The following is a 113,215-nucleotide window of genomic DNA, read 5'->3' as shown; positions in this document are numbered from 1 at the left end:
CCGGCCCTGCGCCGCGACCGGCTGGGCCACGGTGGTCAGCCCGACCACCTCGGACAGCTCGTGATCGTCGAAGCCGACCACGGACACGTCCTCCGGGACCCGCAGCCGGTGCCGGCGCAGGGCGCGCAGGGCGCCCATCGCCATCTCGTCGGACTGGGCGAACACGGCGGTCGGCGGCTGGCGCAGCGCCAGCAGTTCGGTCATGGCCCGCTCACCGCCCTCGACCGTGTAGCCGCCGTCCGCCTCCAGGGCGGGGTCGGGCTCGATCCCGGAGTCGGCGAGCACGTCCAGGTAGCCCTGCCGGCGGTCGAGGGGCGTGGTCCAGTGCAGCGGCTCGCTGGCGCCGGAGATCATGCCGATCCGCCGGTGGCCGAGGTTCACCAGGTGCCGTACGGCGCTCTCCGCGCCGCCCCGGTCGTCGATGCCGACCACCGTGAAGCCGGGCCGGGCGCCGCCGACCGTGGTCGCCAGCGGCACGTCCAGGGACCGCAGGGCGGCGGCCTCCTCCGGGTCGGGGATCAGCAGGGACAGCACGGCGTCGACCCGCTTGCGGATCGGCAGCTTGGTGAAGAAGCGCTTACGGGCCTCGGGTGAGCCGAGGTTGTACAGCAGGACGTCGTAGCCGGCGGCGCTGAAGACCTTCTCGGCGGCGTCCAGCACGGTGCCGAAGAACCAGCGGCCGACGTACGGGACGACGACGCCGATGGTGCAGGTGCGTCCGCTTGCCAGGCTGGAGGCCGAGCGCGAGGCGGTGTAGCCCAGGTCCGCGGCGGCCGCGACGATCCGGGCCCGCATCTCCTCCGACACGCCGGGACGACCGCGCAGGGCGCGGGACACGGTGGACGCCGAGACCCCGGTGGCCTCGGCGACATCGGTGATGCTGACCGTCACGGGACGCTCCTAGATCGGGTGCACGCCGTGTGTACCGGAGTCGTCCGGAACACATCGGCGTGTGAGGGAGTGACGAGACCGTAAACCCGCACCTGCGGTTGCGCAAGCGTTTGCGTTCGGATTTACTTCGGCTGACTCTCAGAGGAACTCCCACCAGCACGAGCACAGCGCACACGTTTGAGTGCCGCTGTCGGCAGACAGGACCTGTCCATGCGATACGCGCCGCCCGGCCTCTGCGTGAACGACTTCGACCTCCTGCGCCACGCGGACGGCACCTACACCGCGCTGCACCTCCAGGGCCCGTGGACGGCCGAGTTCGACCACCTGCGCATGGAGACCTCCTACGGCCGGGCCACCTCCACCGACCTGGTCCACTGGGAACCCCAGGGCACGGCCTTCGGCAACGGCCTGCCGGGCCGCTTCGACCAGCAGGCGGTGTGGACCATGCACGCCTTCCCGCACGGCACCGGTATGGCGATGCTCTACACCGCCGTCTCCGGGCTCACCCCGGGCGGCTGGCCCCTGCAGTCGGTCGGCCTGGCCCACTCCGACCGCACGGACGGCACCGGCTGGCGCCGCCACGGCACCGGACCGGTCGTCGAGGCGGACGGGCGCTGGTACCGCACCGGCGAACGCATGGGCTGGCGCGACCCCTTCGTCGTACGCGACGACGAGTCCGACGGCTGGGTCATGCTGATCTGCGCCGCCGACGCCTCCCTGCCGGTCGAGGTCAGCGGGTGCGTCGCCTGGGCGACCTCCGACGACCTGGAGCACTGGACGGTCCACCCGCCGCTCGTCTCCCCCGGCGACGTCGACGAGTTCGAGTGCCCGGTCCTGGAACGCCTCGACGACGGCGGCTGGCTGCTGCTCGGCTCCATCGGCGCCACCCGGGGCTTCGAGGCGTGGACCGCTCCGCGCCTGCGCGGCCCGTGGACCCGCCGCGGACCGCTCGGCCCGACGGGCGCCTACGCCCCGCGCGTCGTCACCGCCCCCGACGGCTCCCGTGTCGTGCTGCACACCACCCCGCGCCGCGTCGGCCTGACCGACACCGGTGACCGCTGCCGCGGCATGCTCGCCCAGCCCAAGTCCCTCGTCGTACCGCGGGACGCGGCGCCCCGTCTCGAATGGTGGCACGGCCTGGACCGGTGGCTCGGCGAGCAGACCTACGACGCCCCTCTGCACGCGGTCGGCGACGTCGACCTCTCGGGACGCACCGAAGTCACCCTGCGCACGCATGTCTCCGACGGGGACCGGCCCGCGCTCACGGTCGGCTGCGACGGCAAGAACCTCCGGGTCACCGGTCCCGACGGCACCCCGCTCGGCGAGACCCTCCTGCCGGAACCCGCGGCCTCACTGCGCATCCTCACCGTCGGGGAGTACGTCGAGGTCTACGCCGACGGCGTCTTCGTCCTCACCACCCTGTGCTACTCCGGCCGCCCCGCCCCCTGGACGGCCGCCGGCGAGGACGGGGTCCGGCCCGTCGCGGTGCGCCCCCTCCGGCTGCCGGACCCGCACCGCGACGACGCCTCGGCCGTCTGGCCCGGTCCGGCCCCGTGCTGACCCGTCCACATGCCGTCTCACCCGACGGACGACGTTTCGCCCACGTTTCTGGAAACGGCTACGCTCCCCTCCGTGGCTGAGATCCGGATTCCCTCTGACATCAAGCCCGCGGACGGACGTTTCGGCGCGGGTCCCTCCAAGGTGCGGACGGAGGCGCTGGACGCCCTCGCCGCGACCGGCACCTCCCTCATGGGCACCTCCCACCGCCAGGCACCCGTCAAGAACCTGGTCGGCCAGGTGCGCGAGGGCATTCGCGAGCTGTTCCAGCTCCCCGACGGCTACGAGGTGATCCTCGGCAACGGCGGCTCCACCGCGTTCTGGGACGTCGCGACGCACGGCCTGATCGAGAACAAGTCGCAGCACCTGAACTTCGGCGAGTTCTCCTCGAAGTTCGCCAAGGCCGCCAAGCTGGCCCCCTGGCTGGCCGAGCCGGACGTCATCGCCTCGGACCCGGGCACCCACCCCGAGGCGGTCGCTCAGGCGGGCGTGGACGTCTACGCGTTCACCCACAACGAGACCTCGACCGGTGTCGCCATGCCGATCAAGCGCGTGGCCGGTGCCGACGAGGGCGCCCTGGTGCTCGTGGACGCCACCTCCGGCGCCGGCGGCCTGCCCGTCGACGTCTCCGAGACCGACGTCTACTACTTCGCCCCGCAGAAGTCCTTCGCCTCCGACGGCGGCCTGTGGATCGGCGTCTTCTCCCCGGCCGCGATCGAGCGCGCGGAGCGCATCCACGCGTCCGGCCGCCACGTCCCGGAGTTCTTCTCGCTGCCGACGGCGATCGACAACTCCCGCAAGAACCAGACGTACAACACCCCCGCGCTGGCCACCCTCTTCCTGCTGAACCAGCAGCTGGAGTGGATCAACGGCCAGGGCGGCCTGGACTGGTCGGTCCGGCGCACCGCCACCTCCGCCCGCACGCTCTACGGCTGGGCCGAGGACATCAAGTACGCCAACCCGTTCGTCACCGACCCGGCCAAGCGCTCGCAGGTCATCGGCACGATCGACTTCACCGACGAGGTCGACGCCGCGGCCGTCGCCAAGGTGCTGCGCGCCAACGGCATCGTCGACACCGAGCCGTACCGCAAGCTGGGGCGCAACCAGCTGCGCGTCGCGATGTTCCCGGCGATCGACCCGGCGGACATCGAGGCGCTCACCAAGTGCGTCGACTACGTGATCGAGAAGCTCTGACCTTCTCGCGTCCGTGAGTGTCGAGGGCGTCCCGCTCGTGCGGGGCGCCCTCTCTCGTGCTCAGGCCGGCCGCGCGCCCGTGGCAGCCGGCGTCGAGCGCGCCACCCGGAACCCCACGTCGTCGATGCGGAACGTCGGATGGCTCCGGCGGCGCACCGAGGCGCGGCAGCTCCAGTGCTCGTCGGACCAGCCGCCGCCCCGCAGTACCCGGTAGGTGCCGTAGACCTCGGGGTCGTAGAGGTCCCAGCACCAGTCCCAGACGTTGCCGAGCATGTCGTACAGGCCCCAGGCGTTGGGCCGCCTGTCACCCACGGGGTGGATGCGGTCGCCGGCGTTGCCGCGGTACCAGGCGATCTCGTCGAGCGGGCCGTAGCGGGGGCCGGTGCCGCCGGCGCGGCAGGCGTGTTCCCACTCGGCCTCGGTCGGCAGCCGGTAGCCGTCGGCGGTGGTGTCCCAGTCGACGGTCCCGGCGCCGGGCCGCACCTCGTAGGCGGGGGTCAGGCCCTCGCTCCGGGACAGGGTGTTGCAGAACCGGACCGCGTCCCACCAGGACACGCCCTCGACGGGCAGTTGTTCACCCCGGGCCGTGCTCGGACGCTCGCCGGTGACCTCTGCGTACCGGGCCTGGGTGACCGGCACCGCCGCCATCCGGAACGACGCGACCTCGACCGCCCAACTGCGCCCGGTCCGCCGGTCGGACAGCGTGACGGACCCCGCCGGGACATCCACCATGTCGTTGTTCATCCGCTCCCCCATGACGGACAGCCTAGGGGCGCCCGGCGAGTGTCGCCGGGCGCCCCCGTGTCGTCCCGTCAGGCCCGGGTCACCGGGGCACTCAGCGCCCGAACCCCAGGATCCCGCGCAGGCTGTCGCCGGCCGCCGCGACGGCGGGCTGTGTCGCGCTCGCCGTCTTCTTCGCCGCCGGCTGCGGCTTCGGGTCGGCGGTCTTCTTGCACACCGCGTCGGCCACGCCGTTGCCGTGCGGGACCTTGCCGTTGGTCAGGTACGTGGCGAGGTACTTGTCGAGGCAGGCGTTGCCGCCCAGCGTGATGCCGTGGTTGCCGCCGCCCTGCTCCACCACCAGGCTGGAGCCCTTCAGCAGCCGGTGCATGGTGACACCGCCCTGGTAGGGGGTGGCCGCGTCGTCCGTCGCCTGGAACAGCAGCACCGGCGGGAGCTTGCTGTTGGAGACGTTCACCGGCTTCAGCGACTTCGTCGGCCAGAACGCGCACGGCGCGTTGTACCAGGCGTTGTTCCAGACCATGAACGGCGCCTTCTCGTAGACCGCCCAGTTGTCCTTGCGCCACTGCTGCCAGTCGCGCGGCCAGGACACGTCACGGCACTGCACCGCGGTGTAGACGCTGTAGCCGTTGTCGCCGGAGGCGTCGATCGCCGCGATGTTGTCGTAGGCCTTGACCAGCGCGGCGGTGTCATGGTTGTTGACGTAGGCCGCGAACGTCTGGGCGAGCGTGGGCCAGTAGGCGTTGTTGTAGCCGCCGGGTATGAAGATGTCCTCCAGCTCGGAGGCGCCCACCTTGCCGCCCGCGGGCTTCTTGGCCAGGGCCGCCCGCATGGCGTACCACTTGGCCTCGATCTTCTTCGGGTCGGTGCCGAGCTTGTAGGTGCCGTTGTACTTGGCTATCCACGCCATGAGCGCCTTGTGGCGCTTGTCGAAGGCGTAGTCCTGCTGGATGTTGTCGTCGTACCAGACGCCGGTCGGGTCGACGATCGAGTCCAGCACCAGGCGCCGCACCCGCTCGGGGAACAGCTTGCCGTAGACCGCGCCCAGGTAGGTGCCGTACGAGTAGCCGAAGTAGTTGATCTTCGACGCGCCGAGGGCCTTGCGGATGGAGTCCATGTCCTTCACGGCGCTGACCGTGTCGATGTACGGCAGGACGTCCTTGTACTTCGTGCCGCAGGCCTTGGCGAAGGCCTTGGCGCGTGCGAGGTTGGCCTTCTCGAGCGCCGGCGTGCTGGGCACGGAGTCGGGGCGGACCGGGTCGAAGTGACCCGGCTTGCAGTCGAGGGCGGGCTGACTCTCGCCCACTCCGCGCGGGTCGAAGCCGATCACGTCGTACTGGGCGGCGACCTCCTTGGGCAGGGAGGACGCGACGAACGAGGCCAGCGACAGACCGCTGCCGCCGGGGCCGCCGGGGTTGACCAGCAGGGGGCCCTGGGACTTCGACGCGGTGTGCGGCACGCGGGACAGCGCCAGCGTGATCTGCCTGCCCCGCGGCTTCGCGTAGTCGAGCGGCACCTTGACGGATCCGCACTGGAGCGTCGGGGAGTCGTCGGTCCCGCACTTCTTCCATGCGACCTTCGCCGCGGCGGTGGCCGCGGCGGTGTTCGCGGAGTGCGGCGCGCTGGCGTTGGCGGGGACTGCGGTGAGCGTCCCGGCCAGGACGACCGTGGCGCCGCACAGGACGGCTGCGCTTCTTCTCATGGAGTTCTCTCGCAACGGTGAGGGGGGTCGGGCCCGTGAGTGACACGGGCCGTGCCGCATCGTTTCGGAAGAGCACGCCTCACACGTACGTATTCGACCAAGACTTGACCGAATCGAGTCATAGCCAGCTCTCAGGCACCCTTCAGAAAGGGCGAGTTCTGACTATTCCGGACAGGTCGCGCCGCCCCGGGTACGCCCGGCGGGTACCGGGCGTACCGCCTCATGCCGTGATCACGTGGCCGTGCACCGAAGGCTCGGCACGCTCCCGCCCCCGGGCGCACCGCCCAGGCCGAAGCTCGCCGAACCCGCCACCGGCACACTCCCGTTGTGCGCGGCGTTGACCGCCGTGACGGTCGCCCCGCTCTGGGTGTGGCCGGCGTTCCACATGCTCGTGACCTTCTGGGAGCCGCTCCAAGTCCAGCTCACCTGCCAGGACTTCAAGGGGACGCCGCCCGTGTTGCTCACCTTCACCTCGGCGTTGAAGCCGCCGCCCCAGTCGCTGCTGACGGAGTAGGCGGCGGTGCAGGCGGGTGTGGCACCGCCGGGGCCGCCCGGACCGGGGCCGGGGGTGCCGGTGCCGAAGGCGGGGGCCTTGACGGACGCCAGGTACGCGTCCTTCACCGTGTCGACCGTCTGCCAGTCGTCCTTCAGGATGCCGCCCGTGTCACCGGAGTTGGGGTTCCAGGACCAGAACGTCCAGTGGAAGCCGTCGGCGCCGTACGCCGACGTCGAGCGCAGGTACTTCACCAGCTCGGCCAGCCACTTCTGGTCCGCCGAGGGCTGAAGGGTCGTACCGAACTCGCCCAGCCACACCGGGGCGATGTTCTGCTTGAAGACGTAGCCCCAGTACTTGTCCCAGATCCCCGGCAGGTTGGCGGGGAAGGACGGGTCCGAGAACCAGGGCTGCTGCGCCACCGAGGTCGCGTAGTCGTGCGCCGAATACACCAGCCGGTCAGGGACATCCAGCTGGACCGGGTACTGGGCCACACCCATGAGGTTGCCGCCCCACCAGCCGTTCGTGCCGTTGAACGACTGCACCCCCTCGACCATGATCAGCAGGTCGGGGTTGACCGACAGCACCGCGTTGCCCGCGCGCTGAGCGGCCAGGCGCCAGTCGCGGGAGGTGTCGCCGCAGCCCCAGCAGGCCGGGTCGTGGGGCTCGTTGTGCAGGTCGACGCCGATCACGGTGGAGTTGCCCTTGTAGCGCGCGGCCAGGGCCTTGAGGTTCGCGATCCACGTCGACTCGGGGACCGCCGCGGTGTACCAGAGGGCCGACTGGCCCGCCGCGTCGGGCCGGTGGCGGTCCAGGACGACCTTGAGGCCGGACTGCCCCGCGTAGGCGACGATCCTGTCCAGGACCTGGAGGGACGTCAGACCGCGCAGGTCCGTGTTCTTGCCGTCGGTGTTGATGCCGTCCGGCATGGTGCCGGGCTTGAGGATGTCGTCGCTGTAGGGCATCCGCAGGGTGTTGTAGCCGAGCGACCTCATCTGGTCGATCATGCTCTTGTAGTCGCGGGCCCACAGGCCGTGGACGACGTGGTTGCCGGTCTCGAAGCCGAACCAGTTGATGCCGGCGATACGGACCGGCTGCCCGGCCGCGTCCAGGATCTGCCGGCCACTGGTGTGCCAGTAGCCGGCGCCTGCCTGCGCGTCGGCGTCGGCGAGTGCCGACGACTGGGCACCGGCCAGGGGCAACAGGAGCGCCGCGGCGACGCACAGCGCTCCTCGCAGAGTGCGGAACATGGCTGCTTCCTCTCGGGGAGGCGCGGCCCCGGAACGGTTGGGAGCGCTCCCATCCATACCGCGCACTTCCAGGTAACCGACACACCATGAGCACGTCAAGATTGAGCACGCCGAGGTTGGCGCCTTCACCCATCACGCCGCTCGGGCCTCCGCCGGGTGCGTCCGCACCGCACGTCACCCCCGCGGTCCGCTACGGCCACGTCCCGGGCTCGGCCCGGCCGCCGGCCGGCACGGACGGCTGCCGGCCGGCCCGCACGAGCGCGGCGATCCGCTCCACGGCCTCCTCGATCTGAACCAGGCACTGCTGCACTTGGGGCGGGGGCTGGCCAAGAGGGTCCTTCACGTCCACATCACCCATACGGGTCGACGCGGCACCACGGCGAGCGGCCGCGCCCCGCACGAGGGCGGCAAACCGTGCGGCCGGATCCAGCGTGTCTGCGGCGTCCTCGGGCCGCGCCAGCCGGACGAACTCACGGAAGGTGAACGCACGGGACAACGCACGCACCGGGGAGAGTCGCACGGCGGCCTCGCGATGCTCCCGCGCGGCACCCAGTACCAGGTCCGCGTTCTCGACCAGGCCCTCGGTCAGCCGGCGGGAGCCCGCCCCGCAGGGCCGCAGGCCGCGTCCGGCGAGGAAGGACGTGACGGCGGCCGCCGCGGGCACACCCGCGACGGCCCGGGTGCCGGCACTGCTCACGTGGATCACCTGCCGATGCTCGAGCAGCTGATGCCTGAGCAGGGACTCGGCGAGCGGAGAGCGGTAGAGGTTGCCGGTGCAGACCACGAGTACACGGAACGGGGGCACGCGCCCTCCAGAAGGGGAGAGAGGGGATCGGGACGTGCGGCGCGGGCGGGTGCCGCCGCAGGCCGACCAACCGCATAGCGCACACCGGGCGACTGCGGTCGCCTCATCCGGGGAACCGACGGCCAGTCCGGTGATCCATATCCACCATAAGGCGCTATATCTCCCAAAGATGTCTAAGCAGCTCTGTTCAGCGCTATCTATGCACTACCGGACTCGGGGTCGGACCATGCCGTCGCCTGATTGCACTTGAGGAGCGTGAAAGCGATGACGGCGTCATCGAAGTGCCGTGCCGCCTTGGCGACCGCGGCAGCCTCTGCCGTTCTGGCCGCAGTCCCCGTCATCGGGGCCCAGCCTGCGCACTCCCAGCCATATCCGCCAGATCCCCCAACCCTGACGCTCACCGCCACCACGGTCGCCGCAGGAGACGACCTCGGCTTCACGGGGACCGGGTTCATTCCGACCGAGGGGGTGAACGCATTCCTGTTCTCGAAGCCCGTCAAGCTGGGCCACTTCACCGCCGACTCGAACGGCACGGTGAGGGGCACCGTCACCATCCCCAAGTGGACGGATCCGGGCAAGCACTTCTTCCGCCTCAAGGGCGTGAGATCGCACCGGTCCTTGGGGGCCAAGATCATCGTGCGCCCGCACAAGCCTCACCTGGCCGACACCGGTGAGGACCGCTCGCTCGTCATGGTGGGCGGAGCCGCGGCGCTGCTGGCGCTCGGAGCCGGCACGATGATGGCCGTCCGGCGGCGGAAGCACAACTGACCACCCGCCGAACGGACAGTCGCGAAGCCCGCGCCCTACCGGCGGCCGGCAGCGGATCCCCGACGCACCCGTCGGAGTACCCGCTGCCGGCTGTCGCGTCAGCGCCGCAGCATGCCGGACTCGAGGTTCTCCACGTACCAGGCGTACGTCCGGGCGATCCCTTCCCGCAGGCCGATACGAGGAGCCCAGCCGAGCGTGGTGAGCCGGGAGACGTCAAGGAGCTTGCGCGGAGTGCCGTCCGGCTGCTTCGTGTCCCACTCGACGCTCCCCCGGTACCCCGCGACGTCGGCGACGAGCTCCGCCAGTTCCCGGATGGTCAGGTCCGTGCCGGTGCCGACGTTGACCGGGCCGTCCGCGTCGTAGTGCTCGATCAGGTGCAGACACGCCCGTGCCAGATCGTCCGCATGGAGGAACTCCCGACGGGGTGTGCCGCTGCCCCAGTTCACCACCCGTCGCGCACCCGACTCCTTCGCCTCGTGGAAGCGCCGGATCAGGGACGGCAGCACATGACAGTGCTCGGGGTGGAAGTTGTCGCCCGGCCCGTACAGGTTGGTCGGCATGGCGGAGATCCAGGGCAGCCCGTACTGGCGCCGTACCGCCTGCACATGCAGAATGCCGGCGATCTTGGCGATGGCGTAGGCGTCGTTGGTCGGCTCCAAGGGCCCCGTCAGCAGCGCCTCCTCGCGGATCGGCTGCTCGGCGAATTTCGGGTAGATGCAGCTGGAGCCCAGGAACAGCAGCCGCTCCACCCCGTGGTCCAGGGCCGCGTCCAGCACGTTCACCTGGATGCGCAGGTTGTCGGAGAGGAACTCGGCGGGCCGGGTGGCGTTCGCCTTGATCCCGCCCACCCGCGCCGCGGCCAGGACCACCACGTCCGGGCGCCTGGCCGCGAACCAGTCGAACACCGCCCGGCGTTCCCTCAGGTCCAGCTCCGCCGAGCCGGGCGCGACCACATCGGTGAACCCCTCGATGCGGAGTGCCCTGCGCACTGCCGAACCGGCCAGCCCGGAGCCTCCGGCCACGAACACGCGCGCCGAGCGGTCGAGGGGGCGGTGCACCCTGCCGTCCGGCACCGGGGCAGGTGCGTGGACCGCCGAGGCGGCCGGGACTGCGGCACCGGTATCAGTACGGGCACTCATGGGCTCGTTGCCCTCCTTCTCGGACGGGGCGTCAGGGCCAGTGCATAACGCCTGAAAACGCGACACAAATGTATGAAGCGGATGATAGCGCTGATTTCCGTATTCTTGCCGGGGTGCCGGAGGCGCCCGAGGTGCCGGAGTTCGGACCGCACCCCGTCCTCCTGCCGGCCCTGCCGGAGAAGAAGGCGTGTGACCGTCGTGACGGACAGCGCCGCACGCCACCTGGCCAAGAGGAAGCAGCATGCTGAGGACGAAGATCGCCGACCCCACCAGGGCCGGATCCCTTGCCCACACGGCTCGTGCCAAGCGCTGGGAGGAACTGCTGCGGTGTTTTCCCGACCTGGCGGAGATGCACGTCCTCGACCTCGGCGGCACCCCGGCCGGCTGGCGTGTCGCACCCGTTCGGCCGGCCCGCGTGGTGACCGTCAACCTCGACCCGCGCACGGCCCTGCACCCCGAGTCCGGAATCACGCCGGTCGTCGGGGACGCGTGCGACCTCTCGCTGTCGACGCGCCTGGGCACCCGGCGATTCGACCTCGTGTACTCCAACTCCGTCCTGGAACACCTGGGAGGACACCACCGGCGGCAGCAGTTCGCCGACACGGTGCACAGCCACGCCGAACACCATTGGGTACAGACCCCCTACCGCTACTTCCCCGTCGAACCCCACTGGCTGTTCCCAGGGCTGCAATGGCTCCCGTTCCCGGCCCGCGTCGCCGTCTCCCGGCGCTGGGGGCACGGACACGTCCCCCGCGCGGGGCGTGCTCGGGCCACCCGGGACGTCCAGGAGGTCGAGCTGCTGTCCGCGTCCGAGATGCGGTCCTACTTCCCCGCTTCCACCATCTGGTTCGAACGCTTCGCGGGGCTCCCCAAGTCACTGGTCGCCAGGAGGTGAGCCGTACCGCCGTCCTCCCTCCCCCACCACCCAGGTGCATGTCCCCAGCCCTCAACAGCCCAGCAAAGGAATCGGCGTGACGGACAAGACCGCGCTCATCACCGGCATCACCGGTCAGGACGGCTCCTACCTGGCAGAGCTGCTTCTGGAGAAGGGATACGTGGTGCACGGAATCGTCCGCCGCGCCTCGACCTTCAACACGCAGCGCATCGAGCATCTCTACCGAGATCCGCACGACCCCGAGGCCCGCCTCTTCCTGCACTACGGCGACCTGACCGACGGAACCCGGATCGCGGGGCTTCTGGAGCGCCTGCGGCCCGACGAGGTCTACCATCTGGCTGCCCAGTCGCACGTACGGGTGTCCTTCGACGAGCCGGAGTTCACCGGGGACTCCACCGGGCTGGGCACCACGCGGCTGCTCGAGGCGGTCAGGACGACGGGCCTGCCCTGCCGGTTCTACCAGGCATCCAGCTCCGAGATGTTCGGTGCCTCCCCGCCGCCTCAGCACGAGGGCACCCCATTCCACCCCCGCTCCCCGTACGGGGTCGCCAAGGTGTACGCGTACTGGGCGACGCGCAACTACCGGGAGGCGTACGGGATGTACGCCGTCAACGGCATCCTGTTCAACCACGAGTCTCCTCGCCGCGGGCCGACCTTCGTCACCCGCAAGGTCGCCACGGCCGCCGCACGCATCAAGGCCGGCCTGGAGGACGTCGTCTACCTGGGCAACCTCGACGCCCGGCGGGACTGGGGATACGCGGCGGAATACGTCGAGGCCATGTGGCGGATGCTGCAACAGGACGAACCCGACGACTACGTGGTCGCCACCGGCGTCAGCCACAGCGTGCGCGACTTCGTCGAGCAGTGCTTCGCCCACGTCGGCCTCGACTGGCGCGACCATGTGCGGTTCGACGAGCGATACCTGAGACCGACCGAGGTGGACGATCTCGTCGGAGACGCCTCCAAGGCCGAGCGGGTCCTGGGATGGCGCCCGACGGTGCGCGCCCCGGAGCTCGCGCGGCTCATGGTCGACGCCGAGATCGCGGCCCTGTCACCGGCGCCTGCCGCCTCCGTCGGCGCGCCCGCCGCTCCGACGGCGCCGGAGTTGGTCGGGCGGTGACACGTACGGAGAGTCCGGCTGCACCGAAGGTGGCCGTCCTGATGACCTGTCACAATCGCCGGGCGCAGACTCTGGCGGCCCTGGCGTCCTTGCACAGGCAGACCGGTCTGCCGCCCGGGACGTCCCTGACCGTGCACCTCGTCGACGCCGGAAGTACCGACGGAACGGGTGCCGCCGTACGCGCCGCCTTTCCGGGGACCGATGTGGTCAGGGCGGATCCCGATGTGTACTGGGGTACGGGCACGGCCATGGCGGCGGCACGCGCGGACCCCGGCGCTCACGTGCTGTGGCTCAACGATGACGTGGTCCTCTCCGCGAACGCGCTCGCCGTGCTGCTGCACACCGCCACCCCGCTCCATCGGGCGTCCGTGGTCGTCGGTGCCATGCTCTCCGCCGACGGCGGCCGCACCACCTACGGTGGCTACCGGCTCCTGCGCGCCCGCTGGCGCCCGCCGCGTCTCGAGCGGGTCGAACCGGACCCCCGCCGGCCCGTGGCCTGCGACTCCTGCAACGGCAACGCGGTTCTCGTCACCCGTGCGGCGCGACGGTCACTTGGAGACCTGGACCCCGCGTTCCCGCACCGTATGGGGGACAGCGACTACGGACTGCGGGCACGGAAGGCCGGCATCCCGGTTCTGCTGGCCCCGGGTCACGTAGGTGTCTGCGACGACCACCCGCCGTTCGCCCCCGGCACGTCGCGGGCGACCGGGATCACGGTGCGCACCGCCCTGCGCCGGGCAACATCGGTGCGGGAACAGCCCCTCGGGCCCTGGTGGCGCTTCTGCCGTCGTCATTTCGGGGTCTGGTCGCCGCTCCTCTTCTGCTCCCCGTACGCGAGGACGTTCGTCACCGCGATGTGGGCACGACGGTCTCCGGCCGGCGGCGTACCCGCGCCACCATCGCCAGCGTCGGTGGCGAAGGATCACCTGCCCCTCTGAAGCGCCCCCCACAGCCGCGGTGCGCTGCCACGTGCTCCCGCCTGCGGCTCTTCACCTCCCCCAGGACGGACCACCGGTGCAGCACCTCGCCGTCGCCTCGGACATGACTCAGACCCTCTTCTTGGGACTGGCGCTCTTCGCCGTCCTGTTGTGGATCTTCACGCAGCACTGCAACATTGCCGTCGGTCTTCTCCTGGGCGTACAGGTGTGGGCGATCGCCGCAGGCGGTGAGACGCCGTTCCTCGATGTCGGCTTCAGCCTCCTCCCGAGTGATCTGCTGGCCGCCTGTGCCGTGCTCGTGGCCGGCGCCCGGCTGCTGCGGCGGGGGGCGCCGCCGCGGGCGGAGTTGCTGCTCCTGCTGGCCGTCGTGTGCCTGATCGCATGGTCGATCCAGCGCGGAACCGGCACATTCGGGCTGACCTCCGCCGCCAATGACGCCCGCGTCTACTTCTGGCAGTTCTTCGCCTCGGCCCTGTATGTCGCGACCGCGCCCCTGCACGCCGGCAGGGCCCGGGTCGTCGTACGGCTGTGGCTGGTCTCAGCGGCCGCGTACGCCGCACTGAGCCTGGCCGGATGGGTGAACACGGGACTGCATTCGGTCGTCGACGCCGCCACCGTGGGAGGGCAGGTGTACGACCCGAGGCCGGTTCCGGCCAGGTCTGCGCTGGTCCTCGCGCAGAGCGCGGTACTCCTGTTGTGCCCATGGGGCGGGAAGGGCGGGAACTCGTCCGCATCGGCCAGGCCCGTGGAGCACGGCCCCGGAGGCGACCGGGGGCGGCGGGAAGGCCGGACGACGGACGGCGGCCGCAGGAAGGTCCTGCCGGCGTTGCTGTGTCTGGTCCTCGTGGTCTTGCTGCAGCACCGGACCGTCTGGGCGATCGTCATCGTGATGGCTGTCGTGGGGTGGGCAATGGTTCCCGCCCGGGCAGGTCAGCGCCTGGCCTGCGCGGCGGCAGCCCTGTTCTCGTCATGCGTGGTCACGCTGGTGTTCGCCGCCGGCATGTTCGGCAGGGTCGGCAGCGTCCTCGCCGGCTCCTTCCTGGAGACTCAGGACGAGAACAGCACCTTCGCATGGCGGGTTCTCGGCTGGCAGGAACTGCTGAAAGGGCCGAAGACCCTGGTCGAATGGCTGCTGGGCAGTCCGTTCGGCTCCGGCTACGACCGGTGGGTCGGGGGCGTGGTGATCTCCGTCTCCCCGCACGACTTCTACCTGCATGTCCTGCTTCGCCTGGGGGTGGTGGGACTGCTCACGCTGCTGGCCTTGTACCTCCTCCTGTGGCGGCGGCTCGGTGGCGTCGGCAACGGCACGCCCGCACTGCGGCTGGTGGTCGTCTCCCATCTCGTGCTCTTCGTCTCGTACTCTCCGTTCCCCGAGCAAGGCGTTCTGCTCGGATTGTGTCTGTGGCAGCTGCGTGCCGACGCGGCAGACCGGTCCGGCGGTGGGCCGCGGAAACCGCTCGTCGACCGCAGCATGATGAAACGGCAGGAATGGACGGGTATCCGGAAGACGGTGAATACCGGGATGGAACGGGATCAACCCCGAGAATGGGACGATGACTCTCCTTCATCGCGCCCGTCTCGCCGCCCAGCGCTTCGGCCTTGACGTGAACCGGTTTCCGCAGTGCTCACCCGACCACCGCGTCGTGCAGCTCATTTGCCGCAGCCGCATCGATGTGGTGCTCGACGTGGGGGCGAACCGTGGTCAGTACGCGGCGATGCTCAGGCGCTTCGGATACCGAGGGAGGATCGTCTCGTTCGAGCCGCTCCACGAGCCCCAGCGGACGTTGCGCCGCCGGGCTGCGGCGGACCCGCTGTGGACGGTGTCTCCCTATGCGCTCGGCGACAGTGATCGCACCGTCGACATCAACGTGGCCGGTAACGGAGCGGCCAGCAGTTCCGTGCTGCCCATGCTGTCCCGGCACACGGAGGCCTGCCCGGAGTCCCGCTACGTGGACGTCCAGCAAGCCGAGCAGCGGCGCCTCGACACCCTCTGGCCGCACCTGGCCGGACCCGAGGAGCGCGTGTTCCTGAAACTCGACGTCCAGGGATACGAAGGAGCCGTCCTGGAAGGGGCCGTGGACCGCGTCCGTCAGTGCAGCGGACTGCAGATGGAAGTCTCGTGTGTCCCGCTGTACGAGGGAGGTCTGCTCCTGGAGGAGGCCCTGGGGATCGCACAGCGCCGGTACGGGATGACCCTGGCGGCACTGGTGCCCGGCTTCAGCGACCACCGCACCGGGCAGCTGCTGCAGTGTGACGTGGTGTTCCTTCGCGAAGCCGCTCGGGCGGGGCGACACGGCAGCACGGCTGACGGTGCGCTTGGGCGCGTGTGATCAGCCCCGGTCGGACGGATCCGTGGCTGCGGAGGACGGCAGCCGGGACGTGCGTGATCCACGGCTCCCCAGCAGACCTGCGGCGACGGCAACCGTGAACGCGGGAATCCAGCGGCGCAGCAGCACGCACCCCAGCACGACCGGCACCATGGCGAACAGTCCGTGCCCCAGGGCCACCGCCGGGGAACGGTCCGCCGAGCCGAGCGCGGCAGCTCCGCCGAGTGCCGCCCCGACGGCGAGGTGCACCCCGTGCATGCGCAGGGCGGCGCCGGCCCGCATCAGGCCGGCGCGGCGCCAGGCCGCCAGCTGTACGCAATGGCCCACCAGTTGCCCTGCTGCGGCCGCGGCCGCGACCAGCGGAAGGGACCGCGCCGACGCGGCTGCGGCAACCCCGGCCGCGGTCGCCACGACCGTGGCCGACAGCGTGCCGAGGAGGGCCCGGGGCGCGCTTCGCACCTGGTCGATCAACCCTCCGCAGTAGCACAGCAAGGTCATGGCTGCCCCCGCCGACAGGACGGGCACCAGCGCCACGGCCGACTCCCAGCCCGGTCCCAGCAGCAGGCGGAGGACCGCCGGCCCGATGCCTGCCGCGACACCGAACCCCACGAACGCCACGGCCGACGCCGCGCACAGCGTTCGCTGCACGTCCCGGCCGGTGAGCCCTTCGGCGCGCCGCTCGGCGAGTAGCGGAGTCACCGCCCAGTTGATCCCTTGGTACAGGAACGTCAGCAGCAGTCCGGTGAAGAGGAATGCCCGGGAGTACGATCCTGCGGCGCCCGCGCCGAGCAGTCGGCCCGAAGCCCACAGCGGGATGTTGTTGGTGACGAACTGCCCCAGGCTGTGGCTCGTCATGAATCCCGACGGGGCGAGCAGGTCGCGAGCCCTGACCCGGGGCCCGGGAGGCGGTGGCCGGTGAGCGAGCCAGGCCGTGCCCGCGGCCAGGGCCACCGCCGCCGCGACCGGCTGCGCGAGGGCCAGCCCGAAGGGGTTCCAGCCGCATACGAGGAGAGCCGCTCCCGTTGCCACCCCCACCGTCTGGCCGAGCGTCTCGGTCAGCACCGCCATCGGGGCCGCACCCGCGCGACGCATGGCCGTGACGGTCACGTTGGCGCTCGGCTGCACGAGGAACACGCAGGCCAGCAGACGCGTCATGAGGGTGAGCTCCGGCATGTGGAAGAAGGAGCCGAAGACCGGGGCCACGGCTTCCACCAGAAGGAAGCACACGGCGCCGGAGATCATGCCGAGACGCCTGGCGGCCCGTACGAAGGGCAGCGTGAGGTGCGCGGACCGGAGGACGCAGGCCGACAGTCCGGCGTTGGCGAAGTAGCCGAAGAACGGCACCACGGTCAGCGTGACGGCGTAGGCGCCGTAAGCATGGGCATCCACGGCGCGGGCGGTGTAGGCCGTGTACCCGAGCTGGAGCAGCACGACCGCCAGGGAGCCGGTGATGTTCCAGCGCAGGCTGATCATTGCTGACCGGGATGCGGTTTCCGCGGGTTCACGCCGGGCGGAGGGGGTCGCACGGTGAGCCGCTGACATGTCCGGGGGTTCAGCCGTTCTGGATGCTCTGCCGGGTGAGTTCGCCCGCGCGCAGGCCGGCGAGCGCGTCCACGGCCGGGGCGAGTTCCGGGCTTGCCAGGACGACACATCCCCGCTTCGCACCGGTCTCGTCCGCCGAACCGCTCCTCGGGTAGAAAGCCCCCCAGCCGGGGAGTGCCGGGAGGTAGTTCACGTCCAGCGGAGTTCCGTGGTACGAGGTGAACTGATAACCGGGGTCGCCCGGTACGCGGAAGTCGTCGATCATCACGACCGCTCTGCTCCAGCGCTCCTCGATGATCTCCAGTTCCTGGTAGCGAGGCACGTCCTCCTGCCAGTGAGCATCGAGATAGAAGAACAGCGCGGGGTTTCCCGGCCGCTTCGAGAGAATGTGCAGCATCTCCCGTGAATCCGTGCGGTACAGGTGGATGCCCGGCAGGCCGCGGCATTTCGTCGCGGCGTATCGGTAGAACCTCTCCGCGATCTCGGCCGAGTGGACGGGCAGGCCGGAGACGCCGCTCAGGAACCTCGTCGTGGTGCCGCGGAAGGAACCGGTTTCGACGATCTCATCGAAGTCGATCGCCGCCAGCAGTTCGCGGATGATCTCCTGGCGCTTGAGCTGCCCGTTGAACGGCCCCAGTTCGGGCATTCCCAGGCGTGGAAACAGCAGATCCGTCCGAAAGGAGATCGCGGCAGGAAGGGCGGCGCTGGCTCTGATGTAGGCCCGCTGCGAGCGGTTCACAGTCCACTCCCCCGTGTCGTGTCGCCGTCCGGTTTCACCACCACCGCGACCATCATGTTGCCGGCCCGGTTCACCGGCCGCAGCACGCGGTAGACAGTCTTGGCGACCGTCAGGCGCCACCGTTCCGGGAAGCGCCGTGCCAGCTTTCCGACGACCACGTTGTGGTCCCACATCCGGTGCGGCAGCACGATCGCCCGCTTGCAGAGCAGATAGCTGCGGGTGGCCTGGTTCAGGATCGAGCGATTCCATCGGAAGACATAGTTGACGACGTCTCCATGCCGTTCCCACTCGGTGCCGATGGCCCTTCCCACCAGACCGTCGTGCGGCTCGATCACGATGACGGCCGTCCGGGCCACCCGGAGCATCTCGGTGAAACCCAGAACCGGTCGCGGCAAGTGATGCAGGCCGTCCTGGACAAGGACCAGGTCGTAACTGGAATCCGGGATCCCGGCCATGTTCTCGGCGTTCAGAGACATGGTTCGAAGCGTCGGTTCCAGGCCGCGGCACACGGCGAGTGCCTCTTCGGACAGATCACTGACCGTGATGTCCTTGAAGCCGTAACGGCTCAGGAAGACGCCCTCTCCGCCCACCCCGCCGCAGACGATCAGCACGCTCTGCCGCGCGGGATCGAGCAGTCCCCGAACACGCAGCATGCGCAGCGCGGTTCGCAGCCGCCGGTCGCGCAGAAACCGTGTCAGCGGATCGCTGGTCACGTGGAAGGACCAGTCGTCCCGGGTGCTGCAGATTTCCGCCATCGCGGCGCGCTGCAAATCAACCCCGCTTTTCACAGCTCCTCCTCCGAGGCATAGGAAAATGCAAGATCCCGGTCACTCTGTCACGGTCGCAGGAATGATCCTGACGCACGCGCCGAACTTTTCGGAGTAGCTGATTTTCCGGCGTCGTCGCACGGTCGGACGGTCGAATGATCCGCCAGGACGAGACGGGGCGGCTCAGGCGACAACCGCTTCGACGATCAGGGCGAATTGGGGTCGCGACTCCAGGTTCCGGAGTTCCGGGTCATCGCTCTGGCCGGGCGCGTAACGGCGGACTGCGGAGAACCCGGCCGACCGGAGCTCCGCCTCCACCGCGTCGAAGTCCCAGAGGAATCCGGCGTGATGGCCGCAGTCCTGGAAGGTCATGCGCAGCAGATCAACCGGATGCTCGGCCTGGTAGCCCCTCCGCCGGCACTCCTCCATCTCCCGTCGGGTCTCGTCGTCACGTGCCAGGTACAGCCGCACAGCGTGCTCGACATCGGGTGTCGACAGCCGGATGCGCCCACCGGGTGCGAGAACGCGCCGGGCTTCACGGAACATGCGGCGGGCAGGCTCGAGGCGGATGTGCTCGATCATGTTGTCGGAGTAGATGTGACTCGCCGATCCGGAGCGGACGGGCCACGTCCTGGTGGCGTCCAGATAGGACCGCGTGTGCCAGCAGACATCGGTGCAGATCCAGCCGGGCCGACGCCCCCGGAAGCTTCCCACTTCGATCTTGAGGAGGGGCCCCGACCTCACCGCGTGCGCGAAGCGGGCCTTGGCGACGGGGCGGTTGACGGCGCCGATGACCGATCTGGCAACGCTCTTCACAACGGACACGCGAGCGACGCTACAGTCCCGCACCGGACCGCCTTCGGTGCCACACCCCGGACTGCGGCCCGCATCACCCGCCCGGTCGTCGGCACGGAAATCGCGTGTCGCCGATCGCCGCAGCCGTCCCCGCTCTGCGTGGTGCCTGAGAAGCTCACTGCCGCACGGCAGCGTGTCCGCCGCGTCTGCGCGTCTCACTGAGCAGCCGGAGCAGCCCTTCGCGGAAACGTGCGGCCATGGCGCCGGTCGTATAGGAGCCGGCGTCCTCCCGGCAGCGCGCTCGGAGGGAGGCGAGACGGGCCCGGTCGGTCAGCAGTGCCTGCGCCGCCGCCGCGTACACCACCGGGTCGTCGGACGTGATGACGGCGTTGTGGCCGTTCCGCAGGTACTCGAATTCCGGTGCGTGCCAGGGCCAGTCCGTGGTGACGACGGGTGTCCGCAGGACGAACGAGTCCACCGCGCACAGTCCCACCCGGCCCGGCATCAGCATGATGTCCGACACCGCTCCGAGCAGCGCCACCTGTCTTCCCGTCATGTGCCCCAGGGGGACCACCGGGCTCCCGGGAGCGGCAGCCGCGGCCTCCACCAAGGGCCGATCGGTACCGTCCCCCGCCACGAGCAGCCGGAATCCCGGCAGGGCTTCGGCGATGCGCCAGGCAGACTCCAGCAGCAGGGGGATCCGCTTGGGAGCGTCCAGCCCGCCCACGAACAGGGCTGTCCGTCCGGGCAGCAGCCCGTGGCGCGACCGCAGGGCCGCCGCTTCGGCGAACTCCCGGGTCCCGGGTGTACCCGCCCGCTCGCGGGCCTCGGCGAGCGCCACCGTGTCCACGCAGTTGCGTACCACGGTGATGCGCCGCCGCGGGAAGCCCCCGGCGGCGAGGTGGTCGGCTCCGCCCTCGGTATAGGCGAAGAACCATGAGGCGCGCCGGGTGAGAGCGTCCTTGGCGGCGGTCTCCACCCGACTCACCGGCTTGGTGTACGTACGGCCGTGGCCCCACAGCGCGACACGCGGAGTGCGACCACCGGTCATGCGCGCCAGCTGCTGCCGGAGAAGGAGCGGATACGCCTCGAGATTGCGCAACGCCTGTTCCAGCACGACGACATCGGCGGAGGCCGCTCGCCGGTACACCTGCTGCCAGACGAGTGACCGGCCCCCGGGTACGCCCAGGCGGCGCACCGGGACCTGGATCGCGCCCGAGCAGTGCGAAGAGTCCTGCCGTGCCACATGGGAGGGTGGCGGAGGACCGTGCAGCACGTCGAGGGTGCATCCCTCGGTCCGGAGATCACTCCCGAGACGTTCGAAGAATCCGGTCCGGTAGCTGGGCACATAGGGCTGGACGATCACGATCCTCGCCTGCTGCCCGGCCTTCAGCACGTCGTGTTCCCCGCTGTGCCCGCCCGGCCCGCGGCCGGGACGGGCCGGGTGCCGGCGCGGTGCGCGAGAGCGGCGGCGTACACGGCCTCGATGCGCTCCGCCCAGACCTGTTGCGTGTAATGACCCAGGAACACCTCCCGGCAGCTTCGGCGCAGCGAGGGGAAGCACTCGGCGGCGCGGCGGAGCGCCGCGTCCAATGGTTCGTCCCAGTCCACCACCGCGCCCGTGCCCTGCTCCCGCACCGAGTCCGCGACGGCCGAACCGGTGAACGCCAGCACCGGGAGCCCGGCGGCCAGTGCCTCCGGATAGATCAGGGGGGCGCCCTCCAGCCAGCGGCTGGGGAAGATCAGGCCCCGCCAGGAAGGCAGCCGCCGCCGCAGTTCGCCGTGGTCGAGCGCGCCGAGGAAGCGGACCGACCGCGGTGCGGCCAGGCGGCAGTCGTCGAGCAGGGGGCCGTCACCCACCACGTCCAGGCGTTCTCCGGCCGGCCAGCGGCCCAACAGCTCCAGCAGTCCCTTCTCCGGGCTCAGACGCCCGGCGAAGACCCAGGCGGCCTCGTCCGTGCCGGTGCTGCGCCGGACCGTCTCCGCGGGGGCCTCGAGTGCGGCGTCGGTGGTGGAGTTGGGCACGAGGTCCAGCCGCTCCGGTTCGATCCCGGCTCGGATGTACATCCGGCGGCTGGTCGCGGACAGCACCACGACACGGTCCGCGCGGCGCAGCAGTGGATGGGCGACGGCTCCGCGGCGCCCGGCCCACGCCAGCGGCGCGGTCGCCACGGGCGAGCTGCGGTAGCAGCCGTTCCGCAGCCCGGCCCACCGGTCGCCGTCGGGGCACCGGGTGCACATCGCGCCGTCCCGGTACAACGTGGCGGCGGCGCACAACGGCCGGTAGTTGTGCACCGTGGCGACGACGGGGCCGTGCCAGCGCCGCAGCCAGGAGCTGCCGAAGTTCGGGAAGAGGTTGTGCACATGGACCACGTCCGGGCGCAGCCTCCGCAGGTCGGCCAGGGGGGACCGGCCTCGTCCGCTGCTCACGGTGACGGCGGCACGCAGCGGGTAGAACGGGGAGCGGGCGAGTTCGTCGGTGTGCGCGGCCACGAGGTGTGCCTCGTGCCCCGCTCCGGCGAGGGCCGCCAGCTGATCGGTCACGGTCTGGTTCTCGCCGCTGGGAGTGGCTGAACCGTAGAAGCTGTGGACCACGGCGACGCGCAAGGACGACGAGCCGTGCCGCAGAGCCGTGCCGGGAGCCATCAGCCGTGGGTGAGGGTGTAGTTGCGGGCCTCCGCGTGGCGCACCACGTAACCGGCGTCCTCCAGTCGGCGGAGCCGCCGGCGCAGGGACCAGGGGCCTTGCGGAGTGTCGAATTCGATGCAGAGCACTCGTGGCAGTGTGCCCTCGGCGAGAATCCTGTCCAGCACTGGTCCTTCGGCTCCTTCGATGTCCATCTTCAGCAGGTCGACCCGCTGGTGTCCCAGCATCTTCATGAAGGTGGTCAATGTGTGGCATTGGGCGTCGAACCCGGGCCCGCGGCCGCGGACCTCGGTGGCGGAGTGGGACACGTGCGCGGGATCGGCGGGGGGATGGAAATGCAGCACCGTGTCCTCCTTCCACATCCCGAAGGGGAGGAAGTGCCATCGCGGTTCGGTGACTCCTCTGGCGAACGCGATCGAGCGGGGTGTGGGATCCATGGCCCAGACCTCACAGCCGAAGCGCCGCAGGAGGGCGAGGTCGAAGCTGACGTCCTCGCCCGCACCTGCCGCGTAGACGACGGAATCCCGGCTGATCAGATCGGTGGGGACCCACCATCCTCCGTAGTCGCTGCCGAACCGCTCCAGACCGCGAACAGGGCGGATACGGGTCAGCCACGGCACTGCGACCTCCGCGGTCTTCAGCTTGATCCGCCGGCTGAGGTGTCTCGCCGCCATGCGCGTCACACGCGTTCCGTGGCGAGAAGGCCGAAGGTCGTCGGCGGGAAGAGGCGCTCTCCGACGGCCTGAAGCAACCCCGACTGGGTGGACCAGTAACGCCGGACCTCCACCGTCACGAAGTGGGGTGCGAGCAGGTCACGCAGGGCATCCTCGTCGACGCCGTCGCGGACGACGTGGTACTCGACCATGTCGGCCTCATTGGTGTCGTCGTAGACGCCGCGTACGCGGCGCAGGCGGGTGGCGAGCCCGCGCCGGAGCTCGCCCTGGCCGAGGCGCCAGAGGAAGTAGGCGTTGCGGTCCAGGCTCAGCGACACCCGGGACCGGCGCGGATACCACAAGGGGTCCTGGGCGCTGAGGAACGCGCCGCCGGGAACGATGTTCTCGATGAGCTGCTTGACGGTGCCGAGGTAGTCCGGGATGTGGTGCAGCACGGAGACGCACACCACGGCGTCGAGCGGCCCGACCCGGCAGGCCGCGGTGCCGTCCTTGTCGTGGATCACGGTGACCCGGGGGTTGTGCCGGAAGCGGCTTTGGAGGAAACGGACGCTCGGCTCGCTCATCTCCGTCACAGTGACCTGCGCGCCCGCCGCCACCAGGTGATCGGTGAAGGTGCCGTGTCCGGCACCCAGTTCGAGCACCCGGCACTGACCGTTCCGGTCGGTGACCTGTTGGACCAGGGTGTGCAGGTCCGCGACCAGCCGGTCGCGAATGGTGTGGTGGCGAATGTGGGGGGAGCCCGCCGCGTAGTCGTGCCCGGCTCCGTGCTCGCGCTGCTGCAACTCCCCCATCGAGGGTGTGACCGGTGGGGTCGTCATGGCCGCCCCTCGGGGATCGGGGCCGGGATCTCCCGGCGGTGGCGGGCGAGTCCGCCCGGGTTCAGGCGACCGGGTCCTCCGGCCAGCACAGCGCTGCCCGTTCGCACCGGGCGGGACGCCTGGCGCACCACCCCGTGGACGAAGCGCGCGTTGCCGAACAGGTACCGGCGCCACAGACGGCGTGGTTCACAGCCGAGCCGGAACAGCCATTCCAGCCCGTTGTGCCGCATCCAGTGCGGTGCCTGCGGCTTGTTGCCGGCGACGAAGTCGAAGGCCGCGCCCACGGCCACGGCCACCACGGGCAGGGCGTCGCACAGTTCGGCGGCCCAGCGGTCCTGCTTCGGCGTGCCGAGTCCGACCCAGACGATGTCCGCCGCGGCGGAACGGATCTGCTCCACCTGCTGGCGCCGTTCATGGACGTGCAGGGGCCGGAACGGCGGGGAGCAGGTGCCCACGATCCGCGCCCCGGGATAGCGCCGCCGCAGCTCCCGGTGGAGTGCGTCGAGCACCTGGGGCGTGGAGCCGAGAAGGTAGTGGTTCACTTCCGTGTGCTGAGTCAGGGCGAAGACGTCCGTGAGGAGGTCGGGGCCGTACACACGTGTGCTCGGCAGTACCGCGGTGGGGTGGAGGAGTCGGTTGGCCCACACGACCGGCTGCCCGTCGGGCAGGTTCAGGGAGGCGGAGCGGAGGATGTCGCGCAGTCCGGGGTCCCGGTCGGCGAGGGCGAGCGTGTAGGCGTTGGACAGGTGCACGTCGCTGCCACGCCGGCTGCCGGAGGCGCCGGGTTCCTCGGTGAGCCCCTGCCGTGCCTCGCGCACCCTGCCGGCCAGGTCCACGACATGGCGGGCCGCACTGTCGCGGGTGTGCGCGGTGATGGGCACACCGAGGCATTCGACCACGGGAGCGGTCACCGGCATCGTCGCGCTGCTCGGAGGGGCGGTCATGAGGCGGCGGCGGAGCTCGGCGTGGATCCGGCCGGCAGCGGGCCGCTCCCGGCGCAGTCCCCGACGGACAGACGGTGGCGGAAGTACATGACGGTGTCGCACAGGCCGCGTTCCACGGGAGTCGTGGGTTCCCAGTTCAGCAGCTCGCGGGCCAGGGCGATGTCCGGGCGCCGCCGCTCGGGGTCGTCCTGGGGACGGGGGACGAGCGTGATCTCGGAGCGGGACCGGGTGAGCTTGCCGATCCACTGCGCCAGTTCCAGCATGGAGACCTCATGGGGATTGCCCAGGTTGACGGGTCCGCCGTGGTCGCAGGCAAGCATGCGCAGCAGGCCTTCGACCACGTCGTCGACGTAGCACAGCGACCTGGTCTGGCTGCCGTCGCCGGTGACCGTGATCGGCTCTCCGCTCAGCGCCTGGCGGATGAAGGTGGGGATCGCCCGCCCGTCGTCCGGGCGCATCCGCGGACCGAAGGTGTTGAAGATGCGCACGATCTTGGCGTCCACGCCGCGGCTCCTGCGGTACGCCATCGTCAGTGCCTCACCGAAGCGCTTCGCCTCGTCGTACACCGAACGCGGGCCCACCGGGTTCACATGTCCCCAGTAGCTCTCCGGCTGCGGATGGACCAGCGGGTCGCCGTACGACTCCGAGGTGGAGGCCAGCAGGAAGCGGGCGCCCTTGGCGGCGGCCAGGTCCAGGGCGTGCCAGGTGCCGGCCGAGCCCACCCGGAGCGTCTCCAGGGGCAGTCTCAGATAGTCCACGGGCGACGCCGGTGACGCCATGTGGAAGACGGTGTCCACCTGCCCCGGCTCGTCCAGGCCCTCGGTGATGTCCCGGTGGCGGAACTCGAAGCGCCGGTCGCCCATGAGGTGCTCGATGTTCTCGGGGCCGGACGTCAGGAAGTTGTCCACGCAGACGACTTCGTGGTCCGCCTGTAGCAATCGTTCACACAAATGGGAGCCGAGAAACCCGGCCCCACCCGTCACTACCGCACGCATGCAGGTCCTCTCGGCCGCCCCGCCCAGGCTGATGGCGAGGGCGGGCTTCGGCGTCATTGCCGAAGCGTGGATCAATGTCGTGCTTCTATTCCTTAGTCAGAGATGATCCGATTGGGATGTTCTGCGGGCCCCAATGCGCCCGAACCAGGACACCTTTCACCCGTTCCGCCGCAGAAGACGAAGGGATGCGCGATGCCGGTATCCGCTGCGAAGGCGGCCCCTCACCCGCCCGCTCCCCGGGGGCGTGCGCACGGCGGAGTCCGGGCCGCCAAGCGGTTCATCGACTGCGCGGGGGCCGCCGCACTGCTCCTGTTCGTGGCGCCGGTGCTGATCGCCGCCGCCGTCGCGGTGAAGCTCGACAGTCCGGGCCCGCTGCTGTTCCGCCAGCGCCGCACCGGCTGGCGGGGCAAGGAGTTCCACGTCCTGAAGTTGCGGACGATGCACGTCGGTTCGGAGCGGATGCGCGACGCCATGGCGGAGTCCAACGAGGCCGACGGGCACCTCTTCAAGATCCGCGAGGACCCGCGGGTGACCAGGGCCGGGCGCTGGTTGCGGCGTTACTCCCTGGACGAGTTGCCGCAGCTGGTCAATGTGCTGCGGGGGCAGATGTCCCTGGTCGGTCCCCGTCCGCTCCCGGTCGTGGACTCGGCGTTCACCGGGGAGGCCCGGCGCCGCCTGCTGGTCCGCCCCGGGATCACCGGACTGTGGCAGGTGAGCGGACGCTCCGACCTCGCCTGGGAGGACGCCCTGCGTCTGGATCTCGAGTACGTCGACACCTGGTCGATCAGGCTCGACCTGGCGATCCTCTGCCGGACCCTCCCCGCCGTGCTGCGCGGTGACGGCGCCTACTGAGCCGGCTCCAGCGCGAGGGTTCACCTCCACAGCCTGCCGCCCACCGGGCGTTGCGGGAGCCCACGGCCCCAGCGAACGAGATCAGCCAGGGAGTGACATCAGATGTCCGAGACTCGCCGTGGTGCGTCGCAGGAGCAGGAATCCTCGCTCGGTGCGGCGCGGGCCCGGTGGAATCCGCGCCGGTACAAGGAGTGGGTCCCGCCCGCCGTCGTCGTCCGCCTGCTGCGCGACCGGCGCGTCAGGATGCCGCTGTACGCCGCGGCCGCACTGGTTCTGGCCGGTGCCGCCTGGATCGCGGTCACCGGAGTGCTCGCCCGGAATGAGCTGATGGCCGCCCAGCGAAGCCTGGAGACGCTGCGGCGGCACCTCGCGCAGCCCGCGGCAACCCCGGCCGTCGCTGCCGGCCCGCCTGCGGCGCTGACCGCAACCGTGCAGGACGCGGTGCGCGACGCCGGCGGCCACGCCGCCCGGGCTCATCGGCTCACGACCGGCCCCGCCTGGTTCCCGGCGGCTCATCTGCCGGTTCTCGGCGGCCCCCTCCGTACGGTGCGCGGTATCGCGGAGGCCTCCGCCCGGCTGACCCACGACGTGCTCCCTCCCCTGGCGCACACCGTCGCGGAACTCGATTCCACCGGGACCGACGACGGCCGGCACCTGAACCTCTCCGCGCTGCGCCGTGTGGCACCCCTTCTGGAACAGGCCTCGCACAGCGCATCGAGGGTGCGTGCCGACGTCGACGGCCTCCCCCACGGCACCTGGCTGCCGGCCACCGACCGGGCGCGCACCGAACTCGCCCGGCAGCTCGACCGGATCACCCCCCTGGCTCACGATGCCGCCGCGGCGGCCCGGTTGATGCCCTCGATGCTCGGAGCCGACGGCCCGCGACGGTATCTGGCGGTGTTCGAGAACACCGCCGAGGCTCGTGGAACGGGCGGGCTGCCCGGAGCCTTCGCGGTGCTCAGGGCGGAGCGGGGCCGGCTGAGCTTCGAGCACTTCGGCAACGACACCGAGCTGAGCGAAGCCCATGCGGACGTCGACCTGGGAGCGGATTTCAACGGGCTCTACGGTCCCAGCGCCCCGACCCGGACCTGGGTCAACTCCAACATGAGCCCGCACTTCCCGTACGCGGCGCGGATCTGGGCCGCGGCGTGGCAGCGGCACAGCGGCCAGAGGGTGGACGGCGCCTTCGGTCTGGACCCCGGTGCGGTCGCCGGGCTCCTCACCGCCTCCGGCCCCGCCCGGCTGCCCGACGGGAGCGCCGTCACCGCCCGTAACGTCGTCGACCTCAGCGAGCGCGCCAGCTACGCGCTCCACCCGGACTTCAAGCGGCGCAAGGCGTACTTCCTCGACGTGGCGCGCACGGTGGCCATCCGGCTGCTCGGCGCGTCGACGGACCCCACGCGCCGGACCGCACTCTTCTCGGCACTGCACCGGCAGTTGGGAGACGGGCGGATCAAGGTGTGGAGTGGGCACGCGGCGGAGCAGCGCGAGCTCCTGGCGCGGTCGTTCGGCGGGGCCCTGCCCAAGGGATCCGCTCCACTGGCCGGACTGGTCGTCAACAACGCGGCGGGTACGAAGCTCGACTACTACCTCGAGCGCCGGCTCATGTGGGTACCGGGCCGGTGCGTCGACGGCCGGCGCGAGGTCACCGTGACGGTGCGCCTCGCCAACCGGGCTCCCGCCTCGGGACTCCCGCCGTACGTCGTCCAGCGGGTGGACGACCCGCCCTACGACACCCGGCCCGGTGACAACCGCCTCCTGGTGTCCTACTACGCCAGTGCCGGCGCCACCTTGTCCGGTGCCACCCTGGACGGACGCTCCGCTCAGCTCAGCCACGGCGCCGAGCGGGGCCACCCGGTCTTCACCCTCGACGTCGAGCTGCCCGCGGGCGCCGCACGCACCCTCGTACTCCACTTGCTGGAGCGTCCCGCGGACCGTTCCGCCTTCGTGCTGCGTCAGCCCCTGGTGCTTCCCCTGCGGGCCAGCGCGCTCCCGAGCGGTCCGTGCACCGGCTGATCCGGCTGGTCAGCGGCACGGGATCCGGTTCCGGGCCGGCGATGCGGGAACGCACGCCTGGCCGACGGCGAGGGCGGCTCCGGCCGACTCGGCGAGAGATGGCACGTTTTGACCATGTATCGCAGATAAGATCACGCAGCTACCGAATGTAAATGTTGCTGCCGTTTTGCATACCTGGGATGGATATCTTGGATCTGTCCGACTACCTTCGGTTCCTGGTCAGGCGCTGGCGCATCATCGCGGCGCTGGGCCTGCTGGGAACAGCGGTCGGCGTGTTCGTCACCCACACCACCACACCGCAGTACCAGGCCACCTCGACCCTCTTCGTGTCGCTCCAGGACTGGGACGACACGGTCAAGCTCAATCAGGGCAACAGCTTCGCCCAGGCTCGCGTCCGCTCCTACGCGGAAGTGGTCACCAGTCCTTACGTGACCGGACCGGTCTCCGAGCTTCTGCGCCTGGACATGACGCCCTCTCAGCTGGCTCGGAAGATCACCACGGAAGTGCCTCTCGAAACGGTACTCCTCAAGATCACCGTCACCGACACCGAACCCGCCCGGGCGGCCCGGATCAGCAACGCGGTCGCCCACCGCTTCGCCGAGGTCATCGCCAAGATCGAACGACCGGAGGGCTCCCGGCTCTCGCCCGTCCGGCTGAGCATCACCGGCTACGCCACCAAACCCAAGACGCCGACCTCCCCCAACCTGGTGCTCAACCTCGCACTCGGCCTCGTGGCCGGACTGGGGCTCGGTGCCGGCCTGGCGGTCGCGCGGGAGTCGCTGGACACCTCGGTGCGCAGCCGCAACGACCTCACCCGGTGTCTCGCCGAGGCCGGCGGACCGGCCGTACTCGGCAGCGTCGCCCTCGACCAGAGTGCTTCCCGGCACACGGTGGCGGCGGACGACGACGCGTTCGGCCGGCGGGCGGAAGACTTCAGACGGCTGCGCACCAACCTCCGGTTCGTCGACATCGACGCTCCGCCCAAGGTCATCGCGGTCACCAGCGCAGTGTCCGCCGAGGGGAAGACGAGCATCTCGATCAACCTGGCGTCCTCCCTGGCCGAGTTCGGTTCCTCGGTCTGCCTGGTCGACGCCGACCTGCGGCGCCCCAGCGTGGCCTCCGCGCTCGGGCTGGTACAGGACGCCGGGCTGACCACCGTGATGATCGGCCAGGCGAACGCCGAGGACGTGATGCAGTCGGCGGGCGCGTTCTCGGTGCTGGCCAGCGGGGTGCTGCCGCCGAACCCTGCGGAGATGCTGGGCTCGGAGCAGTTCCGCGGCGTGGTGCGCGCGCTCGCCGACAGATTCGACCATGTCGTGATCGACACCGCGCCGGTCCTCCCGGTCGCGGACACACCGGCGATGGCCTCGGCGGTCGACGGTTACCTGCTGGCCGCCCGGTACGGGAAGACCTCCCGTGGCCAGGTCACCGACGCCGTGCGCACCCTGCAAGACGTCGGCGCCACCGTGCTCGGCAGCGTCCTCAACATGGTGCCCGCCAAGGGCGACATCGAGCAGTACGGCTACGGGTACCGTCCCCAGGCCTCGGGACGCAGGGAGCGGCTCCGGCTGCTCAGGCTCCGGCCGCGGCTCCGCCGCCGCGGCCGGCCGGCGACGATCGGCGCCTTCCCTGCGCCGGCCGCACCGTCGGGAAAGGACACCACGTCGGTGGCTGCCCAGGAAGGCGGAGACCATCACTGACCGCGGAGAGGGCGCCGCAGCCGGTGCGGGACGCGCCCGGCGGGTGCCGCGCCGTCGGCCAGGCGGTCGTCGGCGCGGGAGCCCCGGTGTGGCGGTTCGCGGCTCCCGGCCGACGGTCAGGTGCGCGCGGACGCGCGTACTCCCGGCCCTCGCGGCCGCGGTCCTCGCAGGCTCCGCACTGCTCTCCTCCTGTACGGCTGACGACCGCTCACCGGTGCGCACGCAGGCCGGATCCGCCGCGGAGCCGGTCGAGCAACTGAGGGTCAGGGTCCTCGACGTCCTGCCCCACGACCCGAAGGCCTACACGCAGGGCCTGGAGATGGCCGGGCGAACCCTCTACGAGGGGACGGGCATGGCCGGTCAGTCGTCGATCCGCCGGGGCCCGCCCGGCCGGCGTCCCACCGTCCGTGCCGACCTGCCGACGCCGCTGTTCGGGGAGGGGGTCACCGTCCTCGGACGGACGCTGTGGCAGTTGACCTTCCGGGACCACATCGCCATCGAACGGGACGCCGGAACCCTCGCGGAGCTGCGTCGTCTTCCCTACCCGGCGGAGGGCTGGGGCGTATGCCACCAGCCGGGGCGCGGGCGGCTGGTCACCAGTGACGGTTCCGCCCGGCTCACCTTGCGGGACCCGCGCACGCTGGCCCCGACGGGTGAACTCCTCGTCACCCTTCGAGGCCGTCCGGTGCCGCGGCTCAACGAGCTGGAATGCGTGGGCGACCGCGTGTACGCCAATGTCTGGCCCTCCGACCGGATCGTGCGCGTCGACACCGGCACCGGCGCGGTCACCGCCCAGATCGACGCCTCGGGGCTGCTGCCCTCGAAGGAACGGCGGCCCGCCGAGGTGCTCAACGGCATCGCCGCCGTCCCGGGCACCGGTGAGTTCCTGCTCACCGGCAAGTGGTGGCCGAAGATGTTCCGGGTGGCTTTCGTCGCCAGGTGATCCGGTCCCGGCTCCGGCCGGCCCGGCCGCGCGGCGGGTACGTCGCCGGGCCGCGCCGCACGCGGCTCACCAGCGGGAAACGGAGCTCCGGCAGGTGCCGGTACCGGGCCGCCTTCCGGCCTCTATTTCCGCCGCCGCAGCCCGCGCAGACCGAGCAGGGCGGCGCACGCCACGGCCACGGCGATGGCGCCGGTCCTGAGGTTGCCGCCGAACCCGTCACCGGCGGCACCGTCGTCCCGTGCGGCCGAACCGCCGCCACCGGAAGAGGTGCCGGCTCCACCGGGCGCGTCCTGCGGCTCCACCGGGCTGTCCGCCCCCTCGGCGCCGTACATCAGCGTCTTGCCGTCCGCGGTGTAGGTGACGGACTCGCCCTGCCCCAGGAACGGCACGCCGAGCCGCTCCTTCTTCTTGATCTTCCCGCCGTTCCAGTCGTAGGCGATCGCGCCGAAGTAGCTGCGCACGACGAGGTGCTGCCCGTCCGGGGAGAGCGTGGCGTCGGTGGCCTCCAGGTCGGGGACCGCGGCGATCGGACGGAAGACGTTCGCCCCGGAAGGGGAGAGCCGCGCCGGGCCCTCGTACAGGTGCCCGCCCTTCTCGTTCTTGTCGACGATGTAGACACGGCCGGTCTTCGGGTGCACCACGAGGGACTCGGCGTCCCGCGCACCCTCGGAGTACTTCACGACGTACTGGGTGGCCTTGATCGTCTGGTCGCGCAGGTTCTCCGGCTCGGGCAGCCGGTAGATCCAGACGTACGGCCAGGTGCCGCCGAGGTTGTCGCCGATGTCACCGACGTAGATCTGGTCGTCCGGCCCGATGGAGACGGCCTCGACGTCGCGCGGGCTGCCCACGCCGGACATGGTGATCGTGGCGACCGTCTCGCCCGTCGAGCTGTCGACGGCGTAGAGGTACGCCCCGTCGTCGCTGTCGTTGTGCGTCCAGTAGATGCCCGGGTGCTGCCGTGAGGCCGCCAGGCCGCTGGACTCGGTGATGCGCGGGTCCTTGATCGTGAACTTCTCGTCGCCGTCGGCGGCGGAGGCGGGCACGGCGAGAGCCCCCGTGAGGAGGACGGCGGCGAGCAGTGCGAACGGTCTGCGCATACCCCAAGCCTGCCATCCGGCCCGGCGGTTCACCGACGTAATGGATCACAGGCCCGAATGAGTGGCCGAGGCGCGTGTCCCGACTCACATCCCGCCGGCCGTCGAGATCGTTCATCATGAGCGGATGCTCAGGTTCATGCCCGTCGGTGACTCCATGACGATCGGAAGCGCGGGCGAACACACATGGCGCTACCGGCTGTGGCAGCACCTGTCCCGGTCCTACGGCGGCCCCTGCACCCTCGTCGGGCCCCGCGAGACCCTCTACGACAAGCTCGCCGAAGCCCCGGAGTCGTACGCGTACGCCGAACCGGACTTCCCGCGGGCCCACCTGGCCGGCTGGGGCGAGGGCTGGCTGCACATGGCGCCGCTGATCGGCGAGGCGGTGCGGTCCTGCCGGGCGGACGTCCTGCTGGTCTCCCTCGGCCTCATCGACCTGGGCTTCTACACCGACGCGGAGCAGACCGCCGAGAACGTCCGGGCGTTCGTGTCCGAGGCCCGCGCGGCGAACCGGCGGGTGCGGATGGTGTGGCTGCCGGTGATCCCGAACGTGCGCGCGGCGACGGACCCGCCCTTCGCCGCCGAGGTCACCCGCTTCAACGAACTGCTGGCGAAGACGGCCGCCGACCTCGCCGAGCCCGGCTCCCCCGTCCTCCTGGCCTCGCTCCCCCCGTCGTACGACATCCACGCCGACACCTACGACGGCACCCACCCCAGCGCGAGCGGTGAGCACAAGATCGCGGCGGCGTTCGCGGAGGCGATGTACCAGGGCTGGGACCTGGCCGGGCCGTACGAGGAGTAGCCGTTCACGAACGGGGCGGCGGGCCCGCACGCGCGGGTTCGTGCTTGCCTGGAGCGCACTCCAGGACGTTGGCCTGGGCACCATGGAGTACACGCAGCTCGGACGCACGGGACTCAAGGTCAGCCGGCTGGTCCTCGGCACCATGAACTTCGGCCCGCAGACCGACGAGGAGCAGTTCGTACGCCAGATCCGTCCGGCCCTCGCCGCTGCCGACAGCCACGCCGCCAACCGGCACTCTTGACGCCGGTTGCACAGCAGCGCATCGCTGACGTTCACCGATCCTGCGGACCCCGAGCGGACGACGACGCCCCCCCTCACAGACCCTCTACCTCACCATGCGAAGGCTTCGGGAGAAGGTCCGGGACCGGGGAAGATCTCGCCCAGAGACGTCAGCAGTTCCTCGCTCAGTTCCAACTGCAGGGCGCGCAGCGCCGAGTCCAGCTGCTCCTGCGTGCGGGGGCCGACGATCGGGCCGGTGACGCCGGGGCGGGTCAGCAGCCAGGCGAGCGCCGCTTCACCGGGTTCCAGGCCGTGCTTGTCGAGGAGGTTCTCGTACGCCTGGATCTGCTCGCGTGTCTTGGTGTCCTTGAGCGCGTCGGCAGCGCGGCCGCTCGCCCGGCGCCCCTGTGTGGCCTCCTTCTTGAGGACGCCGCCGAGCAGTCCTCCGTGCAGCGGAGACCAGGGGATGACACCGAGGCCGTAGTCCTGCGCGGCCGGGATCACCTCCATCTCCGCGCGCCGCTCGGCAAGGTTGTAGAGGCACTGCTCGCTGACCAGGCCCATGCGGCCGTGCCGGGCGGCGGTCTCGTTGGCCTGGGCGATCTTGTAGCCGGGGAAGTTGGACGACCCCGCGTAGAGGATCTTGCCTTGCTGGACCAGGACGTCGATCGCCTGCCAGATCTCCTCGAACGGCGTCGACCGGTCGATGTGATGGAACTGGTAGATGTCGATGTAGTCGGTCTGCAGCCGCTTGAGGGAGGCGTCGACGGCCCGTCGGATGTTCACCGCGGAGAGCTTGTCGTGGTTGGGCCAGACGTCCCCGTCGCCCGCCATGTTCCCGTACACCTTGGTGGCGAGGACGACCTTGTCGCGCCGCCCGCCACCCTGGGCGAACCACGTACCGATGATCTCCTCGGTGCGGCCCTTGTTCTCACCCCACCCATAGACGTTGGCCGTGTCCAGAAAGTTCAGACCCGCGTCGAGAGCGGCGTCCATGATGCCGTGGCTGGTTGATTCGTCTGTCTGCGGACCGAAGTTCATCGTGCCGAGAACGAGTCGGCTGACCTTGAGTCCGGTGCGTCCGAGCTGGGTGTACTTCATGGACCACAAGCCAACTGCTTCGAGTCCGCTCCAGGCAAGGGCCTCAGGTTCCGCCGTGGAGGAGTCGTCTCCGAGGTGCCGGTCTGCTCACCCGCCCCGGCGTGACCGGCCCGATCGTCGGCCCGCGCACCGCCGGCCAGCTCGCCTCCGCCGTCCGCGCATCGGAGCTGGAACTCTCCGAGGAACTCCTGACCGCCCTGGACGAGACCTTCCCGGGCCCGGGCCCGGGCCCGGAGGCGTTCGCCCGGTAGGTCGCGCCTGCGGGGGCGCGGGGAACTGCGCAACCGGCACCCACCGGCCCGCAGCCGGGGGACGGCCGTCCGCGGTTCCCCCGCCGCCCCTGCCCTACCTCCCGATCACGGAAGCGAGGGCGACGACGAGAAACATCAGCACGAGCACACCGGCCATGATCCGGTTGCGGGTTTTCGGGTCCACGGCATCGAGCCTAACCGGCATGCCCGAGTGCCCAGCGCCCGACCGCCTCGTACCGTGGCTGCTCCCCCGGCACCCCCGAGGTCGGCAGATTGCTGCGCACCAGGCAGAGCTCCCGCACGGTCCAGCTGCGGCCCGTGAACCCCGCGAGGGCGTCCAGGTAGGGCCGCACGTCCGTCGCGGTCCGGCTCCGCGCCACGGTCAGATGGGGCTTGTACCGCCGGTGCTCCCCCATCGGCACCCCCGCCTTGCGCGCCGCCGCCTCGGCCCGCTCGGCCAGCAGCCGGAGGGTGGCCAGATCCCCTTCGGCCCCGGCCCACAGCGCCTTTCCGTGCCCGAACTGGCCCCCGCCCCGTACGGCCAGGGCGAACGGCTCGGTACGGCGTGCGGCCCGCTCCAGCCGCTCCGACAGCCCGGGGACGAGGCCGTCGTCGACCTCTCCGTAGAACGCGAGGGTGAAGTGCCAGCCGGGACGGCCGGTGAAGCGCATGCCGTCGGCACCGGGCAGCCCGCGCAACTCGTCGACCACGGTGCCGAGTTCACGGCACACCTCGTCCGGGGGCAGCACGGCCGCGAAGAGTCTCATGGGTCCAGCCTGGCACCATGAGCCCATGCGGATCACCATCCGGGACGGCGGCCCCGGCGACATTCCCGCGATACTCGGCATGCTCGACAGCCGCGTGGAGTGGCTGGTCTCCCAGGGGCGCACGGGGCAGTGGGGGACGAAGCCCCTCTCCCGGAGCCCCAAGACGGTCGAGTCCGTCGGCCGGTACACGGCGGAGGGCAGCGTGTTCATGGCCGACGCCGACGGCGTCCCCGCCGGCACCCTCACCCTCACCGGCTCGGCGGGCGCCTACCTGTCCCACCTTCCGCAGCCCGGCGAGCCCGAGCGCTACCTCCACTGGCTGGCCTCCGACCGCCGCTTCAAGGGGCACGGCGTGGGCAGCGCCCTGCTGCCCCACGCCGCCGAGGAGACCCGCCGCGCTCGGAGGGTGCAGGCACGGGCCCCGCGGACCCGGGCGTGTCCCGGTCACCGTGCGTATCGTTGTACCGCGCGGCCGGCTCCATCCACTGGTGCGGCCGGTCAGGAGCGCCACGATGACCGTCCTTGACGACAGGATCGAGATGGCCGACAGCAGCGGTGAACTCACCCTCGACACGATGTTCGAGTGGGTGGAGACGATGCCGGTCCCCGAGGGCTACAAGGTCGAGATCGTCGGGGGGAACATCTTCATGGCGCCTCAGCGGGACACCCACTGGGACATCATCCTGGACATCGTCGAGCAACTGCGCACCAGGTATCCGCGCAAGCGCGTGAAGTCCGACGTCCGCGTCGACTACCCGGGCCACCTCAACGGCTTCGCCTCCGACATCACCGTGATGACCGAGGGCGCGGCCAAGAACGCCAAAGGCCTGTGGCGCTACCAGGACGTCGAGTTCGTCGCCGAGGTGATCTCCAGGAAGACCGGCGCCAACGACTACGGTCCCAAGAAGGACGCCTACGCCGCCGCCGGCGTGCCGGTGTACCTGATCGTGGATCCGTACACCGGCCGCTGGCATCTGCACACCAAGCCCAAGGACGGCGAGTACCGGGGCGAGCTGAGCCTGGACTTCGGGGACGAGATCGACCTGACCGGAACCGTGGTCGGGCTCGCCCTCCAGACCGGCGAGTTCCCCCGGGACTGACGGCGCCCTACGCCGCCGGGGCCAGCGCCTCCTGCTGCTCCCGGGGCACGAACCGCACCCGGGGATGCCCGCCGTGCCAGCCCACCGACAGGCGCAGGTTGCCGACCCGGGCCAGGATCAGGCCGATCACCGCCGCGGCGAGGGCCGCCACCGCACCGCCGGCCGCGAGGCCGGCCCGGGCGCCGTAGGTGTCGGTGATCCAGCCGACGATCGGGGCCCCGACCGGCGAGCCGCCCAGGAAGATCATCATGTACAGGGCCATGACACGGCCGCGCATCGCCGGGTCGGTGGACATCTGGATGCTGGTGTTCGTCGTGACGTTGACCGTCATGCCGAACAGGCCCAGCGGGACCATGAGCAGGGCGAACATCCACAGCGTGGGGGTCGTAGCGGCCAGGATCTCCAGCGCGCCGAAGGCCATGGCCGCCACGATCAGCAGCCGCAGCCGGGCCGTGCCCCGCCGCGCGGCGAGCAGCGCGCCCGCCACCGAGCCGACCGCCATGAGCGTGTTGAACATGCTGTACGCGCCCGCGCCCGCATGGAACACGTCGTCCGCGAAGGCCGACAGGTACACGGGGAAGTTGAAGGCGAACGTGCCGACGAAGCCGACCAGGACGATCGGCCAGATCAGCTCCGGGCGGCCGGTGACGTAGCGCACGCCTTCCCGCAGCTGGCCCTTGCCGCGCGGGGCGCGCTCCACGAGGTGCAGCTCGCGGGCGCGCATCAGCAGCAGGCCGGTGAGCGGCGCGATGAAGGACAGGCCGTTGAAGAGGAACGCGTAGCCGGTGCCGACGCCGGTGATGAGGATGCCGGCGACGGCGGGGCCGACCAGGCGGGCCGACTGGAAGTTCGCCGAGTTCAGACTGACGGCGTTCTGCAGCTGCCCGGGGCCGACCAGCTCGGAGACGAAGGACTGCCGGGCCGGGTTGTCCACGACGGTGGCGAGGCCGACCGCGAAGGCGGCGACGTACACGTGCCACACCTGGACGTGCCCGGTGAGGGTGAGGACGGCCAGGGCGATCGCCGTGAGCGCCATCGCGGACTGCGTCACGAGCAGGGTGGGCCGCTTGCGCAGCCGGTCCACGAGGACACCGCCGTAGAGGCCGAAGAGCAGCATCGGCAGGAACTGGAGGGCGGTGGTGATGCCGACGGCGGCGGAGGAGCCGGTGAGGGAGAGCACCAGCCAGTCCTGGGCGATGCGCTGCATCCAGGTGCCGATGTTGGAGACGACCTGGCCCATGAAGAACAGGCGGTAGTTCCTGACCTTCAGGGAGGAGAACATCGAGGACTTGCGCGCGGGCCGGGCGGTGGGGGCGTCGGAGGTGGGCGGGGAATCGTGGGGGTCAGGTGCGGGGGCGGAAGCTGCTCCGGGTCCCGAACTCAAATGTGTCGCCTCCTTGCAACGGCCTTCTTACAGATGCGCGAGCTTCTCCAGCACGGGGGCGGCGGCGCGGAGTTTCGCCCACTCGTCCTCGTCGAGGTTCTCCACCAGCGTGGCCAGGAACGCGTTCCGCTTGGCGCGGCTCTCCTCGAGCATGGCCTCGGCCTGCTCGGTGCGGGTGACGACCTTCTGGCGCCGGTCCTCGGGGTGCGGCTCCAGCCGGACCAGGCCCTTGGCCTCCAGCAGTGCCACGATGCGGGTCATCGACGGCGGCTGGACGTGCTCCTTGCGGGCGAGCTCGCCCGGTGTGGCACGGCCGCACAGCGACAGGGTGCCCAGCACCGACATCTCGGTGGGGCTCAGCGATTCGTCGACCCGCTGGTGCTTGAGCCGACGGGACAGCCGCATCACTGCGGATCGGAGGGAGTTCACGGCGGCTACGTCGTCGCCATGGGTGAGGTCCGGCATGTTCTTTAGCGTAACTCATTACTCTCGCTAAAGACCAGCCGGAACGCGCACCATCGCCCGTGACGCCCGCCACTGAACCGTGACATCACTCATATGGGTGACACGGCGGCAAAAGGCGCCACGCCGGACCGAGCGGTACCGCGACCCTCGTGCTCATGGGGACCAGCGTGCTCAGCCTGCGAATAGACCACGACCTGCTCGAACGGCTCAGGCGCCATGCCGCGAAAAGGGGAATGAGCGTCCAGGACCATGTCGTCCGGACGCTCATTCGAGATGACTTCGACCAGCGGTTCCAGGCCGCGGTGGAGGAGACGGAGAGGTTCTACGGGTCACCCGCCTCCGGCGACGAGGATCAGGTCAGACCCAGCGCCGGCATCAGGTAGTAGAAGGTGAACACCGCCGCCACCGCGTACATCGCCGGCGGCACCTCCCGGCCCCGTCCGGCCGCCAGCCGCAGCACCACGAAGGTGATGAAGCCCATGCCGATGCCGTTGGTGATCGAGTAGGTGAACGGCATCATCAGCATCGTCACGAAGGCCGGCACGGCGATCGTGTAGTCCGCCCAGTCGATCTCCTTCACCGACCCGGCCAGGATCAGGAAGCCGACCGCGACCAGGGCGGGGGTGGCGGCCTGGGACGGGACCATCGTGGCGACCGGCGTCAGGAACAGGGCGACGGCGAAGAGGCCGCCGGTGACGACATTCGCCAGCCCGGTCCGGGCCCCCTCGCCGACACCGGCCGTGGACTCGACGAACGCGGTCGTCGCGGAGGAGGAGCTGGCGCCGCCGGCGGCGACCGCGAGGCCGTCGACGAACAGCACCTTGTTGATGCCGGGCATCTGCCCCTCGCCGTCGGTCAGCTTCGCCTCGTCGGAGACGCCCATGATCGTGCCCATCGCGTCGAAGAAGCACGACAGCAGCACGGTGAAGACGAACAGCACGCCGGTCAGTGCGCCGACCCTGCCGAAACCGCCGAACAGGCTGACCTGCCCGATCAGCCCGAAGTCGGGGCTCGCGACCGGGTTGCCGGGCCACTTGGGCGTGGTCAGGCCCCAGCTCGGCACCTTGGCCACCGCGTTGATGATCACCGCGAGGACCGTCATGGCGACGATCGAGATCAGGATCGCGCCGGAGACCTTGCGCACGATCAGCGCCAGGGTCAGCAGCACGCCGAGCACGAAGACGAGCACCGGCCAGCCGTTCAGGTGGCCGTCGCCACCCAGCTGGAGCGGGACGGTGGTCTGCGCGGCGTCCGGGATCCGGGAGACGAAGCCCGCGTCGACCAGCCCGATCAGCATGATGAACAGGCCGATACCGATGGAGATGGCCTTGCGCAGCCCGTAGGGCACGGCGTTCATGACGCGCTCGCGCAGCCCCGTGGCGACCAGCAGCATGACCACGAACCCGGCGAGGACGACCATGCCCATCGCGTCCGGCCAGGACATGCGCGGGGCGAGCTGGAGGGCGACGACGGAGTTCACGCCGAGACCGGCGGCCAGCGCGATGGGGACGTTGCCGATGACACCCATGAGGAGGGTGGTGAGCGCGGCCGTGAGCGCCGTCGCGGTGACCAGCTGCCCGTTGTCGAGCTGGTGACCGTACATGTCCTTGGCGCTGCCGAGGATGATCGGGTTCAGCACGATGATGTAGGCCATCGCGAAGAAGGTGGCGAGTCCGCCCCGGACCTCGCGCGGCAGGGTGCTGCCCCGCTCGGAGATCCGGAAGAAGCGGTCGAGTGCGCCGTACGTGCGCCCGGCTCCCGGCTGATCAGGGGCGGGGACCTTGGCGGGAGCCGAGGAGGACATGTCTTTGGTGGTTCCTACGAAGAGAAGTGGTCAGACACAAACCGTTTCAGTATGAACATATAAAGCCCTCATCGGCCATCTCCGCGCGTAGACCCGATCTCCTCGTAAGCTGTCCCCATGGCGAAGTGGACCCCCAGACACGAGGCGCCGGAGCCCCTGGAGGGCCCCGTGGTCGCCACCATCACCGGCGGCACGATCCTGTGGTTCGTCCTCTTCCTCGTCCAGCTCCCCTTCTACGACTGGTTCGACGATCATGGCCACACCTGGTGGGTATGGACCTGCCTGGCCGGTGGCGGGCTGGGGCTGATCGGCGTCTGGTACGTCCGCAGGCGCGACGCCGCGATCAAGCGGGCGGCCGCCGCCGACCCCGCGACGACGCCCCCGGTCGGCTAGGCGCCTTCCTGCCCGCTCTCCACCGAGACACGCCCCCGCTCCCTCCCTACGCTCGTATAAGGCGGCGAAACGCTCGAGAACCGTCGGCGCGGAAACGCCGCCCGACCGGTGAGGAGCGCAGTGATGACGATGCAGAACAGCGTGGCCGAGGCCGACCGCGCCCTGAAGTCCAAGCACCGGGCGATGTGGGCCCAGGGCGACTACCCCTCCCTGGCCGCCGAGGTCATCCCCGAGCTGGGCGCGATCCTGGTCGAGGCATGCGGGGTGCGGTCCGGACAGCGGGTGCTGGACGTGGGTGCCGGCTCCGGCAACGCCGCGATCCCGGCGGCCCTGGCCGGCGCGGACGTGGTCGCCTCCGACCTGACCCCGGAACTCTTCGAGGCCGGCCGGCGGGTGGCCGAGAAGCAGGGTGCGCGGCTCGCCTGGCAGGAGGCCGACGCCGAGGCCCTGCCGTTCCACGACGCCGAGTTCGACACCGTGCTGTCCTGCGTCGGCGTCATGTTCGCCCCCCACCACCAGCAGGCCGCCGACGAACTCGTCCGGGTCTGCCGTCCGGGTGGCACCATCGGGCTGCTCAGCTGGACGCCGCAGGGCTTCATCGGCCGGATGTTCGCCGTGATGAAGCCGTACGCGCCGCCGCCCCCGCCCGGAGCCAAGCCGCCGCCGCTGTGGGGCGACGAGGACCATGTCCGCGCCCTGCTCGGCGACCGGGTCACGGACGTCCGCGCCGAGCGCCGCACGGTCCGCGTCGACCGCTTCGAGACCCCCGAGGCGTTCCGCGACTACTTCAAGGAGCGCTACGGCCCCACGATCAGCGTCTACAAGAACATCGCCGGCGAACCCGAACGCGCCGCGGCCCTCGACGCCGCCCTGGTGGACCTCGCCCGCGACGGCGGCCTGGGCACGGACCCGGGCGGGACCGCCCTGGAGTGGGAGTACCTGCTCCTCACGGCCCGCCGGGCGGGCTGACGGCGCGGCGCGGCACCGTGGTCCCACGGCGTACAACTGCCGTACGACCACGGCGCGGAGTCCGTCCACCCCAAGTCGGATCTTCACCGCATTCAGCGGGTGAAGCGGCAAAACCGCACGTACCGTCGAATGCATGACGCATCTCGACGCGGGTGCCCGCCCCGACTCCGCACGGCCGGCGACGGTCACCTCCCGCGAGACCGGCCTGACCGCTGCTCAGGTCGCCGAACGGGTGGAGCGCGGGCAGGTCAACGACGTCCCGGTGCGCAGCAGCCGGTCCACCGTCGGCATCGTCCGCGCGAACGTCTTCACCCGCTTCAACGCGATCATCGGCGTGCTGTGGCTGATCATGCTGCTGGTCGCGCCCATCCAGGACAGCCTGTTCGGATTCGTGATCCTCGCGAACACCGGCATCGGGATCGTGCAGGAGTGGCGGGCGAAGAAAACGCTGGACTCGCTCGCGCTGATCGGCGAGGTCCGGCCGACCGTGCGCCGCGACGGGGCGGCCGGGCAGGTCAGCACCTCCGAGATCGTGCTGGACGACCTGATCGAGATCGGGCCCGGGGACAAGGTCGTCGTCGACGGTGTCTGCGTCGAGGCGGACGGGCTGGAGATCGACGAGTCGCTCCTCACCGGTGAGGCCGACCCGGTCGTGAAACACCCCGGGGACCACGTCATGTCGGGCAGCTTCGTGGTGGCGGGCGGCGGGGCCTTCCAGGCGACGAAGGTCGGCCGTGAGGCCTACGCCGCCCAGCTCGCCGAGGAGGCCTCCCGCTTCACCCTCGTCCAGTCCGAGCTGCGCTCGGGGATCTCCACGATCCTCAAGTACGTCACGTGGATGATGGTCCCGACCGCGATCGGGCTGGTCGTCAGCCAGCTGGTCGTGAAGGAGAACGCCTTCGACGACTCCGTCGCCCGTACGGTCGGCGGCATCGTCCCGATGGTCCCCGAGGGCCTCGTCCTGCTCACCTCGGTCGCCTTCGCCATCGGCGTGATCCGGCTCGGCCGCAAGCAGTGCCTGGTGCAGGAGCTGCCCGCGATCGAGGGACTGGCCCGGGTCGACACGGTCTGCCTCGACAAGACCGGGACCCTCACCGAGGGCGGCATGGACGTCACCGAGCTGCGTCCCCTCCAGGGCGCCGACGAGACCTACGTACGGAAGGTGCTCGGCGCGCTCGGCGCGTCGGACCCGCGGCCGAACGCCTCCCTGAAGGCGATCATCGACGCCTACCCGGCCGTGGAGGGCTGGCGCTGCACGGAGGCCCTGCCGTTCTCCTCCGCCCGCAAGTACAGCGGCGCCGCGTTCAGCGAGGGCGACGGGCAGTCCGGCCGGTGGCTGCTGGGCGCGCCCGACGTGCTGCTGGCCGAGGGCGATCCGGCCCTGGCCGAGACCGGCCGGCTGAACGAGCAGGGCCTGAGGGTGCTGCTGCTCGCCCGCGTCGCGCGGGACCTGGACGATCCCGAGGTGGCGAGGGGCGCGAAGCCCACCGCGCTCGTCGTACTGGAGCAGCGGCTGCGGCCGGACGCCGCCGACACCCTGCGCTACTTCGCCGACCAGAACGTCCGGGCCAAGGTCATCTCCGGCGACAACGCGGTGTCGGTCGGCGCGGTCGCCGCCAAGCTCGGCCTGTCGGGCACCACCGTGGACGCGCGGCGGCTGCCCGCCGAGCGGGCGGACATGGCCGACTCCCTCGACGACGCCACGGTGTTCGGGCGGGTCACCCCGCAGCAGAAGCGGAACATGGTGGGCGCGCTGCAGTCCCGCGGGCACACGGTCGCCATGACGGGCGACGGGGTGAACGACGTCCTCGCCCTGAAGGACGCCGACATCGGCGTGGCGATGGGTTCCGGCTCGGAGGCGACCCGGGCGGTGGCGCAGATCGTGCTGCTGAACAACAGCTTCGCGACGCTGCCGTCGGTGGTCGCCGAGGGGCGCCGGGTCATCGGCAACATCACGCGGGTGGCGACGCTGTTCCTCGTCAAGACGGTCTACTCGGTGCTGCTGGCCGTGCTGGTGGTGTGCTCGCAGGTGGAGTACCCGTTCCTGCCCCGCCACCTGACCCTGCTGTCGACGCTGACCATCGGCATCCCGGCGTTCTTCCTGGCGCTCGCGCCCAACAAGGAGCGCGCGAAGCCGAACTTCGTGCGGCGGGTCATGCGGTACGCGATCCCGGGCGGGATCGTGGCGGCGGTGGCGACCTTCGCGACGTATCTGCTCGCCCGGGAGCACTACACGGGTGCGGGGGCGCTGGACGCGGAGACCAGCGCGGCGACGCTCACACTGTTCCTGGTCTCGATGTGGGTGCTGGCGATCATCGCCCGCCCGTACACGTGGTGGCGGATCGCCCTGGTCGCCTCGATGGGCGGGGCGTTCCTGGTCGTGCTGGTCGTGCCGTGGCTGCAGCACTTCTTCGCGCTGAAGCTGGTGGGGGTGACGATGCCGTGGACTGCCTTCGGCATCGCGGCGGTGGCGGCGGCCGCCCTGGAACTCCTGTGGAGGTGGGTGGACCGCCGCTTTCCCGCTTAGCGCTCGGCTCGGGCGGCGGGGCGCCTCTACTTCACGTCGACGTAGTCACCCGTGGCATTGACCGCCGGGGTGGTCGTCGTGCCGGCGAAGCTGAAGCGCCAGTAGCCGTCGTACTGGGCGGTGGCGGTGGCCTTCAGGTTGCCGTACGCGTCGGAGTACACCGTCTTGACCGTGGTGTAGGTGCTGGTGCCCGCCTTGCGGAACTGGAGCTTGACCGGCTGGTTGGTGTAGCCGTGGTAGGCGTTGTCCTCCCAGTTGGCGCGGGACAGCTTGCCGGTGGACGTGATGGTCCTGCCCTTGGAGACGGGCTCGGGGCCGGCGTTGACGGTCAGTTTGGAGTAGCGCTGCACCTTGGTGGTGCCCAGGCCGCCCTGCGTCTTCTCGGCGCCGTCGCTGGTGACGGCGAGGGCACCGGCGCCCCAGGTGCCCGCGTCGGAGTTGAACAGGTCGCCGTCGGCCGGGCGGATGCCGATGACCCCCTTGCAGTTGAGGACCGTCGCCGAGGCGGCGGTGCAGGTGGCCGGGTCGTCGCTGATCAGGACGTTGTCCGCGGTGTCCACCGAGGAGCCGTGATAGATCAGCGGGCCGGTGGCGAAGTTGTCGGAGCCGGTGTCGAGGTCCGCGGCGTGGGTCACGGTGAAGGTGACCGGCACGCTCACCACGTTGGTGGTGCCGACGACTATGTTCTTGCCGCTGTTCACCTTCACGTCGGAGAAGGTGACGTCGAGGGTCGACGCGGTGGTGCCGGCGCCCGCGGCGGCCGCGGCGGAGCTGAAGGCCTGCTTGCCGGAGGGGGCGTCGGCGGCCTGCGCGGCGGGAACGACGAGGGCGGAAAGGGCCAGGGCGCCGGCGACGGCGGCCACGGTGGCTCGCATGTGCATGTGTTTCCCCAAGGGGAGGAGTGATCTGGGAGTCTGACTGACTCGGATGATCAGATCCACGAGCCCCGGGCGGGGTTGTAGGGCATGGCCCGGCTTTTGCCGTCTCATCCGCAGCGTTTGACGCACGCGTGGCACAGGAACGCCGTGGGGACGACACCGCCGGCCCCGGCATGGCTCCGGGACCGGCGGTGTCGTAGCCGCTGGGGCGCTTTACTGCACGTCGACGAAGTCACCCGCGGCGTTGACCGCCGGGGTCGTCGTGGTGCCCGCGAAGGAGTAGCGGAAGTAGCCGTCCGTCGAGGCCGTGACGGTGGTCTTCAGGTCGCCCGTGCTGTTGGACGTGATGGTCTTGACGGTGGTGTAGGTGTCACTGCCCTTCTTGCGGAACTGCAGCTTCACCGACTGGTTGGTGTAACCGTGGTAGGCGTTGTCGTCCCAGTTGGCACGGGACAGCTTGCCGGTGACCGTGATGGTCTTGCCCTTCTTCACGGGCTCCGGCGAGGCGTTGACCGTCAGTTTGGAGGCCCGCTGGACCTTGGCCGTCTTGTAGGCCTCGCGGATCACGTAGTCGCCGTCGTTGCCGGCGGCACCGGCCCACACCTTCCAGGTACCGGCCAGGATGTTGCTGTAGATGTTCTCGTTCGGGTCGGCGATCAGCGTGACCTTGCAGGTGGCGGTGGTCGCGCTGGAGTTGGTGCAGTTGCCGACCTGCTCGTCGTCCAGGTTCTCCGGCACGATCGCCCCGTCGGCGCTCTCGCTGTCCGGGCCGTGCCACAGCATCGCGAAGGCGTCGTGGATGCCTTCCGGGTCGGTGGCCGTCACGGAGACGGTGAAGGACTTCTTGACGGTCGTGCCGACCACGATGTTCTTGCCGCCGTTGACGGTCACACCCGTGATCTTGGTGTCGCCCAGGACCTCGTCCGCCGGGGCGGCGGCGGTGAACGGCGTGGCCTTCGAGGTGGACGGGACCAGCGACGCCAGGTTCGGCGCGTGGTGGTCCGCCTGCGCGGCCGGCACAGCGAAGGCGGAAAGGGCCAGGGCGCCGGTGACGGCGGCCACGGTGGCTCGGATACGCATGCGTTCTCCAGGTGGAGAGGGACCCCGGCGCTCGTCGTCGGCTCTCGGGGCCCAAGTGATCGTGGAGTCTGTTGACTCACGTGATCAGATAGCTCAGTGATGCGCATGGTTGTACGGCAGGTGAAAAATTTGTGCGGGAGTTTTCACCAAGTGCCGTACGCCGCCACAGCGGTGCGCCGCACCGGCCGTACGTCACCACCGGCTCAGTCGAACCACCGGTCCCGGGCCAGTTCGTCCGTGCGGGACGGGTCCTCCAGCAGGGCCGCCACCTCGAAGCGCCGCGGCCACTGTCCCGCCGCCCAGGCGAGACCCGCGGCGACGCCCTCCAGGGTGGCGGCGTGCAGGACACCGTCGTCGGTGAGCCGCCAGTCGATCTCCACGCCGTCGACGACGAGTTCCTCGTGCTCGACGTAGGAGGACGGGGTCAGCCGGCCGAGCAGCACCCGCACCGGCTCCGGCACGTCGTGCTCGGTGCCCTCGGAGGTGACCTCCCCGGTGACCGACTCGCTCAGCCGCCGCACCTGGAACAGCTCGGCCAAGCCGGCGGCGCGTGACGGGCGTACGGGAAGCAGCGGGACGCCCTCGGTGAACGGCAGCAGGTCGGGCGAGTCGCACACCACGGCGTCGGCCGCGTCCACGACCTCCACCCGGCCGTCGACGACGGCCCGCAGGTCGTCCGGCAGGGTCACCTGCTCGGGGTCCAGATCGGCCAACGCCCCGTACAGGGCGTGCAGCTGAGCGCCCGTCACCTCCCGCTCGGGGTCGGCGAGCCGGTCGAGCAGCTCGGCGGCGCCGCCGGGCTCGTCCAGCAACGCGGCGACGGACGTCCGCACGCCCAGCGCCCGCAGCACCTGCTCGTCCTCGAAGCCGGTCGCGTCGGCCTCGTCGTAGAGCCCGCGCAGCAGCGGGTCGCCGCCGGCAGCCCTGAGGCCGGCCGGGCGGCGGCCGTCGAGCACCGGGTTCCCGCGCAGCCACCAGGCGGTGTACGGGCGGACGGCCTCGTGCGTCCCGTCCGGCAGCAGGATCCGCACGGGCTGCACGATCGCGTCCCTGAGCGGCGGCCGGGACAGCAGCGCCAGCGCCTGCGCCCACTTGTCCTCGTCGACGAGGTCCAGGTCCCGTACCGCGACGATCTCGGTGGCGACCGGCGGGACCGGGCTGTCCGGGAAGCGGTCGAGGACGTCCTCGCACCAGACGTCGACGGCGTCCAGCAGGCCCGCGTCGTCGGGTTCGGCGAAGTCGCCCTCGCGGGGATCGAGTTCGTCCGGGTCGAGGACGACGTCGGTGGCGCGGACGATCGCGAAGTCCACCAGGACCCCGCAGGCGGCGAGCGGCTGCTCGCCCCACTTCCCGGCCAGTTCCGCGTCCACCGCGGCGAGTTCGCCCTCGCGCATGACCTGGGCGAAGGGCCCGCCGGGGAAGACGAGTTCGCACGCCGGGGCCGGTTCGCCGTCCTCGTCGGGCAGGGCGAGCGCGCCGAGCCAGGGCTCGTCCCCGGGCTCCAGGCCGGCGTCCCGCACCAGCGCGAGCACGGTGTCGGCCAGTTCATCGGCGTCGAGGGAGTCCTCCTCCCAGTTCACGCCGCCCTCGTCGTCCAGGGACGCGGCGACGGCGACCCGGACCTGCGGGGTGGTGAGGATCGCCCGGGGTGTCGCGGGCAGGGCGCCGAGCTTCTCCAGGATCGGGTGGGCGGCATCGGGGTGGGCGACCTTGAGGCCGAGCCGGGCCAGCACCTCGGGGTCGATCCGGGCGGCTTCCGCGCCCGGCAGCAGGATCTGCCGGGGCCCGATGGCCGTACGGCCGTCGGCGAGCGGCACCGGGAGCCCCGACAGGCGGTCCGGGTCGATCCCGGCCAGGCTGTCGTAGAGCCGCCGCCACCAGCCGGGTTCCTTCTCCAAGCCGGCCAGCCGGTCGATCGCCTCGGTCAGCGGGACGCGGGCGACACCCAGGGTCCGCAGCTCGGCGCGGCGCTCCAGTCCGGCGGGCAGCAGGGTGGGGAGCACCTCGGCGAGCACCCGCACGGTGTCCGCGCCCGCGCCCTCGACGACCTCGGCGTCCCGCGGCCGCAGGGTCTGCGGCAGCTCGTCGTCCTCGCGGGGCGGGAGCGCGGGCGGCAGGAAGGAGGTCCGCGGCAGCCGCTGGAGGATCGCCTGGCGCAGGGCGCCGTCCAGTTCGCCCTTGCCGAGCGGGCCCGGCACGAGGTCGATGATCCCGCCGGTCACCGGCCGCCAGTCACCGAGGAGTTCGGCGTAGGCGTCGGCGGCGCGCTGGACGAGGAAGTCGGTCAGCGGGCCGGGGGCGGCGTGCCGGCGGGTGGAGTCCAGCGGGAACGAGGCGATGAGCAGGGCCGGGACGCCGAGCGGTTCGTCGCTCGGGGTGGGCGCGTGCACGACCGCGTTGGTGCGGGGCCGGGCCGGGCTGCCGTCGCTGTCCACGGGCACGGCCCAGGTCACGGACCAGTGGGGCCGCAGCCGCTCCTCGACGGGCCGGTCGGCGAGCAGGTCGGGGGTGAGGGGGCCGTGGGCGGCGGCGGTGCGCCAGTGGGTGACGCCGTGGGCGGAGTCGTCGACGACGGTGAAGGGCCCGTCGGTGCGGCGGGTGAGGGTCCGCGGGCTCTCCCCGTTGATCTCGACGACCAGCTCTTGGAGTCCGGGCAGGGTGAGCAGCAGGGCGTCGTCGACGGCCCGCAGGAGGCGCTCGGCGAGATCGGCGGCGGCCGCGTCCCGCAGCGGCAGGATGACGGCGGTGTCGTAGGGGGCCGGTGCGGTGCCCTCGGCGGCGTACGGCAGCCGCAGCAGGGGGACGTGGCCGTCGCGCCGCCGGACCTCGTCGCCGAGGCCGGGGCTGTGCCGGGCGGTCTCGGCGGCCAGGGCCCTGGCCTCGGCCAGCGACCACCGCACACCGCCGTGCCTGCCGACGACGGCGGGTTCGTCGGTGACGGAGAGCACGGCGGCGAAGCCGACCCCGAACCGCCCCACGGAGGACGTGTCGGTGTTCCGCTTGGCCGACGCCCGCAGTGTGGACAGCGACTCGACGCCGGCCGCGTCCAGCGGGGCGCCGGTGTTGGCGGCGACGAGCACGTCGTCGCGCAGGGTGAGCCGCAGCCGGCCCGGTACTCCGGCCCGGGCGGCCGCGTCGGCGGCGTTCTGGGCGAGTTCCACGACGAGCCGGTCCCGGTAGCCGCCGAGGACCAGGTCCTCCTCGGCGTTGGCGTCCTCACGGAACCGGGCGGGGCTGGTGGCCCAGGCGTCGAGGACACCGCGCCGCAGACGGGCGGTACCGAACGGATCGGCCCCCTCGGCGGCGGGCCGCACGAACTTGCTGCTCACGTTCCGTTCCTTCTCCTCGTGGACGTGAGGAGAAGGTACCGCTTGAGGAGCGGACGGCGTGCGCCCGCCCGGCGCGGGCCCGGGGCGGGCGGTGAGGCGGAGGGGGCGTGGGGGCCTGCCGCTACGAGTGCCCCAGTTCCTCCGTGTCCACGTCGGCGGTCGGGGTCACCGAGCCGGAGTCGGGGGCGGGGCGCAGCGGGAACGGGTCGACGCGGGTCTCGTCGATGACCGGGGCGGGCGGCTGGGGCGGCCGGGGCATCACGGCGGCCTCGGAGTGGCCGCCGCAGCCGTAGGCGAGGGAGACCAGGCGGCCGTCGGCCGGGGAGAACTCGTTGGCGCAGGCGCCGAAGGCCTGGCCGAGGGAGCCGCCGATGGGGACGAGGAAGCCGCAGCTGACGCAGGCCGCAGGGGCCGACTGGGCCATGGGGGTCTTCGGGCCGAACGCCTCCTCCCAGCGGTCGGCCGCGCTGTGCAGGCCGTAGCGGGACAGGACGCGGGCCCGGCGCATGCCCAGTTCCTCGGCGACCGCCGGGATCGAACCGCGGGAGGGGGCCACCGTGAAGCCGGTCGCGGAGCCGGTGGTGAGGTCCGCGTCCTCCGCCTCGACCAGGTCGGCCATCTCGTGTGACACGGGCACCTTCGGCGCCGACTCGTCCTCGCCCGAGTAGCCCGGTTCCAGCCGCAGGTCCTCGGCGTCGGTGGGCAGCAGGTCGCCCGGCCCCATGTCGCCCGGGCGCAGCCGCTCGCTCCACGGCACCCACTCGGGCGCCAGCACGGCGTCCGGGCCGGGCAGCAGCGCCGCCTCGTCCACCGTGACGATCTTCGCCCGGGAGGCCCGGGCCACCGTCACGGCCCAGCGCCAGCCCCGGTAGCCGAGCTCCCGGCATTCGAAGAAGTGCGTGACAACGCGGTCCCCCTCCGAGACCAGCCCCACGTGTTCCCCGACGATTCCGGGCGCGGCGGCCTCCTCGGCTGCGGCGCGTGCGAGGTCGACGGCCTCGGCGCACAGACGGTCAGGGGTGCGGCTTCGCGTTGTCGCTGCGCTCACAGGTATCGCTTCTCTCCATACGCCGTCTCACGGGTGCGCCACTCCCGGCACAGGGGCGGACGGAGCGGACCGGGGGACCGCGTCGACGTCCTTCATCCATTTTGCGGGATGGCTGAGATACGCACGCTACCCTTCCGCCCCACTTCGCGTACACCGACGGTCCTATTGCGCCGCCCACCGGGCCCGCGGGCCGCCGCCCAGGGGATCACCCCACAGGCCCTATACAAGCGGTAATGGCACTACCCACGGCCTTATCGGGGCACTATGACGTCGTGGCAGCCGCGAAGACACCCCCGGGCGCCACCGGGACCGGTGGGTCGAAAGGGGTCAAGGGAGGCATCCGACCGGGCGGACCGGGCCGTGTGGGCGGCTCCCTCCGCAAGGTCGGCCGTGCCCTGCACTTCCCGGTGACCGGCACGGCCCGCGGCATCCGCAAGGCGACTCACGCGCACGGCGCGGGTGAGTCCGGCCTCGGCAAGCTGATCGAACTGCACGGGGTGAACGGCGCCGGGGACGTCATGATCACCGTCGCCCTCGCCTCCACCGTCTTCTTCTCGGTGCCCACCGACGAGGCGCGCGGGCGCGTCGCGCTCTACCTCGCCATCACCATGGCGCCCTTCACCCTCCTCGCTCCGGTCATCGGCCCTCTCCTGGACCGCCTCCCGCACGGCCGCCGCGCCGCCATGGCCGGTGCGATGCTGGCCCGGGCGCTGCTCGCGCTCGTCCTGTCCGGCGCGGTCGTCAGCGGCGGGCTGGAGCTGTACCCGGCCGCGCTCGGTGTCCTCGTCTCGTCGAAGGCGTACGGCGTGGTGAGAAGCGCCGTCGTGCCCCGGCTGCTGCCCCCGCGCTTCTCCCTGGTGAAGGCCAACTCGCGGGTCACCCTCGGCGGCCTCCTCGCCACCGGCATCGCCGCGCCCGTCGGCGCCGGACTCCAGCAGATCGGCCCGCGCTGGCCCCTGTACGGCGCCTTCGTGCTCTTCGTGACGGGGACGGTCCTGTCGTTCACACTGCCGCCGAAGGTCGACTCCGCCAAGGGCGAGGACCGTGCCCTGCTGGCGGCGGACGAACAGCACCTGCACGGGCCGCACCGGCGGCCCGTCAAGCGCCCCGGGCTGCGCACGGTCGGCCCGGCCGTCACGCACGCCCTGGCCGCCAACGCCGCCATCCGCTGTCTGACCGGGTTCCTGATCTTCTTCCTGGCGTTCCTGCTGCGCGAGCACCCGGTCTCCGGGCAGAGCGCCGCCGTGTCCCTGGGGATCGTGGGCGTGTCGGCGGGCGTGGGCAACGCGCTCGGTACGGCCGTCGGGGCGTGGCTGCGGTCCCGGGCGCCGGAGATCATCATCGTGACGGTCGTGGCGTGCGTGGCGGGCGCGGCGATCACGGCCGCGGTGTTCTTCGGCGCGGTCATGGTGGCCGGTCTGGCGGCGATCGCCGGGTTCGCGCAGGCCCTGGCGAAGCTGTCGCTGGACGCGCTGATCCAGCGGGACGTGCCGGAACTCGTCCGTACGTCGGCCTTCGCCCGCTCCGAGACCCTGTTGCAGATGTCCTGGGTGCTGGGCGGCGCGATCGGTATCGTGATGCCGCTCAACGGCACGGCCGGGCTGGCGGTGGGCGCCGCGATCGTCGGCATCGGGTGGCTGACGACCGTACGGGGGCTGATCGACTCGGCCCGGCGTGGCGGCCCGGGCCGGGCGCGTGTGGCGTAGGGCCCGTTCGGCGCCCTTCCGATGGATCTCCCGGGGAGCCGTACCCCGCGTGGGCGGTCCGCCGCCCGGGCCCGATAGCCTTCGCCCATGAACACGTTGCAATCCGTTGTGCGACGCCGCCGCGCCGTCGCCGTCGCCGGCGTCGTATCCGCCGGACTGCTCGTCCTGTCGGCCTGTGACAAGCCGACGCCGATGGCCACGGTCACCGTGGGCAGCGACTCGGTGAACTCCGAGGCCACCTGCGGCGGCGAGGGCGACGCCCTGAAGCCGTCCGATCTCGCCGGGTGCCTGAAGGACAAGGGCATCAAGAGCATCTCCGTCGACCCCGACGAGACGGTGCGCTTCGGGGTGGACCCCGAGATCGCCGACGAGGGCTGGACGATCCTGATGAACGGTCAGCCGCTGACCGACTCCAGCACGAAGACCTACCGCACGATTCCGGGCAGCGTGTTCTTCAACGCCCAGTACGGCGCGCAGGGCAACTCGACGCTGGTGTCCATCAAGGAGGGCGACAAGGACCCGTCCGGGCTCTGGAACTTCAAGCTGAAGAAGGACGCCTGATCGCTGCCGCTGGGCTTGGCCGGGTTCTCGTGGCCGCCGCTGTTCCTGTGGAGAGGGACGCGGTGGCCGGGGGTCTGCCCCCGGGGCCCGATGAAGCGGTGCTCGGCGCTGCCGGCCGTGCCCACCCTCTCCCGGGCTCTCGGCTTCGCTCGAGCAGCGGGGACCCCCGTCACCCCGGCGGAACGACTGCCCACGGCAGGATCGATGTGATCGCCGCAGGCGTGGGGCCCGCGCTTGCCGCTGCCTCCGTCGCGTCGGCTCTCACCGCCGCCGCTCTGGAGGGTGAGCCCTACGGTCTCGTCGTGTCCGCCGGGATCGGCGGCGGGTTCCAGCCCGGGGCGCCCGTGGGGTCGCTGGTCGTCGCCGACGGGATCGTCGCCGCTGATCTGGGAGCCGAGACCGCGGACGGGTTCGTTCCGGTCACCGAGCTCGGGTTCGGGACCGTGCGGCACGAGCCGCCGGCGGATCTCGTGCGGCGGGTCGCCGAGGCCACCGGAGCCCGCACCGGGGCCGTGCTCACCGTGTCGACCGTGACCGGGACGGCCGCCCGGGCCGCCGCGCTGCGAGAGCGGCACCCCACCGCCCTCGCCGAGGCCATGGAGGGCTTCGGCGTCGCCGAGGCCGCCGCAGCGCACGGCGTGCCCGTGCTGGAGATCCGGGCGATCTCCAATCCCGTGGGGCCGCGTGACCGCGCCGCGTGGCGCATCGCCGACGCCCTGGCAGCCTTGACCGAGGGGTTCGGGAAGCTCACGCCCGTACTGGAGGGTTGGAACCGGCATGACCGCTGAGCAGCTGCAGATCGCCTACTCGCCCTGCCCGAACGACACGTTCGTCTTCGACGCGCTGGCCCACGACCGGGTCCCGGGCGCGCCCGCCCTCGACGTGACGTTCGCCGACATCGACATCACCAACGGCATGGCCGAGCGCGGCGAGTTCGACGTGCTGAAGGTGTCGTACGCCGTACTGCCCTACGTCCTCGACGACTACGCGCTGCTGCCGTGCGGGGGCGCCCTGGGGCGGGGCTGCGGGCCGCTGGTGCTGACGCGGGAGGCCGATGTCGACCTGGCCGGCCGTACCGTCGCCGTGCCCAGTGAGAAGTCCACCGCCTACCTGCTGTTCCGGCTGTGGGCCGCGGACACCCTGGACGGCGGGGTCGGCGAGATCGTCGTCATGCCGTTCCACGAGATCATGCCGGCCGTACGGGACGGGAAGGTCGACGCGGGGCTCGTGATCCACGAGGCGCGCTTCACCTACGGCGCGTACGGGCTGCACAAGCTCGCCGACATGGGCGAGCACTGGGAGCACACCACCGGGCTGCCGATCCCGCTGGGCGCGATCATCGCCAAGCGGTCGCTGGGCGAGCAGAAGCTGCGGCTGCTGGCCGACGCGATCCGCACGTCCGTACGCGCCGCCTGGGACGACCCCGAGGCGTCCCGGCCGTACGTCATGGAGCACGCCCAGGAGATGGACCCGGCCGTCGCCGACCAGCACATCGGCCTGTACGTCAACGAGTTCACCGCGGGACTCGGCGAGGACGGCTACGCGGCCGTGCGCGGGCTGCTGACGCGCGCGGCGGCCGAGGGACTCGTACCGCCCCTCGGCCCTGACGCGCTGCGTTTTCCCTGACCTGCGTTACACGTCCAGCTGGTCGGCGACCGCGCGCAGCAGGCCGGCGATCTTCTTGCCGGCCGTCTTCTCCGGGTAGCGGCCCCGCTCCAGCATGGGCGTGATGTTCTCCAGCAGCGTCGTCAGGTCCTGGACGATGGAGGCCAGCTCGTCCGGCTTCTTGCGGGTCGCGGCGGCGACGGACGGGGTGGGGTCCAGGATCGCCAGGGACAGCGCCTGGTCACCGCGCTGTCCGGCGACGACGCCGAACTCCACTCGCTGACCCGGCTTGAGTGTCTCGACTCCGGCGGGGAGGACCGAGGAATGGACGAAGACGTCACCGCCGTCGTCGCGGGAGAGAAAGCCGAAGCCCTTCTCACTGTTGAACCACTTGACCTTGCCGGTGGGCACGTCTGTCCTCGTCCTCGTACTCGTCGGAAAACTGCTTCGGGAAACGGCTCTTGATAGCACTCGGGCGGGTCGTACGGACCCGCCGGTACCAAGGCTAATGCTCTTGCAGCCGGTGACAAGACGTCACCCGGTTGTTCCTTCGCGCTGGGAACTACCCTGGTCGGGTGCGTGACAAAACCCAAACGAATTCCGCCGCTCCCGGTGACCGTCTGGTCCGGGCCGGAGCCGTCGTCTTCTTCATCGGTGCCCTGGCCACACTGGTCACGGTCGCCCCTCTGCTGCTCGGGACGACTCCCTTTCCGACGTACATGTTCGGATTGAGCATGCTCATGGCCGTCGGATTCCTGATGGCCAGTGCCGGAGTGCTGTGTTCCGTGGCGGCGGGACGGCGTCAGGCGCGCGCGGGACGGTAGTCCGAAAGCCACCGTGGGAATTCGGTCAGATCGGTGAGGACGACGTCCGCGCCCGCCGCGCGCAGTTCCTCCGGCGGGCAGGGGCCGGTGGCCACCGCGACCGAGAGCGCCCCGGCGGCCCGGGCGCCGCGGACGTCCCCGACGTGGTCTCCGACGTAGACGCCCGCGCCGTGTTCACGCAGGGCCTCCGCCTTCTGCTCGGCCCACAGGTCGCCGATGACGGCGTCTGGCTCGATGCCGAGGTGCGCGAGGTGCAGTTTGGCGTTGGGCTCGTACTTGGCGGTGACGACCATCGCGCGTCCGCCGGCCTCCCGTACGGCCGCGATGGCCTCCCGGGCGCCGGTCAGCGCCGGGGTCGCGGTGATGGCGATCGTCGGGTACATCTCCCGGTACAGGTCCGCCATGACCGGGATCTGCTCGGCCGGGAACCAGTTGATCAGCTCCTCGGCCAGCGGCGGCCCGAGCCGGGTGACCGTCAGGTCGGCGTCGATGTACGTGCCCGTCCGCTCGGACAGCGCCTGGTAGCAGGCGCGGATGCCGGGCCGGGAGTCGATGAGGGTCATGTCGAGGTCGAAGCCGACGGTGAGTGCCATATGGGCCATTGTGCCCAGGCGCTGTGAACGACGGACGTCGGCCCGTGACCAGGCAGCGCCAGGGCTGCGACCGGCCAGGGCGAGGGATGCGATCGGCCGGCGCGAGGGCTGGGGGCGGCAAGCGCGGGCGGTCAGAACGACCGGCGCGAGGGATGCGATCGGCCAGGGCGAGGGATGCGATCGGCCGGTGCGAGGGCTGGGGGCGGCCGGCGCGAGGGCTGGGGGCGGCAAGCGCGGGCGGTCAGAACGACCGGCGCGAGCGCTGCGACCGGGCCAGGGCGAGGGATGCGATCGGCTGGCGCGAGGGCTGGGGGCGGCCGGCGCGAGGGCTGGGGGCGGCAAGCGCGGGCGGTCAGAACGACCGGCGCGAGGGATGCGACCGGCCAGGGCGAGGGATGCGATCGGCCGGCGCGAGGGCTGGGGGCGGCTAGCGCGAGCGACCAGAACGACCGGCGCGAGCACTGCAACCGGCAGGTGCGAGCGACCAGAACGGCCGGCGCGAGCACTGGGGGCGGCTAGCGTGAGCGTTGGGAGCGCCACACCAGGAACAGTGCCGACGCCACCGCCGCGCCCCGGACCACCCACGGCCAGGTCTCCGACACCGCCGCGTTCATCTGGCCCTCGGCGATCGGGGTGCCCCAGCGGCCGTTCATGCGGCCCCACAGCCAGAGCAGGCCCCCCGCCACGGAGAGGCCGGGCAGGATCACGACCGCCCACTTGGTCTCGGCCTGGGTCAGGCGGCGTGAGGCGTAGGCGATGAGCCAGCCGAGCAGCAGGACGAACCAGTTGCCGAGCACGGCACCGGCGACGAGGCACCCGGCGGCGATCAGCAGGAGCGGGTTGCTCCAGTTCCCGGCGGGGAGGCGGACGAGACGGCGGCGGCCCCCCGTCCCGGTCACGTCCGCCGCCTCGGTCGCCTCCACGGCCGGGGCCGCTTCCCCGGCGGCCGGTTTCTCCTGCTCCGGCTTCCGCGGCGCCGGCGGCTTCAGCAGGTCCGGCAGCTCCACGCCGCCCACGAAGCCCGGCACCTCGTCGCCCACGCCGAAGGGGCCGCTGTCCACCCGCCACCAGTCGGGCTGGACCGCGCTGTCGCCGAGTTCGTGCCCGGCGGCCAGGTGCGGCGGGGCCGGTCCGTCGGAGGGCGCGGGGTGCGGCTCATCGGCGGGCCGCGCCGAGCGGGGACGGGGTACGACGCGCCGCACGACGCCCTTGGCCCGCTCGGCGCGCTCCACCGGCTCGGTGTCGCGCTGCACCGGGACGGAGGCCGGGGCGGCGCCGTGCGGCTCATCGCCCGAGCCGTCCGCGGCCGCGGTCACGACGTCGTCGGGACTGCCCAGACGGGACAGGATGCGGCGGACCGCGGCGGGCGAGTCGACGGCGGCTTTGGCGCGACGCTTGTCGATCTCGTTGCGCAGATCCGCTACCAGACGCATCCGGGTGGCCGACGGCAACTGCCGCTGCTGGGCCACGTCGCCGACGCGGCTCAGATACTCGTAAACGACCTGGTCGCTCTCAATCCCCACGAAGTCCCCTCCGGGGCGGGTGCGTTGCGTGACGCCGTCGCACGACGGTACCGCGAGTGCCCGCGGGGCGGCCAAAAGCCCGTCCCGCGTACGAGGGCGAGGCGGCGCACAGTCGGCCCGGCCCGGGGAGGCGACCCGCTACCGTGGACCGGATGAGCACCGAGGACAGGCCCCCGGCCCCCCGCTCCCTCGCGGAAGCGCTCCGCGCGCGGGGCGATGCCGCGCTGGGCGCGCTTCTGCGCGGCCGCCCGGATCTCATCACGCCCGTCCCCACCGACCTGACCCAGCTCGCGACCCGCGCCGGCACCCGCGCCTCGGTGGTGCGGGCCCTGGAGCGGCTGGACCGGTTCGCGCTGCAGACGGCGGAGGCGCTGGCCGTGGCCGCGGACCCGGCGACGTACGACGAACTGCTCGGCCTCATGGCCGGGGACGACGCCGACCCGGCCGTCGTGGCGGCCCTGCCGCACGCCCTGGACCTGCTGCGCGAGCAGGCGCTGGCGTGGGGCGACGACGACCGGCTGCGGCTGGTCCGCACGGCCCGCGAGCTGCTGGCCCCCTCGCCGCAGCACCCGTCGCCGACGGGACTCGGCCCGACGGTCCGGGAGGCCACCGCCGGGATGTCCCCGGGCCGCATCCAGGAGATCGTCACGACCGCCGGACTGCCCTCGACGCACGACTCGGTCTCCGCGGTGAACGCCCTGACCGGGCTGTTCACGGACCGGGCCCGGATGGCCGCGCTGCTCGCGAAGGCCCCGGACGACTCCCTCGACGTGCTGGAACGCCTGGTGTGGGGGCCGCCGTACGGGCAGGTCACCGCCGATCCGGCGCCCCGGCTGCGCTGGCTGCTGGACCGCGGGCTGCTGCTGCCGACGGCGCCCGGCACGGTCGTCCTGCCACGTGAGGTCGCCCTCCACCTGCGGCGCGGCCTCGCGCACCGGGCGCCCGAGCCGGTGCCGCCGGTGGTCGAGGCGGCGGCCGTACATCGTCCACAGGTTGTGGACAGCACCGCCGCCGGGCAGGCGTACACCGCGCTCGCGACCGTCGAGGAGCTGCTGAAGGACTGGGACGAGGGCGGGCCGGCGGTGCTGCGGGCCGGCGGGCTGAGCGTGCGGGACCTGAAGCGCACGGCGGTCGCCCTCGACGTGCCGGAGCCGACCGCCGCGTTCTGGGTGGAACTGGCGTACGCCGCGGGCCTGCTCGCCTCGGACGGCGAGGCCGACGAGCGGTACGCGGCGACCCCCGCGTACGACGAGTGGCTGGAGCAGCCCGCCGCCGAGCGCTGGTCGGTGCTGGTCACGGCGTGGCTCACGGCGACCCGGACGGCCGGTCTGGTGGGCGGGCGGGACGCCAAGGACCGTACGCTGTCGGCGCTCGGGCCGGGCCTGGACCGCTCGGCGGCCCCCGAGGTACGGCACCGGGTGCTGGCCCTGCTCGCCGGGCTGCCGGAAGGTGCCGCACCGGCCACCGAGTCGGTGCTGGCCCGGCTGCGCTGGGAGCGGCCCCTGCGCGGCGACCGGCGTGAGGACGACCTGCGCGGCCGGCTCGCCGAGTGGACGCTGTCCGAGGCGGAGCTGCTGGGTGTCACGGGCCGGGGCGCACTGTCGGCCCAGGGCCGGGCCCTGCTGGGGGCGCCCGCGGCCGCCGCTGCCGTCAGGGGCCCGGAAGCGGAGCCCTCCGGGCCGGGCGACAAGCTGCCCGTCCACCACCACCGCCCCGCCCCGCCCGCTCCCCTCTCCCCCGCCGAACAGGCCGTGGCCTCCGCCGCCGCGGCCCGGCTGCTCGCGCCGCTGCTGCCCGAGCCGCTGGACCACGTGCTGCTCCAGGCCGATCTGACGGCGGTGGCGCCCGGGCCCCTTCAGCGGCCGCTCGCCGACATGCTGGGCGTGCTGGCGGACGTCGAGTCCAAGGGCGGTGCGACCGTCTACCGGTTCACGCCGGGCTCGGTCCGGCGGGCCCTCGACGCCGGTCAGGCCGCCTCCGACCTGCACGCCTTTCTCGCCGCGCACTCCCGCACGCCGGTGCCGCAGCCGCTCGCGTACCTGATCGACGACGTGGCCCGCCGGCACGGCCATCTGCGGGTGGGGGCGGCCTCGGCGTACGTGCGCTGCGACGACGACGCGGTGCTCAGCGAGATCCTCGCCGACAAGCGGGCCGCCGGGCTCGGGCTGCGCCGGCTCGCGCCGACCGTGCTGGCCGCCCGGAGCGACCCGGCGGGGCTGCTGGAAGGCCTGCGGGCGATGGGGTTCGCGCCGGCCGCCGAGTCCGCGGAGGGCGACGTGCTGATCACCCGCGGCCTGGCCCACCGCACCCCGCCCCGCGCCGCGCCCGAGCCGGTCCCGGACGGCCCGCCCGTCCCCGACGACACCCTCCTGGCGGCCGCGCTGCGCGCCATCCGGGCCGGTGACCTCGCCTCCACCACCCCGCGCAAGTCCGGCGCCGCCCCGGCGGAGAACGGGGAACTGCCCCGCACCGGTGCCGCCGAGACCCTGGCCACCGTGCAGGCCGCCGTCCTGACCGGCGAGGCCCTGTGGATCGGCTACGTCAACGCCGAGGGCGCCGCGACTCAGCGGGTCATCGCCCCGATCCGCGTCGAGGGCGGCTTCGTCACGGCGTACGACCACACCGCGGACGAGGTCCGTACGTATCCGCTGCACCGGATCACCGGGGTGGCGGAACTCGCCGACGACGCGGGCTGACGACACCGCGCGGGCCGCGTCACCCGTTCGGGTGCGGGCGGGCGTTCATGCACGCCACGCCGGGGATTTCCCACCCTCGGGCGACCTTCCCGGGCGCGCCGCATCACGCCGTGTGCGCGGGGGCAGCCACCGGGTGTCCTGTGAGTCTCGCCGAAAGGAAGTCCCCCATGAGCGCTGTCCGCCGGGTCGCCGCCGTCCTCGTCACCGCCGCCCTGATGACGTTCGGGGGGCTCGCCACCCCGGCCTCCGCGGTGGGCATCGACGTCGCCGGGCTCGTCCTCGAGACACCGCAGATCTGATCCGCTCGCGCGCACCCCGCGGGCCGGTCCGGGAATGCCCGGGCCGGTGCGCGGCGGCGCGGTTCCGCCGTCCCGTCGCTCTCTGAAAGGCCCTGCCGTCCCCATGCCTGGAAACCTGCCCGCCGTCGCCCTCTGTGCCGTCGTGCTCGTGGGGGTGATCGCGCCCTCCGCCGCCGCGGCCCCGGCGCCGCCGCTGCCGCTGCCGGTCGCCACCGTGGAGCCGCTGGTCACCGAGGGGGCCGGCATCGAGGGCCCGCTGGTCAACAACGTCAGTCTGCCCACGCTGAAGTAGCGCGGCGCGTGCGGTAGCTGTCCCCGTCGAGGCGCACGAGGTCGGCGTGGTGGGCCAGGCGGTCCGTCGTCCCCGGGGCGCACGGTCCGAGGACCTCGCCCCAGCGGCCGAGCGGGCGGTCGCTGGTCACGATCAGCGAGGCCCGCTCGTAGCGGTGGGCGACGAGCCGGAAGAACAGGCCCGCGGTCGCCGCGTCGAAGGGCGTGTAGCCGATCTCGTCGACGATCAGGAGGGGGTGATCGTCAAGAGCGGTCAGTTCCGCGTCGAGCCGGCCGGCGTCCCGGGCGTCCGAGAGCCGGGCGGCCCACTCGGCGGCCGTCGCGAAGAGCACCCGGTGCCCGGCCTGGCAGGCCCGGACGCCCAGGGCGATGGCCAGATGGGTCTTGCCGGTGCCGGGCGGCCCGACGAGCACCACGTTGCGCCGGGCGGCGACGAACTCCGCCTTGCCGAGCCGGGCCACGGCCTCCCGGTCGAAGTCCCGGGGGTGCTGCTGGTCGAAGTCCTCCAGCAGCTTGCGGGCGGGGAAGCCGGCGGCACTGATCCGGGCCTCGGCTTCGGTGTCCGGGGCGGGCTGCCGGGGGACGGCCGGTGTGGCCACCAGGGGCTCGGGCTCCGGCCGGGACCGCTGCGGGTCTTCGTGGTCGCTCTCGTCCCGGGGGGCTGCCGACGCGTGCCCGGCCTGCGCCTGCCCGGCCTGCGCCCGCCCGGCCGGTGGGCGGTCGGCGTGGCCGCGGTCGGTGGCTCCGCGGTCGGCGTGGCCGCGGTCGGCGTGCCCGCGGTCCGACTGCGCGACCATCGGCCCCGACATGTAGGCGAGGATCGCCGCCGAGACGATGAACGCCATGTGGATCACCGTCCCCCACAGCAGGGCGTGCCGCGAGGTGTGGTGGACGTCCACGAACATCTGGAGCAGGTGCACGGAGGAGATGCCCACGATCGCCGTGGCGAGCTTGACCTTCAGCACGTTGGAGTTCACGTGCGAGAGCCATTCGGGCTGGTCACGGTGGCCCTGGAGGCCGATGCGCGAGACGAACGTCTCGTAGCCGCCGACGATCACCATGATCAGCAGATTGGCGATCATGACGACGTCGACGAGTTTGAGCACCGCGAGCATCACGTACGTCTCGGTGGCGTGCCCGCTCACGCACATGAGGATTAAGGTCCACAGCTCCTTGAAGAACTTGTAGACGTAGACGCCCTGTGCGGCCACCAGCCCGAAGTACAGCGGGGCCTGGAGCCAGCGGGTGGCGAACAGGGCGTATCCGAGCGTGGTGGTCATCGGGTTGCGCACGTGCGCCATTCTTCGGGGCCGCGATGGAAAAACTGAATTCACACCACACGTTGGGATGAATAGGCATTCAGTACGACCGGACGCGCAGATCACACCACCTGACGCGGTCGATCAGGCACACTGGACGTTTGGCCGAGGCGTCGCGCTGTCGAGCCGTCCGAGCCCTCCGGCCACAGAAAGGGTGCCTCGCGTGAATGGTCCGCTGATCGTCCAGTCCGACAAGACGCTGCTCCTGGAAGTCGACCACGAGCAGGCCGACGACTGCCGCCGGGCCATCGCCCCCTTCGCGGAACTGGAGCGGGCGCCGGAGCACATCCACACCTACCGCGTGACCCCGCTCGGCCTGTGGAACGCCCGCGCGGCGGGGCACGACGCCGAGCAGGTCGTGGACGCGCTCGTGAATTACAGCCGCTACCCGGTGCCGCACGCGCTGCTCGTCGACATCGCCGAGACGATGGACCGCTACGGCCGCCTCACCCTGTCCAAGCACCCGGCGCACGGGCTGGTGCTGACCACGACCGACCGTCCGGTGCTGGAGGAGATCCTGCGGTCGAAGCGGATCACGCCGCTGGTCGGCGCCCGTATCGACCCGGACACGGTCGTCGTGCACCCCTCCGAGCGCGGGCAGATCAAGCAGACGCTGCTGAAGCTGGGCTGGCCGGCCGAGGACCTCGCCGGGTACGTCGACGGCGAGGCGCACGCGATCGAGCTGGCCGAGGACGGCTGGGCGCTGCGGCCGTACCAGAAGCAGGCCGTCGAGAACTTCTGGCACGGCGGGTCGGGCGTCGTCGTCCTGCCCTGTGGCGCCGGGAAGACCCTGGTCGGCGCCGGGTCGATGGCCCAGGCGAAGTCGACCACCCTGATCCTCGTCACGAACACCGTCTCCGCCCGGCAGTGGAAGCACGAGCTGGTGAAGCGGACCTCGCTGACCGAGGAGGAGATCGGCGAGTACAGCGGGACGAGGAAGGAGATCCGGCCCGTCACGATCGCCACGTACCAGGTGCTGACCACGCGGCGGAAGGGCGTCTACCCGCACCTGGAGCTGTTCGACTCGCGGGACTGGGGCCTGATCGTCTACGACGAGGTGCACCTGCTGCCCGCGCCGGTCTTCAAGTTCACCGCCGACCTCCAGGCGCGGCGGCGGCTCGGCCTGACCGCCACGCTGGTCCGCGAGGACGGCCGGGAGTCGGACGTGTTCTCCCTGATCGGTCCCAAGCGGTTCGACGCGCCGTGGAAGGAGATCGAGGCGCAGGGCTACATCGCCCCGGCCGACTGCGTGGAGGTCCGGGTCAACCTCACCGACTCCGAGCGGCTCGCGTACGCCACGGCCGAGACGGAGGAGAAGTACCGCTTCTGCGCGACGACCGCGACCAAGCGGAAGGTCACCGAGGCGCTCGTCCGGAAGTTCGCCGGGCAGCAGATCCTCGTCATCGGGCAGTACATCGACCAGCTGGACGAGCTGGGTGAGCATCTCGGGGCGCCCGTGATCAAGGGCGAGACGTCGAACGCGCAGCGGGAGAAGCTCTTCGACGCCTTCCGGGAGGGCGAGATCAGCGTGCTCGTGGTGTCCAAGGTCGCGAACTTCTCGATCGACCTGCCGGAGGCGACGGTCGCCATCCAGGTCTCGGGCACCTTCGGCTCCCGGCAGGAGGAGGCCCAGCGCCTCGGCCGGGTGCTGCGTCCCAAGGCGGACGGCCACCAGGCGCACTTCTACTCGGTGGTCGCCCGGGACACCATCGACCAGGACTTCGCCGCCCACCGCCAGCGCTTCCTGGCGGAGCAGGGGTACGCGTACCGGATCGTGGACGCGGACGAGCTGCTCGCGGAGAGCTGAGCAGGGGGACGGGCCGGCTCATCGCCCCAGGACGGGCGGGTCGGCTCACTCCCGGGGACGGCAGGTCGGCTCACTCCCGGGGACCGGCAGGTCGGCTCACTCCCGGGGACCGGCAGGTCGGCTCACTCCCGGGGACGGCAGGTCGGCTCACTGCGCGGGACGGGCGGGCCGGGTCACTTGCGGACGGGCGGGCCGGGTCACTTGGGGCGGCGGACGACGCCGACTTCCTCTCCGTACTGGCCGAGGACGATGACGTCGAAGGCGGCGCCCGCGAAGACCTTGACGGCGCGCAGGGCGTCGCCGAGGCGGTGACGGTGGCTGCCTGCCACGGCGGTGGCGCCGGGCGGGCGGCCCGGTGCCGGGGCGGGGTGGATGGTTGCTGCGCTCATGTCTCCATGGTGCGATTCGACCCATAAAGCCCGCGTCGGTCTCGGGACCGAACCTCCCGGCCGCCGCGTACGCCCCTGGGCCGACCCGCTCCCCCGAGGGGGCAGGGCCCGTCCCCTAGGGGACGAAAAACCGTTCGCGGTCACCGCCCCGTTCCTCTAAGATCTCCGCTCTTGCCCGCCTCCCTCACGGAGCGCCGCCGACCGGACGGAAACCGGCCGGCCTCTCACCGCCCACTCTTCAGGCCCCTCCGGAGGCACCCCCTTGTCCACGCCCGTCGACGACCCGCTCGCGCGTGAGCGCTCCCACCTTGCCGCGTCCCGAACCGCCCTGCGTGCCATGCGCGAGGACGTCGAGTCCCTCGACATCAGCGACGTCACCGCGAACTGGGTCAACGCGGAGGTGCTGGCCCGCCAGATCGAGGAGCGCATCAAGTCCCTGGCCGACCTCAGCGACACCCCGCTGTTCTTCGGCCGGCTCGACTACCTGCACGCCCCGGGGAGCGAGAGGGCCGAGGGAGCGGAGGGGGAGCGCTTCTACATCGGGCGACGGCATGTGCACGACCACGACGGCGACCCCATGGTCATCGACTGGCGCGCGCCGGTCTCACAGCCGTTCTACCGGGCCTCCAAGAAGGACCCGATGGACATCGCGCTGCGCCGCCGCTTCGGCTACACCCGCGGCGACATCACGGCGTACGAGGACGAGCACCTGTCGGACCCGGCGGAGGCGGCCCGGACCAGCAAGCTGCTCCAGCAGGAGATCGAGCGGCCGCGCGTCGGCCCGATGCGGGACATCGTCGCGACGATCCAGCCCGAGCAGGACGAGATCGTCCGCTCCGGTCTCTCCGGCACGGTGTGCGTGCAAGGGGGCCCGGGCACCGGGAAGACCGCCGTCGGCCTGCACCGGGTCGCCTACCTCCTGTACGCCCACCGCGAGCGCCTCGCCCGCACCGGCACCCTGGTCATCGGGCCGAACCGGTCCTTCCTGCACTACATCGAGCAGGTCCTGCCCGCGCTGGGCGAGTTGACCGTGCAGCAGGCCACCGTCGCCGACCTGGTGGCGCACGTGGAGATCAAGGGCACGGACGAGGCGACGGCGGCCGTCGTCAAGGGCGACGCCCGGCTGGCGCGGGTGCTGCGCCGGGCCCTCTACTCGTACGTCACGATGCCCACCGAGCCGGTCGTGGTCGTGCGCGGCTCGCGCCGCTGGCGGGTCCCGGCGTACGAACTGGAGGACATCGTCCGCGAGTTGCTCGACCGTGACATCCGCTACGGCGCCGCGCGCGAGGCCCTGCCGCAGCGCATCGCGCACGCCGTGCTGGTGCAGATGGAACGGTCGGGCGAGGCGCCGGACGACCGGGTGCAGGACGCGGTGGCCCGCAACAGCGCGGTGAAGGCGGCGGTGAAGGCGGTCTGGCCGGCCGTCGACCCGGCGAAGCTGGTGCTGCGGCTGCTGTCGGACGCGGAGTTCCTCGCGGTCCACGCCGAGGGGATCCTCGACGAGGACGAGCAGAAGGCGATCCTCTGGGCGAAGCCGGCGCGCAGTGTGAGGTCGGCGAAGTGGTCCACCGCGGACGCCGTCCTGATCGACGAGGCCACCGACCTGATCCAGCGCACGCACTCGCTGGGGCACGTCGTCGTCGACGAGGCGCAGGATCTCTCCCCCATGCAGTACCGGGCGGTCGGCCGCCGCTGCACCACCGGCAGCGCGACGGTCCTCGGCGACCTGGCGCAGGGCACGACGCCGTGGGCGACGCGGAGCTGGCAGGAGGCGCTGGCCCACCTCGGCAAGCCGGACGCCCTGGTGGAGGAGCTGACGGCCGGCTTCCGCGTCCCGACGGACGTCATCACCTACGCCTCCCGGCTGCTCCCGCACATCGCCCCCGGGCTGACCCCGGTGGCCTCGATCCGCGAGAACCCGGGCCACTTCGAGGTCCGGCGCGTCTCCGGCACGACGGACGTGGTCGAGGCCTGCCGCGAGTTGCTGCGCCACGAGGGCTCGACGGGCCTGATCGCGGCGGACGCGCGTGTGCCCGAGCTGGCTGGGGCGCTGACGGAAGCCGGCATCCCGTATCTCGGCCCCGGCGAGGAAACCACCCAGGACACCCGCCTGACCCTGGTCCCGGCGTCGCTGGCGAAGGGGCTGGAGTACGACTACGTGGTCCTGGACGAGCCCCGGGCGGTGGTGGACGGCGAACCAGACGAACGCACGGGCCTGCGCCGTCTGTACGTGGCACTGACTAGGGCGGTCTCGGGTCTGACGGTGACGCATACGGCCCCGCTGCCGTCGCAGTTGGCCTAGACGAGGATGCACCTCGCCGCTCCCGGGAAGCGGGGCCTGGCCGCCCGTGCCGCCGAGTCGACGAAGGTACCGATCAGGAGAGCCAGCCCCATCATGCTGTAGAGGATGTAGCGGTCCAGGAACAACGGCTGGACCAACGACATTGCGATGAGGCCGAGTTGCGGCACCGCCAGCAGCGGCGATCCCACGGCCGCCGATGACAACCGGCCGGCCCGCGGCCGGTCCAGAAGTGCGCCGATGCCCCCGATCGCCAGCAGAACCCCGGGGCCGATCAGCATGTGCCCGGACAGCGGCGGTATCCATGACAACTGCCCGGACTGGCTTCGGCTGAACACGATCAACGACAGCACACCGGCCGTGGCGCACCCGGCCGCCACCGCCCAGCGAGCCAGCACCGTGCGCCCGGCAGAAGTCCAGAGCATGGTGACGAAGTGCGCCGCAAGGATCATGAGCGAGAGCCAGTTCAGCAGACCCGTGAAGAGGACAACGCCGCTGTAAGCGGCCCAATGGCGCCTTTGGACCTGGCGTTGCAGAGCGGTCACCAGGAGCAGTGTGGAAACTGCGGTCCCGGCCGCCACCAAGGCGTACGACCGGCCCTCCTGGAGATAGAACTGCACGGCCGGCAGCAGTCCGAGTGTCATCCCGCCGGCCAGGCCTGCACACGTGCCGGCCAGTCGGCGGCCGATGACGGCCACGCAGGCGGCAGCGACCGCCGTGGCCAGCACCGACGGCAGCCGCAGCGTCGTGATGCCGGGGCCGAAGCACTCGAACAGCACATGCATCAGCAGGTAGTAGAGCCCATGGACCATGTCGACGTTCCCCAGCATGTGCCATATCTCCGCAGTCGAGCGCTGAGCCACCTGCCAGGTCGCGGCCTCGTCCCGCCATACGCTGTCCTGCCGCGCCAGCCCCCACAGTCCGCAGGCCGACGTCCACAGCATCGGCAGCAGCCAGACGAGGGCAAAGCGGTACGAGGCGGTCCGCGCCACATCTTCCGTTCCCGGCCGGGAAAAGCGGAATTCCGTCTCTAACTTTTGGCCGGTCAACATGAAAGGGGCTCCTGAGGAGAGTTGGCGATGAGGGCCGCATTCCAAATTCACTACCGGCCACAACCCGTAGCACCCTAAGCCAAACGCCCTGGCCCATACCTCAGCGCACCTGCTCCCGCGACCATCACAAAAGTAGAAATCCCGCCACTGTCCGAATTCACCCCTCACCCCGTTCGCGCCGCCCTCACCTCATGATCCACGGCTTTTCAGCCAACTGGCAGCCGGAAAACGATCACCATGCACAAGAGAAACGTGGTCAAGGCGGCCGTCGCATCCGCGGCCCTCATTTTCGCTGCGGCAACGCCGGCGATCGCCACCACCGTCGACGTAGCCGGCGGAAAGTGGAGCTACGACCAGGGCGCCAATACGGCGTGGTCGAACTTCAAGCACGCGTCCAATTGGCACGCGTCGTCCGTGAAGATCGGCAGCCAGACCTTCAAGAGCGGCTGCACTTCACCGGGCCCATGGTCCCTGGCTTCGGGCACGAAGAACGGCGGCAGCATCTCGTACCACTACGACCCCAGCTGCTGACGACTCAGTTGTGGGGGCGGATTCTCCTCGCCCCCACAACTGTTCCCTCATGGATTGACTGGATCGGTAAGAGATGCTGCATCGAGGCACGAGATTCGTCCACGCCGCGGTTCTCGCCTTCGCCGCAGCGCTGTCCTTTCTTTTCGTGCGCGGCCTGGATGAGACCGGAATACTAGGAAACACAGCCCTCGTCGAAGTGATCGACTCCGACGGCTCGAAGAGCGGGGTCCAAGTCGTCAGGGCTGTCGAAAACATCTCGGCCAAGTACAAGGTCGGGGTAGCCCGCGAGATGCCCGACATGATGAATCCCGACGGCCTCCGGCATCTGTATCTGACTCCCGTCGGCACTTCCATGACCGAGCAATGGCTGGACGACGGCTATCCGCAGTTCAGCAGGAACCGTGCAACACGCGTGCACCCGATGTCAGAGGTCGGAGCCCTGGATCCTCGAGGCTCCTGCTACGTGTTCGGCACAGCCGCGACCGTGGACGCGCTGGTGGCCGAGCTCAATCGCCTGGGTCTCACCACGAGCGTGACCCACCCTGCGTCGTACTCGGAGCTGACCGGCCGGTACTCGGACGACCCGCTGTTCCAGGCCTTCTGCGTGGTCGCGCTCGCGGCCGTGACCATGACCGGCGCGAGCGTGCTGCTCAACGCCAAGACGTACGGCGTCCTTCGGATGCAGGGCATGTCGTTCACCGGCATCCTCCTGCGTGACCTGCGACAGCTGGCGGTCTACTGGCTCGCGGCAGCCGGCACCGTGACGGCGGTGACACTGGCCTCGCTCGGCCTCTACAACGGCTTCGCCTGGCTCGGTCTGTTCGCCGTGGTGGCTGCGGTGGCCGTCGTCCTCCACCATCTGAGCGGCGGCGAACAGCAGCGCGTGGCCCTGGCCCGGCTGATGGTCCAGCGCCCGGCGCTGGTCCTTGCGGACGAGCCCACCGGCGCCCTCGACGACGTCAGCACCACCGACGTCATCGACATACTCCGCGAGTTGAGCCGAGCCGGATGCGCCGTCGTGCTCGCCACCCATGACGCCGGCGTCCGGGACCGCTGCGACACGGTCTTCGCCGTACACGAGTCATCGTTCGTCACCACCCCGACACACGAAGTGGCCAGCCCGGCCCCGGCCGGCCACTGCCCCGTTTGCAGCCGGTTCCATGGGCACCGCGTAGCAGCACTCCGGCCCCCTCGCCACGGCGGCCGAGACGCTGCTGTCGGGGCCGGACGCCCTTTCGTGATCCACAGCCGGTCGAAGTGGCGCGTTGAACACGGCATCAACGGGCGTCCAACGCCTCCCGCCAACGGGTCACCGCCTCCACCGAAACCGGCTCGTCCCAGCCCCCGGGCCGAGCCGCCCCACCGATGTGAAAGCCGTCGACTCCGGCCTTCACCAACGTCGGCACATGATCGAGCCGCAGCCCGCCGCCCACCAGCAACCGCTGCTCGTACCCCGGCTCCCCCGACCGTCCCGCCTCCGCGAGCAGCACGGGCAACCCCTCGTCGACCCCGCCCGAAGCCCCCGCGGTCAGGTACGTGTCGAGCCCCGGCATCCCGTCCAGCTGCTTGCGCAGGGCGTCCCGGTCGGCGGCCCGGTCGATCGCCCGGTGGAACGTCCAGGGGCATCCGTCCAGCACCGCCACCACCCGCTCCACGGCGGCGAGATCGACCGCGCCCCCTCCGTCGAGGAAGCCCAGCACGAACTCCTGCGCACCGGCCTCCCGCAGCTCCGCCGCCGTAGTGGCGAGCCGGTCGACGTCACCCGCCGCGAAACCGTCCGCGAGCCGGATCATCACCCGCAGGGAGATGTCGACCGCACGCCGGATCCCGGCGACGGTGGCGGCCGACGGGGTGAGCCCGTCGGCCGCCATGTCGGTGACCAGCTCGAGGCGGTCCGCGCCTCCCGCCTGGGCGGCGACCGCGTCCTCGACGCCGAGGGCGATCACCTCCAGGACTGCACGCTTGCTCATGGGGCCCCTTCGTCGGCATGGCGTCGGCGTACGGACGCCTGACGGTTGCGACAGGTCTAGTCCAATCAAGACTACGCTGCCCACTCCCGCCGGGTCCCAAGCCCCGGGCCCCTTCGCCCGCGTCAGCCGAAGACGTTCAGCTCCTTCGCCTCCACCCCGGCCAGCTCGAACGCCGGCGCCCCGTCCAGCGGCCGCCCCGCGTACAGCCGTACGAGGGTCGGCCCGTCCCCGATGAAGCGGCCCGGGGGCCGTTCCCCGCCGCTCTCGCCGAGCCGCAGCGGCTCGTCCAGGTCGTCGAGGTCGGCGTGCAGCGGCACGTCCCCGCGCTCGCGGGTGATCCGGGCAAGCAGCGCGAGCGCGTCCGGCAGCCCGGCCCCGCCGTACGCCCCCGGCTCCCCGAAGGCCTCGCGCACGTCCCCGGCGTGCACCCACTCGCCCACGGCGAGGATGTCCAGTTCTCCGTCGGCCCGGGCGATGACGGCCCCGGCCGCGCCCATCCCCCGCTCCAGTTCGTCGACGACCTGCGCGTCGCTCCAGCCGGCCCGCTCCGCGATGTCCCGCTCGTTGGACTCGGGCGAGAACACGCCCTTCTCGAACCTGCCTTCCAGCACCCGCGTCAGCGCGGAGGAGCAGTGCGCCAGCAGGTCCCGCACCGTCCAGCCCGGGCACGCGGCGACGGGCCGGGCGAAGTCCTCCCCGGCCCGGCGCCGCAACAGCGGGATCAGCGCGTCACGCTCGATCGTGAGCAGCCGTCCGGGCTGCTCGGGGTCCCGTACGTCATGCACATCAGCAGGAGTCGTCATGGACCCCACGCTAGTGCCGCGGCAGGCAACGTTTGCCCGTGAAGGAGCGGCGTCCGGTGCGTGCTCCCGGCGTGCCGGCCGGAAGCCCTCGTACGGGGCGTGCTCGGGCTTTCGGCCGGTGCGGCGAGAGGGCGTGCCGGGCGTCGCGACGGGGCGAACGTTGCCTGCCGCGGCACTGGGTGCCCGGCCCCGCTCGGCGGGAGAATGAACCCATGGCCGATCTCGACTCCCTGCGCATCCGCTTCGCCCGCGCCCTGGAAGCGGCCCGGGGCCCGGCCGGCGGTCCGGACCCGGCGCCGTACGCCGACAACCTGCTGGCCCGCTGGCAGGAGCCGCAGCGCCGCTACCACACGGTCGAGCACCTCAGGGCGGTCCTCGACCGCGTCGACGAACTCCAGCGGTACGCGCACGACCCGGACGTGGTCCGGCTGGCGGCCTGGTTCCACGACGCGGTCTACCTGCCCGACCGCTCCGAGAACGAGGAGCGCTCTGCCCGCCTCGCCGAACGGGCCCTCGCGGAAGCCGGTGTTCCCGACGCGAAGACCGCGGAGGTGGCCCGCCTGGTCCGCCTCACCGTCACCCACGACCCCGCCGACGACGACCCCGACGGACAGGTCCTGTGCGACGCCGACCTGGCGGTCCTCGCCTCACCCCCGTCGGCGTACGCCGCGTACACCACGGCCGTCCGCGAGGAGTACCACTTCGTCCCGAACGACGCCTTCCGCACGGGCCGCGCCGCGATCCTCCGCCAGCTCCTGGACCTGCCCCGCCTGTTCAGAACCCCGCACGGCACCACCGAGTGGGAGTCCACGGCCCGCTACAACCTGACCGCCGAGCTGGAAATGCTGTCGCCCCCGACCCACGACGCCTCGTAGCCTGCCCACCATGTGGACAACGGGAGCGGAACAGGTGGAGCAGGCCGTCGGCGAGTGTGCCGGGGTGCTGGGGGCGGTCGCCGGGCGGGACTGGGAGGGTGTGCGGGCCGGGCGGCTGGAGTGGAGCTGCCGGGAGACGGCCGTGCACATCGCGGGCGATCTCATCGCGTACGCGGGGCAGTTGGCCGGCCGGGAGCCCGAGGGGTATACGCCCTTCGAGATCGCCCTGGACGAGGGGACCGACAACGCGGGCGCGGTGCAGGTGATCCGCACGACGGGGGCCCTGCTCGCCGCGGCGATCCGGACCGCCCCGCGTGACGTGCGGGCCTTCCACCCGTACCCGTTCCGCAGCGCGAACCGTGAGGGGTTCGCCGCGATGGGCGTGGCCGAGGTGCTGCTGCACACGCACGACATCGCCGAGGGACTGGGCGTGGCGTACGAACCGGCGCCCGAGCTGAGCGACTTCGTGCTCACCCGGATCTTCCCGCACGTCCAGCCGGGGCCCACCCCGTGGGCGACCCTGCTGTGGGCCACCGGCCGCGGGGAGCTGGCCGGCCGTGCCCCGGTCAGCGCGTGGCGCTGGAACAACAACCTGGTGATCGGCACCGACCGGCTCACCCTCGAGGGCGTCACCCCGGTGGCGGCCACCGACCTGTCCACGGTCGGCGACGGCGGCTTCGAGTGGATCGAGGGCGGCCCGATCGACGGCACCCGGGTCGGCGCGGGTCTGGTGTACAAGCAGTACGAGGACGGCGTCCACCGGCCGGAGTGGGGCATGTACGTGCTGGTCCGGCGCGAGGACGACCGCGCGATCGGCGCCATGGGCTTCCACGGCGTCCCGGACGCAAAGGGGCGGATCGAGGTCGGCTACGACCTGGTCGAGGGCGCCCGCGGCCACGGCTACGCCACCGAGGCGCTGCGCGCGCTGTCGCAGTGGGCGCTGGGCCAGCCGGAGGTGCGGACCGTCGTCGCGAACGTCGAGCGGGACAACACACCGTCGCAGAACGTGCTCGCGCGCGCCGGGTTCACCCAGGTCGCCGAGGACCCCGAGCACCTGACCTACGAGCTGCGCGAGCCCCGCGAGGGATAGCGCCCCTTGGGCCGCCGCAGCCCCGCCGCGTGCAGCAGCCGCACCACCTCGCGGCTTCCGACCTCCACCGCCCCGGCGCGCACGGCGTCGGCGTAGCGCTGCTCGGGGATGTCGTAGTGGTCGCGCTCGAAGGCCCGGCGGGGGACGCCCAGGGCTTCGGCGAAGGTGTGCAGTTCGTCGTAGGAGACGTCGCTGATGAGGTGGGACCACAGGCGGCCGTGGCCGGGCCAGGTCGGCGGGTCGATGTAGATCGTCACGCGGGCCTCACGAGGACGCCGGACCGCCGATGGCCTCGCCCAGCGATCCCACCGCGGCGACCTTCACGCCCGCCTCGCTGCACACCCAGTGCGGGTCGGGCCCCAACTCCGGTTCCACGTCCAGGGCGTGCGGGTCGCCGGTGCCGCACACCGGGCACAGCGGCCAGCGGCCGTAGCGCTCCAGCAGGGCGTCCTGGACGTCCTGCGCGACCAGTCCGGCCACGTACCGGGCGCCCTCGGGCCACTGCTCGACCCACCACCGCCGCTGCTTGACGGACTCCTCGACCAGGGACACGACGTCGGCGTCGGCGACGCGGCCCGCGACGAGGTCGGCCAGCACGAGGGCGCGCGCGGCGTGCAGCGCCTGCTCCAGGGGGCTGATGGGATCCATGCACCCATTGTGCGCACTCTTGACCCGAACGCCGCGCCGAAAATATCTTTCAATCGTGACCCGAGACGTGAAGGAAATTTTCGCCCGCGAGCGCGGCGGCCCCTCGGGCGCGAGCGGCGCCCCGCCCGCGCCGGCCGCCCTCGCGGCCAAGGTCCGCACGCTCGGACCGTCGATGACGCGTTCCATGCAGCGCGTCGCCGAGGCCGTCGCGGGCGACCCGGCCGGCTGCGCGGCCCTCACGGTCACGGGCCTCGCCGAACTCACCGGCACCAGCGAGGCCACCGTCGTACGTACCGCCCGCCTGCTGGGCTATCCGGGTTACCGGGATCTGCGCCTGGCCCTCGCCGGGCTCGCCGCGCAGCAGCAGTCGGGCCGCGCCCCGGCCATCACGACGGACATCGCGGTGGACGACCCGATCGCCGACGTGGTCGCCAAGCTCGCCTACGACGAGCAGCAGACCCTCGCCGACACCGCCGCCGGCCTCGACACCGTCCAGCTGGGCGCGGCCGTCGCCGCGCTGACCACGGCCCGCCGCACGGATGTGTACGGGGTCGGGGCGTCCGGCCTGGTCGCCCAGGACCTCACGCAGAAGCTGCTGCGCATAGGGCTGTTGGCGCACGCCCACAGCGACCCGCACCTGGCCGTCACCAACGCCGTGCAGCTGCGCGCGGGCGACGTCGCGATCGCCATCACGCACTCCGGGTCGACGGGGGACGTCATCGAACCGCTGCGGGTGGCCTTCGAGCGCGGGGCGACGACGGTGGCGATCACCGGCCGCCCCGACGGCCCGGTCACGCAGTACGCCGACCACGTCCTCACCACGTCCACCGCGCGGGAGAGCGAGCTGCGCCCGGCGGCCATGTCGTCCCGGACCGGTCAGCTCCTCGTGGTGGACTGCCTGTTCGTGGGGGTGGCGCAGCGGACGTACGAGGCGGCGGCGCCGGCGCTGTCGGCGTCGTACGAGGCGCTGGCCCACCGGCATCGTTCCTGAGGCAGCCGCCCCGCCCAGCACCGGAAAGACACGGAAAGAGCCGTCCATGACCTCCACCTCCCACCCCCGTGACCTCAGGACCGAGTTGGAGTCCCTGACCACCGAGGCCTTCCGGCCGGAGCTCGCGGACATCGACCGGCTGCCCACCCTCGACATCGCCCGCCTGATGAACGGCGAGGACGCCACGGTGGCCGGGGCGGTGGGGGCGCGGCTGCCGCAGATCGCCGCCGCGATCGACGCCGTCGCGCAGCGCATGGCCCGGGGCGGGCGTCTGGTCTACGCGGGAGCGGGCACGGCGGGCCGGCTGGGCATCCTGGACGCCTCCGAGTGCCCGCCCACGTTCAACACCGACCCCGCCCGGGTCGTCGGCCTGATCGCGGGCGGCCCGGACGCCGTGGTCACCTCGGTCGAGGGCGCGGAGGACTCCCGCGAACTGGCCCGGGCGGACCTGGACGCCCTCGCCCTTTCGCCCGACGACACGGTGGTCGGCATCTCCGCCTCCGGCCGCACGCCGTACGCCATCGGCGCGGTGGAGCACGCCCGGGCCCGCGGCTCCCTCACCGTCGGCCTCGCCTGCAACCCCGGCAGTCCGCTCGCGGCCGCCGCCGACCACGGCATCGAGATCGTCGTGGGTCCCGAACTGCTCACCGGGTCCACCCGCCTGAAGTCGGGCACGGCGCAGAAGCTCGTCCTCAACATGATCTCGACGATCACGATGATCCGGCTGGGCAAGACGTACGGGAACCTGATGGTCGACGTCCGCGCCTCCAACGACAAGCTCCGCGCCCGCTCCCACCGCATCGTGGCCCTCGCCACCGGCGCTCCCGACGACGAGATCGAACGCGCCCTGGCCGCCACCGACGGCGAGGTGAAGAACGCCATCCTGGCCCTCCTGGCCGGCGTGGACGGCCCGACGGCGGCCCGCCTCCTGGAGGAGTCCGACGGCCACTTGAGGGCGGCCCTGGAGGCTCGCCCGTAGGACCTGCCGTCAGGCGGGTGCGGGTGCTGCCCGCCCCGTGTGGCGGAGGATCTCGTCGGCCAGGCGGTCGTCCAGTTGCGAGGGCAGGGTGTGGCCCATGCCCTCGATCAGGACCAGGCGGGCACCGGGAATGGCCTCGGCGGTGGCTTCGGCATGGGCGGGCGGGAACATCGGGTCCTCGGTGCCGTGCAGCACCAGCGTCGGTGCCGTGACGGACGCCAGGTCCGCCGTGGAGCCCACGCGGGCGGCCCCCGCGTACGCGTGGTTGAGTGCGGCCCGCAGGTCACGCGCCCGCTCGTACACCCGGTGCTCCATCGCGCGGTACTCCTCCTCGCGGAACGGCAGCACCGCACCGTGCAGGACACGCCACAGCGGCAGCCGGGCGGCGAGGTACGCCTCCAGGCCGGCCTGCGGTTCGGGGAAGGCGGAGGCGAGCGCGGCCAGCAGCTCGGGCGCGGGCGGGGGCAGTTCGCCGGGGAGCGGCGCCCCCCTCCAGAGCGCGCTGGACCGCTGCCGCCGTGTCCGAGCAGAAGGTCGGTCTTCCCGCGCACACGCACGACACCACACAGCCAACGGAACGTCACGGGGGAGTGCTTTCTCTGGGAAAGGACGTGTACTTCCGGAAGGGCGTGCGGTGGGGCGTACGCCGGTGTGTATGCGCGATACGCCTGTTCGACGGCATTGGCGGTCGAATGGTTGTACACCTCCTGACCACCATTACGTCACCGGGACTTGGGCTCCCGGTTGACCTGCCGCACGCGCGCCCGCAGCGTCTCCCGCACGGGCAGTGAGCGCAGTACGTCGGTGAGGTGCTCGGCCGTCCGTACGTTGCACCGCCCCAGATCCACCAACGCGAACGGCTCGTCGCTCGCGCCTGTCACGGGGTCGACGCGCAGCGACGGCAGCACGACCCCGACTCCGGCGAGGGCGTCCCGCAGGGATTTGCACGATCTCTTCGGTCGAACGCACCGTTCCTACCTCCACGCTGAGTTTGTGATTCACCACACAGCGTGGCCGACACGTCTCTAACCTGGCCAGATACGGCGATCCAACAACCCCATCCGTCCGACAGGGAGTTGCCCATGCCCGGTTCCAGGGACCTCGATCCGTCCTCCTCCCCCAGGGCTCTCCTGGGCGCCGAGCTGCGTCATGCCCGCGAGAAGGCCGGCCTGAGCCAGGAGGAACTGGGCCAGCGGTTGTTTGTGAGCGGGTCGTTCATCGGGCAGTTGGAGGCGGGGACGCGGAGGTTGCAACGGGAGTATGCGCGGTTGCTGGACGAGGAGTTGGAGACGGGGGACTTCTTTCAGAGGAACTGTGGGGCGGCGGCGAAGTCGAAGTACCGCGAGCACTTCGCGGAAGCAGCAGAGGTGGAGACGCAAGCCGCGGCCATCAGGGAGTACACATCGATGCTGATTCCCGGACTGCTCCAGACACCCGCCTACGCACGAGCCGTCAGCCGCGCGTACCAGCCCTCAGCGGCAGACGAGGCCATCGAGGCGCTGGTGACAGGGCGGATGGAGAGGGCGCGGATCCTCAGCGACCCAACAAGGCCTCTGTTGTGGACGGTGATTGACGAGGCCGCACTGCGCCGCGCGACGGGCGGGCCGGAGGTGATGGCGGGGGCCCTACGCCACCTCCTCGGCCTGATCCGCCGGAACCGAGTCATCGTGCAGGTGCTGCCGTTCGACGCGGGGGCCCACCCGGGGATGCAGGGGTGCGTCAGGGTGATGGACTTCGACGACGCCCCTCCGCTCGCCTACCTGGAAGGGGTCGACACCGGGCAACTGGAGGACGACCCCGCCACCGTCGCGCGCTACCGGCTCTACTTCGAGTTCCTCACGGCTTCGGCGCTCTCGCCTGAGAAGTCTCTGGCCCTCCTCGATGCGATGGCGCAGGATTACGACCATGAGGAACACGCCTGAGTGGTACAAGTCCAGCTACAGCGGCGGCACCGGCGACAACTGCCTGGAAGTCACCCAGGCATTCCCCGATGTCATCCCCGTCCGCGACTCCAAGACCCCCCACGGCCCGAAGCTCGTGTTCCGGGCCACCGCCTGGTCCGCTTTCGTCGAGAACCTCAAGGACGAGACGGCCTGAGCTTCGGGATCCGAGCTTCGAGCTCTCTTTTCAAGGATTGGGTGGAGGGCCTCAACCCACCCACCCACCCGGCGAGTTGACGCGACGCATCCGGTTTGCCACGGACAGTCACCTGCCTCTAACGTTCCTGGACAAGCAACAGCCCCCGCCCGGTGCGCCAACACCTGCGGGGGCTTAACCATCGAGATCGGACAACACGATCCCATGGCTGACGCCAACTTTAGTGCCGCCATCCCGCACGCGCACCCCATGGCCAACCCGGGCTACGGCAAACGCACCACCCCCGGCCAACTCCCCGGCACGAACCACGACTTCGCCCACCTCCCACCCCGCGAAGCCGCCATCGCCGCCTACCTCGACCGGCTCCCCGACGGCGCGGACATCTCCGTAAAGACGCTGGCCAAGCAGCTCCCCTACGGACAGTGCGCCCTCGGCACGGCCCTCAACCGCATCCAGAAGGCAGGGCACCTGCGCCGAGGCCGGGAGTGCATCACAGCCGACGACGGCAGCTACCGATGGATCACCCGTTCGTGGTGGTCCCGCACCGCCCGGGATGACGACTGGTGGGCCGCCTTCAGTCGCGGCGACATACCGCGGCAGGCAGCCCGCCCCACTCGCTCCCGCGCCCACATCCTCTTGGCCGCCCTCGGCCGCTCGGCCCCCGCCCTGTCCCTCTCCCAGACCGACTGCGCGACGCTCGCTCCCCTGGTGACGGTCTGGTTCGAGCGCGGCGCCACGGAGGACGACGTACTACGGGCGCTCACCGCCGGCCTGCCGACGCCCGTCCACCACCCCGCCGCCCTGGTCCGCACCCGCCTGACCAGCAAACTCCCGCCCCCACCCACCCCAAGACCACCCCTACGAGTCCTGGAGTGCGCGAACTGCGGCGCCCCGGGCCGCCCGGAAACCCTGCCAGGAGGCCGCTGCAGTGCCTGCCGGGGCCAACGCGCTCCCGCGCAACCCCCTGCACCCCTCTCCGCCCTCACAGTCCACGACCACGCGGCCCAGATCCGCGCCGCCATGTCCCAACGACGACAAGAGAGGGCACACACATGACGGCCCCTACGGTGCGACGTCACTCCCTGAGGGCACGATGGAAGGGAGGAGGCACCACCATGACCCCTGGTATCGCTGACCGCCCGCTGATGCCCATCGAGGACTTCGAGGAGCTGGCCGACGTGGCCCCGAACCACGTACGGCTCGAATACGTCGATGGACGGGTCCGCACGAAGGACCCCCTCAGCGTCGAGGACTTCGAAGAGCTGGAGCGCCGCGCGCCGGAGACCGTGCGGCTTGAGTACATCAACGGAAAACTAGAGGTCAAGGCCATGCCGGACGGCAACCACCGTTCCGTCTTCATGTGGCTGTTGCGCCAGTGCATGCAGCACCGTCCCGATCTGGATCTGGTTCCCGAGTCAGGCGTCAAGGCAGAGGCCTACCGCAAGGGTCGCGCTCGCTCGGACGGAACGCTCGTGCCGGTGGATCATTTTCGGGGCGACGGCGAGTGGTCCGACCCCGACGGTTCCCTCATGGCGGTGGAGATCACGTCCCGCGACCGCGACACCAACCAGCGCGACCGCATCGACAAGCCCGTCGGCTATGCCGAAGCCGGGATCCCCGTCTACCTCCTCATCGACCGCGACAACCACACCGTCACTGTCTTCAGCGAGCCGAAAGAAGGCCGCTACCAGCAGATCTCCCCGCATCCCTGGGGCACCACCGTCCGGCTCCCCGCCCCCGTGAACATCACCTTGGACACCGAGAAGCTCAAGGACTACGCCGACTGACGACAATGGACTCATGAACCACGCCCAGCTGACCGCCCTAGGCCGCGCCCTCCGTCTGCTCGGGGAGCACGGGGAGGCCCTCTCCGCCGACACCCCCGACGCCAAGCTGCACGAGGTCAAGGCCGATCTGAAGCGCGCCCTGGACCTGCTGGACGAGAGTGTCACGGGCGCCGCGCCCACCACCCGCTGCCCCGAGCACCCGAACGGGCCGGTCGACGAGGCCGCCCCCGATCTGTGCCTGCTGTGCGAGACGCGGCGCAGGGCGGCCCGCCGGGCGGAGTTCAACGGGCCCGCCCCCCAGCACCGGCCCGCCGAGCCCGCGCCGTCCCGCTACGGCGTGCGCGGCGACCGTCCCCAGCCCCAGCAGCGCTGGCTGGCGGAGCTGTGGAATGGTCAGACCTGGCAGCTGTGCGGCACCCCGCGCCGGGACCGACGCGAGGCCGAGCTCTTCATCAACGCCCAGCGCAAGGCTCCCCGGGCCGCCATGGCGTACCGGCTGGTCCACGAGTTCACCGACTACGAGGTGCTGCGGGTGTGGGGGACGCCCGTGCGGGTCGACATCGAGCCCATGGGCAACCTCTAGCGGCCCGCACTCACAGCAGCGGCAGGGGCAGAAACTCGTGCCCCTCCCACAGCCGCCGCGACCGCTCCTCCGGGTACGCCGTGACCTCCGGCTCCGCGTCCAGCACCTGCACCAGCCGCTGCTCGGTGTCGTACGCCGGCCAGCCCGGGTCGCCCGACCGCGCGAAGGACGTCCAGGACGCGCGGAAACCGGACGACAGTGAGAGCGCCTCGGCGGACGGCTCCGTGCCCGCGAACAGCAGCAGCCCCAGGTCCGCCCCGTACGTGCCGAACAGCAGCGGGATGTCCAGGGCGTGGCAGGCGCCGAGCGCGCCGCCGTTGCCCGGGGCCGGCCAGGTCAGTTCGTAGAGGTGCGCGCGTCCGCCGCCCGCGCGCTGCGCCTCGGCCAGGTGCAGCGAAGGCATGCTGAACAGCCAGTCCGTCTGGACTCGCTCGTACAGCTCCGACGGGGAGGCGTCGGGGAAGGCCGCGCGGTAGGCCTGTTCGCCGTCGGGACCGGGGGCGAACAGGCGCAGGGCCGAGGCCGCCCGCTCGTCCGGGACATGGCCGAGCTGGCCCGCCATGGCGAGGAACAGGCGGTATTCGTCGCGGTTGTGGCCGACGAGCAGGTCGACGTCCCTGGCCGAACCGGCCGCCAGCGCCTGCCACGGCGTGGTCGGCAGCACCTCGCCGTCGACGACCGGCGAGAACGGTGTGACCGTCGGTGCCGCCTGGCCCCAGCGGTCGATGTTCTGGGGCATCTTCGGGCCGAGCGTCTCGCCCGCCGAGGTCAGCTCACGCGGGGCGATCGCCGACAGGTCGGCGACCGTGGGGCGCAGGCCCAGCTCCGCGGCGAGGGCCGTGCCGATGTCACGGGCCAGGGCGTCGGAGAAGAACGTCCCCGGCACGCTCTGCGCGATCGCCCGGCGGAACAGCCCGGCCGCGCGCGGCATGGCGAGCAGCGAGGCGACCGAACCGGCGCCGGCCGATTCGCCGAAGACCGTGACCTGGCCGGGATCGCCGCCGAAGGACTCGATGTTGTCCCGCACCCACTCCAGCGCGGCCACCTGGTCGAGCAGTCCGCGGTTGGCGGGGGCTCCCTCGATGTGGGCGAAGCCCTCCATGCCGACGCGGTAGTTGAGGGACACGACGACGAGGTCACCGTCGGCCGCGATGCGGCGGGCGTCATAGCCGGGGCTGCCGGCGTGGCCGAGCTTGTAGGCACCGCCGTAGATCCAGACCATCACCGGGCGGCGTGCGTCCGGGCCGGGCTCGGGGGTCCAGACGTTGACCGTGAGCCAGTCGTCGCCCTGCGGTACGTCGATCAGGCCCGGGCCGCCCATCAGGCCGAGGTCCTGCGGTGGCGGCGGACCGAAGGCGTACGCGTCGCGTATGCCGTCCCAGGCGGGGGCGGGCCGCGGGGCCTGGAAGCGGGCCTCGCCCACCGGGGGTGCGGCGAAGGGGATGCCGCGGAAGACGGCGAGCCCCTCCTCCCTCCGTCCGCGTACCGCTCCGGCGGTGGTGCGCACCACCGGGCCGGGCTGTTCGGAGGGGCCGCCCGCCGAGGGGCGGGAGTCGGTCGTCGTCACTGGGTCTCCTCACGGGGTACCTGCGAACAAGCGTCCGTTCAGTTTCCTTGACTGACGCGAGCGGATCCAGGCACCCCGTGCGGAGGCGGGTCAGCTGAGGGTCTTCAGCGCCGCCGGGCTGTACGGGGCCAGCTCTCCGAAGCGGCCGTCGAGCACCTTGCGGGCCCACTCGGGGTCCTGGAGCAGGGCGCGGCCGACGGCGACCATGTCGAACTCGTCGCGCTCGAAGCGGTCCAGGAGGTTGTCGAGGTCGCCGACCTCGGCGCCGTGGCCCTGGAAGGACTTGAGGAAGTCGCCTCCGTCGAGGCCGACGGAGCCGACGGTGATGGTGGGCTTGCCGGTGAGCTTCTTGGTCCAGCCGGCCAGGTTGAGGTCGGAGTCGTCGAACTCGGGGACCCAGTAGCGGCGGGTGGAGGCGTGGAAGGCGTCGACGCCGGCGGCGGCCAGCGGCGCGAGGATGGACTCCAGCTCCTCCGGGGTCTCCGCGAGGCGGGCGCGGTAGGCCTCCTGCTTCCACTGGGAGAAGCGGAAGATGACGGGGAAGTCGGCGGAGACGGTCTCGCGGACGGCCGCGACGATCTCCTCGGAGAGCTTGGCGCGGGCGACGCGGTCGCCGCCGTAGGCGTCGGTGCGGCGGTTGGTGCCCTCCCAGAGGAACTGGTCGAGCAGGTAGCCGTGGGCGCCGTGCAGTTCGACACCGTCGAAGCCGATGCTCTCGGCGGCGGCCGCGGCCTCGGCGAACGCGCCGATGACGGCGTCGATGTCGGCCTGCGTCATGACCTTGCCGGTGGGCTCCGTCGCGCCGATGCGCAGGCCGGAGGGGCCGACGGCCGGGGCGTCGGCGACCGGGGGCTCACCCTGGTTGCGGACCATGCCGATGTGCCACAGCTGCGGCACGATCGTGCCGCCCGCGGCGTGCACCGCCTCGGCGACCTTCGCCCAGCCCGCGAGCTGCTCGTCGCCGTGGAAGCGCGGCACGCTGTCGCTCTGCCCGGCCGACTCGTGGCCGACGTAGGTGCCCTCGGTGACGATCAGGCCGACTCCGGCGGCGGCGCGGCGCGCGTAGTACGACACGACGTCCTCGCCGGGCACACCGCCGGGGGAGAACATGCGGGTCATCGGCGCCATCACGATCCGGTTCGGAACGGTCAGGCCGCCCAGCGATACGGGCCGGGACAGGATTTCGGCGGCGCGGGAGGCGGAGGCGGCGACAGTCACGTGGGGGCTCACTTTCGGATACCGGGGGGTATGTGCATACGCATGGGACCGACCTAACCCTCAACCATCCGGTCCCGCCCCGCCATCCCGCACCCGCTGTGATCCCGGACACGCCGCGGCTCCCGCCCGGCACCCGCACGGGGCGCCCCCCGGGCACGCCGAAGGGCGGCACCTCCTGCCGGAACAGGAAGTGCCGCCCTCGGTAAGGACGTCGATCAACCCTCAGGTCGATCAGAAGTCCATGTCACCGCCCGGCATGCCACCGCCGGCGGGCGCGGCGGCCTTCTCCGGCTTGTCGGCGATGACGGCCTCGGTGGTGAGGAACAGCGCGGCGATGGAGGCGGCGTTCTGCAGAGCGGAACGGGTCACCTTCGCCGGGTCGATGATGCCCTCGGCGATCATGTCGACGTACTCACCGGTCGCGGCGTTCAGGCCGTGGCCGACGGTGAGGTTGCGGACCTTCTCCACGACGACGCCGCCCTCGAGACCACCGTTGACGGCGATCTGCTTCAGCGGGGCCTCCAGCGCGAGCTTCACGGCGTTGGCGCCGGTCGCCTCGTCACCCTCGAGCTCCAGCTTCTCGAAGACCTGGGAGGCCTGCAGCAGGGCCACGCCACCACCGGCGACGATGCCCTCCTCGACGGCCGCCTTGGCGTTGCGCACGGCGTCCTCGATGCGGTGCTTGCGCTCCTTGAGCTCCACCTCGGTGGCGGCACCGGCCTTGATGACCGCGACACCGCCGGCGAGCTTCGCCAGGCGCTCCTGCAGCTTCTCGCGGTCGTAGTCCGAGTCGCTGTTCTCGATCTCGGCGCGGATCTGGTTGACGCGGCCCTGGACCTGGTCGGCCGAGCCGGCACCGTCGACGATGGTGGTCTCGTCCTTGGTGATGACGACCTTGCGGGCCTTGCCCAGCAGGTCGAGCGTGGCGTTCTCCAGCTTGAGGCCGACCTCCTCGGAGATCACCTCGCCGCCGGTGAGGATGCCGATGTCCTGCAGCATCGCCTTGCGGCGGTCGCCGAAGCCCGGGGCCTTGACGGCAACGGACTTGAAGGTGCCGCGGATCTTGTTGACGACCAGGGTCGACAGGGCCTCGCCCTCGACGTCCTCGGCGATGATCAGCAGCGGCTTGCCGGACTGCATGACCTTCTCGAGGAGCGGCAGCAGGTCCTTGACGTTGCTGATCTTCGAGTTGGCGATCAGGATGTACGGGTCGTCGAGGACGGCCTCCATACGCTCCATGTCGGTGGCGAAGTACGCCGAGATGTAGCCCTTGTCGAAGCGCATACCCTCGGTGAGCTCCAGCTCCAGACCGAAGGTCTGGGACTCCTCGACGGTGATGACGCCTTCCTTGCCGACCTTGTCCATGGCCTCGGCGATGAGCTCGCCGATCTGGGTGTCGGCGGCGGAGATGGAGGCCGTGGAGGCGATCTGCTCCTTGGTCTCGACGTCCTTCGCCTGCTCCAGCAGGGCGGCGGAGACGGCCTCGACGGCGCGCTCGATGCCGCGCTTCAGGGCCATCGGGTTGGCGCCGGCGGCGACGTTGCGCAGGCCTTCCTTGACCAGGGCCTGGGCGAGAACGGTCGCGGTGGTCGTACCGTCACCGGCGACGTCGTCCGTCTTCTTGGCGACTTCCTTGACCAGCTCGGCGCCGATCTTCTCGTACGGGTCCTCGAGCTCGATCTCCTTGGCGATGGAGACACCATCGTTGGTGATCGTGGGCGCGCCCCACTTCTTCTCGAGGACGACGTTGCGGCCCTTGGGGCCGAGCGTCACCTTGACGGCGTCCGCGAGCTGGTTCATGCCGCGCTCGAGGCCGCGCCGCGCCTCCTCGTCGAACGCGATGATCTTGGCCATGTGAAGTGGTCCCTCCAGGACTGGGGGTGATTACTTCGGACCGCGCCCGCGCCCGCGACGGACGGCTCGCTTGCCTCGTGGGTTCCTTCCCCCACCCGGCCTGCGGGCCTCACCGACCCGGTCCTTACGTTGTCACTCTCACCTTCAGAGTGCTAACGCAATGATTAGCACTCGACCCCTGCGAGTGCAAGCGCCTCCCGGGTACCGGGCCGGGGCGTCAGCCACCCGCGAACACCGCCCCGCGCCCCCTTCGAACAGACCGAAGGGCCCGCACCCCGGGGGGTACGGGCCCTTCTGAGAAGACCGGTCGCTTGAGCGTTGGTCGTGGTGCGCGTTCAGGCAGAGACGCGAACCATGTCGGCCTGCGGTCCCTTCTGACCCTGCGAGATCTCGAACTCGACCCGCTGGCCCTCTTCAAGGGTGCGGTAGCCGTCCATCTGGATCGCGCTGTAGTGGACGAAAACATCCGCACCACCGTCGACCGCGATGAAGCCGTACCCCTTCTCCGCGTTGAACCACTTGACGGTGCCCTGAGCCATGCCTAACTCCCCTATTACTGGCCCTTGCACAGATCCACACTTCGCGGACCCGGGTCAGACCTCACCCCCCACGGTTGGGGGCGTGCGCCGGAACGCGTCGACCGCGGCTGAATGTATCTGTCCAACTGCCCTCTGCAACAGGTCAATCGGACGAGAATTCTGGACGCACAGGGTCCGGAATGTGGGGAGAATTCACCCGAATTCAGGGCAAGTCGGGCGACGCAAAGGGAACAAAAGCCTCAAAAGGCATGCACACTTTGGCTACATCTTGTCGGGCTCGAAGCGGGAATTCAGGGTTCCGATCAGCGGATCGGGACCGCGTTCCCCAACTGTACCCCGCTCAACCACACAGAATTGCCCCCTCCGCTTCTCTCACGGAGGGGGCAATTCGATAAACTCTCAGTGACTGTCGTTACCGAAGGTAACAATCGAGTCGGCCGACCGGATCAGCCACCCGCGACGGCGGGAATGATCGACACACCGGCACCGTCCGGCGTCGCCGTCTCCAGACCCTGCTCGAAGCGCACGTCGTCGTCGTTGACGTACACGTTGACGAACCGGCGCAGCTTGCCCTGGTCGTCGAGCACCCGGGCGGCGATCCCGGTGTGGTTCTTCTCCAGATCGGCGATGACCTCGCCGAGGTTCGCCCCCTCGGCGGCGACCTCGGCCTGCCCGCCGGTGTAGGTACGCAGGATGGTGGGGATCCGAACGGTGACGCTCATCGGAATATGACCTCCGGTTTCGATTGAGCTACGGCTGGGGCGCGTCCCTGGGGGCGCGGGGAACTGCGCGACCAGCCCCCACCGGCCCGCAGCGATCGACGATCAGACGAGCCCGGCCTCGCGGAACGAGTCCAAGTTGGGCCGGATGGTCGCGGTCAGCCCGGTGCCGGCCACCGCGTCCAGCGTCTTGAGGCCGTCTCCGGTGTTGAGCACGACGGTGGTCTTGGTGGGGTCGAGCGCCCCGCTCTCGACCAACTTCTTGGTCACCCCCACCGTCACCCCACCGGCGGTCTCCGCGAAGATCCCCTCGGTCCGCGCAAGGATCTTGATCGCGTCGACGACCTGCTCGTCGTTCACGTCCTCCACCGCACCACCGGTCCGCCGCGCGATGTCCAGCACGTACGGCCCGTCCGCCGGGTTGCCGATGGCGAGGGACTTGGCGATGGTGTCCGGCTTCTGCGGGCGCACCACGTCGTGCCCGGCCTTGAACGCCGTGGACACCGGGGAGCAGCCGAGCGCCTGCGCGCCGAAGATCTTGTACGGCTTGTCCTCGACCAGACCGAGCTTGATCAGCTCCTGCAGACCCTTGTCGATCTTCGTGAGCTGCGAACCGGAGGCGATCGGCACCACGATCTGGTCCGGCAGCCGCCAGCCGAGCTGCTCGCAGATCTCGTACGCGAGGGTCTTCGACCCCTCCGCGTAGTACGGCCGCAGGTTGACGTTGACGAAGCCCCAGCCCTCACCGGCCGGGTCGCCGATCAGCTCGGAGCAGAAGCGGTTCACGTCGTCGTAGTTGCCCTCGATGCCGACGAGCTCACCGCCGTAGACCGCGGCCATGACGACCTTGCCCTGCTCCAGGTCGTGCGGGATGAACACGCAGGAGCGGAAGCCGGCGCGGGCCGCCGCGGCACCCACCGCACCGGCGAGGTTGCCGGTGGACGAGCAGGAGAGCGTGGTGAAGCCGAAGGCGCGGGCGGCCTCCAGGGCCTGGGCGACGACCCGGTCCTTGAAGGAGTGCGTCGGGTTGCCGGAGTCGTCCTTGACGAACAGCTTGCCGGCGTCGACGCCCAGCTCACGCGCGAGGTTGTCGGCCTTGACGAGCTTGGTCCAGCCCGGGTTGATGTTCGGCTTGTCCGCCACGTCGGCCGGGACCGGCAGCAGCGGGGCGTAGCGCCAGATGTTCGCGGGCCCCGCTTCGATGCGCTTGCGGAGCTCCTCGGTGTCGTAGCCCGAGAAGTCGTAGGCGATCTCCAGCGGGCCGAAACACTCCTCGCACGCGAAGACCGGGCCGAGGGGTACGCGGTGACCGCACTCACGGCAGCTGAGGGCAGCCGCGGGACCGAGGTCTACGGTGGAGTCAGTGGTGCTTGCAACAGTCTGCACAGCCATGTGAGGCGAGGCCCTTTCTCCTCATCTTCCTCACGACGCATCTCGCCGTGAGACGGATTTGGCACCTTCCCTAGCCGGGAGCCTCGCGCAGTGGTCGCCAATGACCTACGAGTACCGACTGGAGGGTTGCCGGGGCTTCATCGGGCCGTTTCCCTCTGCCCCTCTGGATGAGCTGTATGCGGTTGTAAAGGCGGGTGACCCCGGACATGCGATGGTCATCCGCGTTGTTCAAGACTGTAACCGACGACCAGGACAATTGAGATAGTCGTCCGAACCGCGAGATGGATCACTCCGTCCCGCCCGGAGCACGCAGAGGAGCCGCCACGGTGCTGGAAGAAGTCGAGCGCTGGCTGAGCACCCGTTCCTGGTCCGCGAACGATCGCCCGCTCCACCAGATCCTCGCAGCGAAGCAGCGCACCGGCCAGACGGTCAGTGTGGTGCTGCCCGCGCTGAACGAGGAGGCGACGGTCGGTGACATCGCCTCCGTCATCCGCCACGACCTGATGCGCCAGGTCCCGCTCGTCGACGAGCTGGTCGTCGTCGACTCGGGGTCGACCGACCGCACGTCGGAGGTCGCCGCCGCCGCGGGCGCGCGGGTGGTGCACCGGGACGCGATACTCCCGCGCCTGCCCGCCGTGCCCGGCAAGGGCGAGGTGCTGTGGCGATCGCTGCTCGTCACCCGCGGGGACATCGTCTGCTTCGTCGACGCGGACCTCAGGGACTTCTCGTCCGACTTCGTCTCGGGAATCGTGGGCCCGCTGCTCACGGACCCGGACGTGGACCTGGTGAAGGCCATGTACGACCGCCCGCTGGCCACGGAATCCGATTCGCTCGCCCCCGGCAAGACCTCCGGGCAGGGCGGCCGGGTCACCGAGCTGATGGCCCGCCCGCTGCTCAACATGCACTGGCCGCGGCTGGCCGGCTTCGTGCAGCCGCTCGGCGGCGAGTACGCGGCCCGCCGGTCCCTGCTGGAGCAGCTGCCGTTCCCGGTCGGGTACGGCGTCGAGCTGGGCATGCTGGTCGACGCGCTGCACCTGGCGGGTCTGGACGCCCTCGCCCAGGTGGACGTGGGCGTGCGCAAGCACCGGCACCAGGACGGGCAGGCGCTGGGCCGGATGGCCGCCGCGATCTACCGCACGGCCCAGCTGCGGCTGGCCCGCGGTCACCTGATCCGGCCGTCCCTGACCCAGTTCGAGCGGGGCGAGGACGGCTTCGAACCGCGGACGTACTCCGTGGACACCGAAGAGCGTCCGCCCATGGTGGAGATCGCCGAGTACCAGGCGCGGAAGGCTGCCTGACCGGGCGGTTTTCGGCCGGGCGCGGCAGATCCGCACGTTTGAGCGTTCGGGGGGCGGGCTAGGTTGAGGCTTATGGCTTCGACGAACGGTACTGCGCAGGTGCTGGTGGCCTCCAACCGGGGTCCCGTCTCGTACACGGTGGGCGAGGACGGTTCGCTGGACGCCAAACGGGGCGGCGGCGGGCTGGTCTCCGGGCTCTCCGCGATCGGCTCGGACGCGGACGCGCTGTGGGTGTGCTCGGCGCTCTCCGACGGCGACCGGGAGGCGGTGCGGCGCGGCGTCGGCGAGGACGGCGTGCGGATGCTGGACATCCCGGCCGACGTGCACGCCGACGCGTACAACGGCATCGCCAACTCGGTCCTGTGGTTCGTGCACCACATGCTCTACCAGACGCCTCTGGAGCCCGTCTTCGACGCGGAGTTCCGGCGGCAGTGGGCGTCCTACGAGGCGTACAACCGGGCGTTCGCCGAGGCGCTGGCCGAGGAGGCCGCCCGGGGCGCGGCGGTGGTGGTGCAGGACTACCACCTGACGCTGGTGCCGGGCATGCTCCGCGAGCTGCGGCCCGACCTGCGCATCGGGCACTTCTCGCACACGCCGTGGGCGCCGCCCGAGTACTTCCGGATGCTGCCGGACGACGTGGCCGGGCAGGTGCTGCGCGGCATGCTGGGCGCGGACCGTCTGGGCTTCCTCACCGAGCGCTGGGCGGAGGCGTTCACCGAGTGCGCCGAGCGGTTCGCGGGCGGGCTCGGCGGCACCCGGGTCGGGGTGCACGGCCTCGGCGCCGACGCCGACTTCCTGCGCAAGCGGGCCCACGAGCCGGACGTCGAGGAGCGGATCACCGCGCTGCGGCAGGAGATCGGCGAAGGCCGCCGCACCATCGTCCGGGTGGACCGCACCGAGCTGTCCAAGAACATCGTGCGCGGCCTGCTGGCCTACCGCCGCCTCCTGGAGGCCCACGCCGAGTGGCGCGAGCGGGTGGTGCACGTCGCCTTCGCCTACCCCTCCCGGCAGGACCTCGCGGTGTACCGGGACTACACGGCCGAGGTGCAGCGGCTCGCGGACGAGATCAACGCCGAGTACGGCACGCCCGGGTGGACCCCGGTCCTCCTCAACCTCAAGGACGACTTCGCCCGCTCGCTGGCCGCCTACCGGCTGGCCGACGTGGCCCTCGTCAACCCCATCCGCGACGGCATGAACCTCGTCGCCAAGGAGGTCCCGGTGGTCTCCGACGCGGGCTGCGCGCTGGTGCTGTCCCGGGAGGCCGGGGCGCACGAGGAGCTGGGCGAGGACGCGATCACCGTGAACCCCTACGACGTGACGGGCACGGCGGCCGCCCTGCACGAGGCGCTGTCGATGCGCCCGGAGGAACGCGCCGAACGCAGCAAGCGCCTGGCCGCCGCGGCTACGGCCCTGCCACCGGCGCAGTGGTTCCTGGACCAGCTCGACGCGTTGAGGGGCTGAGCGGCGATGAGCGCCAACGCGTTGCCCACACCCGTCACGACGGCCGGGCAGGACGGTCTCGCCGCCCTGCTCGCCGACCCCGGCAAGGCGCTGATCGCCCTGGACTTCGACGGGACGCTCGCGCCGATCGTGGCCGACCCCGAGCTGGCCCGGGCCCATCCGGAGGCGCTGGGCGCGCTGGTGGCGCTCGCCCCGAAGGTCGCCGCCATCGCGGTGATCACCGGCCGGCCCGCCGAGGTCGCCGTGCGCAACGGCGGCTTCGCGAACGTGCCGGGCCTCGAGCACCTCGTCGTCCTCGGGCACTACGGCGCCGAGCGGTGGGACGCCCGCAGCGGCCGGGTCACCGCGCCCGAGCCGCACCCCGGCGTCGACGCCGTCCGCGCCGAACTGCCCGGGCTGCTCGAAGGGAGCGGGACCTGGGTCGAGGACAAGGGCCGGGCGGTGGCCGTGCACACCCGCCGGGCCGCCGACCCGCAGGCCGCCTTCGAGGCCTTGCGCGAGCCGCTCACCGCCCTGGCGACCCGGCACGGCCTGATCGTCGAGCCCGGCCGCATGGTCCTCGAACTGCGTCCGCCCGGCATGGACAAGGGCGTCGCCCTGAGCGACTACGCCCGGGAGATCGGCGCCGCGTCGGTCCTCTACGGCGGCGACGACCTGGGCGACCTGCCCGCCTACTCCGCCGTCGACACCCTCCGCACCACCGGCACCCCGGGCCTGCTGGTGTGCAGCGGCAGCGACGAGGTGACCGAGCTCAGCGAGCGGGCGGACCTGGTGGTGGACGGCCCGGAGGGCGTCGTGGAGCTGCTGGCCGCATTGGCGAATCGGATCGGCTGAGGGTTGCGCCGCGCCCCATAGGGGCGCGGGGAACTGCGCGAACAACCACGACGCACCCGCACCCGCACGACAGCCGGACGCCCCACGGCCCTCACCGCTCGGACCGACGCCGCTCCCGAACACGCCGCAGCCGATTCACCGTCACCGGATCATGCGCCAACGCCCGAGCGTCATCCAGCAGGGCGTTGAGCAGCTGGTAGTAGCGAACAGGGGCGAGGTCCAGCTCCTCACGTATGGCCCGCTCCTTCGCACCCGGCCCGGAGAAGCCCCGGCGTTCGAGCGCGAGGATGTCCCGCTCCCTGCGCCCGAGCCCCTGCTCACCCGTGTCCTCGTCCATGCCCGGCACGGTAACGCCCGCCACCGACAGCGCCTACTCCGCGCTCTCCGCCCGGGTCGCCTCGGCCTGGAGGTGACCCAGGACGCCCGACGGGCTGCCACCGGGCGCGACGGCCTTGCCGATCTGCTGCTTGACCTGGGCACTGACATCGGCCCAGGAGGTCTTGCCCACCGGGTAGAGCTCGGACGCCAGCAATTCCTCCAGGAACGGCTTGAGGTGCCGGTCCTCCTCGGAGGCGGCCATCGTGCCGGACGCGGACGTGGTGACCGGCAGCAGGTCGTACTCGCGCGAGAAGGCGAGCACGTTCTTCTCGCTGTAGACGAAGTCGAGGAAGTCCCCCACCTGGTCGCGGTGGCCGTTCTTGCGGAACGCGGTCATCCAGTCGGAGACACCGAGCGTGGACCGGCTCGGGCCCTCGTGACCCGGCGTGGGCACCATCCCGTACTTGACGCCGTTCTTGGCGGCGATCTTCATCAGTGAGGGGTGGCCGTTGAGCATGCCGACCTCGCCCTTGGCGAAGGCCGCGAACGCCGCGGCCCGGTTGAGCCGGCCCGGCGCGACCGGCCCGGTCAGGTCCTTGCCGACCAAGTCGTTCTTCAGCCAGGAGAAGGTGTCGATGTTCTCCGGGGAGTCGATGCCGTAGCTGTCGACGCCGTCGGTGTAGCCGCCCCCGCCGCTGAGCATCCACTGCATGGTCTCGGCCTGCGCCTCCTCCGGGCCGAGGGGCAGCGCGTACGGGTACTTCGCACCCTTCGCCTTGAGCGCCTCGGCGTCCTGGGCCAGGTCGTCCCAGGACTCGGGCGGGGTGATGCCGGCCTTGGCGAAGAGGGTCTTGTTGTAGAAGAGCACGCGGGTGGAGGCGGCGAACGGCATGCCGTACTGCACGCCCTTCACCTGGCCCGCCGAGGCCAGCTGACTCACGAAGTCGGCCTGCACGGGTATGGAGAGCAGGTCGTCGGCCTTGTAGAGCTCGTTCTTGGCCGCGTAGTCGGCGTAGGCGCCGATCTGCGCCATGTCCGGCGGGTCACCGGCGGCGACCATCTCACGGACCTTGCGGTCGACGTCGTTCCAGGAGTAGACGCTGACGTCGATCTCGACGTCGGGGTGGTCGGCCTCGTACTCCTCGGCGAGCTCGTCCCAGTACTTCTTGGAGCTGTTGGCCGCGCTGTCGCCGTAGTCGGCGGCCACCAGTTTCAGGGTCACGTCCGCCGAGCCACCCGTGAGTCCGCAGCCGCCGAGGACCGCCGTCATGCCGAGTGCGGACACCACCGCGATCGTTCCTGCCATCCGCCGCCGCTGCACCGCTGTTCTTCCCCAACCCCGGCGTCACCGCCGCCGAAACATTTCGATATCCGGAACAAGGTCTACACCACGTGAGTGGACTAGACCTCTTGCGGGTCCCCGGGTCACACTGTTCCCGTGAGACATGTCATCGCCCTCGACGTGGGCGGCACCGGGATGAAGGCCGCCCTGGCGGGTCCGGGGGGCGAGGTGCTGCACCGGGCCCGCCGGGCCACCGGACGCGCCCACGGGCCGGAGGCCGTCGTCGAGGGCATCCTCGACTTCGCCGCCGAGCTGCACGCCTACGGCACCCAGCAGTTCGGCACGCCCGCGTCCGCCGCCGGCGTGGCCGTCCCGGGCATCGTCGACGAGGCGGACGGCGTCGCCGTCTACGCGGCCAACCTCGGCTGGCGGGACGTCCCCCTGCGCGAGCTGCTGGCGCAGCGGCTGGGCGTCCCGGTCGCCCTCGGGCACGACGTGCGCACCGGCGGCCTCGCCGAGGGCCGGGTCGGCGCGGGCCGGGGCGCGGACCGGTTCCTGTTCGTGGCGCTGGGCACCGGCATCGCGGGCGCCATCGGCGTCGACGGCCGGGTCGAGGCGGGCGCGCACGGCTTCGCCGGCGAGATCGGCCACATCGTCGTACGCCCCGGCGGGGCCCCGTGCCCGTGCGGGCAGTTCGGCTGCCTGGAGCGCTTCGCCTCGGCTGCGGCCGTGACCGAGGCGTGGGCCATGGCCTCGGGCGACCCGGACGCGGACGCGGCGGACTGCGCGAAGGCGGTGGACTCCGGCGACCCGAAGGCCCGGACGGTCTGGCAACAGGCGATCGACGCTCTGGCCGACGGCCTGGTCACGGCCCTGACGTTGCTGGATCCCCGCGTCCTGATCATCGGCGGCGGCCTGGCGGAGGCGGGGGAAACCCTCTTCGCGCCGCTGAGGAAAGCGATCCGCAGCCGCATCACCTTCCAGAAGCAGCCGACGATCGTCCCCGCGGCACTGGGCGACGGCGCCGGTTGCCTGGGGGCGGGCCTGCTGGCCTGGGATCTTCTGGCATCGACCGACCGCATGGAGGTAACGCCCTGATGGCAGCCGACTCAGGGGCGCGGGGAACTGCGCGACCAGCCCCGCCCCACCCGCACCCCGCAACGTCAGGCCCCCCCACGGTCCTCACGGGCGCAACCGTGGTCCTCCCCACGGAAACGGTCAAGAACGGCCGAGTAGCCGTCGACGGCACCCGCATCACCGCAGCGACCCCGCACAACGCCCACGTCATCGACGCAACCGGCCACTACGTCATCCCCGGCTTCGTCGACCTGCACAACCACGGCGGCGGCGGAGCCTCCTTCACCTCCGGCACGGTCGACGACATCCTCAAGGGCATCCACACCCATCGCCTGCACGGCACGACCACCCTGGTCGCCTCCACGGTCACCGGCGACATGGACTCCCTCACCCACCGCGCGGGCCTGCTCAGCGAACTCGCCGAGCAGGGCGAGATCGCCGGCGTCCACTTCGAGGGCCCGTTCATCTCCCCCTGCCGCAAGGGCGCCCACTCCGAGGCCCTCCTGCGCGACCCCCACCCCGCGGAGGTCCGCAAGCTGATCGACGCGGCCCGGGGCCGGGCGAAGATGATCACGCTGGCCACGGAACTGCCCGGCGGCCTCGACTCCGTACGCCTCCTCGCCGACCAGGGCGTGATCGCGGCGATCGGCCACACGGACGCCACGTACGAGCAGACGGTGGAGGCCATCGACGCGGGCGCCACCGTCGCCACCCACCTCTTCAACGCGATGCCGCCGCTCGGCCACCGCTCCCCCGGCCCGATCACCGCACTGCTGGAGGACGACCGGATCACGGTCGAGCTGATCAACGACGGCACGCACCTGCACCCCGCCGCGCTGCAACTGGCGTTCCACCACGCGGGCGCGGACCGGGTCGCGTTCATCACGGACGCGATGGACGCGGCCGGTTTCGGCGACGGACGCTACTGGCTGGGCCCGCTGGAGGTGGAGGTCGCGGACGGCGTGGCCCGTCTGGTGGAGGACGGCACGATCGCCGGCTCGACCCTCACCCTGGACCGCGCCTTCAAGCGGGCGGTCACCGTCGACGGCCTCTCCGTCGAGGACGCGGTGACGGCCCTGTCCGCCACCCCGGCCCGCCTCCTCGGCATGGCCGACACGATCGGCTCACTGGAGCCCGGAAAGTACGCCGACCTGCTGATCCTGGACTCCGCGTACGAGGTGAAGGGCGTGATGCGCCGGGGCGAATGGGTGGTCGGTCCCCAACTGGGCTGATCCGTCCCGCAGTCGGGAGACGGTGGCCGACTCCAGGACTGGGCCGACCGCCGTCTCTTTGGCATGATCGGGCTACCTGCACGTTCATGTCGGCACGCACATCGGGGGAGGTCGGCCCGGTGATCCTCACGGTCACGCTGAACACCGCTCTCGACATCACCTACCGCGTACGGTCCCTCCGGCCGCACGCCTCCCATCGCGTCTCCGAGGTGACGGAACGCCCCGGCGGCAAGGGCGTCAACGTGGCCCGGGTGCTGGCGGCGCTCGGGCACGAGGTGACGGTGACGGGATTCACGGGCGGGGCGACGGGCCGGGTCGTGCAGGAGAGGCTCACGGCGGTGCCGGGCGTGGTGGACGCGCTGGTGCCGATCACCGGGACGACCCGGCGCACCATCGCCGTGGTCGACGAGCGCACCGGCGACACCACCCAGCTGAACGAACCGGGTCCGACGGTCCTGCCCGCCGAGTGGTCGGCCTTCCAGGAGGCCTACGAGGACCTGCTCCCCTCCGCCTCCGCGGTGGCCCTGTGCGGCAGCCTGCCGCCGGGTGTCCCGGTGGGCGCGTACGCGGGCCTGATACGCACGGCCCGCTCTTTCTCGGTCCCGGTCCTGCTGGACACCAGCGGCGAGCCCCTGCGCCGGGGTGTGGCGGCCCGCCCGGACATCATCAAGCCGAACGCCGGCGAACTGGCGGAACTGACCGGCTCCCACGAGCCGCTGCGCGCCACCCAGGACGCCCGCCGCCGCGGCGCGGGCGCGGTGGTCGCGTCCCTGGGCCCCGCAGGCCTCCTGGCGGTCACGCGGGAAGGCCGCTGGCAGGCCGCCCCACCGGCCTCGTTCCGGGGCAACCCCACGGGCGCAGGCGACTCAGCGGTCGCGGGCCTGCTCTCCGCCCTGGTGGAACACCACCCCTGGCCCACCCGCCTCACCCGGGCAACGGCCCTCGCAGCGGCGACGGTGAACGCACCGACGGCCGGGGAGTTCGACCGTGGGCTGTACGAGGAGTTGCTGACGAGGGTGACGGTTTCGGGAGAGGTCAGCGCGGCCTAGGCCGCGTCAGTCCTTGACCTGGCCCGCCTTCAGCCACAGCTGGTCCAGGAGGACGTTGCACTTGTCGCCGTCCTGGCAGGACAGCGAGATGGTGTTGGTGCCCTTGTTGAGGGTCGGATAGGCGTAGGTCTTCGTCCAGCCCTTGGCGAAGTCGCCGTCCTTGGTGTGGGTGAAGTTACCCATGTTCAGCTTGGTGCCGAACGGCTTGCCGTTGACGGTGAGCGTCATCTCCTGGTCCTCGTCCACCGTGCTGTAGCGGGCGAAGACGGTGTACGCGCCGTCCTTGGGGACACCGTTGACGGTCCAGGTGACCGACGAGCCGACCTGGTTGAGGTTCCCGACGTAGATGCCGCCGTCGGACTGCGCGCCCTTGACGTCCTGGGCGAGGGTCGCGGCACCGCCGAGACGCAGCGCCTTGGCGTCGATCGTGGGCAGCTCCGCCGTGCTCTCCCCGTCCTTGCTCGCCGAAGGGCTCGGCTTGGACTCCTCGGACTGGGTCGGGCTCGTGCCCACCTCGTCGGACGCCTTGTCCTTGTCCTTGTCGCCGCCGAGCATGGCCACGCCGATGCCGATGACGACCGCGGCGACCACCGCGATCGCGCCGATCAGCAGGCCCTTGGTGTTCGGGCCGCGGCCACCCCGGCCGCCACCGCCGGCCGGCATCTGCTGCTGTGCGGTCTGCGCACCGCCGGGCAACGTCTCCGGCGCGGCATAGTGCGCGTTCGGCTGGCTGTACGCACCCTGCTGCTGCGGGACCTGACCGTACGGCGCCGTCTGCGCGTTCTGCGGCTGCTGGCCGTACTGGCGGGTGCCGACCGCTCTGACCCGGTTGACCGAGTTCGGGTAGCCGTAACCCCCGGACGGCGGCTGGGCTCCGTTGGCCTGCCCGTCGGCGTAGAGATAGCCGAACGGGTCGTCGTCCTCGGGCGTGCTCGCGCCGTTGTTGCCGGGCGTCATCCCTTGGTCTCCTCAGTCAGGTGCGGTGCATGCGGTACACGGGTGAGTTAGCGAGCCTACCCGCTCCCGGAGACCCGAATGGGTGACTCAGACCGCATCAACTCGCTGACCTGGGCCTCACCCGGCGCGTCTGTGTTGTTTGGGACGAGATCGTTTCTCGACGTACATCCGCTCGTCAGCGGATTTCAACACTTCGTCCGCCGTCATTCCACAATGTGCCCATCCGATGCCGAAGCTGGCACCGACCCGCACGGCCCGCCCCTCGGCACGGATCGGCTGGATGATCTCGTTGCGCAGCCGGACCGCGAGGTCCTGCGCGTCGGCCCGGCCGAGCCCGTCGGCCAGGATGACGAATTCGTCACCTCCGAGCCGGGCGACCGTGTCCCCGTCGCGCACGCCGTTGCTGAGCCGCCGGGCGACCTCGATGAGAACCGCGTCACCCGCGTTGTGCCCGAACCGGTCGTTGATCGACTTGAAGCCGTCGAGGTCGCAGAAGAGCACGGCGAGGCCCTTGGTGCCGTCGTCGTGGGCCCCGTCCGGCGCGACGGTGTGCACGTGGTGGTCGTAGGCGTCGAGCGGCTCGGCGCCCTGCCGGAAGTCGAAGCCGGGCCCGGCCACGTCGAAGGCCGGGTGACCGTAGGCCGCGTCGACGGACTCGACGGCGGTGCGCGGGGACGACGCGCGTTGACAGAGCCGCGCGGACAGCCGGGAGCGCAGCTCCGCGGAGTTCGGCAGACCGGTGAGCGAGTCGTGCGAGGCACGGTGGGCGAGCTGGAGCTCGCGGCGTTTGCGTTCCTCGATGTCCTCGACGTGGGTGAGGAGGAAGCGCGGGCCGTCGGCGGCGTCGGCCACCACGCTGTTGCGCAGGCTCACCCACACGTACGTGCCGTCCCGGCGGCCGAGGCGCAGCTCCGCGCGTCCGCCCTCCGCCGAGGTGCGCAGCAGGGTGCCTATGTCCTCGGGGTGGACCAGGTCGGAGAACGAGTAGCGGCGCATCGCGGAGGCGGGACGGCCCAGCAGCCGGCACAGCGCGTCGTTGGTGCGCAGGATCCGGCCGTGCTGGTCGCCGCCCATCTCGGCGATGGCCATGCCGGAGGGCGCGTACTCGAACGCCTGCCGGAAGCTTTCCTCGCTCGCCCGCAGGGCCTGCTGCTCGCGCTCCAGGCGGACGAGCGCGCGCTGCATGTTGGCGCGCAGCCGGGCGTTGCTGATGGCGATGGCGGCCTGGAAGGCGTACATCTGGAGCGCCTCGCGGCCCCACGCCCCGGGCCGGCGGCCGTTGCGCGGCCGGTCCACGGAGAGCACGCCGATCAGCTCGCCGCAGGCCGCGTTGCCCTGCGGGCCGGGCGCGTACATGGGGGCGAAGAGGCGGTCGGCCGGGTGCCACTCGTCCTCGAAGCGGGGGGCGGGGCCGTCGGTGTACCACTGCGGTACGTCGTCGTCGTCGAGGACCCAGCCCTCGGTGTGCGGTATGAACACCAGGTCGCCCCAGTGCTCGCCCATGCCGAGGCGGCGCTCCCAGGACTCGCGCGAGCCGACGCGGCCGGTGATGAGGGCCTCCGCGGCGGGGTTCCCGGCGAAGGCGGCGACGACGAGGTCGCCGTCCGGCCGTACGAGGTTCACGCACGCCAGCTCGTACCCGAGGGCGGCGACGACGCCCTCCGCGACGGTCTGCAGTGTGTCCGCCAGGCTGCGGGCCGTGTTCATGTCGGCCATGACCTGGTGCAGTTGTCGCAGGGACGCAAGACGGACGTAGGGCTCCGACTCGGTCTCCATGCTCGCCCTCCCCCCGAGTACTCGCAGCGATTCAAGGGTCTCGTCGGCGTATCGCCCTGGCAGCTTCCCCGCCACTGAATCACAGCGCGCTGCTCACTCGGTACACAGGGTCAACAATTCCTGCCCCTTGTGACTCAAGTCACAGGCAAACCTGAACAATTGAGTGGAGTTTCTGCGTTCTTCACGTGCGGCTACCGAACGCAAAGTTTGTCGGATTGCGCACATGTATTTCCCCGGTGCCCTTGCTCCGCCAGTCGCCCCTTCCGGTTCCCCCGCCGAGACCACGTATGTCCGCCGGTGGTCCTAAGACCGTGATCGGGCGGGAGTCCGATGCGGGCCCCGCGGGACGGAGATTAGCGTTCCGGGTGTGCCGAACACTCCCGCTGCCACGTCTCCGATCATTCCGTCGCCCGCCTCCGGGCATGCTGAGGGGGTGAGCAACGACGAGTTCCGCGCCGCCATGGCCCGGCTGGCCTCGGGCGTGGTCCTGATGACCGCGCAGGAGCCGCCGCTCGACCCGGACGACCCCACGGCGCCGGGCGGCGAGGACGTGGGCATGACGGCCACGGCCTTCATGTCGGTGTCCCTGGACCCGCCCCTGGTGCTGGTGAGCCTGCGCGAGGGCTCCCGCATGGACGAGCTGCTTCAGGAGCAGGACCTGTGGGCGGTCTCGGTCCTGTCCGGGAGCCAGCGGCACATCGCGGGCCGCTTCGCGATGAAGGGCCGCGTCAGCGACCGGCTGCTGTTCGCCGACATCCCGTACACGCGTGGCGAGTACACCGACGCCCCGCTGGTCGGCGGCGCCCTGGCCGTCCTGGAGTGCCGTACCGAGCAGCGCGTGCCCGCCGGTGACCACACGCTGGTGATCGGCCGGGTCCTGACCGCCCGGGTGCCGAGCGCGGAGGGCGGCCCCCTGACGTATTTCCGCGGCCGGTACCGGCAGTTGAGCTGAGCGGCCCCGGCGGAACGCGCGGCGTGAACCATTGGCCCCGGAGGGTCGAACGCGCCGCGGAGATCAGTGGCTCGGGACCGAACGCGCCGCGGAAGCCAGTGGCCCGGGGTCGAAGGCGCCGGACAAACCAGCGGCCCGGGACCGAACGCGCCGCAGAAACCAATAGCCGGGGACCAAGCGCGCCACGGAAACCATTGGCCTGAGGCCGAGCCGCCCGCCTAGGGTGCGTGCATGTCGACACCCGGCCCGCGCCTCGAAGAGATCACACCCGCGAATCTCGACGCCGCCCTCGGCATCGGCGTCCGCCCCGACCAGGAACACCTGGTCGCCCCGGTCGTGAAGTCGCTCGCCGAGGCGTACGTCCATCCCCGCACGGCCTGGCCCCGCCTGATCGTCGACGGCGACCGCCCGGTCGGCTTCCTGATGGCCTGCCTCGACATCGACTGGTACGAGGACGGCAGCGCGTTCCGCTCGGGCCTGTGGCGGCTGAACATCGCGGCCGGGGAGCAGGGGCGGGGGTACGGCCGTTTCGCCGTCGAGTCGGTCGCCGCGGAACTGCGCCGACGCGGCACGAAGCGGCTCTACGTCACCTGGCACCCGGGACCGAACGGCCCCGAGGGCTTCTATGCGGGGCTCGGCTTCCGCCCGAACGGCGAGACCAGCGGTGACGAGACCGTGGGCGTCCTGGACCTGTCCTGAGAGGCCCGTCAGCCCCAGTTCCGCGCGGAGCGCCCCTGCTTGGTCTCCGAGCGCTGCTTCTTCTCCCGCAGCCGGCGCTCGTTGATGCCCCGGGGGATCCGGGTCGGCTTGCGCGGCTTGGGCGGGGGCGCGGTGGCCTCGGCCAGGAGCGCGGCGAGGCGCACGGCGGCGGCCTCCCGGTTGCGCCACTGGGAGCGGTGCTCGGAGGAGCGCACGGTGACGACCCCGTCGACCAGCCGCCCGGCCAGCCGCTCCAGGGCCCGCTGCTTCCACACCGCGGGCAGTGCCTCGGTCTTCGCCAGGTCGAAGCTCAGCTCGACCTTCGAGTCGCTGGTGTTGACGTGCTGCCCGCCCGGCCCCGACGACCGCGAGAAACGCCACATGAGCTCGGCCTCGGGCAGGGAGACGGAGCCGCGGATGACGTGGTGACCGGACATGCCGTCCATGTTCCCGCTTCTGTCCCGTCCACGTCATCCCAATAATCACGGGTAAAGAAAGTAAAGGAGCTGGAACCCTGTGTACCCCTCTCCGCGTTCATGGGGGTAGCTGTAGCTTCGATGCCGCAGCTTCTCCGCCGCATGTAAACGAGGGAAGGGACTCCCAACAATGGCTGTAAGCCTGTCCAAGGGTGGCAACGTCTCGCTCACCAAGGAGGCTCCGGGCCTGACCGCCGTCACCGTGGGCCTCGGCTGGGACGTCCGCACCACCACCGGCACGGACTTCGACCTCGACGCCTCGGCGATCGCGGTCAACCCGCAGGGCAAGGTCTACTCGGACGCCCATTTCGTCTTCTTCAACAACAAGCAGACGCCGGACAACTCCATCGTGCACACCGGCGACAACCGCACGGGCGAGGGCGCCGGCGACGACGAGGCGATCAACGTCAACCTCGCCGCCCTCCCGGCCGACATCGACAAGATCGTCTTCCCGGTCTCGATCTACGACGCCGAGACCCGCAGCCAGAACTTCGGCCAGGTCCGCAACGCCTACATCCGCATCGTCAACCAGGCCGGCGGTGCCGAGATCGCCCGCTACGACCTGTCGGAGGACGCGGCGACGGAGACGGCCATGGTCTTCGGCGAGCTCTACCGCAACGGCGCCGAGTGGAAGTTCCGCGCGGTCGGCCAGGGCTACGCCTCGGGCCTGGTCGGCATCGCCCAGGACTTCGGCGTGAACGTCTGACGGACGCCTCAGCGTTGCGCAGGGAAGCCCCCGGGGCCGGTCGTCCGGCCCCGGGGGCTTCGCCCGAGGGACGCGGGGCTGTGCCGATCGGCGGCTCCGCCGCGGGGCGCGACCAGCCACAACCGGCCCCGCACCGCACAGAGCACCCGAGCCACCACGGCGCGTCGAAACCCTCCCCACCCGGGATACGTTCCCCACGTGATCCTCGACCCGCTGCCCACGGCCCCCCTGAGCGGCCCCCTCCTCGCGGAGCTGACCGCCCTCTACACCTCCAACCACGAGTTCCACACCCTGACCGGCGATTTCCCCGACCCGGAGGACATCCGCCCCGAGCAGGTCGCGGCCGCCCTGGCAGAAGAGCGGGAACATCCCGGCACCGAGGTCCTGCTCGCCCGCAGCTTCGGCCGGCTCATCGGCATCGCCGTCACCCTCGACCACCACCCCGACCCCGCCGACCCGGACCCCTGGATCGGCCTGCTCATGGTGGACGCGCGCCTGCACGGCCAGGGCCACGGCCGCCGCCTGGCCGCACTCGTCGAGGACCGCTTCCGCACGGCGGGCCGCAGCGCCGTTCGCCTGGCCGTCCTGGCGAACAACCCGAAGGCCCTGGCCTTCTGGACCGCCCTCGGCCACCAGGTCGTCGACCACCGGGAGGATCTGCGGCACGGGCGCCCCTGCGCGGTCCTGCGCAAGGACCTGTCCACACGGTGAGGCCTCAGGCCCGCTCCGGCTTCCCGTCCCCGTACAGCCACTCGTCCCAGACCGGCCGGAGATCGTCCCCGGGCGCCTGCCTCTCGACGAACGCCGTGAAGTCGGCCGTGTCGGCGTTGCCGTACCGGTATGTCGCCGCCCACCCCCTGAGGATCGAGAAGAACCGCTCGTCCCCGACGGCCTGCCGCAGCTTCTGCAGCACCATCGCCCCCCGCCAGTACACCGGCGGGTCGGTGATCTGCGCCGCGCTCGGCGGATCGGCCGGGGGGAACTCCCAGATCTCCTCCGCCGCCTCCTCGGTGTCGAAGTGCTCACCCGAGTACACCGCGTCGAACGTCTCCTGCGCGGTCCGTCCGCCGTGGTCCTCCTCCCACAGCCACTCCGCGTACGTCGCGAATCCCTCGTTGAGCCACATGTCCCGCCAGCTCTCGGGTGTGACGGAGTCGCCGTACCACTGGTGGGCGAGTTCGTGGACGAGGAGCGGGAGGTCGGGAGCCCCGGGGAACACCGGGCGGCTCTGGGTCTCCAGGGCGTAGCCGACGGAGGGCGCGCTGTCGACGACGGCGCCGGTGGTGGCGAAGGGGTAAGGACCGAACCGCCGCTCCGCCCAGCGCAGCACCTCGGGAAGCCGCCCGAGCACGGGCCGGCTCGCGGCCGCCTCCGCCGGGTCGACGGCCGTGTACACGGGCAGGTCCCCGGCCCGGGAGCGGCTGATGTCGAAGCGGCCGATCGCGAGGGTGGCGAGGTAGCTCGCCATCGGCTCGCCGGTGTGCCACACGAACGTCGTCCGCCCCCGCGCGGTCGTCTCGCTCCGCAACTCCCCGTTGGAGACGGCCCGCACCCCCTTCGGCACGGTCACCGTGAGGTCGTACGCCGCCTTGTCGGAGGGGTGGTGGTTGCCGGGGAACCACGCCGTCGACCCCGTCGGCTCGCCCAGCGCGAGCGCCCCGTCCGCGGTGAGCAGCCAGCCCTCCCGGGAGCCGTCCGGGTCGGTGACGGTCTCGGGCGTCCCGGAGTAGCGGACGGTCACGCGGAACGTCTCGTCCCGCTCGATGTCGTCGTGCGGCCGGACGGTGAGCTCCTGCCCCGCGCGGTTCCAGCGGGCGATCCGGGGGCCGACGGTGACCTTCTCGACCTCCATGCCGAGCAGGTCGAGATTGAAGGCGGAGAGGTCCTGGGTCGCGCGGGCGGTGAGGACGGCCGTGCCGGTGAGGCGGCGGGCGGCGGGGTCGTAGCCGAGGCGCAGGCCGTAGTGACCGACGTCGTAGCCGCCGTTGCCGGCCTTCGGGAAGTACGGGTCGCGGACGCCGGAGCCGCCCGGGGTGCCGTGCACCCCGCCGCCGCACGCCGTGAGGACGAGGGCCGAGGCGAGCAGGGTGGCCGCGCGGAGGAGGTTGGCTGCGCGGAGGAGGGTGGGGGTGGGGGCGGGAAGCGTGGGGACAAGTCGTGCAGAACGGGCCACGACCGCGATCCTACGATCACGTGACACCATCACCTCCGTGCTCGACATCGGCTACGCCCTCTCCAACCGCTTCCCCGACCCGCCGCAGACCGACTACCGCCGCGCGGACGTCCGGGCGCTGCGGCACGACCTGTTCTGCGGGGACGTCTATCTGGCGGACACCAAGACCGACCACGAGGTGTCCACAGCCTGGGGATGGGTGCCGGTGCTCGACTTCGCGTGGGCGCTGTGCGACATCGTGGAGCGGATCGACCGGGACCCGGCGGGCTCCAGGGCGTCCCGGCCGCAGCGGGCCGAGCTGGACTTCACCGAGTCGACGGACCGGATGCTGTTCGAGCGCCGCTTCGGCTGGGTGGACATCGAGGCCGACTGGATGCGCGCGGAGGAGCCTCCGCTCACCGTCTCCCACAGCGAACTGCGCCGCGAGGCGCGGGACTTCCTGCACGACCTGATCGCCGACCTCACCGACCTGCACGACGACCTCGCGGAGAACCCGGCGATCTGGACCCTCCAGGCCCGCTTCCCGCGCCTGCCGTAAGCGCCGCGCGGCGGCGTCTTCCTAGGCCCCCGACCTGCCTCCGCCCTCCGCGGGCGCCGCCCGGAGATCGGCTTCGGTAGCCGCCGCGACCACGTTCCACTCCCGCCCGCCCGGCGTCAGCCCTCGACGCGGATGCCCCACTGCGCAGCCAGCGCCGGTGCCAGATCCAGCAGCTGCGCGGTGCTGATCACCGCCCCCGACAGCCGGTCCAGACCCCGGCCGATCTCCAGGGACGCGGCACCGCGCAGGTCGACGTCCGTGAGGGTCGCCGCGTGCAGGTCGGCGCCCTTCAGCGCGCAGTCCACGAACTCCACGCGCTCCAGGCCGGCGCCGCCGAAGTCCGGCTCGACCAGGACGCAGCCCTCGAAGACGACGTCCCTGAGCCGGGCCGTGCGCAGGTTCAGATAGTCGATCTTGCCGCCGCGGATCAGCACCCGCTCCAGCACCGCCCCGTGCAATTGCGGCCCGCCGAGCCGGGCGTCGATCAGCTCCACATCGCGCAGGGTCGCCTCGGCGAGGTCGGTGCCCACGCCCCGGACGCCGGTGAGGGACGAGTCCAGCACGCGGGCGTGCCGCAGCCGGGTCTCGTCCAGCGCGCAGCCCGTCAGGGCGCAGTCCATGAACCGGGCGCCCGATCCGTCCTGCCCGCGGAGATCGGCCTCGCGGAACTCCAGCCCGTCGTAGTCCCCGTCCGGCTCCAGCTCCCCGCCCCCGTACGGCTCCAGCACCGGCAGCCGCACCTCCGGTCGCCGCGCGCCCTTCACACCCGTACCGCCCGCCGCTCTCCTCGCCATCCCCCCATGCTGCACCCCGCCACTGACAACGCCCCCGAACTGCGCGAACACCGGCGATGTCACATTCCGGCGCCCTCGATCGGTCGTACGGGGGAAAGGCATCCCGGTCCGGAAGGCGACCGGCTCCGGTTCCGACTCCGACTCCGAGGGAGATCCCGATCCATGCACCGCATCACCGTCATCGGCGGCGGCTTCGCCGGACTGACCGCGGCCATCACCGCTGCCGAGGCAGGCGCCAAGGTCACCCTCCACGAGGCCCACCGCACCCTCGGCGGCCGGGCGCGCACCGCCGAGGGGCCGTACCGCACCAACGAGGGCCCGCACGCCCTCTACAACGGCGGCCCGCACTGGGCCTGGCTCAAGCAGCGCGACCTCATCGGCCCGCTCGCGCCCCTCCCACCCCTGGAGGCGGCCCGGCTCCGGCTGCGGCACCAGGGCGTGCTGCGCCGCACCCCGCCGTTCGCCATGCTGAAGCTGCTGCGCCGGGCGGGCCGGCAGGCGCCCGTGGACGCCGACTTCCTCACCTGGGCGACGGACATCGCGGGCGAGGAGGGGGCCCGGGCCGCCGCCCACTACTCGGCGGTCGCCCTGTTCCACCACGACCCCGGTTCGCTGTCGGCCGCGTTCGTGCAGGAGCGGCTGCGCCGCGCCACCAAGCTGCCGCCCGAGGCGCACTATCCGCGCGGCGGCTGGGCGAGCCTCATCGACCGGATGGCCGCGCGCGCCTGGAACCTGGGCGTCCGGATGGAGACCCTGTCCCGTGTCGGCACGCTCCCCACCGACACACCCGTCGTCGTCGCCACGTCCCTCGACGCCGCCCGCCGTCTGCTCGGCGACGACTCCCTGACCTGGCCGAGCGGCCGTACCGCCCTCGTCGACCTGGCCGTGCGCACCCGGCGCGGGGACGCCTTCGCGGTCTCCGACCTGGACGCGCCCGGCTGGCTGGAGCGGTTCACCGCCCAGGACCGCAGCCTGGCCCCGGCCGGCGAGCAGCTGATCCAGGGACAGATCCCCCTCGCTCCGCACGAGTCGAAGGCCGACGGCACCGCCCGCGCCGAGCAACTGCTCGACCTCGGCTTCCCGGGCTGGCGCGAACGGCTCACCTGGCGGCGCGCGTCGGTGGCGAACGGCCGTACGGGCGCGGTCGACCTGCCGGGCACCAGCTGGCGCGACCGGCCGGCCGTGGACCGGGGCGACGGGGTCTACCTCGCGGGAGACCAGGTCGCGGCCCCCGGCGTGCTGTCGGAGGTGTCCTTCAACAGCGCCCTGACGGCCGTCTCCCTGGCCCTCGGCCGGCACGAGCTTGACCTCAAGCAAGCTTGAGGTTGGAGGCTGGTCGCAGCGAACGCCCCACCGGAGAGCGAACGTCCGCCAAGGGGCGAACGTCTCCATGAGAGAGCGCACGTCCACCAGAGGAGTTGTCATGCACGCCATCCGCCTGCACGCCTTCGGACCGGCCGAGAACCTCACCTACGAGCCGGTCGAGGACCCCCGCCCGGGGCCCGGCCAGGTGCGGATCGCCGTACGCGCGGCGGGCGTCCACCTCCTGGACGCCGCCCTGCGTGAAGGCATGCCGGGCGGCCCGGCCAACGAGCCGGCGGCCCTGCCCACCGTCCCCGGCCGCGAGGTCGCCGGGGTGGTCGAGTCCCTGGGCGAGGGCGTCGCCGACCTGTGGCTCGGCAAGCGGGTCGTCGCCCACCTCGGATTCGTCCCCGGAGGTTACGCCGAACTGGCCGTGACCGAGGTCGAGCGCCTGCACGAGATCCCCGGCAACCTGGACTTCGCCGAAGCCGTCGCCATGATCGGCACGGGCCGTACGGCGATGGGGATCCTGCAGTTCGCCGAGCTCGGCCCGGACTCCGTGGTCGTCGTCCCGGCCGCCGCCGGAGGCATCGGCACGCTCCTCGTGCAGTACGCCAAGAACGCCGGCGCGACCGTCGTGGGCCTCGCGGGCGGGCCGGAGAAGACCGCCCGGGTGCAGGCGGCGGGTGCCGATCTCGCCGTCGACTACAAGGACCCCGCCTGGCCCGCGAAGGTCCGCGCGCACCTCGGCGGCCGGACCGCGACCGTCGTCTTCGACGGCGTCGGCGGGGACATCGCCCGCGAGGCGGTCACCCTCCTCGGCCCGGGCGGCAAGCACATCGTCTTCGGCTGGTCCGGCGAGGGCATCCGGGACGGCGGCCCCTACCTCGTCGACGGCGTCTCCGAGCAGGTCCTCGGCCCGGTGATGCTGGGGAAGGCCGGCGGCACCGACCCCGTCCGCACCCTCGAACTGCGCGCCCTCACCGAAGCCGCGGCGGGCCGCCTCACCCCGGTGGTACAGCGCTTCCCGCTCCGCGAGGCGGCGGCGGCTCACCGGGCGCTGGAGAGCCGGGGGACGATCGGAAAGGTGGTCCTGGAGCCGTGACGCGGCGCCCCGGCGGCGGCGAGGGTCCCACGGATGCAGGCGCTCCCCGCCGGCGGGGAGCGACGACCTGGCGCCCCCACGACGGCGAACCGTGACCCGACACCCCCGCCGACGGCGACGGCGACGCGTCGACCCGAGACCCCCGCCGACGGCGAACCGTGACCCGGCCCCTGGCTCTCCCCTCGCAAGGTTCCGGTGAGGATTCCGCGGATGCAGGCCGCCCCGATCCATGGTCTTCTGGCGGGATGAGTGTCACCCGGACAGGCGACGAGGGCCCCTCCGTGGACACCGACCCGCGCCGCTGGTGGGGCCTGGTCGTCATCGCCCTGGCACAGCTGATGGTCGTCCTCGACGCGACCATCGTGAACATCGCTCTGCCTTCCGCGCAGCGAGACCTCGGCATGTCCGACGGCAACCGGCAATGGGTGATCACCGCGTACACCCTCGCCTTCGGCGGACTGCTCCTGCTGGGCGGCCGGATCGCCGACCTGGTGGGCCGCAAGCGCACCTTCGTCATCGGGCTGGCCGGCTTCGCCGCCGCCTCCGCGCTCGGCGGCGCCGCCACCGACGCGGGCATGCTCTTCGGCGCGCGGGCCCTCCAGGGCGCCTTCGCCGCGGTCCTGGCACCCTCCGCGCTGTCCCTGCTGACCACGACGTTCACCGACCCGAAGGAACGCGGCAGGGCCTTCGGTATCTACGGTGCCCTGGCCGGCAGCGGCGCCGCGATCGGCTTCATCGTCGGCGGGCTCCTCACCGAGTACCTGAACTGGCGCTGGTGCCTCTACGTCAACGTGCCCATCGCCCTCGTAGCCGTCCTCGGCGCGCTCGCTCTGCTGCACGACCGCCCCGGGCACGCCGGCGCCCGGCTCGACGTCCCCGGTGCCCTGCTCGGCTGCGGCGGCCTCGTCGCGATCGTCTACGGCTTCAGCGAGGCCGAGTCCCGCGGCTGGACCGACCCGATGGTGCTGTCGCTGTTCGCCGCCGGGATCCTGCTGCTCGTCGTGTTCGTCTGGTGGCAGTCCCGGGCACCCATGCCGCTGCTGCCGCTGCACATCATCCGGGACCGCAACCGGGCCGGCTGTTTCCTGACCATGGCACTGGCCGTGATCGGCATGTTCGGCCTGTTCCTGTTCATGACGTACTACCTCCAGGCCGTGCTCGTGTACTCCCCCGTCAAGACCGGCCTGGCGTTCCTGCCCCTGACGGCCGCGATCATCATCGGCTCCACCCAGATCTCCGCCCGGCTGCTCCAGCGGGTACCCCCTCGCATGCTGATGGTCCCCGGCATGGTCCTGGCGGCGGGCGGCATGGTGCTGCTGACCCGGATGACGACCCACTCGTCGTACGCCTCCGAGATCCTGCCCGCGCTGCTGCTGCTCGGCCTCGGGATGGGCCTGACGTTCATGCCGGTCTTCGCCACCGCGACGGCAGGGGTCGCCCCGCACGACTCGGGCGTGACCTCGGCGACCGTCAACACCTCGCAGCAGGTCGGCGGCTCCATCGGCACGGCCCTGCTCAACACCATCGCGACCACCAGCACCGCCACGTACGTCACGGCCCGCCTCACCGACCCGTCCGACCGCACCCGGGTGATGCGCGAGGGCGTCGTCCACGGCTACACCGTCGCCATCTGGTGGGCGGCCGGCATCATGCTGCTGGCCGGGCTGATCGCGGGCCTGATGGTCACGGCGAAGGCCCCCGGACACGGCACACCGGCCCACGCGCCCGTACCGGAACAGGTGACCTGAGGAGCCGGGAACGCCCCGCGGAATTCGCATGCCCCACCCGGCGCGCCGCACTACCGTGCCGGGAGTGATCGACATTCCCCGGGAACTGGCGGCGTCACAGGAGAAGTTCAACGGCGAGGCGGGCCGCGCGTTCATCGCCGGACTGCCCGGGCAGACGGCCCGCTTCCTCGACCGCTGGGACCTCAGCACCGACGGACCGCCCATGCACGGCGTCTCCGCCCTGGTCCTGCCGGTCGTCCGCGGCAACGGCGCCCCGGCGGTCCTCAAGCTCCAGATCCTCGACGAGGAGAGCGAGGGCGAACCGGTGGCGCTGCACGCCTGGGACGGCGACGGGGCCGTCCGCCTCCTCGACCACCACGAACCCACCGGCACCATGCTGCTGGAGCGCCTCGACGAGACCTGCATGCTGTCCCACGTGCCGGACGCCCACGAGGCCGTGGCCACCATCGCCGAGCTCCTGGCCCACCTCACGGCCTTCCCGGCCCCGCCCGGCATGCGCCGCCTCGGCGACATCGCCCGGGACATGCTCGACCGGACCCCCTGGGCCCTGGCCCGCATCCCCGACCCGGAGGCCCGCCGCCTGGTCTCCGACTGCGCGGCCGCCGTACGCGAGGTGGTGGACGAGCCGGGCGACCGCCTCCTGCACTGGGACCTCCACGACGAGAACGTCCTCGCCTCCGACCGCGCCCCCTGGCTCGCGATCGACCCCAAGCCGCTCGCCGGCGACCCCGGCTTCGAACTGTGGCCCGCCCTCGACAACCGCTACGACCCCGAGGACGTCCGCTGGCGCTTCGACGCCATGACCGACATCCTCGCCCTGGACCGCCCCCGAGCCCACGCCTGGACCCTCGCCCGCCTCCTCCAGAACACCCTGTGGGACATCGAGGACGACCGCCCCGTCGACGACGCCCAGCTGGAGATCGCCCGCCGCCTGAGAACGGCCGGAACCCGAGCGCCCCGGCGTGGACGATGAGGGGCGCGCCGTCGGCTCCGGGTCGCTCGCCGGGTATGGCGTCCGCATGACAGACGTTTCCACCGTGGTCCCTCTGGTCACCGGGCTGGGCGGAGCCGTGATCGGAGCCGCAGCCGCCGTCTGGGTACCGATGCGTCAGCGACGCCATCAGTCCCGGGACGAGGAGCGGGCCTTCCAAGAGCGCCTCGTCCACGAGGAGATCAGCAGGCTCACCCGACTGCGGACCACGGGGCGGGCCTGGTTCGACGTCCTGCTCCGTGCTCACCAGAGCCTCGGAGCGGGCCAGGACGTCGACGTGAACCGCTTCGACGACGAGCTCACGAAGACCAGCCAGGGAGCGGCTTCCGCGGGCTACCAGCCACCGAGGCCGGCGACGGACCCCTCCCGTGAAGTGGAGGATCTCTCCGCGCAGATCTTCGACCAGCTGCAGGACCTCTCCTGGGAGATCCGATCCCGCATCATCCGCGGCCCCGGCCCCGGAGAAACCACCCCTGACCTCTCCAGACAGATCGACCGCATCAAGGACCTCCGGGCAGCACTCAACGTGCGACTCCTCGAACGCATCGAGCAGCTTTCACAGCAACTGCCGCGCTGAAGCCCGCCCACACGAATGGGACGGCAACTGCCTAGTGCCTGCCGCGGCACCAGGTACGCGCAGTAGATCCACGGACACCCCGTCCTCCAGACCGCGCGGCTTGGTGGTCCCTCGGCAGCCGGCGCCGTGGACGGCGGGTGCGGGTTGGTGGTTCGGCTCATCGGGTGACGGGTTCCTCCCTATGCTGAACTTCTTGTTCCATTGATGCGTGGGGGTGTTGTCGTGTTGGTCGAAGGACTGATCACGGTGGCGGCGGCTGGTGGCGGGGCAATCGTGCAGGCGGCGGGGACGGACGCGTGGGCCGCTATCCGCAGCGGTGTCGCGCGGATCCTGGGCCGCGGCGAGGCAGGGCAGGAGCAGGCAGAGCTGGAGCGGCTCGATCAAACCCGGGCCGAACTGGAGTCGGCCGGTGACGGAGCCGGGTCGGACAGGGTTCAGACCGTTCTGACGACCCGCTGGCAGACCCGTCTGGAGATGCTCTTCGAGCAACTCCCCGAGGAGGAGCGGCAGCAGGTGGCCGCCGAGCTGCAGGCTCTGGTCCAGCAGGCGCACGCCCAGGCACCGGCGCAGAGCACACACAACGACTTCAGCAACGCGACGTTCACCGACAGTCAGGTTCTGGGCAGCGGCACGCAGAACAACACGATCAACCGGTAGCGGTACGGGCTGCAAGCATGGGGGCAAAGAAGACGTCCGGTAAGCGCAAAAGCGGCGGGAAGAAGGACAAGCGTCCGGAGCAGGGACGACGAACCGGCAGCAGTTTCGCGGGGGCGTCGTTCGAGCGCAGCCAGGTGCTCGGGAGCGGGACACAGACCACGAAGATCAATGTGCAGGCGTACGCGGCGGTGCCGACGGCACTGAACTCTCTGCCGGGGTTGCCGCAGGAGTTCACCGGTCGCGACGACGAGATCGCCAAGATCCTGTCCATCCTCGATCCCGGGATCGGTTCGGGTGCGGCGGTCGGGTCGGTCGCGGGGCTGCCGGGCGTGGGCAAGACCACCCTCGCCCATGCCGTGGGCCATGCCGCGCTCGACAAGGGCTGGTTCACCGCGGTGCAGATGGTGAACCTCCGCGGCTACGACCCGAACCCGGTCCCGCCGGAGGACGCCCTGGAGGCGCTGCTGCGGGCCCTCGGCGTCGCGGCTGAACACATTCCGCCCACACTGGACGAGCGGGAGGGGCTGTACCGGTCCCAACTCGACGTTCTGGCACGGGAGGAACAGCGGGTCTTGATCCTGGCGGACAACGCCTCGACATCGAACCAGGTCCGACCGCTGCTGCCGGCCCGTCACCACGCCGTGCTGGTGACTTCCCGGCACGCCCTGCCCGGACTCGGCGCCCGCCTGTTCAACCTCCACCCTCTCCAGCCGGACGCCGCCGTCGACCTCCTGCACCAGCGGCTGGAGGTGGCCGACCCCGACGACCGGCGGGTGGAGGACGAGCCCGCGGCCGCGGAGGAACTCGCCGCGCTCTGCGGCTACCTGCCCCTGGCGCTGCAGATCGCCGCCGCGCTCCTCGCCGACGACCCCGACCAGCCGCTGTCCGAGCGGGTGCGGATGCTCACCGACGCCGGCACGCGCCTCGGCGGCCTCGACGACGGCGAACGCAACTTGCGCGCCGTCTTCGACGAATGCCTGACGCGCCTCTCCCACCAGGAGGCCGACCTCTACCGCCTGCTGGGTCTCCACCCCGGCCCGGACATCTCCACCCCCGCCGTCGCAGCCCTCACCGACCAGCCCGCCGACAAGATCACCCCAGTCCTGCGACAGCTCGTCCGGGCACGCCTGCTCACCCAGAACAGCCAGCCACGCGACCGCTGGTCCATGCACGACCTCCTGCGCGTCCACGCCCAGGAACAGGCCCGCACCACCATGGATCGCGGCCGTATTCCCCGCCGGCGCTTCGAACAAGCCCGCACCCGGCTCACCGAGCACTACGTCCGCCATGCCAGAGCAGCCGACACCCACTTCCGGCCGCCCGGCGAGGCCGTGTCGACGCTGTTCGCCGGGCGGGAGCAGGCGCTGGTGTGGTTCGACGCCGAGCGCGAGAACCTCCTCGCCACCACCCACACCTATGCGCGTACCCAGACGGCCCTGGACCTGGGATTCGCCCTCGGCCGCTACCTGGAGTGGCGACGGCGGCTCCAGGACGCGGTGACCGTCAGAGCGCATGCACTCGAAGCCTGCCAGGCACTCGATGACGCTGTGAATCTGCCCGGCGCCTGGAACAACCTCGGCGGCGCACTGCAGGAGCTCCGACGCTCCACCGAAGCACTCGACGCCTACCGAACGGCACTCGACCTGCACCAGCAGACCGGCAACACCCACGGCCAAGCCAGCGCCTGGAACAACCTCGGCGGCGCACTCAAAGAACTCCGGCGTTACACCGAGGCACACGACGCCCACCGCACCGCACTCGACCTGCACCAGCAGACCGGCAACACCCACGGCCAAGCCAGCGCCTGGAACAACCTCGGCACCGCACTCCAGGAACTCCGGCGCCACACCGAGGCACACGACGCCCACCGCACCGCACTCGACCTGTTCCAGCAGACCGGCAACACCAGCGGCCAAGCAAGCGCCTGGAACAACCTCGGCACCGTACTCAAAGAGCTCCGACGCTACCCCGAAGCACTCGAGGCCTACCGCACCGCACTCGACCTGCACCAGCAGACCGGCGACACCCACGGCCAAGCGGTCACCCGGAACAACCTCGGCACCGTACTCAAAGAGCTCCGACGCTACCCCGAAGCACTCGAGGCCTACCGCACCGCACTCGACCTGCACCAGCAGACCGGCGAC

General features: G+C 71.5%; 108 protein-coding genes, 3 pseudogenes and 1 riboswitch (1 of these 112 only partly in view). Of the genes and pseudogenes, 60 read left to right on the top strand and 51 right to left on the bottom strand.

The features are described from left to right. On the bottom strand, positions 1-891 hold the 5' portion of the coding sequence (locus AB0937_RS10870; protein WP_366710938.1) for a LacI family DNA-binding transcriptional regulator. Its footprint begins 129 nt before the window's first position; only the first 891 of its 1,020 coding nucleotides appear in the window; its start codon is at positions 889-891; its stop codon lies beyond the left edge, outside the window. Between the two features lie 210 nt (positions 892-1,101). Between AB0937_RS10870 and AB0937_RS10865 the strand changes: the two genes are divergently transcribed. Further along, a complete protein-coding gene (locus AB0937_RS10865; RefSeq protein WP_366710936.1) occupies positions 1,102-2,451 on the top strand; it encodes a mucin-1 in 1,350 nt (449 codons plus the stop codon). A gap of 72 nt (positions 2,452-2,523) precedes the next feature. Next, complete coding sequence (gene serC, locus AB0937_RS10860; RefSeq protein ID WP_366710934.1) at positions 2,524-3,642, top strand: phosphoserine transaminase; 1,119 nt, start codon at positions 2,524-2,526, stop codon at positions 3,640-3,642. Between the two features lie 60 nt (positions 3,643-3,702). Here serC and AB0937_RS10855 read toward each other — a convergent pair whose 3' ends face one another. From AB0937_RS10855 to AB0937_RS10840, 4 genes are all read right to left on the bottom strand, one after another. Then, positions 3,703-4,398 (bottom strand): SUMF1/EgtB/PvdO family nonheme iron enzyme, encoded by a 696-nt coding sequence (locus AB0937_RS10855; protein WP_366710932.1) that lies wholly within the window; start codon positions 4,396-4,398, stop codon positions 3,703-3,705. Positions 4,399-4,477: 79 nt separating this feature from the next. Beyond that, the gene (locus AB0937_RS10850) at positions 4,478-6,085 is read right to left on the bottom strand and encodes an alpha/beta hydrolase (protein ID WP_366710930.1); all 1,608 of its coding nucleotides are present in this window, start codon (positions 6,083-6,085) and stop codon (positions 4,478-4,480) included. Between the two features lie 231 nt (positions 6,086-6,316). After that, positions 6,317-7,828 (bottom strand): cellulase family glycosylhydrolase, encoded by a 1,512-nt coding sequence (locus tag AB0937_RS10845; protein ID WP_366710929.1) that lies wholly within the window; start codon positions 7,826-7,828, stop codon positions 6,317-6,319. A 190-nt stretch (positions 7,829-8,018) separates the two neighbouring features. Next, the gene (locus tag AB0937_RS10840) at positions 8,019-8,633 is read right to left on the bottom strand and encodes a low molecular weight phosphatase family protein (protein WP_366710928.1); all 615 of its coding nucleotides are present in this window, start codon (positions 8,631-8,633) and stop codon (positions 8,019-8,021) included. Positions 8,634-9,101: 468 nt separating this feature from the next. On the opposite strand from AB0937_RS10840, the gene AB0937_RS10835 reads away from it, so the two are divergent. Then, complete coding sequence (locus AB0937_RS10835; RefSeq protein ID WP_366710926.1) at positions 9,102-9,401, top strand: LPXTG cell wall anchor domain-containing protein; 300 nt, start codon at positions 9,102-9,104, stop codon at positions 9,399-9,401. A 98-nt stretch (positions 9,402-9,499) separates the two neighbouring features. Here AB0937_RS10835 and AB0937_RS10830 read toward each other — a convergent pair whose 3' ends face one another. Beyond that, the gene (locus tag AB0937_RS10830) at positions 9,500-10,540 is read right to left on the bottom strand and encodes a GDP-L-fucose synthase (protein ID WP_366710924.1); all 1,041 of its coding nucleotides are present in this window, start codon (positions 10,538-10,540) and stop codon (positions 9,500-9,502) included. Between the two features lie 241 nt (positions 10,541-10,781). Here AB0937_RS10830 and AB0937_RS10825 point away from each other — a divergent pair, with 241 nt between their 5' ends. The 5 genes from AB0937_RS10825 (at position 10,782) to AB0937_RS10805 (ending at position 15,823) form a co-directional block, all read left to right on the top strand. Beyond that, positions 10,782-11,435, top strand: a complete 654-nt coding sequence (locus AB0937_RS10825; protein WP_366710923.1) for a class I SAM-dependent methyltransferase — start codon at positions 10,782-10,784, stop codon at positions 11,433-11,435. A gap of 76 nt (positions 11,436-11,511) precedes the next feature. After that, positions 11,512-12,555, top strand: coding sequence for a GDP-mannose 4,6-dehydratase (gene gmd, locus AB0937_RS10820; RefSeq protein ID WP_366710922.1), 1,044 nt, complete (start codon positions 11,512-11,514; stop codon positions 12,553-12,555). After that, positions 12,552-13,493: a glycosyltransferase family 2 protein gene (locus tag AB0937_RS10815; protein ID WP_366710921.1), complete on the top strand. Its 942-nt coding sequence runs from the start codon at positions 12,552-12,554 to the stop codon at positions 13,491-13,493. Before gmd ends, AB0937_RS10815 begins: the two co-directional genes overlap by 4 nt. A 76-nt stretch (positions 13,494-13,569) precedes the next feature. Then, complete coding sequence (locus AB0937_RS10810; RefSeq protein ID WP_366710920.1) at positions 13,570-15,096, top strand: hypothetical protein; 1,527 nt, start codon at positions 13,570-13,572, stop codon at positions 15,094-15,096. Beyond that, positions 15,047-15,823, top strand: coding sequence for an FkbM family methyltransferase (locus tag AB0937_RS10805; RefSeq protein ID WP_366710919.1), 777 nt, complete (start codon positions 15,047-15,049; stop codon positions 15,821-15,823). The genes AB0937_RS10810 and AB0937_RS10805 overlap by 50 nt, the downstream gene beginning before the upstream one ends. Here AB0937_RS10805 and AB0937_RS10800 read toward each other — a convergent pair whose 3' ends face one another. From AB0937_RS10800 to AB0937_RS10755, 10 genes are all read right to left on the bottom strand, one after another. Next, positions 15,824-17,293 carry an oligosaccharide flippase family protein gene (locus tag AB0937_RS10800; RefSeq protein ID WP_366710918.1) on the bottom strand — a complete coding sequence of 490 codons (1,470 nt, stop codon included), beginning with the start codon at positions 17,291-17,293 and terminating at the stop codon, positions 15,824-15,826. 79 nt (positions 17,294-17,372) lie between these two features. After that, a complete protein-coding gene (locus AB0937_RS10795; RefSeq protein ID WP_366710917.1) occupies positions 17,373-18,008 on the bottom strand; it encodes a hypothetical protein in 636 nt (211 codons plus the stop codon). Positions 18,009-18,097: 89 nt separating this feature from the next. Beyond that, positions 18,098-18,889, bottom strand: coding sequence for a class I SAM-dependent methyltransferase (locus AB0937_RS10790; RefSeq protein ID WP_366710915.1), 792 nt, complete (start codon positions 18,887-18,889; stop codon positions 18,098-18,100). Positions 18,890-19,051: 162 nt separating this feature from the next. After that, positions 19,052-19,582: a methyltransferase domain-containing protein gene (locus AB0937_RS10785; protein WP_366711102.1), complete on the bottom strand. Its 531-nt coding sequence runs from the start codon at positions 19,580-19,582 to the stop codon at positions 19,052-19,054. Positions 19,583-19,838: 256 nt separating this feature from the next. Next, complete coding sequence (locus AB0937_RS10780; protein ID WP_366710914.1) at positions 19,839-21,059, bottom strand: glycosyltransferase family 4 protein; 1,221 nt, start codon at positions 21,057-21,059, stop codon at positions 19,839-19,841. Continuing rightward, positions 21,053-22,309 (bottom strand): glycosyltransferase family 4 protein, encoded by a 1,257-nt coding sequence (locus AB0937_RS10775; RefSeq protein ID WP_366710912.1) that lies wholly within the window; start codon positions 22,307-22,309, stop codon positions 21,053-21,055. The genes AB0937_RS10780 and AB0937_RS10775 overlap by 7 nt, the downstream gene beginning before the upstream one ends. Further along, entirely contained in the window at positions 22,309-22,983 is a 675-nt protein-coding gene (locus tag AB0937_RS10770; RefSeq protein ID WP_366710911.1) for an FkbM family methyltransferase, read from the bottom strand. The genes AB0937_RS10775 and AB0937_RS10770 overlap by 1 nt, the downstream gene beginning before the upstream one ends. Positions 22,984-22,988: 5 nt before the next feature. Then, a complete protein-coding gene (locus tag AB0937_RS10765) occupies positions 22,989-23,801 on the bottom strand; it encodes a class I SAM-dependent methyltransferase (RefSeq protein WP_366710909.1) in 813 nt (270 codons plus the stop codon). Next, positions 23,798-24,712: a WecB/TagA/CpsF family glycosyltransferase gene (locus tag AB0937_RS10760; RefSeq protein WP_366710908.1), complete on the bottom strand. Its 915-nt coding sequence runs from the start codon at positions 24,710-24,712 to the stop codon at positions 23,798-23,800. Before AB0937_RS10760 ends, AB0937_RS10765 begins: the two co-directional genes overlap by 4 nt. 29 nt (positions 24,713-24,741) lie before the next feature. Then, a complete protein-coding gene (locus AB0937_RS10755; RefSeq protein WP_366711101.1) occupies positions 24,742-25,740 on the bottom strand; it encodes a UDP-glucuronic acid decarboxylase family protein in 999 nt (332 codons plus the stop codon). A gap of 192 nt (positions 25,741-25,932) precedes the next feature. Between AB0937_RS10755 and AB0937_RS10750 the strand changes: the two genes are divergently transcribed. The 4 genes from AB0937_RS10750 to AB0937_RS10735 all read left to right on the top strand — a co-directional run bounded on the left by AB0937_RS10750 (position 25,933) and on the right by AB0937_RS10735 (position 31,251). Then, entirely contained in the window at positions 25,933-26,592 is a 660-nt protein-coding gene (locus AB0937_RS10750) for a sugar transferase (RefSeq protein ID WP_366710907.1), read from the top strand. 102 nt (positions 26,593-26,694) lie between these two features. Further along, entirely contained in the window at positions 26,695-28,608 is a 1,914-nt protein-coding gene (locus tag AB0937_RS10745) for a DUF4012 domain-containing protein (protein WP_366710906.1), read from the top strand. 179 nt (positions 28,609-28,787) lie between these two features. Further along, positions 28,788-30,308 (top strand): polysaccharide biosynthesis tyrosine autokinase, encoded by a 1,521-nt coding sequence (locus tag AB0937_RS10740; RefSeq protein ID WP_366710904.1) that lies wholly within the window; start codon positions 28,788-28,790, stop codon positions 30,306-30,308. Positions 30,309-30,522: 214 nt separating this feature from the next. Continuing rightward, a complete protein-coding gene (locus tag AB0937_RS10735) occupies positions 30,523-31,251 on the top strand; it encodes a glutaminyl-peptide cyclotransferase (protein ID WP_366710902.1) in 729 nt (242 codons plus the stop codon). 122 nt (positions 31,252-31,373) lie between these two features. Here AB0937_RS10735 and AB0937_RS10730 read toward each other — a convergent pair whose 3' ends face one another. Then, entirely contained in the window at positions 31,374-32,348 is a 975-nt protein-coding gene (locus AB0937_RS10730; protein ID WP_366710901.1) for a WD40 repeat domain-containing protein, read from the bottom strand. A 124-nt stretch (positions 32,349-32,472) separates the two neighbouring features. Between AB0937_RS10730 and AB0937_RS10725 the strand changes: the two genes are divergently transcribed. Continuing rightward, on the top strand, positions 32,473-33,147 hold the full coding sequence (locus tag AB0937_RS10725) for an SGNH/GDSL hydrolase family protein (protein ID WP_366710900.1): 675 nt from the start codon (positions 32,473-32,475) through the stop codon (positions 33,145-33,147). 82 nt (positions 33,148-33,229) lie between these two features. Continuing rightward, positions 33,230-33,388: a hypothetical protein gene (locus AB0937_RS10720; protein ID WP_366711108.1), complete on the top strand. Its 159-nt coding sequence runs from the start codon at positions 33,230-33,232 to the stop codon at positions 33,386-33,388. Between the two features lie 89 nt (positions 33,389-33,477). Here AB0937_RS10720 and AB0937_RS10715 read toward each other — a convergent pair whose 3' ends face one another. Beyond that, positions 33,478-34,467 (bottom strand): aldo/keto reductase, encoded by a 990-nt coding sequence (locus AB0937_RS10715; RefSeq protein ID WP_366710899.1) that lies wholly within the window; start codon positions 34,465-34,467, stop codon positions 33,478-33,480. 77 nt (positions 34,468-34,544) lie between these two features. Between AB0937_RS10715 and AB0937_RS10710 the strand changes: the two are divergent. Further along, positions 34,545-34,718: pseudogene (locus AB0937_RS10710) on the top strand (aldo/keto reductase); the annotation flags it as partial. A gap of 194 nt (positions 34,719-34,912) precedes the next feature. Here AB0937_RS10710 and thpR read toward each other — a convergent pair. Then, the gene (thpR, locus tag AB0937_RS10705; protein ID WP_366710898.1) at positions 34,913-35,485 is read right to left on the bottom strand and encodes an RNA 2',3'-cyclic phosphodiesterase; all 573 of its coding nucleotides are present in this window, start codon (positions 35,483-35,485) and stop codon (positions 34,913-34,915) included. A gap of 25 nt (positions 35,486-35,510) precedes the next feature. Between thpR and AB0937_RS10700 the strand changes: the two genes are divergently transcribed. Together AB0937_RS10700 and AB0937_RS10695 are read left to right on the top strand one after the other, a co-directional pair. Beyond that, entirely contained in the window at positions 35,511-36,011 is a 501-nt protein-coding gene (locus tag AB0937_RS10700; protein WP_366710897.1) for a GNAT family N-acetyltransferase, read from the top strand. Next, positions 35,998-36,585, top strand: coding sequence for a Uma2 family endonuclease (locus AB0937_RS10695; RefSeq protein WP_366710895.1), 588 nt, complete (start codon positions 35,998-36,000; stop codon positions 36,583-36,585). Before AB0937_RS10700 ends, AB0937_RS10695 begins: the two co-directional genes overlap by 14 nt. Before the next feature lie 7 nt (positions 36,586-36,592). Here the strand turns inward: AB0937_RS10695 and AB0937_RS10690 are convergent, their stop codons facing one another. Further along, complete coding sequence (locus AB0937_RS10690) at positions 36,593-37,969, bottom strand: MFS transporter (protein WP_366710894.1); 1,377 nt, start codon at positions 37,967-37,969, stop codon at positions 36,593-36,595. A gap of 27 nt (positions 37,970-37,996) precedes the next feature. Next, complete coding sequence (locus tag AB0937_RS10685; RefSeq protein WP_031135926.1) at positions 37,997-38,434, bottom strand: MarR family transcriptional regulator; 438 nt, start codon at positions 38,432-38,434, stop codon at positions 37,997-37,999. A gap of 155 nt (positions 38,435-38,589) precedes the next feature. Between AB0937_RS10685 and AB0937_RS10680 the strand changes: the two genes are divergently transcribed. Beyond that, on the top strand, positions 38,590-38,817 hold the full coding sequence (locus AB0937_RS10680; RefSeq protein WP_366710893.1) for a ribbon-helix-helix protein, CopG family: 228 nt from the start codon (positions 38,590-38,592) through the stop codon (positions 38,815-38,817). On the opposite strand, the gene AB0937_RS10675 is transcribed toward AB0937_RS10680, so the two are convergent. Continuing rightward, positions 38,787-40,238, bottom strand: a complete 1,452-nt coding sequence (locus tag AB0937_RS10675) for an NCS2 family permease (RefSeq protein WP_366710892.1) — start codon at positions 40,236-40,238, stop codon at positions 38,787-38,789. The genes AB0937_RS10680 and AB0937_RS10675 overlap by 31 nt on opposite strands. Before the next feature lie 117 nt (positions 40,239-40,355). On the opposite strand from AB0937_RS10675, the gene AB0937_RS10670 reads away from it, so the two are divergent. The 3 genes from AB0937_RS10670 to AB0937_RS10660 all read left to right on the top strand — a co-directional run bounded on the left by AB0937_RS10670 (position 40,356) and on the right by AB0937_RS10660 (position 44,127). Then, a complete protein-coding gene (locus AB0937_RS10670; protein WP_366710891.1) occupies positions 40,356-40,631 on the top strand; it encodes a DUF2530 domain-containing protein in 276 nt (91 codons plus the stop codon). Positions 40,632-40,754: 123 nt separating this feature from the next. Next, the gene (locus AB0937_RS10665; protein WP_366710890.1) at positions 40,755-41,600 is read left to right on the top strand and encodes a class I SAM-dependent methyltransferase; all 846 of its coding nucleotides are present in this window, start codon (positions 40,755-40,757) and stop codon (positions 41,598-41,600) included. Between the two features lie 133 nt (positions 41,601-41,733). Further along, complete coding sequence (locus AB0937_RS10660; protein WP_366710889.1) at positions 41,734-44,127, top strand: HAD-IC family P-type ATPase; 2,394 nt, start codon at positions 41,734-41,736, stop codon at positions 44,125-44,127. 26 nt (positions 44,128-44,153) lie between these two features. On the opposite strand, the gene AB0937_RS10655 is transcribed toward AB0937_RS10660, so the two are convergent. The 4 genes from AB0937_RS10655 to AB0937_RS10640 form a co-directional block, all read right to left on the bottom strand. Beyond that, complete coding sequence (locus AB0937_RS10655; protein WP_366710887.1) at positions 44,154-45,008, bottom strand: hypothetical protein; 855 nt, start codon at positions 45,006-45,008, stop codon at positions 44,154-44,156. A 210-nt stretch (positions 45,009-45,218) separates the two neighbouring features. Beyond that, on the bottom strand, positions 45,219-46,085 hold the full coding sequence (locus AB0937_RS10650) for a DUF5707 domain-containing protein (RefSeq protein WP_366710885.1): 867 nt from the start codon (positions 46,083-46,085) through the stop codon (positions 45,219-45,221). A 203-nt stretch (positions 46,086-46,288) separates the two neighbouring features. Further along, positions 46,289-49,414: a molecular chaperone Hsp90 gene (locus AB0937_RS10645; protein ID WP_366710884.1), complete on the bottom strand. Its 3,126-nt coding sequence runs from the start codon at positions 49,412-49,414 to the stop codon at positions 46,289-46,291. 121 nt (positions 49,415-49,535) lie between these two features. After that, positions 49,536-50,462, bottom strand: a complete 927-nt coding sequence (locus AB0937_RS10640) for a DUF3027 domain-containing protein (RefSeq protein WP_366710882.1) — start codon at positions 50,460-50,462, stop codon at positions 49,536-49,538. A gap of 272 nt (positions 50,463-50,734) precedes the next feature. On the opposite strand from AB0937_RS10640, the gene AB0937_RS10635 reads away from it, so the two are divergent. From AB0937_RS10635 to AB0937_RS10620, 4 genes are all read left to right on the top strand, one after another. Further along, positions 50,735-52,168: an MFS transporter gene (locus AB0937_RS10635; protein ID WP_366710881.1), complete on the top strand. Its 1,434-nt coding sequence runs from the start codon at positions 50,735-50,737 to the stop codon at positions 52,166-52,168. 87 nt (positions 52,169-52,255) lie between these two features. Continuing rightward, the gene (locus AB0937_RS10630) at positions 52,256-52,729 is read left to right on the top strand and encodes a DUF2771 domain-containing protein (RefSeq protein WP_170320984.1); all 474 of its coding nucleotides are present in this window, start codon (positions 52,256-52,258) and stop codon (positions 52,727-52,729) included. Further along, on the top strand, positions 52,699-53,517 hold the full coding sequence (locus tag AB0937_RS10625) for a futalosine hydrolase (protein WP_366711099.1): 819 nt from the start codon (positions 52,699-52,701) through the stop codon (positions 53,515-53,517). The genes AB0937_RS10630 and AB0937_RS10625 overlap by 31 nt, the downstream gene beginning before the upstream one ends. Beyond that, positions 53,507-54,355: a 1,4-dihydroxy-6-naphthoate synthase gene (locus AB0937_RS10620; protein ID WP_366710879.1), complete on the top strand. Its 849-nt coding sequence runs from the start codon at positions 53,507-53,509 to the stop codon at positions 54,353-54,355. Before AB0937_RS10625 ends, AB0937_RS10620 begins: the two co-directional genes overlap by 11 nt. A gap of 6 nt (positions 54,356-54,361) precedes the next feature. On the opposite strand, the gene AB0937_RS10615 is transcribed toward AB0937_RS10620, so the two are convergent. Then, the gene (locus AB0937_RS10615; protein ID WP_003991106.1) at positions 54,362-54,745 is read right to left on the bottom strand and encodes a cold-shock protein; all 384 of its coding nucleotides are present in this window, start codon (positions 54,743-54,745) and stop codon (positions 54,362-54,364) included. Positions 54,746-54,909: 164 nt separating this feature from the next. Here AB0937_RS10615 and AB0937_RS10610 point away from each other — a divergent pair, with 164 nt between their 5' ends. Further along, the gene (locus tag AB0937_RS10610) at positions 54,910-55,158 is read left to right on the top strand and encodes a hypothetical protein (RefSeq protein ID WP_366710877.1); all 249 of its coding nucleotides are present in this window, start codon (positions 54,910-54,912) and stop codon (positions 55,156-55,158) included. Here AB0937_RS10610 and AB0937_RS10605 read toward each other — a convergent pair. Both AB0937_RS10605 and AB0937_RS10600 read right to left on the bottom strand, forming a co-directional pair. Next, a complete protein-coding gene (locus AB0937_RS10605; protein ID WP_366710876.1) occupies positions 55,137-55,760 on the bottom strand; it encodes an HAD family hydrolase in 624 nt (207 codons plus the stop codon). The two genes, AB0937_RS10610 and AB0937_RS10605, sit on opposite strands and share 22 nt — an antisense overlap. 506 nt (positions 55,761-56,266) lie before the next feature. After that, positions 56,267-57,274 (bottom strand): hypothetical protein, encoded by a 1,008-nt coding sequence (locus AB0937_RS10600; protein ID WP_366710875.1) that lies wholly within the window; start codon positions 57,272-57,274, stop codon positions 56,267-56,269. Positions 57,275-57,426: 152 nt separating this feature from the next. Between AB0937_RS10600 and AB0937_RS10595 the strand changes: the two genes are divergently transcribed. From AB0937_RS10595 to AB0937_RS10585, 3 genes are all read left to right on the top strand, one after another. Beyond that, on the top strand, positions 57,427-59,970 hold the full coding sequence (locus AB0937_RS10595) for a helicase C-terminal domain-containing protein (protein WP_366710873.1): 2,544 nt from the start codon (positions 57,427-57,429) through the stop codon (positions 59,968-59,970). Between the two features lie 167 nt (positions 59,971-60,137). Continuing rightward, a complete protein-coding gene (locus AB0937_RS10590) occupies positions 60,138-60,269 on the top strand; it encodes a hypothetical protein (protein WP_366710872.1) in 132 nt (43 codons plus the stop codon). Positions 60,270-60,372: 103 nt separating this feature from the next. Further along, entirely contained in the window at positions 60,373-60,561 is a 189-nt protein-coding gene (locus tag AB0937_RS10585) for a hypothetical protein (protein ID WP_366710870.1), read from the top strand. Here the strand turns inward: AB0937_RS10585 and istB are convergent. After that, positions 60,539-61,861, bottom strand: a complete 1,323-nt coding sequence (gene istB, locus AB0937_RS10580) for an IS21-like element helper ATPase IstB (RefSeq protein ID WP_366710868.1) — start codon at positions 61,859-61,861, stop codon at positions 60,539-60,541. The genes AB0937_RS10585 and istB overlap by 23 nt on opposite strands. Positions 61,862-62,042: 181 nt before the next feature. On the opposite strand from istB, the gene AB0937_RS10575 reads away from it, so the two are divergent. Continuing rightward, on the top strand, positions 62,043-63,686 hold the full coding sequence (locus tag AB0937_RS10575; protein WP_366710867.1) for a DNA repair helicase XPB: 1,644 nt from the start codon (positions 62,043-62,045) through the stop codon (positions 63,684-63,686). Between the two features lie 197 nt (positions 63,687-63,883). Here the strand turns inward: AB0937_RS10575 and AB0937_RS10570 are convergent, their stop codons facing one another. After that, a complete protein-coding gene (locus tag AB0937_RS10570) occupies positions 63,884-64,075 on the bottom strand; it encodes a hypothetical protein (RefSeq protein WP_366710865.1) in 192 nt (63 codons plus the stop codon). Positions 64,076-64,337: 262 nt separating this feature from the next. Here AB0937_RS10570 and AB0937_RS10565 point away from each other — a divergent pair, with 262 nt between their 5' ends. After that, positions 64,338-66,377 (top strand): UvrD-helicase domain-containing protein, encoded by a 2,040-nt coding sequence (locus tag AB0937_RS10565; RefSeq protein ID WP_366710864.1) that lies wholly within the window; start codon positions 64,338-64,340, stop codon positions 66,375-66,377. Positions 66,378-66,379: 2 nt separating this feature from the next. Here AB0937_RS10565 and AB0937_RS10560 read toward each other — a convergent pair. Continuing rightward, positions 66,380-67,318, bottom strand: a pseudogene (locus AB0937_RS10560) (glycosyltransferase family 39 protein); the annotation flags it as partial. Positions 67,319-67,663: 345 nt separating this feature from the next. On the opposite strand from AB0937_RS10560, the gene AB0937_RS10555 reads away from it, so the two are divergent. Then, positions 67,664-67,957 (top strand): lactococcin 972 family bacteriocin, encoded by a 294-nt coding sequence (locus AB0937_RS10555; protein WP_366710862.1) that lies wholly within the window; start codon positions 67,664-67,666, stop codon positions 67,955-67,957. A gap of 73 nt (positions 67,958-68,030) precedes the next feature. Then, positions 68,031-68,858: pseudogene (locus AB0937_RS10550) on the top strand (hypothetical protein); the annotation flags it as partial. Between the two features lie 376 nt (positions 68,859-69,234). On the opposite strand, the gene AB0937_RS10545 reads toward AB0937_RS10550, so the two are convergent. Together AB0937_RS10545 and AB0937_RS10540 are read right to left on the bottom strand one after the other, a co-directional pair. Then, a complete protein-coding gene (locus AB0937_RS10545; protein WP_366710860.1) occupies positions 69,235-69,927 on the bottom strand; it encodes a copper homeostasis protein CutC in 693 nt (230 codons plus the stop codon). A 122-nt stretch (positions 69,928-70,049) separates the two neighbouring features. Next, the gene (locus AB0937_RS10540) at positions 70,050-70,730 is read right to left on the bottom strand and encodes a maleylpyruvate isomerase family mycothiol-dependent enzyme (RefSeq protein ID WP_366710859.1); all 681 of its coding nucleotides are present in this window, start codon (positions 70,728-70,730) and stop codon (positions 70,050-70,052) included. 212 nt (positions 70,731-70,942) lie between these two features. On the opposite strand from AB0937_RS10540, the gene AB0937_RS10535 reads away from it, so the two are divergent. Together AB0937_RS10535 and AB0937_RS10530 are read left to right on the top strand one after the other, a co-directional pair. Continuing rightward, on the top strand, positions 70,943-71,605 hold the full coding sequence (locus AB0937_RS10535) for a hypothetical protein (protein ID WP_366710858.1): 663 nt from the start codon (positions 70,943-70,945) through the stop codon (positions 71,603-71,605). Positions 71,606-71,615: 10 nt separating this feature from the next. Next, positions 71,616-72,695, top strand: coding sequence for a GNAT family N-acetyltransferase (locus tag AB0937_RS10530; RefSeq protein WP_366710856.1), 1,080 nt, complete (start codon positions 71,616-71,618; stop codon positions 72,693-72,695). Here the strand turns inward: AB0937_RS10530 and AB0937_RS10525 are convergent. Both AB0937_RS10525 and AB0937_RS10520 read right to left on the bottom strand, forming a co-directional pair. Further along, positions 72,665-72,952, bottom strand: a complete 288-nt coding sequence (locus AB0937_RS10525; protein ID WP_366710855.1) for a DUF4031 domain-containing protein — start codon at positions 72,950-72,952, stop codon at positions 72,665-72,667. The genes AB0937_RS10530 and AB0937_RS10525 overlap by 31 nt on opposite strands. 7 nt (positions 72,953-72,959) lie before the next feature. Continuing rightward, positions 72,960-73,343 (bottom strand): hypothetical protein, encoded by a 384-nt coding sequence (locus AB0937_RS10520; RefSeq protein ID WP_234850604.1) that lies wholly within the window; start codon positions 73,341-73,343, stop codon positions 72,960-72,962. A gap of 55 nt (positions 73,344-73,398) precedes the next feature. Here AB0937_RS10520 and AB0937_RS10515 point away from each other — a divergent pair, with 55 nt between their 5' ends. Together AB0937_RS10515 and murQ are read left to right on the top strand one after the other, a co-directional pair. Beyond that, the gene (locus AB0937_RS10515; protein WP_366710854.1) at positions 73,399-74,334 is read left to right on the top strand and encodes a MurR/RpiR family transcriptional regulator; all 936 of its coding nucleotides are present in this window, start codon (positions 73,399-73,401) and stop codon (positions 74,332-74,334) included. Positions 74,335-74,380: 46 nt separating this feature from the next. Next, positions 74,381-75,313, top strand: a complete 933-nt coding sequence (murQ, locus tag AB0937_RS10510; RefSeq protein ID WP_366710853.1) for an N-acetylmuramic acid 6-phosphate etherase — start codon at positions 74,381-74,383, stop codon at positions 75,311-75,313. 9 nt (positions 75,314-75,322) lie between these two features. Here the strand turns inward: murQ and AB0937_RS10505 are convergent, their stop codons facing one another. Both AB0937_RS10505 and AB0937_RS10500 read right to left on the bottom strand, forming a co-directional pair. Continuing rightward, positions 75,323-75,880 (bottom strand): alpha/beta hydrolase, encoded by a 558-nt coding sequence (locus tag AB0937_RS10505; RefSeq protein ID WP_366711097.1) that lies wholly within the window; start codon positions 75,878-75,880, stop codon positions 75,323-75,325. A gap of 155 nt (positions 75,881-76,035) precedes the next feature. Then, positions 76,036-76,221 (bottom strand): hypothetical protein, encoded by a 186-nt coding sequence (locus AB0937_RS10500; protein WP_366710852.1) that lies wholly within the window; start codon positions 76,219-76,221, stop codon positions 76,036-76,038. Between the two features lie 174 nt (positions 76,222-76,395). Here AB0937_RS10500 and AB0937_RS10495 point away from each other — a divergent pair, with 174 nt between their 5' ends. The 5 genes from AB0937_RS10495 (at position 76,396) to AB0937_RS10475 (ending at position 79,780) form a co-directional block, all read left to right on the top strand. Then, positions 76,396-77,235 carry a helix-turn-helix transcriptional regulator gene (locus AB0937_RS10495; RefSeq protein WP_366710851.1) on the top strand — a complete coding sequence of 280 codons (840 nt, stop codon included), beginning with the start codon at positions 76,396-76,398 and terminating at the stop codon, positions 77,233-77,235. Then, on the top strand, positions 77,219-77,410 hold the full coding sequence (locus AB0937_RS10490) for a DUF397 domain-containing protein (RefSeq protein WP_185007207.1): 192 nt from the start codon (positions 77,219-77,221) through the stop codon (positions 77,408-77,410). The genes AB0937_RS10495 and AB0937_RS10490 overlap by 17 nt, the downstream gene beginning before the upstream one ends. 249 nt (positions 77,411-77,659) lie before the next feature. Then, entirely contained in the window at positions 77,660-78,466 is an 807-nt protein-coding gene (locus AB0937_RS10485) for a hypothetical protein (RefSeq protein ID WP_366710849.1), read from the top strand. 59 nt (positions 78,467-78,525) lie between these two features. Then, a complete protein-coding gene (locus tag AB0937_RS10480) occupies positions 78,526-79,197 on the top strand; it encodes a Uma2 family endonuclease (RefSeq protein ID WP_366710848.1) in 672 nt (223 codons plus the stop codon). A gap of 13 nt (positions 79,198-79,210) precedes the next feature. Beyond that, positions 79,211-79,780 carry a hypothetical protein gene (locus AB0937_RS10475; RefSeq protein ID WP_366710847.1) on the top strand — a complete coding sequence of 190 codons (570 nt, stop codon included), beginning with the start codon at positions 79,211-79,213 and terminating at the stop codon, positions 79,778-79,780. A gap of 10 nt (positions 79,781-79,790) precedes the next feature. Here AB0937_RS10475 and AB0937_RS10470 read toward each other — a convergent pair whose 3' ends face one another. The 6 genes from AB0937_RS10470 to thrC all read right to left on the bottom strand — a co-directional run bounded on the left by AB0937_RS10470 (position 79,791) and on the right by thrC (position 87,069). Then, positions 79,791-81,347, bottom strand: coding sequence for a carboxylesterase family protein (locus AB0937_RS10470; protein ID WP_366710846.1), 1,557 nt, complete (start codon positions 81,345-81,347; stop codon positions 79,791-79,793). Between the two features lie 90 nt (positions 81,348-81,437). Further along, positions 81,438-82,565: an NADH:flavin oxidoreductase gene (locus AB0937_RS10465; protein ID WP_366710844.1), complete on the bottom strand. Its 1,128-nt coding sequence runs from the start codon at positions 82,563-82,565 to the stop codon at positions 81,438-81,440. A 231-nt stretch (positions 82,566-82,796) separates the two neighbouring features. Further along, positions 82,797-84,419 (bottom strand): chaperonin GroEL, encoded by a 1,623-nt coding sequence (groL, locus tag AB0937_RS10460; protein WP_344466291.1) that lies wholly within the window; start codon positions 84,417-84,419, stop codon positions 82,797-82,799. 335 nt (positions 84,420-84,754) lie between these two features. After that, positions 84,755-84,958, bottom strand: coding sequence for a cold-shock protein (locus tag AB0937_RS10455; protein ID WP_010035953.1), 204 nt, complete (start codon positions 84,956-84,958; stop codon positions 84,755-84,757). Between the two features lie 446 nt (positions 84,959-85,404). Then, positions 85,405-85,680: a MoaD/ThiS family protein gene (locus tag AB0937_RS10450; RefSeq protein WP_003991133.1), complete on the bottom strand. Its 276-nt coding sequence runs from the start codon at positions 85,678-85,680 to the stop codon at positions 85,405-85,407. Positions 85,681-85,782: 102 nt separating this feature from the next. Beyond that, a complete protein-coding gene (gene thrC / locus AB0937_RS10445; RefSeq protein WP_366710842.1) occupies positions 85,783-87,069 on the bottom strand; it encodes a threonine synthase in 1,287 nt (428 codons plus the stop codon). Between the two features lie 18 nt (positions 87,070-87,087). Then, a riboswitch (SAM riboswitch) is annotated at positions 87,088-87,243 on the bottom strand. A 152-nt stretch (positions 87,244-87,395) separates the two neighbouring features. On the opposite strand from thrC, the gene AB0937_RS10440 reads away from it, so the two are divergent. The 3 genes from AB0937_RS10440 to otsB all read left to right on the top strand — a co-directional run bounded on the left by AB0937_RS10440 (position 87,396) and on the right by otsB (position 90,662). Continuing rightward, positions 87,396-88,367, top strand: a complete 972-nt coding sequence (locus AB0937_RS10440) for a glucosyl-3-phosphoglycerate synthase (RefSeq protein WP_366710841.1) — start codon at positions 87,396-87,398, stop codon at positions 88,365-88,367. 72 nt (positions 88,368-88,439) lie between these two features. Next, positions 88,440-89,828 (top strand): trehalose-6-phosphate synthase, encoded by a 1,389-nt coding sequence (locus AB0937_RS10435; RefSeq protein WP_366710840.1) that lies wholly within the window; start codon positions 88,440-88,442, stop codon positions 89,826-89,828. A 6-nt stretch (positions 89,829-89,834) separates the two neighbouring features. After that, positions 89,835-90,662 carry a trehalose-phosphatase gene (gene otsB, locus AB0937_RS10430; RefSeq protein ID WP_366710839.1) on the top strand — a complete coding sequence of 276 codons (828 nt, stop codon included), beginning with the start codon at positions 89,835-89,837 and terminating at the stop codon, positions 90,660-90,662. A gap of 91 nt (positions 90,663-90,753) precedes the next feature. Here otsB and AB0937_RS10425 read toward each other — a convergent pair whose 3' ends face one another. Together AB0937_RS10425 and AB0937_RS10420 are read right to left on the bottom strand one after the other, a co-directional pair. Further along, entirely contained in the window at positions 90,754-90,999 is a 246-nt protein-coding gene (locus AB0937_RS10425) for a DUF3263 domain-containing protein (protein WP_097217367.1), read from the bottom strand. 33 nt (positions 91,000-91,032) lie between these two features. Continuing rightward, positions 91,033-92,286, bottom strand: coding sequence for an extracellular solute-binding protein (locus AB0937_RS10420; protein ID WP_366710837.1), 1,254 nt, complete (start codon positions 92,284-92,286; stop codon positions 91,033-91,035). Positions 92,287-92,418: 132 nt separating this feature from the next. Here AB0937_RS10420 and AB0937_RS10415 point away from each other — a divergent pair, with 132 nt between their 5' ends. The 3 genes from AB0937_RS10415 (at position 92,419) to AB0937_RS10405 (ending at position 95,620) form a co-directional block, all read left to right on the top strand. Beyond that, entirely contained in the window at positions 92,419-93,360 is a 942-nt protein-coding gene (locus AB0937_RS10415) for an ROK family protein (RefSeq protein WP_366710836.1), read from the top strand. Further along, the gene (gene nagA / locus AB0937_RS10410) at positions 93,360-94,571 is read left to right on the top strand and encodes an N-acetylglucosamine-6-phosphate deacetylase (protein ID WP_366710835.1); all 1,212 of its coding nucleotides are present in this window, start codon (positions 93,360-93,362) and stop codon (positions 94,569-94,571) included. Before AB0937_RS10415 ends, nagA begins: the two co-directional genes overlap by 1 nt. Before the next feature lie 119 nt (positions 94,572-94,690). Further along, positions 94,691-95,620, top strand: coding sequence for a 1-phosphofructokinase family hexose kinase (locus tag AB0937_RS10405; protein WP_366711096.1), 930 nt, complete (start codon positions 94,691-94,693; stop codon positions 95,618-95,620). Between the two features lie 6 nt (positions 95,621-95,626). Here the strand turns inward: AB0937_RS10405 and AB0937_RS10400 are convergent, their stop codons facing one another. Further along, complete coding sequence (locus tag AB0937_RS10400; RefSeq protein ID WP_366710834.1) at positions 95,627-96,577, bottom strand: carbohydrate-binding protein; 951 nt, start codon at positions 96,575-96,577, stop codon at positions 95,627-95,629. Positions 96,578-96,694: 117 nt separating this feature from the next. After that, positions 96,695-98,353: a diguanylate cyclase CdgB gene (gene cdgB, locus AB0937_RS10395; protein WP_366710833.1), complete on the bottom strand. Its 1,659-nt coding sequence runs from the start codon at positions 98,351-98,353 to the stop codon at positions 96,695-96,697. Positions 98,354-98,720: 367 nt separating this feature from the next. Here cdgB and AB0937_RS10390 point away from each other — a divergent pair, with 367 nt between their 5' ends. Further along, positions 98,721-99,305 (top strand): flavin reductase family protein, encoded by a 585-nt coding sequence (locus AB0937_RS10390; RefSeq protein ID WP_366710832.1) that lies wholly within the window; start codon positions 98,721-98,723, stop codon positions 99,303-99,305. Positions 99,306-99,536: 231 nt separating this feature from the next. Next, the gene (locus AB0937_RS10385; protein WP_366710831.1) at positions 99,537-100,004 is read left to right on the top strand and encodes a GNAT family N-acetyltransferase; all 468 of its coding nucleotides are present in this window, start codon (positions 99,537-99,539) and stop codon (positions 100,002-100,004) included. 8 nt (positions 100,005-100,012) lie between these two features. Here AB0937_RS10385 and arfB read toward each other — a convergent pair whose 3' ends face one another. Further along, the gene (arfB, locus tag AB0937_RS10380) at positions 100,013-100,450 is read right to left on the bottom strand and encodes an alternative ribosome rescue aminoacyl-tRNA hydrolase ArfB (RefSeq protein WP_344466315.1); all 438 of its coding nucleotides are present in this window, start codon (positions 100,448-100,450) and stop codon (positions 100,013-100,015) included. Between the two features lie 160 nt (positions 100,451-100,610). Here arfB and AB0937_RS10375 point away from each other — a divergent pair, with 160 nt between their 5' ends. Next, positions 100,611-101,186, top strand: a complete 576-nt coding sequence (locus AB0937_RS10375; RefSeq protein WP_366710830.1) for a TerD family protein — start codon at positions 100,611-100,613, stop codon at positions 101,184-101,186. A gap of 198 nt (positions 101,187-101,384) precedes the next feature. Further along, entirely contained in the window at positions 101,385-101,897 is a 513-nt protein-coding gene (locus AB0937_RS10370; protein ID WP_366710829.1) for a GNAT family N-acetyltransferase, read from the top strand. A gap of 4 nt (positions 101,898-101,901) precedes the next feature. On the opposite strand, the gene AB0937_RS10365 is transcribed toward AB0937_RS10370, so the two are convergent. After that, entirely contained in the window at positions 101,902-103,389 is a 1,488-nt protein-coding gene (locus AB0937_RS10365; protein ID WP_366711095.1) for a M1 family metallopeptidase, read from the bottom strand. 7 nt (positions 103,390-103,396) lie between these two features. On the opposite strand from AB0937_RS10365, the gene AB0937_RS10360 reads away from it, so the two are divergent. Further along, complete coding sequence (locus tag AB0937_RS10360) at positions 103,397-103,897, top strand: hypothetical protein (RefSeq protein WP_114257476.1); 501 nt, start codon at positions 103,397-103,399, stop codon at positions 103,895-103,897. Positions 103,898-104,013: 116 nt separating this feature from the next. On the opposite strand, the gene AB0937_RS10355 is transcribed toward AB0937_RS10360, so the two are convergent. Next, complete coding sequence (locus tag AB0937_RS10355) at positions 104,014-104,691, bottom strand: pentapeptide repeat-containing protein (RefSeq protein WP_366710828.1); 678 nt, start codon at positions 104,689-104,691, stop codon at positions 104,014-104,016. Between the two features lie 162 nt (positions 104,692-104,853). On the opposite strand from AB0937_RS10355, the gene AB0937_RS10350 reads away from it, so the two are divergent. The 7 genes from AB0937_RS10350 to AB0937_RS10320 form a co-directional block, all read left to right on the top strand. Next, a complete protein-coding gene (locus tag AB0937_RS10350; RefSeq protein WP_366710826.1) occupies positions 104,854-106,014 on the top strand; it encodes an FAD-dependent oxidoreductase in 1,161 nt (386 codons plus the stop codon). A gap of 100 nt (positions 106,015-106,114) precedes the next feature. Further along, positions 106,115-107,098 carry a zinc-binding dehydrogenase gene (locus tag AB0937_RS10345; RefSeq protein WP_366710824.1) on the top strand — a complete coding sequence of 328 codons (984 nt, stop codon included), beginning with the start codon at positions 106,115-106,117 and terminating at the stop codon, positions 107,096-107,098. 245 nt (positions 107,099-107,343) lie between these two features. Then, positions 107,344-108,846 (top strand): MFS transporter, encoded by a 1,503-nt coding sequence (locus AB0937_RS10340; RefSeq protein ID WP_366710823.1) that lies wholly within the window; start codon positions 107,344-107,346, stop codon positions 108,844-108,846. 64 nt (positions 108,847-108,910) lie between these two features. Next, positions 108,911-109,819 (top strand): aminoglycoside phosphotransferase family protein, encoded by a 909-nt coding sequence (locus AB0937_RS10335; RefSeq protein ID WP_366710822.1) that lies wholly within the window; start codon positions 108,911-108,913, stop codon positions 109,817-109,819. Positions 109,820-109,865: 46 nt separating this feature from the next. Next, positions 109,866-110,414 carry a hypothetical protein gene (locus AB0937_RS10330; protein ID WP_366710820.1) on the top strand — a complete coding sequence of 183 codons (549 nt, stop codon included), beginning with the start codon at positions 109,866-109,868 and terminating at the stop codon, positions 110,412-110,414. Positions 110,415-110,636: 222 nt separating this feature from the next. Then, the gene (locus AB0937_RS10325) at positions 110,637-111,071 is read left to right on the top strand and encodes a hypothetical protein (protein ID WP_366710818.1); all 435 of its coding nucleotides are present in this window, start codon (positions 110,637-110,639) and stop codon (positions 111,069-111,071) included. A gap of 17 nt (positions 111,072-111,088) precedes the next feature. Next, a partial coding sequence (locus AB0937_RS10320) for a tetratricopeptide repeat protein (protein WP_366710817.1) occupies positions 111,089-113,215 on the top strand: 2,127 nt, incomplete at its 3' end.

The organism is Streptomyces sp. NPDC047880 (genome assembly GCF_040706515.1).
Lineage (GTDB): Bacteria > Actinomycetota > Actinomycetes > Streptomycetales > Streptomycetaceae > Streptomyces.
This window is presented reverse-complemented; position numbering and strand designations above follow the sequence as displayed.

Coding starts and splice junctions, on each gene's coding strand:
- AB0937_RS10865 (WP_366710936.1), top strand. CDS start 1,102: ATGCGATACGCGCCGCCCGGCCTCTGCGTGAACGACTTCGACCTCCTG.
- AB0937_RS10855 (WP_366710932.1), bottom strand. CDS start 4,398: ATGGGGGAGCGGATGAACAACGACATGGTGGATGTCCCGGCGGGGTCC.
- AB0937_RS10850 (WP_366710930.1), bottom strand. CDS start 6,085: ATGAGAAGAAGCGCAGCCGTCCTGTGCGGCGCCACGGTCGTCCTGGCC.
- AB0937_RS10845 (WP_366710929.1), bottom strand. CDS start 7,828: ATGTTCCGCACTCTGCGAGGAGCGCTGTGCGTCGCCGCGGCGCTCCTG.
- AB0937_RS10830 (WP_366710924.1), bottom strand. CDS start 10,540: ATGAGTGCCCGTACTGATACCGGTGCCGCAGTCCCGGCCGCCTCGGCG.
- AB0937_RS10825 (WP_366710923.1), top strand. CDS start 10,782: ATGCTGAGGACGAAGATCGCCGACCCCACCAGGGCCGGATCCCTTGCC.
- AB0937_RS10805 (WP_366710919.1), top strand. CDS start 15,047: ATGACTCTCCTTCATCGCGCCCGTCTCGCCGCCCAGCGCTTCGGCCTT.
- AB0937_RS10800 (WP_366710918.1), bottom strand. CDS start 17,293: ATGATCAGCCTGCGCTGGAACATCACCGGCTCCCTGGCGGTCGTGCTG.
- AB0937_RS10795 (WP_366710917.1), bottom strand. CDS start 18,008: ATGCCCGAACTGGGGCCGTTCAACGGGCAGCTCAAGCGCCAGGAGATC.
- AB0937_RS10775 (WP_366710912.1), bottom strand. CDS start 22,309: ATGGCTCCCGGCACGGCTCTGCGGCACGGCTCGTCGTCCTTGCGCGTC.
- AB0937_RS10770 (WP_366710911.1), bottom strand. CDS start 22,983: ATGGCGGCGAGACACCTCAGCCGGCGGATCAAGCTGAAGACCGCGGAG.
- AB0937_RS10765 (WP_366710909.1), bottom strand. CDS start 23,801: ATGACGACCCCACCGGTCACACCCTCGATGGGGGAGTTGCAGCAGCGC.
- AB0937_RS10755 (WP_366711101.1), bottom strand. CDS start 25,740: ATGCGTGCGGTAGTGACGGGTGGGGCCGGGTTTCTCGGCTCCCATTTG.
- AB0937_RS10750 (WP_366710907.1), top strand. CDS start 25,933: ATGCCGGTATCCGCTGCGAAGGCGGCCCCTCACCCGCCCGCTCCCCGG.
- AB0937_RS10745 (WP_366710906.1), top strand. CDS start 26,695: ATGTCCGAGACTCGCCGTGGTGCGTCGCAGGAGCAGGAATCCTCGCTC.
- AB0937_RS10740 (WP_366710904.1), top strand. CDS start 28,788: ATGGATATCTTGGATCTGTCCGACTACCTTCGGTTCCTGGTCAGGCGC.
- AB0937_RS10730 (WP_366710901.1), bottom strand. CDS start 32,348: ATGCGCAGACCGTTCGCACTGCTCGCCGCCGTCCTCCTCACGGGGGCT.
- AB0937_RS10725 (WP_366710900.1), top strand. CDS start 32,473: ATGCTCAGGTTCATGCCCGTCGGTGACTCCATGACGATCGGAAGCGCG.
- AB0937_RS10720 (WP_366711108.1), top strand. CDS start 33,230: ATGGAGTACACGCAGCTCGGACGCACGGGACTCAAGGTCAGCCGGCTG.
- AB0937_RS10715 (WP_366710899.1), bottom strand. CDS start 34,467: ATGAAGTACACCCAGCTCGGACGCACCGGACTCAAGGTCAGCCGACTC.
- thpR (WP_366710898.1), bottom strand. CDS start 35,485: ATGAGACTCTTCGCGGCCGTGCTGCCCCCGGACGAGGTGTGCCGTGAA.
- AB0937_RS10700 (WP_366710897.1), top strand. CDS start 35,511: ATGCGGATCACCATCCGGGACGGCGGCCCCGGCGACATTCCCGCGATA.
- AB0937_RS10695 (WP_366710895.1), top strand. CDS start 35,998: ATGACCGTCCTTGACGACAGGATCGAGATGGCCGACAGCAGCGGTGAA.
- AB0937_RS10685 (WP_031135926.1), bottom strand. CDS start 38,434: ATGCCGGACCTCACCCATGGCGACGACGTAGCCGCCGTGAACTCCCTC.
- AB0937_RS10680 (WP_366710893.1), top strand. CDS start 38,590: ATGGGGACCAGCGTGCTCAGCCTGCGAATAGACCACGACCTGCTCGAA.
- AB0937_RS10675 (WP_366710892.1), bottom strand. CDS start 40,238: ATGTCCTCCTCGGCTCCCGCCAAGGTCCCCGCCCCTGATCAGCCGGGA.
- AB0937_RS10670 (WP_366710891.1), top strand. CDS start 40,356: ATGGCGAAGTGGACCCCCAGACACGAGGCGCCGGAGCCCCTGGAGGGC.
- AB0937_RS10665 (WP_366710890.1), top strand. CDS start 40,755: ATGACGATGCAGAACAGCGTGGCCGAGGCCGACCGCGCCCTGAAGTCC.
- AB0937_RS10660 (WP_366710889.1), top strand. CDS start 41,734: ATGACGCATCTCGACGCGGGTGCCCGCCCCGACTCCGCACGGCCGGCG.
- AB0937_RS10655 (WP_366710887.1), bottom strand. CDS start 45,008: ATGCACATGCGAGCCACCGTGGCCGCCGTCGCCGGCGCCCTGGCCCTT.
- AB0937_RS10650 (WP_366710885.1), bottom strand. CDS start 46,085: ATGCGTATCCGAGCCACCGTGGCCGCCGTCACCGGCGCCCTGGCCCTT.
- AB0937_RS10630 (WP_170320984.1), top strand. CDS start 52,256: ATGAACACGTTGCAATCCGTTGTGCGACGCCGCCGCGCCGTCGCCGTC.
- AB0937_RS10620 (WP_366710879.1), top strand. CDS start 53,507: ATGACCGCTGAGCAGCTGCAGATCGCCTACTCGCCCTGCCCGAACGAC.
- AB0937_RS10605 (WP_366710876.1), bottom strand. CDS start 55,760: ATGGCCCATATGGCACTCACCGTCGGCTTCGACCTCGACATGACCCTC.
- AB0937_RS10595 (WP_366710873.1), top strand. CDS start 57,427: ATGAGCACCGAGGACAGGCCCCCGGCCCCCCGCTCCCTCGCGGAAGCG.
- AB0937_RS10590 (WP_366710872.1), top strand. CDS start 60,138: ATGAGCGCTGTCCGCCGGGTCGCCGCCGTCCTCGTCACCGCCGCCCTG.
- AB0937_RS10585 (WP_366710870.1), top strand. CDS start 60,373: ATGCCTGGAAACCTGCCCGCCGTCGCCCTCTGTGCCGTCGTGCTCGTG.
- istB (WP_366710868.1), bottom strand. CDS start 61,861: ATGGCGCACGTGCGCAACCCGATGACCACCACGCTCGGATACGCCCTG.
- AB0937_RS10570 (WP_366710865.1), bottom strand. CDS start 64,075: ATGAGCGCAGCAACCATCCACCCCGCCCCGGCACCGGGCCGCCCGCCC.
- AB0937_RS10555 (WP_366710862.1), top strand. CDS start 67,664: ATGCACAAGAGAAACGTGGTCAAGGCGGCCGTCGCATCCGCGGCCCTC.
- AB0937_RS10545 (WP_366710860.1), bottom strand. CDS start 69,927: ATGAGCAAGCGTGCAGTCCTGGAGGTGATCGCCCTCGGCGTCGAGGAC.
- AB0937_RS10540 (WP_366710859.1), bottom strand. CDS start 70,730: ATGACGACTCCTGCTGATGTGCATGACGTACGGGACCCCGAGCAGCCC.
- AB0937_RS10535 (WP_366710858.1), top strand. CDS start 70,943: ATGGCCGATCTCGACTCCCTGCGCATCCGCTTCGCCCGCGCCCTGGAA.
- AB0937_RS10530 (WP_366710856.1), top strand. CDS start 71,616: ATGTGGACAACGGGAGCGGAACAGGTGGAGCAGGCCGTCGGCGAGTGT.
- AB0937_RS10520 (WP_234850604.1), bottom strand. CDS start 73,343: ATGGATCCCATCAGCCCCCTGGAGCAGGCGCTGCACGCCGCGCGCGCC.
- murQ (WP_366710853.1), top strand. CDS start 74,381: ATGACCTCCACCTCCCACCCCCGTGACCTCAGGACCGAGTTGGAGTCC.
- AB0937_RS10495 (WP_366710851.1), top strand. CDS start 76,396: ATGCCCGGTTCCAGGGACCTCGATCCGTCCTCCTCCCCCAGGGCTCTC.
- AB0937_RS10490 (WP_185007207.1), top strand. CDS start 77,219: ATGAGGAACACGCCTGAGTGGTACAAGTCCAGCTACAGCGGCGGCACC.
- AB0937_RS10485 (WP_366710849.1), top strand. CDS start 77,660: ATGGCCAACCCGGGCTACGGCAAACGCACCACCCCCGGCCAACTCCCC.
- AB0937_RS10480 (WP_366710848.1), top strand. CDS start 78,526: ATGACCCCTGGTATCGCTGACCGCCCGCTGATGCCCATCGAGGACTTC.
- AB0937_RS10475 (WP_366710847.1), top strand. CDS start 79,211: ATGAACCACGCCCAGCTGACCGCCCTAGGCCGCGCCCTCCGTCTGCTC.
- groL (WP_344466291.1), bottom strand. CDS start 84,419: ATGGCCAAGATCATCGCGTTCGACGAGGAGGCGCGGCGCGGCCTCGAG.
- AB0937_RS10455 (WP_010035953.1), bottom strand. CDS start 84,958: ATGGCTCAGGGCACCGTCAAGTGGTTCAACGCGGAGAAGGGGTACGGC.
- AB0937_RS10450 (WP_003991133.1), bottom strand. CDS start 85,680: ATGAGCGTCACCGTTCGGATCCCCACCATCCTGCGTACCTACACCGGC.
- thrC (WP_366710842.1), bottom strand. CDS start 87,069: ATGGCTGTGCAGACTGTTGCAAGCACCACTGACTCCACCGTAGACCTC.
- AB0937_RS10435 (WP_366710840.1), top strand. CDS start 88,440: ATGGCTTCGACGAACGGTACTGCGCAGGTGCTGGTGGCCTCCAACCGG.
- otsB (WP_366710839.1), top strand. CDS start 89,835: ATGAGCGCCAACGCGTTGCCCACACCCGTCACGACGGCCGGGCAGGAC.
- AB0937_RS10425 (WP_097217367.1), bottom strand. CDS start 90,999: ATGGACGAGGACACGGGTGAGCAGGGGCTCGGGCGCAGGGAGCGGGAC.
- AB0937_RS10420 (WP_366710837.1), bottom strand. CDS start 92,286: ATGGCAGGAACGATCGCGGTGGTGTCCGCACTCGGCATGACGGCGGTC.
- nagA (WP_366710835.1), top strand. CDS start 93,360: ATGGCAGCCGACTCAGGGGCGCGGGGAACTGCGCGACCAGCCCCGCCC.
- AB0937_RS10400 (WP_366710834.1), bottom strand. CDS start 96,577: ATGACGCCCGGCAACAACGGCGCGAGCACGCCCGAGGACGACGACCCG.
- cdgB (WP_366710833.1), bottom strand. CDS start 98,353: ATGGAGACCGAGTCGGAGCCCTACGTCCGTCTTGCGTCCCTGCGACAA.
- AB0937_RS10385 (WP_366710831.1), top strand. CDS start 99,537: ATGTCGACACCCGGCCCGCGCCTCGAAGAGATCACACCCGCGAATCTC.
- arfB (WP_344466315.1), bottom strand. CDS start 100,450: ATGGACGGCATGTCCGGTCACCACGTCATCCGCGGCTCCGTCTCCCTG.
- AB0937_RS10375 (WP_366710830.1), top strand. CDS start 100,611: ATGGCTGTAAGCCTGTCCAAGGGTGGCAACGTCTCGCTCACCAAGGAG.
- AB0937_RS10365 (WP_366711095.1), bottom strand. CDS start 103,389: ATGGTGTCACGTGATCGTAGGATCGCGGTCGTGGCCCGTTCTGCACGA.
- AB0937_RS10355 (WP_366710828.1), bottom strand. CDS start 104,691: ATGGCGAGGAGAGCGGCGGGCGGTACGGGTGTGAAGGGCGCGCGGCGA.
- AB0937_RS10350 (WP_366710826.1), top strand. CDS start 104,854: ATGCACCGCATCACCGTCATCGGCGGCGGCTTCGCCGGACTGACCGCG.
- AB0937_RS10345 (WP_366710824.1), top strand. CDS start 106,115: ATGCACGCCATCCGCCTGCACGCCTTCGGACCGGCCGAGAACCTCACC.
- AB0937_RS10340 (WP_366710823.1), top strand. CDS start 107,344: ATGAGTGTCACCCGGACAGGCGACGAGGGCCCCTCCGTGGACACCGAC.
- AB0937_RS10330 (WP_366710820.1), top strand. CDS start 109,866: ATGACAGACGTTTCCACCGTGGTCCCTCTGGTCACCGGGCTGGGCGGA.